Raw genomic sequence first — 113,114 nt, forward strand, 5'->3', positions numbered from 1 at the left:
ACCACTCAGATACGGGAGTAAATCATCGATTTTCAGAAAAATCTGTTCAGATACGATATTAAATTGCAGATTTTCAAGAAAGACAGTTCAGATACGATAGTAAATTGCAGATTTTCAAGAAAGACAGTTCAGATACGATAGTAAATTGCAGATTTTCAGAAAAAGCTGTTCAGATACGGGGGAAAATCATCAATTTTCATAGAAAATCGTTCGTCATCCACGGCTGAAAGCGAGAAAATGCTGAAAATTGGTTTTCGGCCGCGGCGGACGAGTGGAAAACAGCAGAAATATCATTTCCGCCATGGCTGAAAAGCAGAAAATGAGAAAAACAGCGTTTCCGCCGCGGTGGAAAATCAAAAACAGATAAATTCTGCGTTTCGGCCGTGGCGGACGAACGAAAAACGACGAAAATTGGCTTTCGGCCACGGCCGACGAGTGGAAAACAGCAAAAACAGTGTTTCGGCCATGGCCGATGAACCTAAAACGATGAAAACTGACTTTCGGCCACGGCCGAAAGGTCCGAATATTTATAAATCCACCGTCACGCGCGCATTAAGCAGTCGCCCTGTAAGGTAATTGGGTACGGCATACTGCGCATTTGTGACATCGGTAATCCAGTAATAGCTGTTGACATTGTTGATGCCAAAGAGGTTCAGACATTCTAATCCGAGCCATACATTCTTTATAATGGGCTTAGCTTTCTTTGTGTTGTCAAGCAGACGATAGCTCATGCCGAGGTCAACGCGCCTGTAAGCCGGTGCACGGAAGGAATTCCTGCCGAGTTCATCGTGCGGAGTAGAGAAGGGAAGTCCGTCTGCATAGCTCATGGCCAAGGTCATTTTCCATTTGTCAGTGCCCGGGAAATAGTCTGTGAAAAACATATTCAAGGCGTAACGCTGGTCGGTAGGCAATGGAATGTCCATGCCGTGGAAGCGCATCTGCGTGTTCATCAGCGACAGACTCACCCATGAATTCGTGTTGGGTACAAACTCTCCATAGAGTTTGAAATCAACACCTGCAGTATGGCCCTTGGCATCATTCGTTCCATAATATACCACTTTCACGTTGTTTACAGAGTAGGGAATGAGATTCCCGAGGATTTTATAATAGGCTTCAGCTGTGAATTTGAAAGGGCGCGTGCCCATTTTGAACTGATAATCAAAACCTGCAATGAAATGAATGGAACGCTGACTGCGTATCTTGTCATTAAGCCTTGTCACCGTGATATGGTTTATCGTGGTTGTGTCGCGCAGTTCTTTGAAGAATGGAGCTTGATAGTAAAGACCTGTGGCCAAGCGAAAAGTAACATTTGAATTGAATGCGGGAACAATCCCCAAAGACAGGCGTGGCGAAACGATGGTTTCCCGATTGAAACTCCAGTGGCTCATACGGATACCGTAGTTTAGGGTGAAGTGGGTGTGCTCTCTCTTGCTTGCAAAGTGCCAGGTGTCTTGAATATAACTCTCAACGCGGTTGGCATCAATCTTGTTTTGTGCGCGCAGCGAGTAGATAAGATTGAGCTCTTTCCCCGTGTGCGGTATGCTGTAGCCACTTGAGTCGCGCATTTCATATTCGTTGCTGTTTGCTTCGATATGCTCTCTCTTGAAATATAGGGCCGTCTCAACGTTGTGTTTAGCCGTTTTATGCTTTAACATCAGCTTTAAAGCCTCAACATGTGCATTCAGATAGTTGCGTGCATGTTCAAAATAAGTGCCTACGCCTAAGTTCTTATTGGTTTCGGTTTGCGTGAGCCAGTACTGCCCTTGAATGTCGTATTGTTCTCTTTCATGGGTTTTGAAAGCAGAGGCTATGAGTGAAAGTTGGGTGTTTTTTCCGAAATGACGGCTTAGGGAAACCGAGGCAAGATAGGTTTTGAAGATATCCTTTTCCTGGCCGTCGAAATACACACGAAACGATTTCACGTTCTTTAATGTGCCGAAACTTGTCTCCCTTGAAGTAGGATAGAAATCGTAATGGCTTAGGTTGATGTTTCCAATAACGTCGATAGTCCATCGCTGGTCAGGGGCATAGTGCAGATAAGTCTGATAGTCCAAAAAGCGTGGTTTATATTCTCCTGTGGTTTCCAAAGACCCTAACAGATTGCGTGTGGTCTTGTAACGGAAACTGTTGGTCCATGAAAACTTGTTGTTGCCAAAACCGATATACGCATCGGCCGACATCAAGCTTGCGGCTATAGTAGCTTCAAAGGCTTTGGGTTGCTTATAGGTGATGTCTAATGAAGATGACATGCGGTCGCCATATTTAGCCGCGAAGCCTCCGGTTGAGAAATCAATTTTCTCAACCATATACGGATTGATAGCTGACAATCCTTCTTGCTGTCCGCTCCGAACCAAGAAAGGACGATAAATCTCATTGCCGTTAATATATACGCTGTTCTCGTCAAATGCGCCGCCACGGACATTATATTGGGATGAAAGTTCGCTGTGGGTAGAAACGCCAGCCTGCATCTGCACAAGCTTTTCAACGGCATTTCCATTGGCCGCATGTATGTTTTGCAGGTCTTCTTGTTTCAGTTGTTGGTTCTGTCCGGTTTGTATTTTTTGCCCTTTCACGTCAACAGTGCCAAGCGTATTTTCGCTTTCGGCAAGCGAAATGACAAGTTTTTGTGTGCCTTTGGGATTTCGCAATACACGAGTCTTAGTTTTGAAGCCAATCATTGAGAACTTCACGACTACAGAATCTGTGCTTTGAAGAGTCATGGAGAAAGTTCCTTTCAATGAAGAAAACACTACTTTTCCCTGGCTGCTGATAGTTACAAATTCAATCGGTTTGCCCATAGTATCGAGGATTGTGCCATGAAGCGTGAAGTTCTGTGCTTGCAGATGAAACACAGAGACAAAGAAGAGGACTATCAAATAAATTCTTGCTTTCATATCTATTTGATTAACGCAGAAGAAAGATGGATATTGCATGTGAGACTTTCTCTGCTCTGTAGCCGGCTCTCCTTTGTCAAACGTTATTCAATAATCGTGTATCGGGCAAACTTCAATAAAAGCACTTTCTGGCCGGTATTCTTGAATGTTACAGTGGCTTTCTGATTTTCTCCTTCCCCTTCAAGATTGATGACAGTGCCCATACCGAAGCGCTGATGTTCTATGATACAGCCAACATGCAATCCATCGGGAGTGGAGACAGGAGTCTTGCTCGGTTCTTTTGATATTGACTTGGGCACGATTGGTCCCACTCTTGCAGGGCGCAAAGGACTTGAGTGGATACCGGTAGTCGGCTTTGCAGACTTTGGAATAGAGTTTTTGAAAAGGATATCATCAGTTAAGTTGTCATTTTCAATCCGCAGGCAAGACGGATCAATATCATGTAAGAAACGGCTTGGAGCGCCGAATTCCAATTTACCAAAACGCCATCTGTTTTTTGCACAAGTCAAGATACAATACTTCTCTGCACGCGTAATCGCCACATAAAGCAAGCGCCTTTCTTCCTCAAGTTCGCGTGGATTATTTGCAGACATAGGGCTGGGGAATATGTTTTCTTCCATCCCTACAATGAAAACCACGGGGAATTCCAATCCTTTTGCTGAATGAATTGTCATCAGACTAACCTTATTTCCGTCTTTGTCATCGTCACTTTCTACATCGGTAAGCAATGAAACTTCTTGCAGAAAGTCTGTCAGCCCTGTATACTCTTCCTGGCCTTCTTCGCGTCTTCCTTCAACAAAATCCTGCAGACCGCTGAGGAATTCTTCAACATTTTCCTGTCGAGAGAGTGCTTCCGGATCGTTGGATGAAAATATATCTGCATTGATTTTACTCTCTTGAATAATGGCTGTTCCTAATTGGTAAGCATCCGTTGAGGCTGATTTCTCAATGAAAGAAGAGATGAGTTCGGCAAATGAACGTAATTTGTTGACAGTGCTATTGGTTACGTTCAGACCATATTTCACCGGAGAATTAACAATTTGCCAAAAGCTGACATCGTTTGCTTGAGCACATGCTGCAATCTTTGCAACCGTTGTATCACCGATGCCTCGCGTTGGATAATTGATGATTCTCCTGATTGCTTCCTCGTCTTCAGGGTTGGCTACCATGCGGAAGTAAGCCAGAATATCTTTAATTTCTTTGCGCTGATAGAAACTCATACCACCGAAAATCCGATAAGGTATGCTCTGCCTTCGCATCTCTTCTTCAAAACTTCGGCTCTGGGAATTAGTGCGATATAATATCGCATAGCTATCATAATTGAAATCTTCTTTCTGCTTAAGCCGTTTAATATAACGGCAAACAACTGCAGCTTCTTCCTTATCACTGTAGACAGGGCGCAGGATTAATCTTTCTCCCTTATCGTTGCAACTGAAGACATCTTTTGGAATTTGCCGTTTATTATGCTGTATCAAACTGTTCGCTGCCTGTACAATATGCTGGGTAGATCGATAGTTTTGCTCTAACTTAAAAAGCTTGGTTTCGGGATAAATCTTTTGAAAATCGAGGATGTTATCAATATTGGCACCGCGGAAGCCATAGATACTTTGGGCGTCATCCCCGACGACACACACACGACGATGCTCTTGAGTAAGCTGCAGAACGATACACTGCTGCACAAAGTTGGTATCTTGATACTCATCAACCAACACATACTTGAACCGCTCGGCATATTTCTTTCGAATGTCATCATGCTCTTTGAAGAGTCGCCAAGTAAGTACAAGTAAATCGTCAAAGTCCATGGCATTGGACTTCTGACAACGTTGTTGATAGGTCTGATAGATTTTGTAAATCTCTGGTTGATGGTTATGATAATCTCGCTTCAAGGCAGCTTGGTCTTGGGCATATAAGTCGGGAAGAATGAGATGGTTCTTTGCCATACTGATCTTTGCATGAACACCTGCAGGCTTATACACCTTATCATCCAGTTTCATTTCCTTGATAATGTTCTTCAAGAGCGAACGACTGTCTGCTTCATCATATATTGTAAATTGCTTGGTATAGCCCAACTTTTCAGCTTCGATGCGCAGAATACGAGAAAAAATACTATGGAATGTACCCATATAGAGATAGCGTGTACGGTCCTGCCCCACAACCTTGCCAATACGACTACGCATCTCATTCGCAGCCTTATTTGTAAAGGTTAAAGCCAAGATACTCCATGGTTCAAACTGTTTCTCATCAATCAGATAAGCAATCTTATAGGTGAGTACACGCGTTTTGCCTGAACCTGCACCTGCAATGACTAACTGTGGCCCGTCACAATATTCGACAGCAGCGCGCTGTCCTTCATTTAATTCAAAATCCATGCTAATTAATGAGCATATACACCACCTACAGCAGTGTGAGGGTTATAATCTTCTCCTTCTTTTGGAAAACTGGGAATGAAACGCATGTTGGCCATAATCTGCCCTCTCCGTTTAATGACATAAGGGCCTGGATTCTTACTGCTGAACTTTCGGGGATTAGGCAATGTAGCTGCTATAGTGGCGCAATCTGCACGTGATAAATCGACAGCTTTCTTCCCAAAATTATATTCAGCCACAGCGTCTGCCCCATAGATGCCGTTGCCCATTTCTATGGAGTTCAGGTAAACTTCCATAATGCGTTGCTTGCTCCATAGCAGTTCTATAAGTGCCGTAAAATAGACTTCAAAACCTTTTCGCGTCCAAGAGCGACCGGGCCAAAGGAACACGTTCTTTGCTGTTTGCTGGCTAATGGTGCTTGCCCCCATTTTCTGTTTTCCACTTTTCAAATTCTGTTTTGCCGCTTTCTGAATGGCATTGTAATCAAAACCATGATGTAATAGAAAACGTTGATCTTCACTTGCCATGACAGCAACAGGCAGATGAGGAGAGATTTCTTCAAGCGGTATCCAATGATGATGCAGTATCATACTCTCTCCATTGCCTACTTGTTGGAAGCAACGGATAAACATAAGTGGAGTGAAATATACGGGAACAAAGCGGAGAATAACCACTGCGAATATCGAAGAGGCAAAGAACAGGGCAAAACCCCACCTGATAATTTTCCAGATTATGGTTTTCATTAATGCAAAAATGGGGGCACACTGTTTTGGCAGTGTACTCCCGATATGAAATTGTTTTAATCAGATTATTCTGAAAGTGAACCGTTCTTGGCGGCATTTACCATTGCCTGAGAAGCATACAGGTAAACTTCTACGCGGCGATTTTGCTTGCGGCCAGCAGCAGTAGAGTTGTCTGCAACAGGCTCAGCACTACCTTTTCCAACAACATTCTGGAACTGTGAGCCTGAAACACCACATTGCTTAAGATAGTTAACAACACTCTCTGCACGTCTGTTACTTAGAGGTATGTTGATGCCATCATTGCCTGTCGCATCGGTATGGCCATAGATATCTACATGGCAATCACTGTTATCCTTCAGCACTTTTGAAAATTTGGCCAAATCATTCTTTGAAGATGAAGTGAGTGTTGCCTGATTTGTTGCAAAGAGAATTCCACTATCGAAAGTAACTTTGACTGCTTTCAGTCCGTTTGCATCAGTCACTTCTTCAACCTTTGCATTCCGTATCTGGGCAGCTTGAGCTGCAACTTTATCCATGTGTCGGCCAATCAAAGCACCGGCACCGGCGCCAACGGCACCACCAATAGCTGCACCTACGGCTGTGTTTCCTGCAATCTTGCCAACGATAGCACCTAAAACACTGCCACCACCGGCACCAATCAGCGTGCCTGTACCTTGTTTTGTGCTACAACTGCAAACAGAGAGGACGCAGAGTCCCACTGTTGCCATTTTCAAATTCTTCATAATTTCTCTTTCTTTAATTCGTTACTTATTTTCTGCAAAGATAGTCGTTTTTCCAACATTATATGCTGAATACCAACTATTTTTTGTAATTTTGCAGCAAATTTACACTATATTTACGACATAAAAAGTGGAAATAACCTATTCATAATAGGGGTTTCCCTAAAACTTTTCAATGTATACGGATTAAAGAATAAAGATTAGTATAATGGCAAAAGAACTAAAGCAACTTACCAAGAGGGCTGAGAATTACAGCCAGTGGTATAATGATTTGGTAGTCAAGGCTGAATTGGCAGAGCAGAGTCCTGTGCGTGGTTGTATGGTCATTAAGCCCTACGGTTACGCTATTTGGGAAAAGATGCAGGCACAGCTTGACAAAGAATTCAAGAAAACCGGTGTGCAGAATGCTTATTTTCCACTGTTAATACCGAAGAGTTTCCTCAGCAGGGAAGCTGAACATGTAAAGGGGTTTGCCAAGGAATGCGCTGTTGTTACTCACTATCGCCTTAAATCAAGTGAAGAAGGAAACAGTGTTGTGGTTGATCCTTCAGCTAAACTTGAGGAAGAACTGATTATCCGTCCTACGTCAGAAACTATCATCTGGAATACTTATAAAGGTTGGATTCATTCATGGAGAGACCTGCCCATTATGTGTAACCAATGGTGTAATGTGATGCGCTGGGAAATGCGTACGCGTCCTTTCCTGCGTACTTCTGAATTCCTTTGGCAAGAAGGTCATACAGCACATGCTACGCGGGAGGAGGCTGAAGTTGAGGCTCAGAAGATGTTGAAGGTATATGCTGACTTTGCAGAGAAATGGATGGCAGTGCCTGTTTTACAGGGAGTAAAGAGTGAGACTGAACGCTTTGCCGGTGCACTTGATACCTATACCATAGAAGCGATGATGCAGGACGGGAAGGCATTGCAAAGTGGAACGAGCCATTTCCTCGGTCAGAACTTTGCCAAGAGCTTTGATGTTACGTTCTTGAATAAAGAGAATAAGCCCGAATATGTATGGGCAACTTCTTGGGGGGTCAGCACCCGTTTGATGGGCGCTCTCATTATGGTGCATAGCGACGACAATGGTCTTGTGCTGCCACCGAAACTTGCTCCAATCCAAGTTGTCATAGTTCCTATTTACAAAGGTGACGACCAACTCAAGGCTATCAGCAACAAGTTGCAGCCTGTCATCAATAAGCTTGAGGAGCTTGGCATCAGTGTGAAATATGATGATTCAGACAACAAGCGCCCAGGATTTAAGTTTGCAGACTATGAGTTGAAAGGCATACCCGTACGTCTCGTCATGGGAGGGCGCGACCTTGAAAACAACACTATTGAAATCATGCGCCGTGATACGCTTGAGAAAGAAAGTGTAAGTTTTGATAATATAGTAGAGCGAGTTAAGACGCTTCTTGATGATATTCAGGCTAATTTGTTTGAGAAAGCACGTGCTTATCGTGATGCTCATGTCTACGAATGTGACAATTATGATGAGTTCAAAGAGCGTGTGAAAGATGGCGGTTTCTTCCTTTGTCATTGGGATGGTACAGCTGAGACAGAAGCCAAAATCAAGGAAGACACGCAGGCGACCATTCGTTGTGTGCCCTTTGATTATGAGCAGACAGAGGGTGTTGACATGGTTTCGGGGAAGCCGGCTAAATGTCGTGTCATCATAGCAAGAAGCTATTAAGCGATTATTTACTACTTTGTTGCAGGGAGAGGATTTGCATAAAGAAATTGTATATCCTCTCCTTTTTTATTTAATGATAAGTCAACTTCTCTCTTTAATAATCATCTGTCTATTCCTTCTTATTGTTTCTTTTAGGGGCTTAAAGTGCCAATATCTCGAAACGGTCTGTATTGAGTGAAAAACTCTTCCTCACTCTAAATGAGCTTTGTGTTCTTGTAGTTTCAAATTGTTGTCTGTCAAGATGTGATGTATTCTGGTTCAAGGGGCTGCGCAAGTTGTTTCTAAAGACGCTGTAATTAGCATCAAATCACCTTGTAACTTGCGTCAGATTACCGTATAACTTGCATCAGATTACAAGATAACTTGCATCAAGTTATGGGGTGAAATGCAGCGTAGCAAAGGCCATGGAATGCCGTTCTGATATTAAAGGCTACTGGAGATATGTGGTAGAGAAAGGAGTGATGTTCTTTCATTCCTTTATTTTTTCCTAAAGAAAAGTGATATATTGTTTGGCGGAATAAAATAAAAATTCTACTTTTGCAGAAGAAACAGTTGCATTATGCGACTGCATCGTCTAAAAAACAAGATATGAAGTCATACGCATCTTTTGATTACTTTTATTTTTACTTTGCAAGGAATTGTGAAGCGGGAAGTTGCGTGTGAATTTCAACTTAAGGTTAGAATGAATTAAAAAACAAAATACGAAACGGTCCCGCTTGTAAGAGCGAGGACCGTTTTTCATTTGTCAATGTATGAAGAAAATAGCAATACAGGGTGAACGTGGTTCCTTCCATGACATCGCAGCACATCAATATTTTGATGGCGAAGCGTTTGAATTGCTTTGCTGTAAGACGTTCGAACAGGTGTTTGAATATATCCAGCACGACTCATCTGTGATAGGACTCGTGGCCATTGAGAATACGATTGCCGGCTCATTGCTCCATAATTACGAGCTGTTGCGTTCGAGTGGGGCTGTTGTGATAGGCGAACAGAAACTTCATATCAAGCATGCGCTATGTTGTCTTGCCAGTGAGGACTGGAGTGATATCCATGAAGTGCATTCCCACCCCGTGGCTTTGGCGCAGTGTCGTAACTTCCTTGCCATGCATTCTGAACTAAAAGCTGTGGTCGCAGAAGACACAGCCGGCAGTGCAGCATACATTGCTCATCATGCAAAGCACGGTTGGGCTGCTATATGTTCGAGTTATGCTGCCGAGCTGTATGGCATGAAAGTGTTGCAGGAAGACATTCACGACAATAAGCATAACTTTACGCGTTTCCTCGTGTTGAGCAATGCTTCGCAGGCCTCTTTGCTCCGTTCGGAAGAAAAGATTGACAAGGCGAGCTTGGTGTTCAGCCTGCCCGATGAAGAGGGAAGTCTGAGTAAAATCCTCACCATTCTCAGTTTCTATGGTATCAACTTGACGAAAATCCAGTCGCTTCCCATTATCGGTCGCGAGTGGGAGTATATGTTCTATGTCGACGTGGTTTTCTCAAATCCCATGCGTTATCGTCAGAGTATAGATGCCATTACACCGCTTGTAAAGAACATAAAAATACTTGGAGAATATGAAAGCAGCAAATAGAGTCAATGAAATTCAGGAATATTATTTCAGCAGAAAACTGAAAGAAATTGCCCAACTTAATGCCGCTGGCGAGAATATCATCAGTTTAGCCATTGGAAGTCCCGACCTTCCACCGTCTAAACAAACCATAGATAAGCTTTGCGAGGTGGCGCGTAGACCTGATGCTCATGGCTATCAGCCAACTGTTGGGACGCCTGAACTGCGCGAGGCTATGGCTACTTTCTATCAGCGTTGGTATGGTGTGACGTTGAATCCTAAGACAGAAATCCAACCTTTGATAGGCAGTAAGGAGGGTATTCTGCATACAACGCTGGCCTTTGTAAACCCTGGTGATAAGGTGTTGGTGCCCAATCCGGGGTATCCTACCTATACCAGTTTGAGCAAGATTCTCGGTGCAGAGATTGTGAACTATAATCTGCGGGAGGACAATGGCTGGCAGCCCGACTTTGAAGCTTTGGAACAAATGAACCTCACGGGAGTGAAATTGATGTGGGTGAACTATCCCAATATGCCTACAGGAGGCAATGCACGCCGTGAAACTTTTGAGCGATTGGTGGCTTTTGCCAATGCCCACGACCTCGTCATCGTCAATGATAATCCTTATTCTTTCATTCTCAACGAGGGCGAGAAGCTTTCAATCATGCAGGTGGAAGGTGCACGCGACTGCTCAATTGAGCTCAATTCGATGAGCAAGACCTATAATATACCGGGCTGGCGTGTTGGCATGTGTGTTTCGAACCCTACGTTTATCAGTTGGATATTGAAGATAAAGAGTAATATCGACAGTGGCACATTTCGCGGTTTGCAGTTGGCTGCTGCCGAGGCATTCAACACAAATGATGAAGCTTGGCACCGCGAGTATAATGTAGATGTGTATAAGCGCAGGCGCAGAATTGCCGAGAAAATTATGACAGTATTGGGCTGTTCGTTTGATGCGCAGCAGGTGGGAATGTTCCTTTGGGGACGCATTCCCGACCATTACGCCGATGTGGAAGAACTCACAGAACGTGTGCTTCATGAGGCGAAAGTATTCATTACGCCTGGTTTTATCTTTGGTGAGAATGGTAAACGCTATGTGCGTTTGAGCCTTTGTGCCAAGGAAAAGCAGTTGGAGGAGGCACTGCAGCGGATATTGAAGCTGCAACTTTGAACATTGAATTTTATCATAGGATTGAAAAAAAATAGTTCATAAAGCTTGTTGGAATAGAATAATATTGTATGAGCTAAATATAAAACGTCAAATATTAAAATAGAGAATATATGGAACTTGAATTGAAACCTCTGAATTTACCCAGCGACAAGGAACGCCCTTCCTGTGTGATTGCTGGCCCATGTTCTGCCGAAACAGAAGAGCAGGTGTTGACAACAGCACGACAATTAGCTGCCAAAGGTTGTCATATCTTCCGTGCTGGAGTTTGGAAACCACGTACCAAACCAGGTGGTTTTGAAGGTAATGGTGAGAAGGCTCTGCCGTGGTTGAAAGAAGTGAAAGCACAGACGGGAATGCTGACTGCCACAGAAGTGGCAACGCCCGAACATGTGGAGCTGGCCTTGAAATATGGCATTGATGTGCTTTGGATTGGTGCCCGCACGAGTGCTAACCCCTTTGCAATGCAGGCTTTGGCTGATTGCCTGCAAGGTGTTGACATTCCTGTGCTGGTGAAAAACCCTGTAAACCCGGACATAGAGTTGTGGATTGGAGCTTTGCAGCGTCTCAATCAGGCTGGTATTAGGCGTTTGGGAGCCATTCATCGAGGTTTCTCAAGCTTTGATAAGAAGATTTATCGCAATTTACCAATGTGGCAGATACCTATAGAATTGCGGCGTCGCATACCTGAACTGCCAATGATTTGTGATCCCAGTCATATCGGTGGACGGCGTGATTTGATAGCACCTCTGTGTCAGCAAGCTATGGATTTGGGTTTCGATGGGCTGATTGTTGAAAGCCATTGCTCACCCGATGAGGCATGGAGTGATGCCAAGCAGCAGGTAGCTCCTGATATTTTGGATTATATTTTGAGCCTTCTTGTGGTGCGTGATGAGCATACAACGACCGAGGGATTGCGTCCCTTGCGTGCGCAGATAGATGAACTCGACAATCAATTAATGGAACTTCTGGCCAGACGTATGCGTATCTGCCGTGAGATTGGAACTTATAAGAAGGAACATAATATGACCGTGTTGCAGACCAATCGCTATAATGAAATCCTGTCAAAGCGTGGTGCTCAGGCAAGTCTTTGTGGCATGAGTCCCGAGTTTGCAGCGCAAGTGTTTGAGCATATCCACGAGGAGAGTGTGCGTCAGCAGTTGGAAATCGTAAATCAGTAAGCATGAAAATATTGATTATGGGAGCAGGAAAGATGGGGAGTTTCTTCATCGACCTACTTAGTTTTGAGCATGAGGTGGCGGTTTATGAAAAGGATGCAAAGCGTATGCGTTTCACCTATAACTGCCAGCGTTTCACGCAGTTGGACGAGATTAAGGCCTTTGCACCCGAGCTGGTAATTAATGCTGTAACCGTGAAATACACGCTCGCTGCTTTCAAAGAAGTGTTGCCTTGTTTGCCGGCAGAGTGTATTATCAGCGATATAGCCAGTGTGAAGACGGGGTTGAAAGCGTTCTATGAAGAGAGCGGACACCCTTATGTAAGCACTCATCCGATGTTTGGTCCAACCTTTGCCAACCTTAATCAGTTGAGCGAAGAGAACGCAATCATCATCAGCGAGGGTGACTATATGGGGCGTATCTTCTTCAAAGACCTCTATCAACGGCTTGGACTCAACATCTATGAATATTCTTTTCAAGAGCATGATGAGACTGTAGCTTATTCTTTGAGCATTCCGTTTGTCTCTACTTTCGTGTTCGCTGCAGTGATGAAGCATCAGGATGCACCGGGAACAACCTTCAAACGCCACATGCAAATCGCTAAAGGTGTGTTGAATGAAGACGATTATCTGTTGCAGGAAATCCTCTTTAACCCTTATACGGGCGGGCAAGTTGTGCAGATTAGGCAGGCTTTGAAAGAACTCATTGATATCATAGACCGAAAGGATGCAACAGCGATGAAGGACTTTCTGATGCGTATTCGTAACCATGTAAAAGACGATATAGTCTGAAAATATGCGCCTATGAAACTGTTTTATCTTCTGCTTGGTATCTTTACTTTCGTGGAATTAAATTGCGAGAACCTTTTCGATACGCAGCATGATTCCTTGAAACAAGATATGGAATATCTCCCCGACAGTTATCATCATTGGAATGCGAACCGCTATTGGAAGAAGCTTAATCACATCGGGCAGGAGATAATTGCGTGTGGAGGAGAGGGAAACAACTGGGTGTTACCTGATTTAGTCGCGCTCTGTGAAGTTGAAAACGACTCTGTCATGCGTGACCTAACGAAGCGCTCGCTGCTCCGTCAGGCCCGTTATGAATATGTGATGACCGATTCACCCGATATCCGAGGCATTGATGTGGCTTTGCTTTATTCGCCTTTTACCTTTCGTTTGTTGCATTGGCATGCCATTCGTGTGACGCCACTCAAGGGCATGCGACCCACGCGCGACATTCTATATGCTGCCGGACAGATAATCTCTGGTGATACGCTTCATGTGTTTGTGGTGCATGCACCGAGTAGAAGTGGAGGCGAAATTGCCACACGTCCTAATCGCATGGCTGTGGTCAAGCGGTTGCAAGAGGCAGTAGATTCGGTGAAAAGCAATTCAGTTTCTGCTCATATTATTATTGCGGGAGACTTTAACGACTATACGCAAGATGTTAGTATTCAATATCTTATATCTCGCAGTCTTGCTGATGTTTCGGCATCAGCTATGGGAACTCATGGGGCAAAAGGAACCTATAAATATCGAGGTGAGTGGGGAAGTCTGGACCATGTGCTGTGCAGTGAAGCCCTTGTTCCTTTGTTCCGAAGTTGTACGATAGCTGATTTCCCATTTCTGTTAACTGATGATGAAGTTTATGGAGGTTTGCAACCCTTGCGTAATTTCCATGGTGCAAAGTATCTTAATGGCTTCAGTGATCATCTTCCTTTGGTTGTGAAGTTTGATTTTTAGGCAGGAATAATCGGGGAATATGATAATGAAAAGGATTTTTCTTAATTATTTTTAAATTCCAATCCAATTCATCTTATTTCTCCGTTATATTATGTATTTTTGCATAGTCTAAAATGGGCCAACTTTCAAGCTTATAGAGAGAGCCTCTTTTATAGTGGGAGAATTATAAAAAACTAAGGAACGTAATTTATGTTTGAGAACTTAAGTGATAGGTTAGAACGATCATTCAAAATACTGAAAGGTGAAGGTCAAATCACCGAAATCAACGTTGCCGAGACTTTGAAAGACGTACGCAGAGCTTTGCTTGATGCCGATGTCAATTTCAAAGTTGCCAAGAGTTTCACTGATACTGTAAAGCAAAAAGCCATGGGTATGAACGTGCTCACGGCTGTCAAGCCAGGTCAGTTGATGGTGAAGATTGTGCATGATGAACTGGCAGATTTGATGGGAGGTGAGACCGTTGATATCAAACTTGAAGGCCACCCTGCTATCATCTTGATGAGTGGTTTGCAAGGTTCTGGTAAGACAACTTTCAGTGGAAAGCTCGCTAACCTGCTTAAGAATAAAAAGAATAAGAAGCCTTTGTTGGTAGCTTGCGACGTTTATCGTCCCGCAGCTATTGAGCAGCTGAAGGTTGTTGGTGAGCAGATTGGTGTTCCTGTGTATTCGGAACCCGAGAGCAAGGATGTTCTCACCATTGCTAACAATGCTGTCCGAGAAGCGAAGGCAAAGGGCAATGATGTCGTTATTGTTGATACTGCAGGTCGTTTGGCAGTAGACGAGGAGATGATGACAGAGATTGCCAATCTGAAGAATGCACTCCACCCAGACGAAACGCTCTTTGTAGTTGACTCCATGACCGGTCAAGATGCTGTAAACACGGCAAAGGAATTCAATGATCGTTTGGATTTTGACGGCGTGGTATTGACCAAACTCGATGGTGATACTCGTGGTGGTGCAGCCCTTTCTATCCGTACGGTTGTTACCAAACCAATCAAGTTTGTTGGTACAGGTGAGAAGATGGAAGCCATTGATGCATTTCATCCTATGCGTATGGCCGACCGAATTTTGGGTATGGGTGATATTGTTTCGCTCGTTGAACGCGCCCAAGAACAGTTTGATGAAGAGGAGGCTAAGCGACTTCAGAAGAAGATACAGAAGAATAAATTTGACTTTAACGACTTCCTCGGACAGATTGAACAAATCAAGAAGATGGGTAATCTGAAGGATTTGGCCAGCATGATTCCAGGGGTTGGCAAGGCCATTAAAGACGTGGATATCGATGATAATGCTTTCAAGGGCATTGAAGCTATCATCAAAAGTATGACTCCAAAGGAGCGCACAAGTCCTGAATTGCTCAACACAAGCCGCAGACAGCGTATCGCGAAAGGTTCGGGTACGAGCATTCAGGAGGTGAACAAGCTCATCAAGCAATTTGACCAAACGCGCAAGATGATGAGAATGGTCACAGGAAACCAAATGGCAGGCATGATGAGTCGCATGAAAGGGATGAATATTCCAGGCATGCCGAAGCTCTAAAAAGAATAAATAATTCACAAGATATGCAGCTCATCGACGGAAAAGCAACAGCAACAGCGATTAAGGCTGAGATTGCCGAAGAGGTGAAGAAAATCATTGCAACCGGTGGTAAGCAACCTCATTTAGCTGCAGTTCTGGTTGGTCACGACGGCGGATCAGAGACCTATGTTCACAATAAGGTTGTTGCCTGTGAGCAATGCGGGTTCAAATCAACCCTTATCCGTTATGAAGCTGATGTAACAGAGATTGAACTTCTGGCCTGTGTAGACCGTCTGAATAAAGATGCGGATATTGATGGGTTCATTGTTCAGCTGCCTTTACCGAAGCATATTGATGAGCAAAAGGTGATTATGGCGATTGATTACCGGAAGGATGTTGACGGTTTTCATCCTATTAATGTGGGGCGAATGGGTATCGGACTTCCTTGTTTTATCTCGGCCACTCCATTGGGGATTCTCACCTTGCTCAGGCATTATCATATTGAAACGAGTGGCAAGAAGTGTGTTGTGTTGGGGCGCAGCAACATCGTAGGCAAGCCAATGGCGCAGCTGATGATGCAGAAAAACTTCGGAGATGCAACGGTGACGGTGTGTCATAGTCATTCGAAAGATTTGAAGAAAGAGTGCCGCGAGGCCGATATTATCATTGCAGCCATTGGGCAACCCGACTTCGTTACGGCCGACATGGTGAAAGAAGGTGCAGTGGTGATTGATGTAGGTACGACGCGTGTCCCCGATGTAACGCGCAAGAGTGGCTTCCGTTTGAACGGCGATGTCAAGTTTGATGAAGTGGCTCCGAAATGCAGTTTCATCACTCCAGTGCCTGGAGGTGTTGGTCCGATGACTATCTGCTCGCTGATGAAGAATACTTTGTCGGCAGGAAAGAAAGAATATTACAAGTAGACTTATTACATAAATAGTAACTTGATTTTTTTATAACTCTCTAATTTTTTTGTGGGACTGGTGCGCAGTGATGCGAGTCAGTCCCGTTTTTTACCTTGTGACCAGTGTGGTAATCTGACGCAAATCGTGTTGTAATTTGATGCAGAACACGTGGTGATTTGACGCATATAGCATGCTAATCTGACGCTAATCGAGAGACAAACTGCCGCTAACGGCGTAGAAGAAAAGAATAAAACTAATCATATACAGTCATATAACATGAAACATGGAACAAAACTTTTGGTGGCAGTTCTATTGAGTTGTGGCTCATTGCAGGCACAGAATGTTGTGCCAGCCTATGCCATTCAGGACAAAGACTCAACCTGTCAAATCTTCGTTTACTCTCCGGGAGAGCGCGAAGGACTGCATCTTGCCTTTTTAGGTGATGATGAAAAATGGCATGAAGTGGGCCAGCTTTGCGCATCTGATTATGGACCATGGGGAGTAGAGAAACGGATGTTTGACCCCTTTGTGACCAAGGCCAATGACGGAACGTGGCGAGCTGTGTGGGCTGTCAACAGCACTTCGCCTGTGTTTGCAGCTGCTTATTCTGAGGATTTGGTTACTTGGCGGCCACAGGATTATCCCATTGTGCGCGAAAAAGGCATTCATCAACCTGTTGTCTATCAGATGGGTGATGGCTCGTTCGACATCTATTTCAAGACACCGAAAGGCAAACGTTATATGCAGGCCAGTGGGGATTTTCGGCATTTTGTGGAAGATTCGCTTGCATCAGAAGCCGATGATATTCTTTGGCAGGTGGACAATGCCGAAGTGAATGGGAAAAGTTATAAGGGAAATGCGTTTGATGTGCCGGCTATGCACTTGAATTATATTCGTTCATGGTTTGCTGCTTTGAAAAAAGATTCAGCGCTCTATGGCGAGAGTATGAAAGATGATGCACAGCGTTTCGCTTCACTGCGCAAACCCGTAGAGGCTACATTGCATGTAGACAATGCGCAAACAAAGGCCATAAGTAACAAGCTTGTGGGTATTTTCTTTGAGGATATCAGTCGTGCTGCAGACGGAGGTCTCTACGCAGAATTGCTTGAAAACGGTGACTTTGAATATACTTCGGCTGACCATAAGGCGTGGACTGCGCAGACAGCATGGACTTCTGATAAGCCCATGACGATTGCAACCGATGACCCTTTAAGCAAGAACAATGCACATTATGCCATTCTGGACCAAGCCACATTGATGAACCATGGGTGGGATAAGACGATTTATGATCGTGGTGGACTTTATGATTTCTCAATCTATGCACGTTGTTTAGACCCAAAGAAGGGGCAGCTGATTGTGCAGTTAGTAGATAGTGTGGGGCAACCTTTGGCCGAAGGAAAAGTGAAAGTCGAGGGAACAGGTTGGCAGCGGTATTCTCTTGTGTTGAATACTGTGGGCAAGAAGCGGGCGCAGCCAGTGCAACCGATGAACTGTAGTCTGCGCATTGTCAGTGTCAAGGAAGGGCGTGTGGCTGTAGATATGGTGTCATTGTTTCCGCATGAAACCTATAAAGGGCATGGCATGCGAAAGGATATTGCAGAGGCGATTGCTGCATTGAAGCCTAAGTTTATGCGTTTCCCTGGCGGCTGTATGCTTCATGGTGACGGACTGGAGAACATCTATCATTGGAAGGAAAGCATTGGACCACTGTATAATCGCAAGCCCGACCGCAATATATGGGGCTATCATCAGACGCGAGGTTTAGGCTTCTATGAGTATTTTCAGTTCTGTGAAGACATCGGTGCAGAGCCACTTCCCGTGCTTGCAGCAGGTGTTCCATGTCAGAATTCGACTGCCAATGCCGAGGGTGTTGCGGGCCAACAGGGAGGTATTCCTATGGCAGAGATGCCTGCCTACGTTCAAGATGTACTCGATTTGATAGAGTGGGCGAATGGTGATGCCACTACTTCGAAATGGGCAAAGATGCGTGCTGACGCCGGACATCCTGCTCCGTTTCAATTGAAAATGATAGGCATTGGCAATGAAGACTTGATAACAACGCAGTTTGAAGAACGCTATCTGATGATTTGCAAGGCTGTGAAAGCCAAATATCCGAATATAGAGGTTGTTGGTACGGTAGGCCCATTCCATTATCCATCGGCCGATTACATTGAGGGTTGGAAGTTTGCCAAAGCCCATAAGGAAGTGATAGATGCCGTGGATGAGCATTATTATGAGTCGGCAGGTTGGTTCCTTCATAATCAAGACTATTATGACAGCTACGACCGTAAGGCCCCGAAAGTGTACTTGGGCGAATATGCTTCTCGCACGCGAACAATGGAGTCTGCGCTTGCCGAGGCTGTTCATCTGTGTAATATCGAGCGTAATGGCGATGTTGTTGAAATGACAAGCTATGCTCCATTGCTTTGTCATGAGAAACATCAGAATTGGAATCCCGACATGATTTATTTCAATGCTTCGGAAGTGAAGACTACGCCGAGCTACAACACACAGGCCCTTTTCTCTCAATTCTCTGGCGACAGCTACGTTGCTTCGCGTGTGGAAATAGCGTCCGAATTGGCTTATCGTATGGCCTCAAGTGTGGTTAAAGACAGTCGTTCGGGCAATACTTATTTGAAATTGGTCAATGCGCTGCCTGTAACGGTCAGTCTGAAGGTCGACGGACTTGCACTTCCTGCACAGCCTCGCATGGTTTATTTCAGTGGGAAACCTGGTGATGAAAGCAGCCAACTGCGTTCTTCTGAAGAGTCTGGTGCCTTAATAAATGTGCAGAATGGAAGGCTTCAATTGCCTGCATATAGTGTGGTAGCAGCAAGCGTTGCTCCTTAATGTCTCTCAAAATCAATAAATATTCAAGAGAACTGTATCCTAAAATTAACAGCAAACCAAAAGATAAATGTATGAAAAAAATAATTTCTATTGGCATAATGATGTCTGTTATGACAATATCTATCGCACAAACACAAACGAACATAAGTTATGAGAAAATAAAAAATGCTCCTGCAATGCGATGGAATTGTCCAGAAATAGAAAAATATCAAAATCTTCTTGTTTCTATGAAAAACGATGATTATAAGATTTACGCAAACAATGTCAAGGAGAAGTTTGAACTATATGCAAATCCATCAGCTCCGGAAGACAAGTATCTTATTACTCAGGCATTGCTGAATATCGAAAATCCTTTGTTTCATACAGACAACTTACTGAAATATATTTCATCATGGATTGAAAAACATAAAGGTTGGAAGGTATTAGAGGTAGATAAGAATAAAGGGAAAATCAATTCTGCTGCTGAGGCTATTAGCATTGCAAATCATGCTAGTTATTTTGTATTAAACAAGATTTCAATCTCTCCAACTCTCAATATTCAGCTCATAGATGATCAAAAACTTATCATCTCATTCATGGTAGACAGTTACCAAAATGATGAATACTCCGGCGGTGATAACAAACATAAGGTTACATATAATCCCAAAATATCAAAAGTGTTTCCTTTCATCCCTAAATCATCTTACAAAATCAGTTACGCAAAAGCATACGTGTACACATACATCTATTTTTGGAATTTCATTTCAGAACTTCGAGACAATCTAAACGATAACTTCGGAAAAGATAAAAAAATGTTTTCCCAATTGCATTATGAATATTCAATGGACTCACTAAATGCAAAATACGGAGAACCAACGAAGATTATCAAAGATGTAGCAATAGAACCTGACATCAATAAAGAAATCATCTTTTATGAAAATGCAAAAAAAGTTATATGCATGGGTAAAACGATTGACTTTAAGGATATTATCAACTGTGAAGTCGTTGATGATCCTAAATTTATCCCAGGATATAAAACAACTTATGGAGCAGGAATTTCATTTTTCGGCTTTGGCTTTGATGGAGCTGAAACGTATGCTACTCCTGATAAAACTATACACAATTTCGTTGTACATATAAAGATTGACAATTTAGTAACGCCTTTCGTGCATATAGCAACTGGAAAAAACGAGCAAAAAGCAGCGGAAATAGCTTCATGCTTCGAATATATTATACGTCATCAGCAAAGTAAAAATAATAAAAAACAAAATACACTTAAAAAAAGAATAAATTCAAAACGATAAATCATCAGGTTTTTTTTCATTTATGATTGGCTGGAGTTTATATGTATCTTAAACTTGAGTATATATCATTGTGAATGATTTTAATAGGCTTCTGTTATTCATTCTATTCTGTAAATACCTTTTCATTCGTTTGCTTTCTCTTTCTCTTTCTCGAAGAGAGGTAGAGAGAAGCTTTTTCACACAAAAAAAGACGCACATTGATGTGCGTCTTCTTTTTATATGTATATTGATTTTACTCAATAGTCTCGCTCCAGTCTTCCTTGCTCTTACGCTGGTAAGTCTGATAACGGAGCTTAGCCATCTTTTCTGCTTCTGCAAACAGTTCTTCAGCTTCGTTAGGATAAGCCTTAGCTACTGAAGAATAGCGGACTTCACCCATAAGGAACTCACGGAAATCAGCAAAATTAGGAGCCTTAGAATCCAACTGGAATGGGTTCTTTCCCTCATCTGCCAAGCGTGGATCATAGCGCCACAAGTGCCAGTAGCCACAGTCGACAGCAAGTTTCTCCTCGTTCTGGCTGCGTCCCATGCTACGCTTCATGTTCTTAGTCCCCTTGATACCATGGTTGATACATGGTGCGTATGCTATGATGAGTGATGGCCCTGGATAAGCTTCAGCTTCACGGATAGCCTTCAATGTCTGTGCATTGTCTGCACCCATGGCAATCTGGGCTACATATACATAACCATAAGTGGTCTGCATTAAGCCAAGATCTTTCTTGCGGATGCGCTTGCCTTGAGCAGCAAACTGAGCGATAGCGCCAAGTGGGGTAGCCTTAGAGCTCTGTCCACCGGTGTTAGAATAAACCTCTGTATCAAGTACGAGGATATTCACATCTTCACCTGTAGAGAGTACATGGTCGAGACCACCGTAGCCGATATCATAAGAAGCACCGTCGCCACCGATAATCCATTGACTACGTTTTACGAGGTAATGGTCGAGAGTTTGGAGTTCCTTGCATATTGGACAACCGCTTTCAGCACCAGCTTTAATGAGTGGCTTGAGTTCTGCTGCAGCCTCTTTTGAAGCATCGGCATCATCTTTTCCTGCAATCCATTTCTCAGCTGCTGCCTTGAATTCTGCAGGATTATCCTCATGAGCCATTGCATCGTTGAGTAGTTTCACAATGCGCTCTTTCATCTTCTTATTACCCATGGCCATACCCAAACCAAACTCACAGAAGTCTTCAAACAGAGAGTTATCAAAGGCTGGGCCTTGTCCCTTTTCATTTGTTGTATATGGAGTTGATGGGATTGAAGCAGAATAAATAGATGAGCAACCTGTAGCGTTTGCAATCATTTCACGGTCGCCGAAGAGTTGAGAAATGAGCTTTACGTAAGGAGTTTCACCACAACCTGAGCATGCACCGGAGAACTCAAACAATGGTTGTGCGAACTGACTGTTCTTCGGACTCTGCTTGATATCTACGAGATCTTGCTTAGAAGTTACGTTCTTAACCATGTGTTCCCAATTGTTCATCTCCTTGATCATATCAGGAGCGTCAACATTGAACGGAGCCATAACGAGCGCTTTTTCACCCTTTTTACCTGGACAGACGTCAGCACAGTTACCACAGCCAAGGCAGTCGAGAACATCAACTTGAATGCGGAATTGCATACCTTTGAGTTGCTTTGGAGCGAGGATATCAATGGTCTTATCTTCGAAGTCACCCTTTTCTTTTTCGTCAAGAACAAACGGACGGATAGTTGCATGAGGACAACTGTAGGCGCACTTGTTACACTGGATACAGTTTTCTGGTTTCCAAACAGGAACGAATGCTGCTACACCACGTTTTTCATAGGCTGCTGTGCCATTCTTCCATGTGCCATCAACAGTGCCATGTTTTACGAAATCAGATACTTTCAGCAAATCTCCTGCCTGTGCATTGATAGGCCGAACAATTTCCTTAATGAATGCTGGAATGTTGCCATCTTTATCTTCGTCAGTAGGTAGATTAGCCCATGCAGGATCAATGGTCAGTTCTTTATATTCATCACCACGGTCAACAGCAGCATAGTTCTTGTCGACAATGTCTTGTCCCTTCTTGCCATAAGACTTCACGATAAATGCCTTCATCTGCTCAACAGCAAGTTCGGTTGGAATAACCTGAGTAATGCGGAAGAAAGCAGATTGCAGGATAGTATTGGTTCGGTTGCCAAGTCCAATCTCCTGTGCAATCTTTGTTGCATTGATATAATATACCTTGATATTGTGCTTAGCAAAGTGAGCCTTTACCTTATTTGGAATGAAGTTTACAAGTTCTTCGCCTTCGAAAATGGTGTTCAATAAGAATGTTCCATTGTCGCGCAAACCACGAGTTACATCGTACATGTGGAGGTAAGCCTGAACGTGACAAGCCACGAAGTTAGGCGTATTTACCTGATATGAAGAATGGATTGGTTCATCACCGAAGCGGAGGTGAGAACAAGTGAAACCGCCAGACTTTTTAGAGTCATAGCTGAAATAAGCCTGACAGTATTTACTGGTGTTGTTACCGATAATCTGAACAGAGTTCTTGTTGGCACCGACTGTACCGTCAGCACCCAAGCCATAAAACTTAGCTTCGAACAGACTTGCGCCACCCATTGGGATTTCCTCAACTTCGGGAAGTGAAGTAAAGGTAACATCATCAACGATACCCACTGTGAAGTGGTTCTTTGGCATAGGCAACTCAAGATTGTTAAACACAGAGATAATCTTGGCTGGAGTTGTATCTGAAGAGCCGAGACCATAGCGACCACCGACAATCAGCGGTTTACGTGGATCGTCATAGAGGGCACTCTTCACATCGAGATACAATGGTTCGCCTTCTGCTCCAGGTTCCTTGGTACGGTCGAGTACGGCAATGCGCTTGACAGTCGCTGGGATTGCTTCACGAATAGCCTCAACAGAGAATGGACGATATAGGTGAACTGCAACCATACCTACCTTCTTTCCCTGCTTTACAAGGAAGTCGATAGCCTCACGAGCTGGCTCTGTAGCAGACCCCATAAGGACGATAATGTTTTCAGCATCCTTTGCACCATAGTAGTTAAAGAGATGATATTCACGACCGGTAATCTTGGAAATCTCACCCAGATACTTCTCAACGATAGCAGGAATGCGGTCATAGTACTGGTTAGAAGCCTCACGATGCGTGAAGAAAGTCTCTGGATTTTCAGCTGTACCACGTGTTACAGGGCGCTCAGGAGTGAGTGCGCGATCACGGAAGTTCTTGATAAACTCAGGGTTAACGAGTGAACGAACGTCTTCCATATCCATTTCTTCAACCTTGTGGTACTCATGAGAAGTACGGAAACCATCGAAGAAATTGATGAAAGGAACAGATGTTTCAAGTGTTGCCAAGTGAGGAACTGCAGAAAGATCCATTACTTCCTGAACAGAACCTGAACAGAACATAGCGAATCCTGTCTGTCGACAGGCCATTACATCCTGGTGATCACCGAAGATACAAAGAGAATGAGATGCCAATGTACGAGCAGAAACGTTGAATACGCATGGAAGCAATTCACCGGCAATCTTGTACATATTAGGAATCATCAGCAGCAAACCTTGTGATGCTGTGTAGGTAGAAGTGAGGGCACCAGCCTGCAAAGAACCGTGAACGGCACCTGCTGCACCTGCCTCAGACTCCATTTCCTGGATAGAAACTGTCTGACCAAATAGGTTCTTACGACCTTTGGCAGCCCATTCATCTACATGCTCGGCCATCGGAGATGACGGAGTAATAGGATAGATGGCAGCAACCTCTGTAAACATGTAGCTTACATGAGCGGCAGCTGTGTTACCATCACAAGTGATAAACTTTTTTTCTTTAGCCATTTTATGTCTGATAAAATATTAATGAATGTTTTTGTATATTGTTTAATTTTCTATTTTTCAATCATTTAACTTGTCAACTCTTTATGAGTAGCCTATGTGTTTACCTATAATTTATAGACTCATTTACTTGTCAACTTATCCCTTTAATAAAGGAAACCCAATAACCAAAGTGGAATGAGATTGTCTTTTCCTACTTCTGTATTATAGCGTGCATAGACTGTATCTGGGTTACATCGCTGCTTGTGTTCGCTTTGTGCATCTATAATTTTGAACTTACGACAGCCATCGACAGTGAAATAGTGATCCTTGGAAGCCTGATTAACTTTGTGGTCTTTCCAAAGTGAATTGACGAAGAAAGTTTCCATAACCTCCTGCTCATTGACCTGAATGGGGTAGATTGCATACATGAGATTGGAGTTATGCATCATGACCTTGCTTGGCTTTTTGGGGAATTCTTGCCCAACAGGGTAAATGATGTTGATGAGTCGGGCATCGGCAAGATATTTGATGTAATTCATAACTGTGGCTCGACTGGTCTGTATTTCGTGAGCTAAATTGCTGATGTTAGGTGCCTTAGGGCCTTCTACTGCCAGCAGATAAAAAAGCTTCTTGATTTTTGTAAGATATTTCAAATCAATTTGCTTGATGAGCAGAATGTCGACTTCTGTCATCATGTTCATTGTTTTGAGTAAGTTTTCCGAAAAGTTGGTGTGTTCTAAAAAGAATGGATAAAAGCCATGATGAATATAATCATGGAAGTATTTCTGAGGACTTATGAGCGGGAGAATGTCCTTGATGATATGTTCATGATTATGCAATATCTCAGATAGAGTGTAAGCATGAAAGTTATTTCCTGTCATAAGATTAAGATATTCACGGAAAGACAGCCCCCGAAGATTATAGCTTTCGACAATATTATGGAGTTCTGGGTTTTCTTCTTTGAGCCTCATCACACTGCTACCCGTGAATATAATCTTTAGATTAGGATAGGAATCATAACATTTGCGAAGCTCTACGCTCCAATTAGGTTGCTTGAATACCTGGTCTATCAGTAGTACTTTTCCTCCGTTGTTGACAAAGTCCCCGGCGAATTCTGCAATACCTTTACTTTGGAAATAAAAGTTGTTCATATTGACATAGAGGCATCGCCGATCGTGTGCGCCAAACTTTTCCTTGGCATATTGCAGTAGAAATGTGGTCTTTCCTACACCGCGTGTCCCTTTAATGCCAATCATGCGACCGTTCCAGTTAATCTCATCCATAAGGGTGCGACGTACTGATACGTTTGTATGCTCAACAAGATAAGCGTGTGTACGAAAGAAAGCTTCCATTATCTTTGGGTTCTTTTATATCTAAATACTATGCAAAGATAATACTTATTTCTAAATTTGCAAACTGTAGATTGCAAAAAAGTTGGTATTTTTTCATATTTTAGCAGTGTAGCTAAACCAATGAGTGTGAATTTGATTTGTATTGTTATAAAAACTATCTTTTGATATCAATAAATTCAATTTCTTTTTGCTCTTCTATTGTTTTTCTTTGCATGTTCATGGGTTTTAGAAAGGCTTTGTATATTCTTAAACTACAAAAAGGAGTGAATTACTTAAGCAATTCACTCCTTTTTATAAATATATGTGTAATCAAAATGATTACTTAACCTTTTCTACGATAGCTTTAAAAGCTTCGGGATTGTTTACGGCAAGGTCTGCAAGAACCTTGCGGTTGATTTCAATACCAGCTTTATGGAGAGCACCCATCAATGTAGAATAACTCATATTCTCAAGGCGGGCAGCTGCGTTGATACGCTGAATCCACAATGCACGGAAGTTACGTTTTTTGTTTCGGCGGTCACGATAAGCGTAGGTGAGACCTTTTTCCCATGTATTCTTTGCTACCGTCCAAACATTCTTTCTCGCTCCATAGTAACCTTTAGTGAGCTTCAGAATTCTTGTTCTCTTTGCTTTTGAAGCAACATGATTTACTGATCTTGGCATAATTTTCTTTCTTTAAATGTTCTACTAAAAAGTTAATTAACGAAGACAGAGCAAGTCGCGAACCTGCTTCATGTTACTGTGATCAACCATTGTCTGGTGAACAAGATTTCTCTTCTGTTTCTTTGTCTTCTTAGTCAGAATGTGACTGTGGTAAGCATGATGTCTTTTAATCTTACCAGTACCGGTGAATGAGAACCTTTTCTTTGCGCCGGAATTTGTCTTTACTTTTGGCATTTTTTTTATTTTAAATTGTTATTTATTGTGGCAACGCATATACCTGGCGTTACGCACGTCTCTTTTATTCTTCTACAGAACTTCCATTTTTCAGTTTGCTAAGTACGTCTTGGCCGTTTTTTGCATTGGCAAATAAGCCGTTATTCTCTGCATTTTCATTCTTCTGGTTTTGCTCTGCAGCTTTAGCTTCGGCCTCACGCTTTTCTCTATCCATTTTCTGTTGGCTCTTCTTTACGACTCCCACTTTCTTTGGTGCGAGATAGAGGAACATCTTTTTTCCTTCCAACTTCGGCATCTGTTCCACTTTTCCAAACTCTTCAAGATCGTTTGCAAAGCGGAGTAGCAGAACTTCTCCCTGTTCCTTGAAAAGGATTGAACGGCCACGAAAGAATACATAAGCACGAACCTTGTTGCCTTCGTTGAGGAATTCGCGTGCATGCTTCAACTTGAACTGATAGTCATGTTCATCGGTCTGAGGACCGAAACGTATTTCTTTCACTTCAACCTTCACCTGCTTCTGCTTCATTTCCTTCTGGTGCTTCTTCTGCTGGTAAAGGAATTTTGAATAGTCAATGAGACGACAAACCGGTGGCTGGGCATTAGGCGAAATCTCTACAAGATCAACACCTTTCTGGTGCGCCATATCCAAAGCTTTGCGTGTAGGTACTACTTCAGAACCGTCCTCTCCTACGATACGGACCTCACGTACACGTATTTGTTCATTAACACGATACTGATTTTTTAATTTGTCATTCTTCATTCAACTATTTTAATTGTCTATTTTTGCTAAACGCCTGCAAAGGTACTATTTCTCAATGAATTATACAAGAAAAAGCCTGTATATTTTAATAGTTTTTTATCAGATGGCCTGTCATGGGGACATTTTTTCTGTTTCATCATGTGCAGCCTCTGTAATGGCTCAACTGTTCATGTCAGAATAAATTCTATTTCGCGGCAAAGCGAATTATATGTTAATTTCATTCAAGGATATTTACAATTGCTCTCATAAAACTCGTATATTCGAAAGGGATATCTTCATCGCTTCAAATATGCCTGTTTTTTTAGTAGTTTACACTACGTTGATTATCAGAATGTTATGTTTTTCAATTCTAAATGTAATGTAAAATCATGTCAAAAATGGATGTCACTTGCATCAAATCACTGCGTAATCTGCATCAGATTGCGTTGTATTTTGACTCAAAAAGCCACGTGTTTTGAGTCAAAACGCAGTGTAATGTGAATGGATTTGCAATCCGAAAGCTGGGAAATCATAAAATAACACCTATTTTTCTGCTTTTCCTTTTCTGTTTAGTCACTCTCTGAAATGTTAAAAACAGCCACTAATCTTTACAAAAAACATGAGATACAGCAGGTGTCATCAGCTGCATGATTATATGGGGTGAAAAAGATTAAAGACTAATTCACAGATACAGCTTTATGCCAATTTACTATCAAGCCGGGGGCGATGTTAAGTTTAGATGTATTCTGTGATTTCTTCTAAAGGTTTACGTTGTTTTTCTTTATGAGGACAGTCCGGGGCAATATGTCCCAGAGGAATGATGGCAACTGCTTCATATCCTGGCGTAGGGAACAGCTGAGAAAGTCTTGCCGGGTCATAGTTACACACCCAACAAGTGCCTAATCCTCGCTCGGTTGCTGCCAAGCAGAGGTGTTCAATGGCTATGGCAAGGTCAATGTCTCCATGAGCCTTGTTATCGAAAGGACGTATCCAATTGGACATAGTGTCTTTCAGACAGATGATATAGAGTGGGGCAGAGCGGAACCACTCCCTGTCATAGCATTGCAAAAGCTTCTCTTTTGCAGTGCCAGACTGTACGATGACAAACTTCCATGGCTGTCGGTTTACGGCTGAAGGAGCCATTCTCACACTCTCCATGATATAGTTCAGGTCCTCTTTACTTATTGTTTCTTGACTGAATTTGCGCGTAGCAAACCTCTTCTTGCTTAGTTCTAAAAAATCCATTAGCTTTGAAATTATGATTGACAAAGGTAATAAAACTTCTCTTTTTGTGTGCGAATATCAGTATTTTTATGTAAGTTTGCGATGAATTTTCAATTAAAGTAATTTGCATATGATAAAGATTTATGGAATGAAAACTTGTCCGGATTGTGCTTTTGTAGACGAACAGGTGAAAGGTAATGACCGTTACGAAGTGATAGATATCGGTGAGCATGTCAGAAATCTGAAGGCTTTTCTGACTCTCAGAGATAATAATCCTGTGTTTGATGATGCCAAAAAACATGGCTATGCAGGTATTCCCTGCTTTGTTTTAGAGGATGGTCGCGTGACGCTTACCCCTGAAGAAGCTGGTCTTAAATCTCAGGAAGCCGGTGCACCAAGCTGCAGTCTTGACGGTAAAGGGTGTTAACTTCGTTGCGTAGCTGCATGTAATGGCATGAGTGTTTTGACTATTGTGTCGGCCATTCTTGTGGGGGATAGAATATCTTTAAGATTATCTTTAAGCAACAAGGCCCAGCACTTCTTGCGCTATTGAGTAGTTTTCTGTAGACAGCTTGACTGATATCCATGCAAAGCCCCCATTCCTCATAGATGATTACTGTCAGAGGAATGGGGCTTCTTATATGGTTTTTGCTTTGCAAATTACCGTTCTCTATGAATGACTGAACCGTTAGCCTGATGCGTTGCAAGGACGAGAACCTCTGCAATCTGTACGTGGGCAGGTGCATTGGCGGCATAAAACGCTACATCGGCAATATCATCTCCTATGAGCGGTTTAATTCCATTATAGACACTGTCTGCCTTTTCTTTGTTGCCATGAAAACGCACATTGCTGAAGTTAGTCTCTACAAGTCCCGGCTTGATATTGGTCACTCGAATGGGCGTATGAGCCACATCAATCCGTAATCCGTCAGAAAGTGCCTTGACAGCAGCCTTTGTTGCACAGTAAACATTGCCTCCGGCATAGGCTGCATCGCCTGCAACGCTGCCAATATTAATGACATGTCCGCATTGTCTTTCAATCATCTTGGGGACAATAAGGCGTGTCATGGTAAGCAAACCTTTGATGTTTGTATCAATCATGGTGTCCCATTCATCCATGTTTCCCTCGTATTCTTTTTCAAGTCCTAAAGCCAACCCTGCATTGTTGATGAGTACATCTATTTGACTCCACCTGTCATTTAACTGACTGACAGCCTGCATCGCAGCTTCTCGATTGGTAATATCGAAAGCAAGCGTCAATACGTCTGTGCCCTCTTTCTGTAGCTGCAGAGATACTTCATGAAGTTTCTCTTGATTGCGTCCTGTAAGGATAAGTTCATATCCTCCATGTGCAAATCTTCGGGCACATGCAGCTCCAATGCCACTTGTTGCACCGGTAATCAATGCGGTTTTCTTTTCCATTTTATCCGTAAATAAAGTTTAGAATGAAGAGAATAGAAAGGATTATCAATGTGGAATTAAGCACTTTATATTGCGAAGTGCAAAGTTTCAAGATGACATAGCTTAGAATTCCCAAATAGATACCGTCGGCAATAGAGTAGCAGAGCACCATGGTTATCATTGTGATAAAAGCAGGAAAGGCTTCACTTACATCGTTGAGTTCAAGTTGTTTCACGCTGTCGAGCATCAATACGCCTACAAGAACGAGTGCTCCGCTTGTTGCAGCACTGGGGATAAGCATGAAAAGAGGCGACAGGAACAGTGAAATAATGAATAACAGTCCCACGAAAGCAGAGGTCAGACCACTGCGTCCGCCCTCGGCTATGCCTGCTGCACTCTCCACATAAGTAGTCAAAGTGCTTGATCCCAAGAATGCACCACAGGTTGTTCCAATGGCATCACTCATCATAGCTTCCTTGATGTGGGGAATTGAACCGTCTTTCTTTACGATGCCAGTTTTATAAGCAAGGCCGACAAGTGTACCTACAGTATCGAAGATGTTGACCATTAAAAGAGAGATAACCACAAGTCCGGTCTTCAGCGTGATAAGTTCGGAGAAATCAAATTTAGCAAAGATAGGCCGAATGTCTTGTGGCATGTCAACAGGTAACCACCCTGCAGGAATTTGTGTTACTCCCATCGGAATGCCGATGATAGTTGTGATAATGATACTGAGGAACAAAGCTCCTTTGATGCGACGTGCCATGAGAACACCACTGAGAATAATCCCAATGACACCTAAGATTGCTGTTGGGGTGAACTTACCTAATCCTACATAGGTTGCAGGATTGGCTACAATGATTTCTGCATTCTTCAGTCCAATGAATGCAATGAACATACCGATACCGGCTGAGATTGCGTAACGCAGGTTGTTTGGAATTGCATTCAAGATGTGTTCCCGAATGTTGAGGAAAGTTATCAGAAGGAAAAGAACACCTTCAGCCAGCATGATTGCCAACGATTGTTGCCATGTATAGTGCATTGCCTGACAGAGTGTGAAGGCAAAAAAAGCGTTGAGTCCCATACTCGGTGCCTGTGCAAAAGGCAATTTTGCCATGAAAGCCAACAGTAAGGTTGCTATGGCTGAAGCAATTGCTGTGGCCGTAAAGACTGCTCCTTTGTCCATTCCCGTAGTGCTTAGAATACCTGGATTGACAGCAAGAATGTAACACATGGTGAGGAATGTCGTGGCTCCGGCGATGATTTCTGTGCGAGCCTTCATCGTAGTGGGATTGAAACCCAAAGCTTTCTGTAAGAACATGATTTGAAAAATTGATTGTTGCAAAGTTACAAAAATATAGATAAAACAACTTGAGATTGTGGTAGAAAAAATGAAAGAAGCCTCACCTTCAAGTAGGAGGAGAGGCTCTGTGTTATTCGATTACAAATCAGAACAGCCCTAATTTGCCAATTACAATAAGCATACTGATACCAATGATGAGGGTTATTACGCCTACCGAAACACCGACTTTCAGCATGTCGTTCTGCTTTATAAGGCCTGTAGAGAATGCAATGGCATTCGGAGGAGTACTGATGGGAAGGCTCATTGCAGCACTTGCAGCTACAGCAATACCGACCAATATCGTCACTGTGCCACCAATCATACCTAAGTTTTCGCCCATACCTTTACATACAACTGCAAGAATTGGCACGAGCAGAGCAGCTGTGGCCGTATTGGATATGAAGTTACTCAGTATAAAGCAGATGATACATGCAATGAAAAGAATAATCAAGGGGTTCCATGCTCCGAAGGGAATACTCTTGATTGCGTTCTCAGCAAGACCTGTTCCGTTCATTGCATTACCGAGGGCAAAACCTCCCGCTACCATCCAGATAACAGACCAGTCGATATCTTGCAGGTCTTTTGCTGTTATGACTCTGGTGATGGCAAATACGGCAATTGGCAGCATGGCGACTGTATTTGCGTTGATGCCAAATAGGTTTTTGCCGGCAACCCATAGGAAAATAGTCAGGATAAAGGTCGCTGCTACGACGACAGTGCGCCAGTTATGTGAAACTTCTCCCTTGATGTCAAGCTGTATAGTCTTTTGAGTGAATGGGAAGAAGCGTATAATCATGCGCCATGCAATGATGAGCAACACGATAACAAGCGGCACCATAATCATCATCCAGTGGGAGAATGTGATGCCGATGTTCAGTCCTGTGGGGTCATTGAGGTATTTCAAGGCAAATACATTCGGTGGTGTACCGATAGGGGTACCCATACCTCCTAAGTTAGCTCCTACCGGAATGGCCATTGTAAGCGCTATTCTTCCTTTACCATTTGCAGGAAGTGCCTTGAATACAGGGGTGAGGAAAGTGAGCATCATCGCTGCTGTTGCAGTGTTGGAAATGAACATGGAGAACACACCTGTTATGAGAAGAAAGCCTAAAAGCACGTTCTCACTCTTTTGTCCGAAAGGCTTCATCAGCGTTCGGGCCGCAAGAACATCAAGGCCACTCTTGGTTGCTGCAATTGCCAACACAAAGCCACCTAAGAACAAGATGATTGTCGGATCGGCGAAACATGCCATGACTCCCACGTGGTCAAGCATTGTTCCGTACTGATCTTCTGTGCCTTGAAAGAACTGGAATGACGAGTCACTGACACAGAAGAGCAGCACGAAGATAATGGTGATAGAGGTTGCCCAGGCTGGAATGGCTTCTGTTATCCACAGCAAGACGGCCATAACGAAAATGGCAATTACGCGCTGTTGAACGACAGTCAGCCCTTCGATGCCGAAGAAACTACTTGGAAGATTCCATACGATTACAGTCAAGATTGCTGTAACCACACACATCAGGAATTTCTTTTTGTTGAAATCTCCCGATAAAACAGAATTGATTGAGCCCTGCATAAATTGTTAATGTCTTTATGGTTATAAGAACAAATGATTTAAAATTGTTGGCAAATATACGATTTAATCATGAGTCTGACAAATATGTAACTTTATTTTTTCATGATGATTAGATTTTAGTTGACAACGCAGTTCTTTCTTAAAAGGAGATCATATGCACTTCGTTGTCGTATATTATGCCACAGGGAGGTTTGTATGTCGCGTCAAGTTGCCTTGTAATCTGCGTCAAGTTAGCGTGTAATCTGCGTCAAGTTGCATGGTGTTTTCAGTCACTTTAGGCGGTAAAGTGACGCAAGTGGCAAAAGAAAGTGACCGACATTGCAAATCAAGACGATAAAAGCAAGGAAATCAAGGGCATGAAACTATTCTGCACATACATTGAAAACGGTTTTCTATTTCCTTTTGGTCTGCCTCTCAGGTGTTCAAAACAGATGCTTATTTATTCTTTGATAAGGTCAGAAAGAAAGTCGTCAAGATCTTTTTCAAGTCCTTCCATCAGATCTCCACCGATAATGACAGTTTCATCATCTGCAAGATAAAGTTCGGCAATAGGGGTGTGTTCCTCGTTCTCCAACACAAAACTATAGGGTTTGAGAATGCCTAAATGGTCTACATCATCAGCCTTAGTTTTGATGATATGCCTTAGTTGTAGCGTTATCTGATCAAAGAATTTATCATCCGTGTTGCCAATCCATTGTTCAACAACACAGCGTGTTATCTCGTCGCCATTGTCGTCATAAGCCAGCAACTCACCACTGTCTGGGTTTGCACATACATGAATATCGGTCACGATAGCCGTGTCCTCACATGCCGGGAACTTCTGTCCAATCTTGTTGATGAACCGCTCAACCTGCTGTATGGTTTGTTCTGTTGCTTTCATATTCCATGAGATTAAATGTCAAAGCAAAGATAAGCGAAACGCAAGACATGGCAAAATTTTTTCTGTTTTATTTTTCTTTCTTGCTTAATTTACGCACTTTCCTCTTGGCTTCCGGGATGTCCGGACACAGTTCCAAGGCTTTGTTGTAATTGCGTAAGGCAGCCTCTTTCATGCCTTCTCTTTCACATTCCTTGCCCATGAGGACATATTCAACGGCCAGTTTCCTCAAATAGTCTTCTTGTTGCTTTAGTTTTGCCTGTAGTTTTGTGTTCTTTTTCCGCAAAAGGTTAATGATGTTGAGTTTCTTCCTGATATATCTTCGGGGACCAGGCCTTTCGATATCGTAGCGGCTATGTATGGCAAGAAAGAAGTTGTCGAGGCATTGCGCCATGTCTCCCTTATCAAAGGCTTTCACGGCATCATGGTATTGTCTGTCTGCCTTGCTTTGCTGAAGGGCCGTCTGCAAGGCCGTTTCATTGTTATAGTTACGTGAGAAGTTGGTCACTTCGCTTCTGACGAAGATTTCATCTCGCCGCAGAGGTTCTTGAAGTGTAATGCCGTTGATAGCCGTGCAGCGTGAAAGGGCAACATAGGTCTGCCCTCCGGCAAAGACGCCTCCCGTGAAATCAATCTTTACTTGAGAGAAAGTGAGTCCCTGACTCTTATGGACAGTGATGGCCCATGCCAATCGTAATGGAAACTGACGAAAGGTACCTATCTCTTCTTCTTCAATTTTCTTATCGGTTTCATTGTAGGTATATTTGACGTTACTCCATATTTCTTGTTCCACATCAACGTTGTGTCCGTCTTCAGTCATCACGTAGATATGGCCGTCAATAGCATCATCAAGTCCGATAACCGTACCGAGTGTGCCGTTTACCCAGCGCTTTTCACGATCGTTTTTAATGAATAACACCTGTGCACCTAATTTCAGTTCAAGCTCGATTGGAGTAGGGAGGCTGCTGAGAGGAAACTCTCCTTCGATGATGCCGTTAAAGACATTAGCATCTCCAGGAAGTTCCTTGAGCTTCTCATCATTGATATAATCCACCGTATCACGGCGTGTTGAAAGGGTTATAGCGAGTTTTGAATTTTCGGTTTCAAGCGATGCACCGACACGGTTGTTGAGCATTCTGAGTTCAGCATCTGTCACACTTGATGTGCGGATGTGGTCAAGAATGCTGATGAACAGAGGGTCGGATTGCCGATAGACTTTCTTGAGTTCAATGGCAATTAGCTTGAAATCACAGAAGATTTTGGCATCAAAGAAGAACTTTGAAGAATAATAAGGTTGCAGCAATCGCCATTCTTCTTCTTTCAATACAGGCTCCAACTGGTAGATATCACCGACAAACAGCATTTGTTTTCCACCAAAAGGTTCGCGCATATTGTGGCAATAGACGCGCAATATCTTGTCGATAAAATCTATAATGTCTGCTCTTACCATGCTTATCTCATCAATAATAATCAATTCAACTTCATTGATGAGCTTGATTTTCTCAGCATTGTATTTGAGTGTTTTGCGTATATTTCTGACAGAATATCGGCTGTCATCGGGGAGCAAAGGGTGGAAGGGAAGCTTAAAGAAGCTGTGCAAGGTTGCGCCATCTGCATTGATTGCCGCTATACCTGTGGGTGCAAGAATGATGTGTTTCTTCTTAGTTGTAGTAGCAATATACTTCAAAAGCGTTGATTTACCCGTCCCTGCTTTACCTGTAAGGAAGAGCGAGCGACGGGTAAACTTAACAATCTGGAGCGCATTCTGCAACTCCGGATTGTCGAAATCCATGTTATCGTTTGTCTTGTCTGCTTTAGAGGTCATCTAAATTGACTTGTTGTTCAGAGGGTTTTCGCTTTTTATCCTTTTTAGTTTCATTTGCCGACTTGTTTGTTTTTGAATTGTCTGAAGAGTTGTTAGAGCTTTCTTCAGACTGTTCTACCTTACGTAAAATAGGATTACCGTCCTCATCCAAGAACACTTCTTCCTCGCTGACAATGCTGTCTTGCCTTGTAGTATCACGCTTAGTCTGTGGAATATAGCTTGCGCAAGTGTACATGTCGCTTGTGATATCATCATCATGCGGTTTGTCAAACTTGGCATGATATTGCTTGAATTCAGGGTCATTGAGTAATGATTGCAGGAAATAACCGCATATAGGCAATGCCGTTCGTGCTCCTTGTCCTAAAGCTCCTGTTCGAAAATGAATGCATCTGTATTCGCCACCGACCCAAGCTCCGACAACCAATCGTGGGGTAACGCCCATGAACCAGGCATCAGAGTGGTTGTTACTTGTTCCGGTTTTACCACCAAAATCAGTGTCGCGATAGTTGCCTACATAGCCCCAAAGGGATTGTGATGTGCCTCCTGGTTCACGCATACCGCCTTGTAGTAACTGTTGCATGAGGAAAGCGCTTTTGTAAGGGATAGCCTGTTCTGACTTTGTTGGGCCTACATAGACCTCGTTTCCTTCTTTATCAAGGATACGGGTAACAAGTACTGGCTCATGATGTTTACCGTTGTCAGCAACCGTGCAATAGGCATTTACCATTTCCAACAAGGTTACATCGCTCGAGCCCAGAGCTAAAGAAGGCTCATCATCCAAAGGACTGACGATACCCATCTTCTTTGCTGTTTCAATAATTCGCTTGATTCCCATTTCCTGACCAAGTCGAACGGCAACAGAATTGATACTCTTTGCAAATGCACTCTTCAATGGCATGGAGTCTCCACTGAATGAACCATTGGCATTACCAGGTGTCCATGTCACTTCCTTGTGTTGCTTTTTGTCGTACACCTGCATGGAGATGTACTCGTCACGGCGTTTGTCACAAGGGGTCAATCCCTGGTTCATGGCTTCTGTATACACAAAAAGTTTGAAGGTTGAACCAGGTTGACGCATCGCCGTTACCTTATCATATTTCCATGAATCGAAGTCTATATCACCCACCCATGCCTTGACAGCACCCGTCTGAGGCTCCATGGCAAGAAAGGCACAATGCATGAATGTAGTCATGTATTTGATGGAATCTTCAGAGGTCATCTCCTTGACAACGGTGCCTTTGTCATAGTCAAAGACCTTCACGGGATGTTTCCATTCTTTATAATAATAGTTGACAGAGTCCGGATTATTCGGGAAGCGAGCTATCAGAGCCTTATAGAAAGGCTGACGTTCGGCAATCTGTTGAATGAAGTTTGGAATGACATGATGGTTTTCGTCCTGCCACGGTTCCTGTCGAAGCCAGTTGCTTGACTGGTTCCTATAAATGCTCCAATGGTTGTTGAAGTTCTGCTGTACCTGCTTCATTTGCTTTCTTGCAGCATCTTCAGCATATTTCTGCATTCGCGTATCAATAGTAGTGTAAATCTTTAAACCACTGGAATAGAGATCGTAACCATTTTCTTCACACCAGTCTTTCAGATAGTTGGCTATTGCTTCACGGAAATATTTGGCCTGACCATCATAGTTTTCTTCAACCTTGAAGTCTAACTTTATGGGGATTTCTTTTAGAGAATCGCAGGCTTCACGTTTCAAATCGCCATGTTTGTACATGTTAGTAAGTACGGTGTTACGGCGTGCAAGCGAATGCTCTGGATTTGTTTTGGGGTTATAGTAAGATGTTGCTTTCAACATTCCTACAAGAACTGCAGCCTGCTCTGTGGTCAGGTTGAGTGGTGTAGTGTTGAAATATGTTTTTGCAGCTGTCTTGATTCCATAGGAGTTGTTGCCGAAATCGACAGTGTTTGCATACATCGTTATGATTTCCTTTTTGGAATAAACCGTTTCAAGTTTTGTTGCAATAATCCACTCCTTACTTTTGATAATCAGCATCTTAAGGCCTGGAACTTTACCTAATATTCCTGTTGAATACTGAGAGCGGACACGGAACATGTTCTTGGCTAATTGCTGTGTAATAGTCGAAGCTCCACGGCCGTCATGATGAAGTACGGCGTCTTTTATCGCACCAAACAGACCGATCGGATCGATACCAAAATGTTTATAGAAGCGTTCGTCTTCTGTATCAATTAAGGCACGGAAGAATACAGGATTTACTTCTTCATATTTTACAGGAGTCCTGTTCTCATTGAAATACTTGCCAATCAGCTTTCCATCAGCACTGTAAATCTCCGAAGCTTCGCTGGTCTGTGGAGCCATAATACCAGAGAAATAGCCTGGGGATTTGCCGAAAAGCCATAGGAAATTCATATCTACCATACCCAGGTAGACAAAGAATGCAACGATGCACGACACAACACCTATCAGTGTCTTAGTGTACCATGCACGCCCCTTATATAAGCCTTTATACCATGGCCAGAAGTTACGTAAAAGGCAGATGCACCAGCTAAAAAATCTTTTTATCTTCATAATCCTACATTTATCGAGTCTTGATAATGCAAATGTACAAAATATATCAGCACTTACAGCTTTTCATCAAGGTATTTTATAATTTCTTCAATGTTGTCCGGTTGAAACCAATTGATATCTTGATCGCGTTTAAACCAGGTGAGCTGTTTTCGCATGTATTGTCGTGTATTCGACTGTATCTGCCGAATAGTCTCTTCCTGCGTTAGCAAACCGTCTATGTAATAGAATGTTTCCTTGTAGCCAACAGTATTGAGTGCATTACAATCCCGATAGCCATATACATGCTTGCATTCATCAATCAAACCGTGATTGAACATGTCGATAACGCGTGAATTGATTCTTTCATACAACTCATTTCGATCTCGGTTTAACCCTATCTTTAATATTTTAAACGGTCTTTGCTTCTTGGTTTGTTTACGAAATGACGTGTAAGTTTTCCCCGTCATATAGCAAATTTCTAAGGCATGTACTACGCGGCGGGGATTCTTTTTGTCAACGATAAAATAGTGTTCTGGGTCAAGTTGTTTGAGTTCTTCTACGAGATGGTCTAACCCTTCTTCGGTTAATTTCTTCTTCAGTAAGTCACGTGTCTTCTGATCTACAGTAGGAATGTCATCAATTCCATTGCATACAGCATCTATATACATCATGCTTCCACCTGTCAGCAACAATGTTTCGTGCCCCTGATGGAAAAGACTTTCCATCAGTTCTAAAGCATCGGTTTCATATTTTGCAGCACTATAGTAGTCCTTTATAGAATGATTACCTACGAAATAGTGAGTGATTGCATGCTGTTGTTCTTGGGTTGGGGCAGCCGTACCGATAGGGATTTCTGCAAAAATCTGTCGGGAATCAGCATTGATAATGGGCGATTTCAGATATTGGGCAAGCTTGATGCAAAGCTCCGTTTTTCCAACTCCGGTAGGCCCAAGAACAACAACAAGGGTTTTCATTATCTGATAATGCCTCGCTTGGATGACTCTACAAAGTCAATGATGTATTGTATTTCAGGGGTAATCTGAAGGTTTTTCCTGATTTCTTCGATACCTTCTTTAAGGACACCTTTTGAATAGAGGAGACGATAAGCCTCGTGAATACTCTCAATTAGTTCATTACTGAAACCGTGTCGACGAAGTCCAACGAGATTAATTCCACAATATCTTGTAGGTTCCTTGCCTGCTATAATATAAGGTGGAATATCCTGGCTGAAGCGACAACCGCCCTGTATCATGACATAACTTCCTATCTTGCAGAACTGGTGTGTCAATACGGTTGCACTGATAATTGCATTATCATCAATTGTAACTTCACCGGCGAATTTCGTTGAGTTGCCGATAATGCAGTTGTTGCCCAACACACAATCATGTGCTATATGCATGTTCTCCATCAGAAGGTTGTTGCTCCCTACGAGCGTTACACCTTTGGATGCTGTGCCACGGGATATGGTTACATTCTCGCGGATGCTGTTATTATCGCCTATCTTACAGGTAGAAACCTCCCCTTTGAATTTCAAATCCTGTGGCTTGGTGGAAATGCTGGCACCGGGAAATATCTCATTTCCGTTGCCAATCCGCGCCCCAACATTGATTGTTACACTGTTCTGAAACACATTATTGTCACCGATAATGGTATCTCGATCAATGTAACAGAAAGGGCCGATAATATTGTTGTCTCCAAGTTTTGCCTCGGGATGAACGTAGGCAAGCGGACTGATTTGATTCATATTTCTTTGAAACTGATTTATTTATTCTTTACAATCTGGGCTGTGAATGTTGCTTCTGAAACAACTTGATCACCAACAAACATATATCCTTTCATAGAGCTGATGCCATGACGAACAGGTGCCAAAAGCTCAACTCTAAAGAGGAGGGTGTCTCCGGGAACTACTTTCTGTCGAAATTTAACATCATCAATCTTCAAGAAATAAGTTGAATACTTTTCCGGTTCTTCCAATTGTCCAAGCACAAGCAGACCACCACACTGTGCCATTGCTTCTATCTGAAGAACTCCCGGCATGACAGGTTCGTTGGGGAAATGGCCTTGGAAGAAAGGCTCATTGGCTGTAACATTCTTCACACCGACAATACTTGTCGGGCCCATTGCTGTAATCTTGTCGACCAACTGCATGGGATAGCGATGAGGAAGCAGTTCGCGAATACGCTTGTTATCCATGATTGGTACTTCATTCGGATCATAGATTGGCGCCTGAATTTCATGCTTGCGAATTTCTTTTCTCATCAGTCTTGCAAACTTGTTATTGATAGTATGACCAGGTCGGGTCGCAACAATTCTGCCCTTGATAGGTTTGCCGATAAGCGCCATGTCACCGATGATATCAAGCAATTTATGACGTGTGCACTCATTTTCCCACATCAATGGCTTGTGCTGAATATATCCAATCTTCGTTGCATCCATGTGAGGAACTTTCAAAACATCGGCCAATTGGTCAAGTTTCTCTTGGCTCACTTCACGTTCATAGATTACAATGGCATTGTCAAGGTCGCCACCTTTGATAAGGTTTGCCTCCAACAAAGGAACGATGTCGCGTACAAACACGAATGTTCTTGCTGCAGCAATCTCCGTATCGAAAGTCGACATATCCTCCAAGGTGGCAAACTGACTGTTGATAAACTTGGAGTTAAATGAGCACATTGCAGTCAGACTGAATTGGTCATCGGGCAGAATAGTGATCACAGACCCCGTATCTTCATCTTTTACTTCAATCTTATGACGAATGATATAATAGTCTTTCGTAGCATTCTGTTCAACAAGACCTATTTCCTTTATCTTCTCAACATACATTGCTGCAGAACCGTCAAGAATAGGAAATTCAGGGCCATTGACCTGAATGATACAGTTATCTATGCCCGAGGCATAAAGTGCAGCCATACCGTGTTCTACGGTAGAAACGCGGACATCTCCCTTTGCAAGAACCGTTCCACGCTGTGTGTCGACCACATTTTCAGCTACGGCATCAATAATCGGTTGACCTTCTATGTCAATTCGTTGTATTTTATATCCGGTATTTTCGGGTGCGGGATTGAATGTAACAGTAAGGTTCAAACCCGTATGTAACCCTTTTCCAAAAAGAGAAAAACTTCCTTTAAGTGTTGTCTGCTTCTTAGCTTTCATATACTGATTATCTTTGTTTCTTTAGTTCTTCAATTTCTTTTTTCAGTTCGTTCAGCTCCTTATAAATCTCCGGCAGACGTTGAAACAGAGCCTGAGACTTAAAGTAAGGGAGCTTTTCCATTGGTGGTGTGCCAATCAACACCTGATTGCTTTTGAGGCTTCCCGGCACACCGCTCTGGGCACCTAAGAACACCTTGTCGCCAATCTCTATGTGTCCTGCTACGCCGACTTGACCGCCGAACATACACCACTGACCGATTTTCGTGCTTCCGGCAATGCCGACTTGCGCTGACATCACGGTGTTTTCGCCCACTTCTACATTATGAGCAATCTGCACAAGATTATCAAGTTTTGCCCCCTTCTTTATCTTTGTGCTTCCCATTGTAGAACGGTCTACACATGAATTTGCACCGATTTCCACATCATCGGCTATCTCAACGATACCTATCTGAGGTATCTTGTCATAACCATCCTTGCCATTAGGGGCAAAGCCAAAGCCATCTGCACCGATGACACTGCCTGCATGAATAATCACACGACTGCCGATTTTGCTGCCCATATACAAGGTAACATTGGGGTAGACAATACAATCATTTCCCAAAGTAACCTTCTCATTGATGACAACATTAGGGAATATCTGACAGCCATCGCCAATAACGACGTCATCGCCAATATAGGCAAATGGGCCTACATAGACCTCCTTGCCGATTTTTGCCGTTGGAGAAATGAATGCAAGACTGTCTATGCCGGTCTTCTTCTGACGCATGGAAGCGTCATACATCTGTAGAAGTTTTGCCACACAATCACGTGCATTGGCAACTCTGATGATTGTAGTATTATGTACAGGTTTATCTGTTTTTATCTGGTCATCAACAAGGACAATCGTCGATTTTGTATCGTAAAGGTAGTGAATATATTTGGGGTTAGCAAGGAAAGAAATGGCTCCGGCAACTCCTTCTTCAATCTTGGCAAAGGTATTCACCATAGCGTTTTCATCACCTTCAATACGCCCTTGGATAAACTGGGCGATTTGCTTTGCTGAAAATTCCATATCTGATTTGATGTTCAATTATATTTTTGCAAATATAACAAAATTAATTCATACAGAGGTAGGTGAGTCGGATTATTTTACGTTTTTTGCGTGCAAACCTTTTATTTTGTCCTTTCATGGTTGTATATGGAAAGCATTTCATACCGTATTTGACCATCACTCTTTCCACATCATATATGTAATGTTCTTTAGAAGGCTTATCGTTTCAGAGAGGTTTGGAATTTATCAATAATTCAATACATATTGAATGTGTTTCTGATTTGCGTCAGAATACAGTGTCATCTGACGCAGATGATGCGCTGTCTTGACGCAGATTGCATGGTGTTTTGATGCAAGTTGCAAGGCTTTCTTAACTTATTGATTTCCAGATTGGTATGGATATGACAATAAAGTGTACCCTCTTTAGGCAGTAGCATGTTTCTTACATCTGTGCATGTCACGGTTCCCGGCAACTGTGTCCACCGTTATTCAAGCTATGTTTTCCCCCTGTTCAGAAGCTGCATCTGTTTGCTTTACTGGACAACGGCTACGAGTCTGTCTGTACGTTCTCCCGTTCCTCGGTAGTAAATCAATGCTTGATATTGGTTTTTTGTCTGATAGAAATTGCCTTCCGAGGGCAGTAGCTGTATGCTTCCGTCAGCATTTCGCCTGACGTATTCATAGGAATAATAACCTTGTTTCATCAGTAGAGACAGCGTATAGTTACGTGTTACGGCATCATATTTCATCTGATATTGAGGCAAGAGCCGATAATTGGTAAAACCGCCGCTGACGTAAATTTCATCGTTTGTGGCATCGGTCTGTAGCGTAAAATGAACGATGACATAGTCTGACAGGTAGTCATTCCCGTTGTCATCACTGTTGCGGATGACGAAAACTCCCTGTGCACTCTCGTCATACAGATAGTTTCTGCGAGGAAGATCAGGCCAGAGATGTGCATGATAATTACTGCCATCCCAGTCTATAGTCTCAATACCCATTGTAGGATGGTCAACAGAAAGACATTCAAACTTGCGGTAGTTGTTGCCTGCATTGAATATGAAACCACGGCAATGTTGCCACTGAAGCCCGTCACGAAGAACGAACTGCGGTTTCATATCCACGCGGGCATCATTCCAGTTTCCATTTTGCAAGACTACCGTTTTGATTTGGTTGTTGGGAGCAATGACAGGAAGATTGCCGTATTTGAGTTTCATTTCAACTTGCTGATGTGCCCGATTGAAATCAATATCCGTATTGGAAGTGCTGGACAGTTCAACGTGCATGGTTGGGTCAACAACCATGAAACAGGCGTTCAACATCAGTTTTTCATCCTCGTCATAGACGCTCACTTTGTAGTTGCCACTTTGGGTTATGCGGCATTGGTCGTTGGGCAATCTAAAGGAATAGTGGGTGTATTCAACGTTCGTATTGACCGATTCCTGTATGTCTTCAATGACAAGATTATCGCTGAACCCCTCTAAATAGTCGCTGCTGAAGAGTTGAGTAGAGGGCGACCAATCGGCTTCACAGTGCATGATTTTGTAGGTGAACCGATGATATTCATGCCTGAAATTATCAAATGAAATCTGAATTTGCTCGCCACTGTTCAGTTGAATGACGGGAAGCATTGCCCGCAATTGTTGGGTGTTATGCACCTGCAAAGTGGCAATATCGGAAGAAAAAATCTCATTTCGCTGTGCAGACAGTGTCATTGTCATGCACAGCAGAAATGAGATGATGACAGTTCTTTTGGTCTTTTGCATATGGTATCGGTTTTATACTATATGAATAATCGACCGATTTGGAACACTGCAGCACTGACAACCCAAGCCAACAACGTAGTGTAACCGGCTGCAAACAGTGCCCATTTCCAGCTTCCCGTTTCTCCCTTGATAGCTGCAATAGTGGCAATGCAGGGGAAATAGAGGAGCACAAAGAGCAGGAAGCAATAGGCCGTGAGCGTGGCAATGGGAGCCGCCTCGGTATCTGTGATGCCGTGGAGTTGGGCAATGTCGTGTGTCATCTGTCGGTGAAGCACCTGATATTTTCCCCCTTCATCGTTGAAGTTGTTATCGTCACTGAAACTTGAATTGTTACTGTAGAGGACACCCATAGTGCTTGCAACAATCTCTTTTGCACCCACACCGGAAATCAATCCAACATCAATTTTCCAGTCAAAGCCTTGCGGACGGAATACAGGTTCCACCGTTTTACCGATTTTCCCAATGAAACTTTGCTCCTGTTGTTGCTGCGGAGACAATGTATCGTCATGCGGGAAATAGCCCAAGGCCCATACAATGATGCTGGCAATAAGGATAATTCCTCCCATTTTCTTAAGATATTGCTTTCCTTTTTCCCATGTATGGCGCCCCATGGCCTTCCATGTCGGAAAACGATAGGGGGGAAGTTCCATCACGAATGGTGTGTCTTCACCTTTTACAACAAAAGTGGAGAAGATGCGGCTTAGGATGACAGCAATCGCAATCCCAATGACATAGAGAGACAACATTACCAATGACCGATACTTCAAGGCAAAGAAAGAGCCTGTAATCATGATATATATTGGCAGTCGGGCAGAGCAGCTCATCAGTGGCAATATGAGCATGGTGATGAGTCGTGAACGTCGGCTTTCAATGGTTCTTGTGGCCATGATAGCGGGTACATTGCAGCCAAATCCCATGATAAGTGGAATGAACGACTTGCCATGCAGTCCCATTTTGTGCATCAGTTTGTCCATGATGAAAGCTGCACGTGCCATATAGCCGGAGTCTTCCATGAAGCTGATGAAGAAATAAAGAATAAGGATTTGTGGCAAGAACACGATAACTGCGCCTACACCTCCTATGACTCCGTCTACAAGCATGGCTTTTATTGGGCCGTCGGGCAGGTTCTGTGAGATGATTTCTCCAAACCAGGCAACGGCTGCATCAATCCAATCCATCGGAAACTGACCTATGATGAAGGTGGTCGAGAACATGATAAAAAGCATCAGGATAAAGATGGGGAAACCAAGATATCTGTTGGTGATGACGCGGTCAATATATTCTGTCATCCTATAAGTGTCCTTGTTTTTTCCCGTTTCATACTGTGCTTCCTGGAGTGCACCATGTATGAAACCATACTTTGCATCCATGATAGCCGTCTCGCAGTCTTCGCCTGTTTCCTCTTTTACTCGTGTCTCTGCAATCTCCTTTTCCTTGAAAATTTCCGAGGCATTTGGCCTTGTCTGTAGATAGTTTACTGTGTCTGAATCATTTTCAAGAAGCTTGATTGCTAAATAGCGGGTTGAATATCGTTGACGAAGTTCATAGTCTTTTTTCAGGTATTCCTGGATATGTGTAATGCCGTTTTCTATCTCATGACCATGGTTAATGTGGATATGATGTGCGTGAGGCAACTCTTCTCCGTTGCTTTCATAAAGTTCAATAATCTGATGAAAAAGCTGTTTCACTCCCTCACCGCTCTTGAACACCGTTGGAACCATGGGCACACCAAAGAGTTCGGACAGCTTGTTGATATCGATTTTATCACCACGCCGTTGGGTCTCATCAAACATGTTGAGTGCACACACCATGCGCAGGTTCATATCAATGAGCTGCGTTGTGAGATAGAGGTTGCGTTCGAGATTGCTTGCATCAAGCACATTGATGATAATGTCGGGTGTCTTGTCTATGATTTGTTTGCGCACATAAAGTTCTTCCGGTGAATAGGCAGAGAGGCTGTATGTGCCCGGTAAGTCGACAAGATTGAACGTGTAGCCCTCAAATTCTGCATGCCCCACTTTTGCATCTACCGTAACGCCGGAGTAGTTACCGACACGTTCATGTGCACCCGAAGCAAAGTTGAACAGTGAGGTTTTGCCGCAATTGGGATTGCCCACCAAAGCCACATTGATTATCCGATGACGCTTCAGAGCGGCTTCTTCCAACTGTTTTTCTGTCAAAGGACTGTCATCAGAAGTTGTAATGGCAGTTTTATCAGTATTTGTTGAGTCATGGAGTGAAGACGCATTCATGGCTTTTGCTTCAGCTTCAGAGACTACTTCTATCATCTCGGCCTCTGTCCTTCGCAATGAAACTTCATAGCCCATAATCTTGTATTTCACGGGATCCATAAGTGGAGCATTAAGGAGAACATCTACCTTTTTTCCCTTGATGAACCCCATTTCTACAATGCGTTTTCTGAAACTTCCATGGCCCGTTACCTTAACGATAATACCATGTTCGCCTGTATGTAAATCAGATAATTTCATAATTGTCTTTCCTTTCTTACTGCAAAAATACAAAAATTAATGCACATAAAACGTGAACATTATTCCTGTATGAAATGTAAATACCCAATAATGATGATAGCTTTCAAGTTCAGCCTATCTGTTTTTATGATTGTTTTTGCTGAAGTTGGGATTGAAACTCCTCTTTGTTTTCCCTTTGGAGTGGCCACCTTGCTGCACTTCTTCGGCTGCGTGTGATTTGTTGTTTTTGCCTGTGCGCCTTGCTTTATTCCCATTGTTGGGAACTGTGTTGTATGTACTGCCAACAGGACGGTCGCTATATCTGGTTTCGCGTTGATAGCCTTTATTGAATGATGCACCCTTGGGAAAGAGGCGTTTGATAAGATCTTCGCGTCCGATGCGCTTCAACTCTCGCTCAATATTCTTGCGTTCTTCGGGCTTATACCAGAAGAAGAATTGTCTTTGTGCAAGCTTCTCTCGTGGCGTCTTTGCACTGTAAACAGGTTCAAGAGTGTAAGGATCGTAGCCCGTATACCATGTTTCAGTGGATATGGTCATTGGGGTTGGTGTAAAATCCTGCACCTGTTCCAGGTGAAAGTCAAGGTCTTTTGTTATCACGGCAAGCTCGGCCATGTCTTCTTCGTGGCATCCTGGATGAGAACTGATAAAGTAAGGGATAATCTGTTGCTTGAGACCGGCTTCCTTGTTGATATGATCAAAGATACGCTTGAATTCATAGAATTGTGAGAAAGAGGGCTTACGCATCAATTTCAATACGCTCTCCTGGGTGTGCTCCGGGGCTATTTTCAAGCGTCCGCTGACATGATTTTCAATAAGTTCACGCGTATATTGGCGGGTAGAAGCATTGGCTTTTTCGTCTTTACCTTTATGTAAGAGCAGGTCATAACGCACACCGCTGCCAATGAAACTTTTCTTTATACCGGGCAAGGCATCAACAGCGTGATAGATATCAAGCAGTTTTGTATGATCAGTATCAAGGTTAGGACAAATCTGCGGATTGATACATGAAGGACGTTTGCAGCGTTCACAGGCCTTAAGGTTGCGCCCATGCATGCCATACATATTAGCAGAAGGGCCGCCTAAGTCAGAAAGATAGCCTTTGAAATCAGGCATCTGAATTATTTTCTTGGCCTCATTGACGATGCTCTTCTTGCTTCTGCATGCTACAAACTTACCCTGATGAGCGGATATTGTGCAGAAAGCGCAACCTCCAAAACAGCCTTGATGCATGTTGATGGAAAACTTAATCATCTCATAGGCAGGTAGTTTCTTTCCTTTGTATTTAGGATGTGGCAGTCGCGTATAAGGCAAATCAAAGATTGCATCCAATTCTTCTGTTGTCATGGTTGGGTAGGGGGGATTGACAACGGCATACATATTGCCGACTTGTTGCAATAGTCGCTGGGCATGTATCTTATTGGATTCTTCCTCTATATGACGATAATTTTCAGCTTCTGCTTTCTTGTTTTGCAGACATTGTTCATGAGAATGGAGCACAATGTCATCCTCCATGATACCGCCTTCAATATCTTGTTCTTTTGCAAGATATACCGTCTGTGGGATATTATGGATACAATTTATGGGTAGTCCTGCTTCTAATTCTTTGCAAAGCTGAATGATTGACTTTGTTCCCGAGCCATATAAGATGATATCTGCCCCGCTGTCACAAAGAATACAACGACGCAGTTTATCCTGCCAATAGTCATAATGTGTCAGTCGACGCATAGAAGCTTCAATGCCTCCTAAAGCCACAGGTACATCGGGATAAAGTTTCTTTAGTATCTGAGAGTATACGATAGTTGGATATTCTGGACGGCAGTCATGTCGACCGTCTGGGCTGTATTCATCGATAGAACGCAGGCGTCGGTTGGCTGTGTATTTATTAACCATGGAATCCATGCAGCCAGGAGAAATGCCAAAGAATAACCGTGGACGCCCCAACTTCTTGAAATCACGATAATCACCATGCCAATCCGGTTGTGGCACAATGGCTACGCGATAGCCTGCTGCTTCGAGAGAACGTCCTACGACTGCAACTCCAAATGAAGGGTGATCGATATAGGCATCGCCCGAAAAGAGGATAACATCAAGTTCATCCCAACCTCTCAGTTCGCATTCTTTCTTGGTTGTCGGGAGGAAATCTGTCAGTTTGTATTGCTCTGAATTCAATCTTTTATAGCTTATAGTGGTGGAAAAAACTGTATTTTCGACCACGATATATTAAACTTCTTCTGCCTGTTCTTCTTGCGTTTCACCTTGCTTGTTCTTCCACTCTGCATAGAGTAGGACAAGATTGTGAAGGCCGATAGCTTTCATGTTAGTATTGTAAATCACGTCTAAGCAAAGATCAAGAAGGTTCTTATCATTGCCGGTCTCACTTTCCAAAAGTGAGCGGACATTGAATTTCAGCTTGTCAAGCACGGTCTCATCAATAATCCCATTGCTGTCTACGAGGTTACGCATGAGCTGATATTTGTCAATTGTTGCTAAATGTAGGTCGCTGATCTCTATTGAACGCGTACCGGATTGGTTGGCTTGGATTTTATACATGATTGTATATTTTAAGATATTACTATTTATTTCATAACATATTGAAGGATGCCACGCATAATCGCATTACGTTTTTCTCTTGACTTGATACATTCTAAAGGGAAACCTGTGGTGAAAACATGATAATCATTGCCTTGATATCCAACGGCAGCACTGGTGCCATCACTATATTGCATGGCACAAATTGCATTCATTACAGGATTTAATCTGTCTACAGATGTTGCTGCATAATGTAGAGGATTGGTCTGGCGATAAATGTCAAATGAAGTACCAAGTCCGTTAATTATTTCTCCTGCCATTGTTGAATCATTTTGCTGATAGCTGACTTTCAGCACATCAGTCAGGAATTGTTGTTCATTAACATCTTGCATATCACTCCCTATATAGCTACCACTAACAATCAAGTTTCCATGCTTCTGTGTATAGTTACGCAGATGATTTTGCAAAGTTTTAGGCAGGACTTTATAATAGCCTAAGGCATGAGAGTCATATTTTTGTAGTCCTAAGATGAGGTCAATGGCTTGGTATGCGAAAAGATTTATATTTTCTGTTTCCAAAACTTGAGCTGAACAACTGACAATGTTGTATTTTCTAGCACTTGCAATAGCTTCGGTATGTGCTTTTACCGCAGAGAAATCATTGCCCATGATGAAACGTCCTGCAAGTTCATCTCCACCATATCCAAGTCCCCCAGGTCCTTCTATACCCATTCGGGATACGTTGAATTCTTGTTGAATTCCATTCCAACCGGCTGTCAGTCCATACGAAACGCCTGGATCTTTGTCCAATTCAAAGCCCTGTTTTTCACCATTATTTATCACGGCAGGGCCAGAAAGACGGTTAAAACCGTTAACAACAAGAATGTTTTTCGTTGCTCCTTCTTGTCTGTAGGCAGAGAGTTCTTCTGTTGGAAAGCTTTCTCCACCCCGGTTAATTGCCGTGACTTTGAAATTATATTGAATGCCGGGAGCTATTTGAAGATCATAAAACGGTTTCTTTACAATCGTTCCATTGTCATATCCAGAGGCCCCGATAGCGGTGTAAACCACATAAGCATTTGGGTGAGCCGAAGGTTCCAAGTTGTCTTCTGTGGCTTTCCATGCAAGTCTTATATGGCTGTTATCTGTAAATTCCACTTTGAAATTATGAGGGGCAAGAGGCTGTATGATTGTCGGTCGGCCATGTCCTTCATTGATAAATCGTGTGACTGTCTTATACAAAGAGCGTGCCATTGCGAACTTAAAATTAGGGTCTTGTCCCAAAATCATATCCGGGAAGTTCTGGTGGGAGAGTGTTTCAATAATTGCAGATGGCACTTCTGGATTACGGGTTTCAGAATAGTTGCGATCCCATAGATAGCGTCTTGCCCAGCGATTTGCAATGGCAGGAAGATCTCGGTCAAACCCATTTAACAGTCTGTTTGCAAAATCTTTTGATATCAAGCGAGAAATACCGGAGTTTAATTTGCCTTCATTAAAGTTAGTTGTACAAATCGCCAATGAACCAATAAGTCCTCCATTGCTGTCAAATCCGGCATCACTATGCACGGCAAGCGATAATTCTATAGGAACTTTTTTCCCTTCTATGCTTGGTTCATAGCAAGAACCTCCTCCCAACCAATTACTCATGTAAGAGCGTGCATTGATATCATCTGCATAGTCATTTTGCCCCAATCTGCCATTATATACAGTTGCCGGAGCGCCGGCCCATTGCGTATAATAGCGTGCTCCTTCCAAGCATCTTGGGTAGCCGCTGGTTGTTCCTCCACGCTCAATATTTCCCATACCACCACCAAACCTTACAGCATCAGCTGTTACAACACCATGATGTTTAGAGCGGTTTGTAATCACTACGCGGTTCTCTTGGCTTGAACCTTTTGCAAAATCAAAGGTTCCTAAATAAACCCAAGTGCTGCCTCCCATGGTTTGATTAACCGTGAAACGTGTCGCTTCTCCTTTGTGATAAACGATGTATTCTGCATCGGGAATGCTTTTGTCCAAAGTTTGATAACTTACATAAACGGCATATTTTCCATCATTATTCAAATATGGTTGGTATGAAATGAGCGAATAGTTTTTGCTTTTTGTTGCTTTTGCCATTCGTGCAGTTCCTGCTGTAAAGGGATTTTCTGCATTCTCATACGTCCCCAAATGGAATGAAAAGCCTTTTTCTGGGGTAGTCTTCCAGTCTCCCTTTACATTTACTTCGAGGTATGACGGACTTTTCGAAACATCATTGTCTACAATCTGTTCATCTGTTTGCCAGTCTCTTTCACGCGGTGTAAAGACCACAGCACCAGCGTTCTGCAGCATTGGAAGCAGATAAGGAACTACGATAGTTTGTGTAAACAAGTCTTCTGTTGTACCGAAAAGATTAGGGCGTTGCCACTTCCATACTCCTTTGTCAGCGTCATAATAGCGGCCATGGCTTGCCCATAGGGTTATATGTCTGTTATGCAATCCATGGGTTATGCCAAATGGACGCGAGGCATTCTCTGTCCAAGGAGCATCTTTATATTCAATATCACCCCAAAAACGATTTCCTTCATTGTCTGGAACAATTGCATCTTCAGGAAGATATTGCAGGGGCGTTCCACATGTCTGAACAGATAGCTGATATTTCCTGCAGTATGATGGCAATACCTTTTTGATACCCTTAAATAACTTCTTTACATCTCTTGATGTAAGATCTTGATTAGCAAAGTTATTACTTATTGAGATAATAACAGTTTCTCTGCTATTGTCTATCTGTAATTTATCAATACTTATAAGGTCGGAAGAATGTTTCTTCTCCGTGCAATATTTTGTCAGATAGTTGCCTATGGTATTCTTTAATGACGCATCTTCCACCGGCATAAAACCATAGAGTGGGGAAGAAAGCGCCAAGATTAATCCAAAAGCAACTATTTTCTTTCTCATATAAAAATTTGATTTAGTATGCAAAGTTTTCAGGCTTTTTGCCTTTAAACTCTTTGAAATAAGCTTTTATCTTCGGCATATCTTCATCAATGTTGCCCGAAGGTATAAAGCTTTCTGTGCATGTTATTTTCTTCTTCTCATAGTCTACACCGTATAAGAGAATAGGAATACCAGCTTTCAAGGCAATGAAATAGAACCCTTTTTTCCAGTCTGCATTAGGAGAACGGGTACCCTCCGGGGTGATGCATAGCTTGAAAGAAGTTTTCTTTGCAGCTGTTTCAGCCAGATTGTCGGTCATACTTGTGTGTTTGGATCTCCATACAGGAATTCCCCCCAACCTCTTAAAGATAACTCCCAAAGGCCAGAAGAACCACTCTTTCTTCATCAGAAAGTTTGTCTTTAGGCCTTCCGCCTTTGTGTAAAGCTGCCCGATGAGGAAGTCCCAATTGCTCGTATGTGGCGCAAGGCAAATGATAAACTTGTCTGGATGAGCTACAGTAATCTCCTTAGTCCATCCCATTTTCTTATAAAGTAGCCAGTTGCAGAATGTTCTAATCATTTCCTTTTATAAATTCTGAATATGGTCTACAATCTCAGCAGCCTGTTTGTTGAAGTCTTCAATGATAGCTTTATAGTAGGTCTTTGCGGGCAATCCCGGTTCAGGATGAGACACACGGCGGATAAAATCACTGTGGACTCTGAGGATGGAAACCAATAGTGCATCGACATTCTCCTGCCTTACTTCCTTGTTGTATAAAGCTGCTGCTACAGTTTCTGCAAACAGATCACTGCAAATGTAATTGATAGATTGTTTCAATGTGCGTTTATTTGCCATAATATTCCATATTTGATATTTCTACATGCCAAAGATAGAAAAAAATAAGAAAAGCAGTGCATATAAAGTGGAAAAAGTTTTCTTTAATCCTCGTTTTCTCTTTTTTTATTTCCATATGTCATGGAAAAACCGTATTTTTGCAGCTGTTCTAAAGTCTGAAATTAGTTATTCTAAAATATATAAAGCTAACAAAATTATGGAAATTAGTGCATTGCAGAAAGAAAGAGCTGCTTATCAGCCAAAGCTGCCTAAGGCTCTTCAAGGTGCAGTAAAGATTGTAGAGGGTGCTCCCACAAAGAGTGTTGACAATCAAGAAGAAATCAAAAAGCTGTTCCCTAACACCTATGGTATGCCTCTGATAGAGTTCGTGCCGGGTGAGGAAAACAACACCAAGAGGATTAATATCGGTGTTATTCTCTCCGGAGGTCAGGCTCCCGGTGGACACAATGTCATCAGTGGTTTGTTTGATGCTGTCAAAAAGCTGAATTCGGAGAACCGTCTTTATGGCTTCCTGATGGGGCCAGGCGGTCTTGTTGACCATAAATATATTGAGATTACAGCCGATTTTATTGACCAATATCGCAACACCGGTGGCTTCGACATGATTGGTTCGGGGCGTACAAAGCTTGAAAAAGAAGATCAATTCGAAAAGGGTCTTGAGATTATCCGTAAGTTGGATATCTCGGCTATTGTTATCATCGGTGGTGATGATTCCAATACCAATGCCTGTGTTCTGGCTGAATATTATGCAGCTAAGAAGTATGGTGTTCAGGTTATCGGCTGCCCTAAGACCATTGATGGCGACTTGAAGAACGACCAGATTGAGACTTCTTTCGGTTTCGATACGGCAACAAAGACCTATTCTGAGCTTATCGGCAACATTGAGCGCGACTGTAATTCAGCCCGCAAATATTGGCACTTCGTCAAACTGATGGGCCGTTCTGCATCTCATATTGCACTTGAATGTGCACTTCAGACCCAACCGAATATCTGCCTCATTTCAGAGGAAATCGAAGCAAAGGACATGACACTCAATGCGGTTGTAGAGAATATAGCCAAGGCTGTTGCTCATCGCGCAGAGCAGGGAAACAACTTCGGTGTTGTCTTGATCCCTGAAGGTCTGATAGAGTTTATTCCTGCCATAGGTCGCCTGATTCAAGAACTGAACGACCTTCTTGCTGCACATGGTGCTGATTATAAAGACCTTGACAAGGATGCTCAGCGTGAATATATCCTCTCACATCTGTCAAAAGAGAATGCCGCTACGTTTGAGACGCTGCCCGAAGGCGTTGCCCGCCAGTTGAGTCTTGACCGTGATCCTCACGGAAACGTACAGGTTTCACTGATTGAAACAGAGAAACTGCTCTCTGAAATGGTTGCTGCCAAGCTCGCAAAATGGGCCAAGGAGGGTAAGTACAACGGTACTTTTGCTGCTCAACATCACTTCTTCGGTTACGAAGGTCGTTGTGCTGCTCCATCCAACTTTGATGCAGACTACTGCTACGCTTTAGGTACAAGTGCGGCTCAGCTCGTTGCAAACGGCAAGACCGGTTACATGGCAATTGTCAAGAACACCATTGCCAAGACCGATGAATGGAGAGCCGGTGGTGTGCCAATCACAATGATGATGAACATGGAGAAGCGTAATGGTGAGATGAAACCTGTTATCCGCAAGGCACTTGTTGAGCTTGATGGCAAGCCTTTCAAGACTTTTGCTGCCAAGCGTGATGAGTGGGCTATGAATACGGAATACGTTTACCCGGGCCCAATTCAGTATTGGGGGCCTGCTGAGGTTTGCGACCAGCCTACCAAGACTTTGGTTCTCGAACAGGAATAATTTCATTCCTATTTTACCATAAATAAACCATATAGGGAGAGGAATTTGTCGCCAGACGGATTTCAATCCCTATATGTATTCTTATGCAATGATGAGTACGAAACGAACTACAGCCCGAAAAACCACACGCACTTCGCATACGAAGGGTAGGCGAAAGGCTACCCGTTCGCGCCGTACTTTCCTGCATCGTTATCCCAAATGGGCTGTTGTTCTGGGTGCCGTAGGCATGATTGCACTCTACATCTGGTGTTTTTATTATTTCTTTGTCAGTCCTACTGGTTTCAGATGGCGTGCGCTTTATGGAGATGCCAAATACCCTGCAGGCTATGAAATCCATGGCATAGACATTTCTCATTATCAGGTAGATATTGATTGGGGACTGCTTTCCAATGCAATGGTTAACGGGTGTCCGGTGCGCTTTGTCATTATGAAGAGCACTGAAGGAACGGGTAAGCTCGATGAGACTTTCTATGAAAACTATCAGAGTGCAGGTGATTATGGCTTCATTCGAGGGGCATATCATTTCTGGAGTAATAAGTCATCGGCCCGCGACCAGGCTTACTTTTTCCTGAAAAAGGTTCATCTTAACGACGGCGATCTTCCTCCTGTGCTTGATGTGGAGCATAAGCCTAAGGAACAAAGTGTGGAGGATTTCCAACGCGATATATTGACTTGGCTTCATATTGTCGAGGATAAATACCATGTGAAGCCAATCATCTACACCTATTATAAGTTCAAGCAGAGCTACTTGTCTGCTCCTGTTTTCGACGACTATCCCTATTGGATAGCACATTACTACGTTGAGAAAATAGAATATAAAGGCCCGTGGAAGTTCTGGCAGCATACGGATGCAGGGCGTTTGCCAGGCATAAAAGGCTATGTGGACTTGAATATATACAACGGAAGTTATTATGATCTCAAGCAGATGACCATTGGACGTAAAAGGTGGTGAGCATGCCCTTATACCATTTCTTCACAGTATCTCTTTTGTCATTCATCCTCTTTCAAAAGAAGCAGAGGCTAATACTTCATTGTTGATTATTTTGACAATAGATTTGCATTTGCTTCTCAAAAAACATTATCTTTGTGTCGGGGGAGAGTGTAATCGCACTTTCCTCTTTTTTGTTTCTCGGGGAAACTGTATTGTAAAATGCATTGAAACAGACTGTAATCTGCATCAAGTCAGCCTTCAATATGCGTCATTTCATGCGCTGTTTTGATGCTTTTCGCACGGTGATTTGCCGTGAATGAAGTTGTAAACCAGCGAGAATGATTGAATATTCATTTACAGATGAAAAAATCAAACAAATCATTTTGTCCGCTATTTTGACTTCTTTCTTAAATTATCTTAAAGCAGGAAGCTGTATTGAAACTTTGAATAAAATCTATCATCTATAGATACTCAAAAGAGGATTACCTCTCGATGAAGGTAACCCTCTTATGTATGATTGTATTTATATCGCTGTAACCTGCTCTTAATATGCTGACTCAAACTCTTTCAGGAAACGTGTGTCGTTCTCTGAAAACAGGCGTAGGTCGCTGACACGGTATTTGAGGTTGGTAATGCGTTCGACACCCATACCGAAAGCATAGCCCGTATATTCATTGCTGTCTATGCCGCAGGCTTCAAGCACATTGGGGTCAACCATGCCGCAACCGAGTATCTCAACCCAACCGGTATGCTTGCAGAAGCCACAGCCTTCACCGCCACAGATGTGGCATGAGATGTCCATTTCTGCACTCGGTTCAGTGAAAGGGAAGTAGCTCGGACGCAGACGTATCTTTGTATCCGGGCCGAACATTTCGCGTGCAAACGTGAGCAGAACCTGCTTCAAATCAGTGAAACTGACGTTTTTGTCGACATAAAGTCCCTCAACCTGGTGGAAGAAGCAGTGTGCGCGGGCGCTGATAGCCTCATTGCGATATACACGACCGGGACACAGAATACGGAAAGGAGGCTTGTGAGTCTCCATGAAATGCGACTGGTCTCCGGAGGTATGCGAACGCAGCAGGATATTTTTCGTCACGTCATTTGGGTCACTTTGCTCAATGAAGAAAGTGTCTTGCATGTCGCGTGCAGGATGATCTGCTGCAAAGTTCAGCATGGTGAAAACGTGCTTGTCATCGTCAATCTCCGGGCCGTCTGCCAGAACAAAGCCCATGCGTTGGAATATTTCGATGATTTCATTCTTGACAATTGTCAGCGGATGACGCGTTCCAAGTCGGATAGGATAGGCTGTGCGGGTGAGGTCTATGTCATCCCCTTGTGCCTTTTCTTCGGCAAGTTCTTCTCTCAGACTGTTGATTTTGTCGGTTGCCGTCTGCTTGAGTTCATTGATTTTTATACCGATATTCTTCTTCTGGTCTGCTGCAACGTTGCGGAAATCAGCCATAAGAGCGTTGATTTCACCTTTCTTGCTAAGATATTTAAGACGCAACTGTTCTACGTCCTCTGCATTCTTTGCAGTCAAACTGCTTACTTCTTTTAGCAGTTCTTCTATTTTCTCTAAAAGCATATACTTGTTAAAAACGTTTTTAATCTTACTCAATGCTGCAAAGTTACGTATTTTTATTGAGAATAGGAAAGTGCAAAATGATATTTTTAGTGAGGTTCTGCATTTTTAGGTTTCTTTGTTGTTGCAATCGAAATAAAGTTGTATTTTTGCATAGAATTTGAGAGTAAACATGTTTTAGGCATAATTAAATAGGTATGAGAAAGTTTACGGTAGCTTTTAGTTTTATATTTATCTTGGTAACAGCTTTCGTTTCTACAACGGGCTGTACGGGTAAAAAGCCGACTTCAACAGATAGCGTAGAGGTTGATTCCACACAGGCTGACTCTACTTCTGCCGACACATTGGAAGCACTGATGACAGAGCAACCGCTGCCGAAAGCCGCAGATGAATTGTTTGATGACTTCTTCTTTAACTTTGCAGCAAACCGAAAACTGCAACGCAAACGCATTCATTTCCCGTTGCCGGTATATAGGGATGGAAAGGTTGTAAAGACCATCAAGAAAGGAGAGTGGAAGATAGATAACTTCTTTATGCGCCAGGATTTCTATACGTTGATATTTGATAATGCCAAGCAAATGCAGGTTGTCAAGGATACCACTGTCTCTCATGTGGTCGTTGAAAAGATTAATCTGAATGCAAAGACCGTAAAGCAGTATCTCTTCAACAGGATTAATGGTGAATGGCTGTTGACTTCCATTGACTTCAAACACATGTATAAGAATACCAATGCCTCGTTCTTGAAATTCTATAATCGCTTTGCAGCTGACTCCGCTTTTCAGATGCAGAGTGTGCATGATCCATTGGCTTTTGTCGGGCCTGATCCCGATAATGATTTCAGCAATACATCGGGAACACTGCTTCCTGAACAATGGCCTTCGTTTGCACCGGAGCTTCCTCGTGAACTGATTTATAATATTATCTATGGGCAGAAGTACACGGAAAGCAATCAGAAAATATTCGTTATTCGCGGTATTGCCAATGGTCTGGAAACCGAATTGACCTTTAAGCGGCACGGTGGAAAATGGATGTTGACAAAACTCTCAATGTAACTTGTGAAACCATGAAAGATATTAGAAACTATAGTTTGCTGAAGCACAACACTTTTGGTATTGATGCTTTGTGTAAACGTTTCCTGGAATATGCTTCTGTAAACGAAGCAAAAGAATTAGTATTGCAGCTGACAGATGATGACAGTCCGATTTTAATCATAGGAGAGGGAAGCAATCTTCTCTTGCAAGGTGACTATCCCGGAACGGTCATTCATTCTGCCGTGCGTGGTATAGAGGTGAAACCTGTGGAAAATGGTTACTTGCTTCGTTGTGGCTCCGGTGAGATATTCGATGATGTAGTGGCCTATGCTGTTTCCCATGGCTATTATGGTATGGAGAACCTTTCACTTATTCCAGGTGAAGTGGGGGCAAGTGCTGTTCAGAACATCGGGGCATATGGTGCTGAAGCAAAGGATTTCATAGAGGAGATAGAAGCTGTAGAAATAGCAACAGGGAGGGAAGTTAGACTCGCAAACAGTGCGTGTGAATATAGTTATCGGCAAAGTAAATTCAAGCATGAATGGAAAGAAAAGTTTCTGATTACAGCTGTTACTTACCGTCTTTCAAACGTTTTCACTCCCCGATTGGATTATGGGAATATCCGCACCAAGCTTGCTGAAAAGAAGATTATGCAGCCAACGGCAGAGGAGTTGCGCCGTACAATCATTGAAATACGGCAGGAAAAACTCCCCGATCCCAAAGTAATGGGAAATGCCGGCAGCTTCTTTATGAACCCTATTGTGGATGAAGATAAATATAAACAGTTGCGCATGCAATATCCTCAGATACCTTCTTATCAGGTCACTGAACACACTTACAAAATTCCGGCTGGTTGGATGATTGAGCAGTGTGGCTGGAAAGGCAAGGCTTTGGGTAAGGCCGGAGTGCATGACAAGCAGGCTTTGGTGTTGGTTAATCGTGGTGGTGCTTCTGGAAAGGATATTATCACACTATGCCATACCATTCAGCATGATGTGAAAGAACGTTTCGGGATAGAGATTAATCCGGAGGTGAATATACGATGAAAGTGATTCTTCTGGGCACGGGAACCTCTCAGGGAGTTCCCGTTTTAGGTTGTAATTGCGAAGTATGCAAAAGCAGTGATCCTCGCGATCATCGTTTTCGGACTTCTGCTTTGATTGAAACGGAGTCGACCCGAATACTGATAGACTGTGGCCCTGACTTCAGGGAACAAATGCTTTTGCAGCCTTTCAGGAAGATTGATGCCGTTTTACTGACGCATATTCACTATGATCACGTGGGTGGTATTGATGACCTGCGCCCATTTTGTAAATTCGGTGACATTGATATTTATACGGATTCAAATGTCATTCATGGGCTAAAGCACAACATGCCCTATTGTTTTCCCACGAATGGAGACCTCTATCCGGGAGTTCCCAGACTGGTTTTGCATGAGATTAGACCGCATGAAAGATTTTCTGTTGGTGATATTGACATTGTTCCCATAACAGTGATGCACGATACATTGCCTGTTCTTGGTTTCAGAATGGGCAAACTTGCCTATATCACAGACATGAAGCGGATAGAAGAAACAGAGCTTTCTTACCTGGAAGGTATAGAGGTGTTGGTTGTCAATGGGTTAAGATGGAAGCGGGAACATCATAGCCACCAACTGATTGATGATGCCATTGCCTTTTCCAAAGTGCTTGGTGTAAAACGGGTTTATCTTATTCACATGACACACGAAATCGGCTTGCATAATGAAGCAGGCCGACTTCTTCCTCATGGTGTTGAATTTGGGTATGACGGTGAAACGATTACCGTTTGAACTTGCGGTAAAGCTTCCAACCCAATATTGCACCGTCAATGACAGTTGCACCTGTATTGATAAGACTTGATATCCGTTTTGAAGGTGATGTGTTCTTATCGAAGATATCAGATGGTTTGAAAAGGCTATGCCAAAGTGTCCGTATCTTCTGGTCGTCCTTCAAGATGTCATTACGCAGCATTTCCTTGCGTATTCTGATATCATTAAGTGATTTATATTCAGTAACAGTTTCCATGAATTATTTGCTGAAAAAAAGGTTTGCTAAGAAACGGACCAAAGGCCTTTCTATCCACTGATGCCTAAAAAGAATACACAAGACGAGTAGTAAAAGGTAGCAACACCCCACGATAGAGAAAGCGGCAACACTTCCCAAGCAAGTGCTGAGCAGAAAAGCTGCGGCAAAACTGAGGTAAATAAGTGCTAACATCATTAGAACAACGATTACTGCCGAGATTGTAATTGCAGTAATCAGCCGCACGACTTTCTCAACTACATCAAGCTTCAAACATTCTTTCTGAAGCTCGATGTAGTGTTTGAACACCTCTACGAGTTGTCCTATAGTTTCGATATTTCTGTCGTTTGAGAACATGATTATTCAGCAACAACGTCAGTAGCAGCGTCTTTGATGTCATCAACGAAGTCGTCTACATCCTTGCGTGTAAGTTTGATATTATGCTTCTTGCAGAAATCATCAACCGCATCGGTAATCTTTGTACGTGTGTCTGTTCCCTTTTCCGGAGCCATCAACAGACCTAATGCAGCACCAGCAATAGCACCACCTAAGAATGCTCCAATGTAACCTAATGTCTTCATAATCCTAAAATTTAGTTGATAAATATATAAACTTGTATCCTTTAATATCTTAATATATCGTCATGAATACATAGGCAAATATAATAAAAGTTTTGCAATAAAACAATGAAAGCGAATTCAAATTTTATTAAATCCTTATGATTTTCTTGATTTAACAAACTTTATGTGGGCTTTTCGCAGGTAATTGTGATATATTTTGTATTTTCGCACGAAATATGATTAAAGTCTAATTTCATTAAAATAAGAGAATTATGAAAAAAACTATGGTATTGTGTATAAGTCTCTGTACGGCTTTAGCTTTTACAAGTTGTAAGTCAAGTGAGAGTGCTTATAAGAAGGCGTATGACAAGGCTAAGGCCCAAGAAGCAACGCAACAGAGTGAGCCTATGACAACTTCTCCGGTGGTTACTCCACTTGAGCAGAAATCTGCAACCGAGACAACGGTGATGGATAATGTGGATAATGCTGTTGTTCGTCAGGAGAATTTCTCTGTGGTTAATGGCCCTGAAGTCAAGAATTTCGGTGTTGTAGTAGGTTCTTTCTCATTGAAAGCCAATGCCGAAGGTGTTCAGAATACGTTGAGAAATGCCGGATATAATCCAACGATTGTCTATAACAATGAGCGTAATATGTATCGAGTAGTTGCTACTTCGTTCGATAGTAAGGCTGATGCCGTTAGGAGTCGTGATGCATTGCGTGCTAAATACTCAGATGCTTGGTTGCTATTCAAGAAATAAACAAGTAACTATCCTCAGTAGAGAATAGTTTAATGATATGGCACGTATACTTTCTATAGATTACGGTAAAAAGCGTACGGGATTGGCAGTGACCGATTCATTGCAGATTATTGCAAATGGATTGGCCACTGTTTCTACATCTTCTCTTATAGACTATCTTAAAGACTACATTGCAAAAGAGCCGGTAGAACGGATTGTGATAGGCCGACCTACACAGCCGGACGGCCGACCCAGCGAAAACCTTGTACGTGTGGAGCAGTTTGTCAATCGCTGGCGTAAGCTCGTGCCAAACATCCCCATAGAGTATTACGACGAGCGCTTCACATCGGTTATAGCCCATCAAGTTGTCATTGACAGTGGGGTTAAGAAAAAGGTCAGAAAAGAAAATAAAGGCTTGATAGATGAGATTTCTGCAACGATTATCTTGCAGGATTACATGCAGTACAGGCACTCGATGTTAAACAGAAAATAAGATTAATTCATGATATTACCTATATATATATATGGCCAACCTGTATTGAGGAAGGTTGCACAGGACATAACAGCTGATTATCCTCAGCTGAAAGAACTCATTGGAGATATGTTTGAGACGCTGACTGCAAGCAACGGTATTGGGTTGGCGGCCCCACAGATAGGAAAAGATATCCGTGTTGTGGTTATTGACCTTGATGTCTTGAGTGATGACTACCCTGAATACAAGGGGCTCAGAAAGGCATTCATCAATGCGCATATTCTCGAATTTGATGAAGACTCCCCCAAAGAAACGATAGAAGAGGGGTGTCTGTCCCTGCCCGGACTTTCTGAAAAAGTGACCCGTCCGACGCGTATCCACGTGAAATATCAGGATGAAGATTTTGTCGAACACGATGAGTGGGTCGATGGTTTCCTTGCACGGGTGATGCAACATGAATTTGATCATTTAGAGGGAAAAATGTTCATTGATCGTATTCCCCCTCTCCGAAAGCAGATGATTTTCAGCAAACTCAAGGCAATGATGAAAGGTAAGTTCCGTTGTGCTTACCGAACTAAAGTGGCTCATAAGTAATGTTTGCAAATGATGAAGCGACTGCTGACATTGTTTGCAATAGTGGTTACGGTGCATTTTGGTGCGTATTCACAATACAACACAGAGCGTTTGCTTGATGTCAGTGCTACTGCATTGGACAATAGAGACTATGTAGTCGTTATTCAACATTGCAACAATATCATTTCCAACAGGCCTTATTTATATAGAGCTTGGTTTTATCGTGGTATAGCCAAACAACGGCTTGGCGACTATACCGGTGCAGAAGAGGATTTTAATCAAGCCGTAAAACTTAATCCCTACGTACACGAACTGTTTCGTGAACGTGCCAACAATCGAATTGTCTTACGGTCATATGTGGATGCAATCCACGACTATGACAGAGCAATCGCCTTGGATCCGGATAATAAAGAGTATTGGTTTAACAGGGCGCTTTCACGCTATTATCAGCATGAGGTACAGCAGACACGTCATGATTTGCAATATATCTTGAAGCGATGGCCTGCACTCCCCAATACTTATGCACTGATGACCGAAACCTATCTGAATGCCAATGATACGTTGCAGGCACGGCAATGGGCAGAGAAAACTGTGAGAGTTAACCCTTACGATGGTAACTCTTGGTCGATATTGGGACGTCTGTATCTGAGGCAAAGTAATTGGCGCAAGGCTGATCAGGCATTTGGAAAAGCTATTCACTACACCCCCAATGTAGTCAACAACTACACTTATCGTGCCATGTGTCGGGTTAATCTCAACAAGCTCCGACAGGCTATGGAAGACTTCAACAAGGCTATAGAAATGGATCCTAACAGTTTCCTTGCGCATTATAATCGCGGGCTTTTGGGGCTGACGGTGGGAGATGATAACAACGCAATCAAGGATTTCAGCTATGTATTGCGCCTTGAACCTAACAATCTGCAAGCCCTATATAACCGTGCATTATTGTTGGACAGAGTGGGTGACTATCGTGGAGCTATCAGCGATTATTCGCGTGTAATCTCCAAGTTTCCTAATTTCTGGTCAGGTCTTCTTAGCCGTGCCAAATGCTATCGACACTTGGGGTTGACTGCAAAAGCAGAACTCGATGAATTCCGGGTATTGAAAGCTCAGATGAACAAGCATCTTGGAATTCAGCAGCGTTGGAGCAAGGAGAAGTTGCGCAGCGTTAGGAAAATGAACGACTTTGATATTGAGAAATACGATCAGTGGATTGTTCTGAATGACGAAGTCTCTACACCGCAATATTCAAGTAAAATCCGTGGATATATCCAGAACCGTGAAGTTTCCACAGATTACATGCCTCTGTATTTCCTGTCTCTACAGCCCTATTCCAATGGAATAAATGAATATCAGATTGTAAACAAGTCTGTTGATGCTTTCAATCTTAAAAAGTCTGCCTTACACAAACTATATGTCAGTTGCCGCATTGCGCCCGCAGAGCCCCAGCAGGCCAAGCAATTCTTCCAATTGATAGAGACACTTACTTTGCGCATTCAGGCTTCTACCGATATGAAAGTGCTTCCCGATTTGCTCTTACAGCGTGCTGTTGCCTACACGACAACCTACAATTACGAAGCAGCCTTGAATGATCTGAACGCCTGTATAGAGCAGGATTCAACCCTTGCTTTGGCTTATTGGCAACGGGCAGCCTGTCTGTTGGCATCGAAGGAACATGCAACCCCTGCAAAGACCAATGGTCTGTTTATCAAGAAAGTCGCAGACGATTTGAAGCGTGCCGTTGCACTTGATACCGGCAATCCCTATCTGCTTTATGATTTAGGCAATGTCTATGCTTTGCAGAATGATTATACAAATGCCATCATTTGCTATGGAAGTGCCCTGAAATACAACAGTCGTATTGCCGAAGTCTACTATAATCGAGGCATTGTAAAGATGGCTTTACAGCAGCGGTCGGATGCTTTGAAAGACTTAGGTACTGCAGGTGAATTGGGACTTTATGACGCTTATGCTTTGATTAAGCGGTATTCTACGAAGAAATAGCAAAATAATGTGTTTCTTTATTTTGCCATCTCATGCTTTTAGAGTAACTTTGCGCTAACAATTGATTTATAAAACTAATTTGTAATATGGTTAAAATCACTTTCCCAGACGGATCTGTCCGTGAGTACGAACAGGGCGTAACTGGTTTGCAAATCGCAGAGAGTATTTCGCCGGCTCTCGCCCGCAACGTTGTATCTTGCGGGGTTAACGGTGAGACTGTAGAATTAAATCGTCCGATTAATGGGGATGCAAAGATTGCACTTTATAAGTTTGACGATGAAGAAGGCAAGCATACCTTCTGGCATACTTCAGCCCATCTTCTTGCAGAAGCTTTGCAGGAACTCTATCCAGGCATTCAGTTTGGCTTTGGGCCTGCTGTTGAAAGCGGCTTCTTCTATGATGTCATGCCACCAAAAGGACAGACTATTTCAGAAAATGACTTCCCGAAGATAGAGGCTAAGATGCTTGAATTGGCCAAGAAAGACGAGCCTGTTGTCCGCAAGAATATCTCTAAGTCTGACGCGCTTCAAGAGTTTCAGGCTGACGGACAGACCTATAAATGTGAACATATCGAGCAGGATTTGGAAGATGGAACCATATCTACCTATACCCAAGGACACTTTACAGACCTCTGCCGTGGGCCACACTTGATGTCAACAGGACTTATCAAGGCTGTCAAGATAACGAGTGTTGCTGGTGCATTCTGGCGTGGAGATGCCAAGCGTGAGCAAATGACCCGCATCTATGGCATCACTTTCCCGAAGAAGAAACTTCTGGATGAATACCTTGTTATGTTGGAGGAAGCCAAGAAGCGCGACCACCGAAAGATTGGCAAGGAAATGGAACTTTTCATGTTCTCTGACCGTGTAGGGAAAGGGCTTCCTATTTGGTTACCCAAGGGAACACAACTGCGCCTGCGTCTTCAGGAGCTGCTGCGTAGTCTCTTGCGCCCTTATAACTACCAGGAAGTCATCACTCCGGGCATCGGTGGCAAGAGTCTTTATGTCACTTCGGGCCACTATGCACATTATGGCAAAGATGCTTTCCAGCCAATCCATACGCCTGAAGAAGACGAGGAATACATGCTGAAACCGATGAACTGTCCTCATCACTGTGAGGTCTATGCCCGCAAGCCTCGTTCCTACAAGGACTTGCCTTTGCGTATCGCAGAGTTTGGAACGGTGTTCCGCTATGAGAAGAGTGGAGAGCTGCATGGGCTTACCCGTGTGCGCACTTTCACGCAGGATGATGCACATATCTTTGTGCGTCCCGATCAGGTCAAAGCTGAATTTGAAACCAACATTGATATCATTCTCAAGGTTTTCAAGACTTTCCAATTCGATAACTACGAGGCACAGATTTCATTGCGTGACCCAAAAGACAAGGAAAAGTATATTGGCTCAGATGAGATTTGGGAGGAAAGTCAGAATGCCATCCGCGAAGCTTGCAAGGAGAAGGGACTTGTTGCACGTGAAGAAATCGGTGAAGCTGCATTCTATGGGCCTAAACTTGACTTCATGGTGAAAGATGCTATCGGGCGTAAATGGCAGTTAGGCACAATTCAGGTTGACTACAACCTGCCCGCTCGTTTCAAGCTTGAATATACGGCTGAAGACAACACCAAGAAGACTCCGGTGATGATACACCGAGCACCGTTCGGCTCGTTAGAGCGTTTCACTGCCGTGCTCATCGAACACACCGCAGGTCACTTCCCATTGTGGCTCACTCCCGATCAGGTCGCAATTCTGCCTATTTCAGAGAAATATAACGATTATGCAAAGCAGGTTAGCAAGTATTTCGACTCCGTAGGTGTGCGCGCTGTCATTGATGACCGCAATGAGAAGATTGGGCGTAAAATCCGCGATAATGAGTTGAAGCGTATTCCTTACATGGTCATTGTCGGTGAGAAAGAAGCTGCCGAAGGGCTTGTTTCCATGCGTAAGCAGGGAGGAGGCGAGCAGGCTACCATGAAAATGGAAGAGTTTGCCAACCGTATTAATGCAGAAGTTGCAGACATGTTGAAGACTCTGGATTGATCATCCTCCGGAGAATTTCATCGCTAAGCGAAAGCTCCTTTTCAGGAATAGACACCGTATAAAGGACCGGCAGCAATGCTCCTTCATTGGGACTTGCTTGCCGGCCCTTTCTGTTTTCCAGGGGAAATCCATGTGGAAACACATTCTCATCTCTATCGAATTACCTTGCAATCTGCGTCATATTACACTGCAATCTACGTCATGTTACCGCCTGTTTTGAGTCAAAATAGGTCGTCATCTGCATGTAGTCAGCGGGCTTGATGCACTTTAATGGTGCTGTGCAAGACTTCTCTGCTCATAGAGATGATTTTGATAGGTCATGAACTGTGCCCGCGTGTTGCTTCCTGGACGCATCAGATTGGCCAAATAGTCCTTGGCATCTGCTGCAGAACGTACATGTTTGGCATGCATCTGACAATAGTGCCAGAACCAGAAGAGCACATTCCGACGCACGGTGAAATTCTTGCAGACCGCAAGGTTTGCCATATGTTCAAGACTCGCCATATAGTCATTATCCTGATAGAGCTGGCTGAGAAGCTGGCGCGGTATGCCTTCTTCTGAAGGCGAGGGGGCAGCAACCGAAGGCTGATCTTCCCGATGTCTGACGGGTGCTACCTGTGATTTTGCCATAGCTGTTGCCTTCGCATGATTTCTCTGTAGGGTGCAGGCTGCTGACGGTGTGTCGGCTTTTGCCGAAAGTTTTGTTCCCGATTGAGAATTATTCTTAGAAGAATCGGCGTCGACGTCGGCCTTTTCTACTTCTTTTTCTTCGTCTTTTATTTGTTCTTGTTCTTTGTTCTTGTTCTTAGGAAAGCTAACTTTCTGATTATCAAGTGTCTCATTTGTTAATTTATCTAAACTTCTGTTTGACTTTTCTTTTTTTGCTGAAGTTTTGAGGAAAAACCGTAAAAGATACGGACTTGAAAATATCTTTCCTCCTGCTTCAATTTCAAAGAGTGAAGGAAAGTCAGCTATAAGCTGCAAAATGGTGCGTCGGTTTTTATGGCATGCGTGTGCAATTTCGCCTACAACATAGAGAGGGGCACGGCAGTCCGTACGGCGTTCTATGAGGTATTTCATGATGTAGAGCACAATTCCCCAACCCTCTATGCCATATTTATCCCTGACAAGTGTCATGTCATAAGAATTGAGCATCGAGATTTCGAAGCGCACGAAGATTTCTGACTCTTTACAGTCGCGGTGGTTTCGGGCTACCACATGGCCCTGTTGTTTCCTGATTTTTTCCATCGGAGTATGATTATTAAGTTGTTATCCTCTTTATAAAAGACAGACTTCATGAAGCAGATTGCAAATGCGTTTGATAGCCTTCATTTGGACTGTCGCCTGCAAAGATACAAAATTTCATACTCCATTTGCAAGTCTTTTCCAAAGAAATTCATGAGGAAAGCTTAGTGTACACCTATTTTGTATCACTTTTCAGCCTTTGTGGTTGTTTCGTTCAAGCTTTTAATGACAATGTCAAGAGACATTTCATCAACAAAAATCCCCTCCTGGAAAATATCCAAAAGGGGACTAAGAGTTTGTTGGCATCTGCGAAATATAACAGGTGTGCAGCCTGTTTTCGCAAAGCTACATCTGTTTATTTCTTGTTCAGAGCGAGGTCAAGTGCAACGGCAATAGCTACGGTTGCACCTACCATCGGATTGTTTCCCATACCGAGGAAGCCCATCATCTCAACGTGGGCAGGAACTGAAGAAGAACCTGCGAACTGCGCATCAGAGTGCATGCGCCCCATGGTGTCGGTCATACCGTAAGAAGCGGGGCCTGCTGCCATGTTGTCCGGATGCAGTGTACGGCCCGTACCACCACCTGAAGCCACAGAGAAGTAAGGCTTGCCTGCTGCTACACGCTCCTTCTTATAAGTGCCGGCTACCGGGTGCTGGAAGCGCGTCGGATTGGTAGAATTACCGGTGATAGATACGTCAACGTTCTCTTTCCACAGGATAGCAACACCTTCGCGAACATCATCAGCGCCATAACACTTTACTTTTGCGCGTGGCCCATCAGAGTAGGCAGTCTCTTTTACAACGTTAACTTGGCCCGTATAGTAGTCAAACTTGGTCTGAACGTATGTGAAGCCATTGATACGGCTGATAATCATTGCAGCATCCTTACCAAGACCATTCAGGATAACGCGAAGTGGTTTACGGCGAACCTTATTGGCCATTTCTGCAATCTTGATAGCACCTTCGGCAGCAGCAAACGACTCGTGACCTGCGAGGAAAGCGAAGCATTCTGTCTCTTCACGGAGCAGACGTGCTGCAAGGTTACCATGACCGAGACCTACTTTGCGGTCATCGGCAACAGAACCGGGAATACAAAAGCTCTGCAAACCAATTCCGATAGCCTCTGCCGCATCAGCAGCTGTCTTTACACCTTTCTTTATAGCGATAGCTGTTCCACATACATAAGCCCACTTTGCATTCTCAAAGCAGATGCGTTGTGTGTCCTCACACATCTGATAAGGATCTACACCGGCCTGCTCGCAAATCTCATTAGCCTCTTCGATACTGTTGATACCGTTCTCTTTCAGCGCTGCAAGGACTTGGTCTATACGGCGCTCCTGGCTCTCAAAACTTACTTTTCTAATCATTTCTGTATCTCCTTATTTTTTACGTGGATCAATAGATGTAACAGCACCTTGAGCCTCTGTTGTGCGGCCATAGCTGCCCGTGAACTTCTTGACAGCCTCGTTTGCGTCCATACCATTCTTGATAGCTTCCATCATCTTGCCCAGATGTACATACTCATAACCGCAAACTTGGTTGTCTTTGTCAAGGAACTGCTTGGTGATGTAACCTTCTGTCAGTTCGAGATAGCGTGTGCCCTTTGCAACAGTGCCATAGAGTGTACCGGTCTGACTGCGGAGCCCCTTACCGAGATCCTCAAGACCTGCACCGATAACAAGACCGCCTTCAGAGAATGCACTCTGGCTGCGTCCATAGACAATCTGCAGGAAAAGCTCACGCATTGCAGTATTGATAGCATCACAAACCAAGTCGGTATTCAGCGCTTCGAGGATTGTCTTGCCTGGAAGTATCTCTGAAGCCATAGCTGCAGAGTGGGTCATACCGGTACAGCCGATAGTCTCTACGAGGCACTCCTGAATGACACCGTCCTTGATATTCAGTGAAAGTTTGCAGGCACCCTGCTGAGGAGCACACCAACCCACACCGTGAGTGTAACCCGAGATGTCTTTAATCTCTTTAGCTTGAATCCATTTTCCCTCTTCAGGAATAGGAGCTGGGCCATGATTTGGACCCTTTGCGACAACACACATGTTGTCGACTTCTTTAGAATAAATCATATTCGCTAAATTAATTATATAAATAATGTTGTTGTATAATCTACGTCTTGTTGCACGCAAAGTTATAAAAAAATGAGGAAAAATACCTACTTATAGGTAGGCTTTTTCCTCATTTAATGATATTTTTTAGGATTGCAAACGGTCTGCTAACTATATTTCAGTAGCTTTGCAATGTTGAGTTTACAATTCCCTAATTTCATTTGAACAGCAGTTCATCTTTGTTGGGTGATTTGCTGACAGCAATGGTATCACCTTCTTTCAGGTTGTCCGAGAGAAGCTTTTCGCATACACCATCCTCGATATAGTTCTGGATAGCACGCTTCAACGGACGGGCACCAAACTGCACATCATAGCCTTTTGTTGCCACAAACTCCTTGGCCGTATCGGTGATCGTCAGTTGATAGCCTAAGCCTTCTATGCGCTTGTAGAGGCCTTTCAATTCGATATTGATAATCTTCTTAATGGCCTCAAGGTCGAGTTGGTCGAAAGTTATAATCTCATCCAAGCGGTTCAGGAACTCAGGTGCAAACTGCTTACTGAGACTTTTCTGGATAATACCGCGTGCATATTCCTTGTCTTTGTCGTTAATGCTGAGTCCAACGTTTCCTCCGGCATTGAAACCTACACCATGGCCAAACTCTTTCAGCTGGCGTGTTCCAGCGTTAGAAGTCATGATAATCACAGTGTTTCGGAAGTCAATCAACCGTCCGTTTCCATCCGTCAGCCTTCCTTCGTCAAGCACCTGGAGCAGCATGTTGAATACATTACCATGTGCTTTCTCAATCTCATCCAACAAAATGATGGAGTAGGGGTGGCGACGCACTTTCTCTGTAAGCTGTCCACCCTCTTCATATCCTACGTATCCGGGAGGTGCCCCCACTAATCTGGAGGTGTTGAAGCTTTCGGAATATTCGCTCATGTCTATACGTATTAAGGCATCATCAGAGCCAAACATGTATTCAGCAAGCTTCTTTGCCAAATAAGTTTTGCCTACACCGGTAGGACCGAGGAACATGAAAACGCCAATCGGGTGGTTGGGATCTTTGATGCCAACGCGGTTGCGTTGAATGGCCTTCACCATTTTCTCAATCGCATTATCCTGCGCAATCACCTGCTCTTTCAGCACAGTTCCCATATTGCGCAAGCGCACATTCTCTGCTTCTGCAATGCGTTGTACAGGCACTCCTGCCATCATCGATACCACATCGGCAACCTCTACCTCGGTTACAGTCTGACGAAGTGTATTGTCACCTGCGGTCCATTGGCGGTTGAGCTCTTCGATTTCCTGTTCCAAAGTGGTCTGATGATCACGGTAACCTGCAGCAAGTTCAAAGTTCTGATTTCTCACTGCTTGCTTCTTCTTCTGTATGGTTTCCTCCAATTCCTTCTGCTTTTCAGTCAATTCTTCAGGCATTTCTGCATGTTGCAGATGCACACGTGACCCCACTTCATCAAGTGCATCAATAGCTTTATCGGGGAAATAGCGGTCTGAAACATAGCGTTCTGTCAAATTGACACATGCTTTCAATGCCTCATCTGTATAGCTGACATGATGATGTTGCTCATATCTGTCTTTGATATTGTGCAGTATTGTCAGTGTTTCTTCAGCAGAAGTCGGTTCTACCATGACTTTCTGGAAACGGCGTTCCAATGCTCCATCCTTCTCAATACTCTTGCGATATTCATCTATAGTGGTGGCACCGATGCACTGGATTACCCCGCGTGCCAATGCAGGTTTCATGATATTGGCTGCATCCATGCTGCCCGGAGTACTTCCGGCACCAATCATTGTATGGATTTCATCAATGAAAACAATGATATCGGGGTTCTTCTCAAGTTCGCTGATCAATGAACGGATGCGCTCTTCAAACTGTCCTCTGTATTTCGTTCCGGCCACAACAGCTGTCAGGTCAAGATTAACAACGCGTTTGTTGAACAGAATGGGTGAAGTCTTATGCTGCACAATGAGTTGTGCCAGTCCTTCAACAATGGCGCTCTTGCCTACACCCGGTTCCCCGATGAGAATAGGATTGTTCTTTTTTCTGCGGCACAATATCTCTGTGACACGCAGGATTTCCTTTTCACGTCCGACCACTTTGTCAAGCTTTCCTTCTGCTGCAGCCTGGGTCAAATCGGTAGAAAAGTTATCAAGAACAGGCGTTCCTTTCTTTTGTTCGCTGCCGGCAGTCTTGGTGAAAGCCTGTTTCCTGTTGGTCCCCTGCTGCGACATAGCCTCTTCTTCCTCCTCTTCTTCCTCGGGCATACCGAAACTATTCGTGGGTTTGGCATTGCTGCTCATCTGGGTTTTCAGGTAAGCAAGCGTATCTTCATAATTCATATGGTTTTCTTCCAGAATTTCCTTAGCTCCATTGTTCACTTGATCATGCAGGATAGCTAACACAAGATGCTGCACATCAACCATTTGTGTATGTTGTATACGAGCCTCGAGAACTGCGAGTTTCAAGATGTTGTTGGCTTGTTCGTTCAGCACGAGTTCCGAGGTAATCATGGCCGAAGTGATGTCATCCTGCCTTACCCTGTCTTCCAATTCAGTCTTTACATTGCTTTCATTGATATTCATGCGCTGGAAAAGACTATGGAGCAGACTGTCCTTTCCACGCAATATACCTAAGACGAGATGTTCAGGCCCTACAGAACGGCTGGCCAATCGGTTGGCCTCCTCTCTGCTGAATGCCAATATTTCTGAAACTTTAGGTGAGAACTGACTTGTCATATATTATAGTCTCCTATTCTTAGTTTATGATTGATTTGCTGTTACAAATATACTATTTATCATGAAACTTTGCAAAGGTTATGCCAAAAATTGCGTGCAATCTCCTGCCCAACAGCTATCATCGTGCAATTCCCTGCTTTGTCATCTCTGTCTGATTGTCGTGCAATCTGCGTCAACTTAGCTTGTAATCTGTATCAAGTTAGCCTTTAATCTGCGTCAGATTACACGTTGTTCTGACGCAAATCAGAAATCTTCCGGACATGTGAATTATCTCTGCCCTCTGCTGCTAAGCAAAGTGACATAAAAGAACAGAGCCGACTGGAAAAGACCAATCGGCTCTGTTTTATCATTCTTTTTAATCGTTATGCACATGTGTAACCTCTTCCATTCAACATTCCCTCACCGTAGCAAGACATTGAATCTTTATAGGTTTTCACAATCTTTATAATCACACTCTTCATTTTCATTGTCAAATTTTTCATCTTTTTACCTTTTTAATTCTACTTAAACTAAACATCTAAAGCGCCTATTATGCGCTTGTTATCCTTTTTGTGACTGCAAAGATAGTGCACATTTCGTGTCATGACAAGGATTTGACAGTATAAAGTTAAGAATGACAGTAATTTCTTGACGAATGTCAACTTATTAGTGTCAGGCTGTAAAACCAGAGACAACAGGTGGCAGATGATGCAATTTCCCTTTAGTTGCGGGTACTCCGCATGGACAATGCGATGCGTTTACGCCTAAGGTCTACTTCTATAACACGCACTCGGACATGCTGGTGGAGCTTGACAACCTCGTTGGGATCCTTAATGAATTTATCGGCCATTTGCGAGATATGAACAAGTCCGTCCTGATGAACACCTATGTCAACAAAAGCCCCGAAGTTGGTGATGTTGGTCACGATGCCCGGCAGTTCCATACCGACAATGAGGTCTTCTACCGTGTGCACGCGTTCATCAAAGCGGAATTCTTCAAGCTGTTCGCGCGGGTCAAGGCCCGGCTTTTCGAGTTCTTTCAGAATGTCGTGGAGGGTAGGGAGTCCCACTTCTGACGTGACAAACTGCTGCAAAGGAATTCGTTTCAGGCGTTCATGGTTGCCAATAAGATCGCTGACCCTGCATCGCTGTTCCTTTGCCATGACTTCGACAAGGGCATAACGCTCGGGGTGTACAGCCGAGTTGTCAAGGGGATTACGCGCGTTGGGGATGCGAAGAAAGCCCGCACACTGCTCATAAGCCACACTGCCCAAGCGTGGAACTTTCTTCAGTTCGCTACGCGAAGCGAAGGCACCATGCTCATGTCGGTAGTCAACGATGTTCTGTGCGAGGGAAGGGCCAAGTCCACTTACATAGGTGAGCAAATGCTTAGAGGCTGTATTGAGGTTCACTCCAACTTGGTTGACACAGCTTTCCACAGTACGGTCAAGCGATTGTTTCAACTTTGTCTGGTTCACATCATGCTGATATTGTCCCACACCGATGCTCTTGGCATCAATCTTAACCAATTCGGCAAGTGGGTCCATAAGGCGTCGGCCGATAGAAATTGCTCCGCGTACCGTGAGATCAAGGTCGGGAAACTCATTGCGCCCATTCTCTGAAGCCGAATAAATGGAAGCTCCGTCTTCACTGACCACATAGACAGGTACATTGTCTATCTGACGCAGAATGTCGGTTGTTTCGCGGCTTGCTGTACCATTTCCAACTGCAATGGCTTCCACATCATATCGGCTGACAAGTTTTGTGAAGGCTGCCAGTGCGTCATTTCCAGACTTATTGCCTACGGTATAGACGACCGAATGATGTAGGAGATCGCCCTGTTCGCTAAGACAAACCACCTTACAACCCGTTCGAATGCCAGGGTCAACGGCCATAACACGCTTCTGTCCCAACGGTGCAGCCAATAACAGTTGGCGCAGGTTTTCGGCAAACACCTTGATAGCTTCTTCATCGGCAGCCTCTTTGCTGGTGTTGGCAAACTCGGTTTCAATCGATGGTCTGACGAGTCTTTTATAAGCATCATCGCAGGCTTCGCCTACAAGTTGCTGGCATTTGCCCAAGCCATGAACATATTTTTTGCGGATTTTTTCAGTGCATTGTTCACCGTCAACATCGATATTGACTTTCAAGAAGCCCTCACTCTCACCACGACGCATGGCCAACAATCGGTGACTGCTGCATCGCTTGAGGGGCTCGCTGAATTCAAAATAGTCGGCAAACTTCTGTGCCCCTTCTTCCTCCCGCTTGCTTTTCACTGCTTTGGAAGTGATAACCGCTTCGCGCCTGAATACACTTCGTATCTGTTGGCGCACGGTTTCATCTTCACTGATGGCTTCTGCTATGATGTCCTTTGCCCCTGCCAGCGCTTCATCAACACTTTTTATATCTCCTTTAAGAAAGCGTTTGGCAACAGTTTCGGGCTGTTGTTCGCGTTGCAACAGCAGGATTGTGGCCAGCGGTTCAAGTCCGTTTTCACGCGCAATCTGTGCCTTTGTTCTTCGTTTAGGCTTGAAAGGCAGATAAATATCCTCTAATTCAGTAGCGTCCCACGTAGCTTCTATCTTCCGCTTCAAGTCAGCTGTCAGTTTGCCTTGTTCTTCTATTGTCTTGCAGATGGTATCTTTTCGTTTGGTGAGTTCCTGCATCTTGGCGTATTGTTCGCTGATAGCAGCAATCTGAACTTCATCGAGTGAGCCTGTGCGTTCCTTGCGGTAACGGGCAATAAAAGGGATAGTGCAACCTTCATTGAGCAGCAAAATGGTGTTTTCCACCTGCTTTTCGGGAAGCATAAGCCTCTTGGCTATGATTTGATAATTGTTGTTCATGTCTGTAATTTGTTAAGTCGCAAAGGTACTACTATTCTTAAATAAATAGGAATTATTTTTGTAGTATTATTGATAATGGCTACCTTTGTATGCGCGAAATAAGCTAAATAGAATGATATCAGTAGAAGGTTTAAAGGTTGAATTTGGTGTGAAGCCGTTGTTCACCGATGTGAGTTTTGTTGTGAACGATCGTGACAGAATAGCGCTTGTTGGGAAGAATGGTGCAGGAAAATCTACGATGTTGAAGATACTTTGCGGTCTTCAGCAACCCACGAGTGGCGTTGTTTCCGTTCCGAATGATGTCACCATAGGCTATTTGCCACAGGTGATGAAGCTGCAGGATGACACTACCGTGCGCGAAGAAACACGCAAAGCGTTTTCCGATAACACGAAGATGAAGGCTCGATTGAAGAAAATGGAGCAGGAAATGGCCGACCGAACAGATTACGAAAGTGATGACTACGCCGCGCTTGTAGAACGCTTCACGCAGGAACATGAACGTTATATGATGCTCGGAGGAGAGAACTATGAGGCTGAAATAGAACGTACATTGACCGGTCTTGGCTTTACGCGTGATGACTTTGAACGGCCTACGAAAGAGTTCTCAGGAGGTTGGCGCATGCGCATTGAACTGGCGAAAATATTGCTGAAAAAGCCTGATGTGCTGTTGCTTGATGAGCCTACCAATCACCTTGATATTGAGAGTATACAGTGGTTGGAGCAGTTCTTGGTGCAGAGTCCGAGTGCAGTTGTGCTGGTAAGTCACGACCGTGCTTTTATCAATAATGTAACCAACAGAACATTGGAGATTGTTTGTGGCCATGTTGAAGACTATAAAGTAAAATATAATGAATACCTTGTTTTGCGCAAGGAACGCCGTGAACAACAGTTACGCGCTTACGAAAACCAGCAGAAAGAGATTGCCGATACAAAGGCTTTCATCGAGCGGTTCAGGTATCAGGCCACGAAAGCTGTGCAGGTGCAGCAACGCATTCGGCAGCTTGAAAAAATAGTTCCCATTGAGGTTGACGAGGTGGATAACAGTGCCATGCACTTGAAATTTCCCCCTTGTCTGCGTAGTGGCGATTACCCCATCATCTGTGACGACGTGCGGAAAGACTATGGTTCGCACACCGTTTTCGAACATGTAACGCTGACCATCAAGCGCGGTGAGAAAGTAGCTTTTGTCGGAAAGAATGGTGAAGGAAAGTCAACGCTTGTAAAATGTATCATGGGTGAAATTCCCTATGCAGGCAAGTTGAAGATTGGACACAATGTTCAAATTGGCTATTTTGCCCAAAATCAGGCCCAGCTTCTTGATGAGTCGCTCAGCATCTATGATACGATAGACCGCGTGGCTACAGGGGATATACGACTGAAAATCAATGACCTGCTCGGTGCTTTCATGTTTGGTGGTGAGACTTCTGAAAAGAAAGTGAAGTTCCTCAGCGGTGGAGAACGCAGCCGATTGGCTATGATCAAGCTGCTGCTTGAACCCGTCAACTTGTTGATACTTGATGAACCGACCAATCATCTTGACCTGCCTTCAAAGGATGTTTTGAAAGAAGCAATCAAGGCTTTTGACGGAACAGCCATTATCGTCAGTCATGACCGTGAATTCCTTGATGGTCTTGTGGATAAGGTATATGAGTTTGGTGGTGGAAAGATTGTTGAGCATTTAGGTGGTATTTACGACTATTTGCGCGTGCATCATGCCGAAACCATTCAGGAAGCAATAGACAATAAGGCTGCTGTTGAACCGGAAGAAAAGCAACCTGAAGCACCTGAAAAGGCTGGAAAACAGAACTACCAGGAGCGCAAGGAATGGCAGAAGAAGATTAATAAGGCCGAAAAAGCCGTAAAGGAAAGCGAGAAACGCATTGCCAATATGGAACAACGTATCAAAGAACTTGATGCGCTGTTGATGGACCCCAAGAATGCATCTGACATGGAACTCGTTACCGAATATACCTCTACGAAGCAGAAATTAGACCAGGAAAACGAGCAGTGGTTTATGCTTTCAGAGGCATTGAATGAACTTAAAGATAAGGTTTAACAAAATAATATATAAACATGAAAATGAAGAAAATCATTCCATTGATGATGATGGCCACTGTTCCTGTAATGGGAGTAGCCCAAAATCAGTCTGGACTTTACGAGAAGAACTTCGATCGTTCGGTACGTCCACAGGACGATTTCTACCAATTTGCTACGGGTGGATGGCAGAAAAACAATCCTCTTCCCGCTGCTTATAGCCGTTTTGGAAGTTTCGATCAGTTGCAGGAAGACAACAACAAGCGCATCAACACCATTCTTGGTGAGTTGCAGAAAAAGAAGTACAAGCAGGGAACAATAGAGCAGAAACTCTCTGATTTCTACAAGTTAGCCCTTGATGTCGACCGCAGAAACAAAGACGGTATAGCTCCTGTCAAGGGATTGTTGGATGAGATTGAGGCCGCCAAGAGCGTAAAGGCGCTTCGTGCCTTGCAGTTGAAATATGCAGCACAAGGCTATGGCATTCAGTATGCTGCAGGCTTTGGAGCTGATGAGAAAGATGTAAAGAACAACATTCTGAACATCTATCAGAGCGGTCTGACATTAGGACAAAAGGACTATTACCTCAATAATGACTCGGCAACCGTAGCTATTCGTGATGCCTACAAGAATTATATCATGCAGATGTTCCGCCTGTATGGTTTTACAGAAGCACAGGCCAAGAAGCGCAGTAAGGATGTTTTCCGCCAGGAAACTCTTGTTGCCTTGATTTCCAAGAGCATGACAGAATTGCGCAATCCACAGGCCAATTACAACAAGATGACATTGGAAGAAGTGAAGGCAGATTATCCAAACATTCCTATCGAACAGCTTGCCAATGCAGAGGGTATCAAGTCAGCTTACATACAGAAGATGATTGTTGGTCAGCCTTCTTTCATGGCAGGACTCGATAAACTCATGTCACTTCAGACAGCAGATGAAATCAAAGCCTTGATGGAGTGGGACGTTATCAGCAGCAGTGCAAGCTATCTGACGGATGAAATCCGCGAGACAAACTTTGATTTCTTCGGCAAGACCATGAGTGGCCGCAAGGAAGATTACCCGCTTTGGAAGCGTGCAACCAATCAAGTGCAGGCGCAGATGGGAGAGGCTTTGGGCCGTATCTATGCAAAACGCTACTTCCCGGAGTCTTCCAAAAAGATGATGACAGACCTTGTTAAGAACCTCCAAGTGAGTCTTGGCCAGCGTATTGATGCCCAGACATGGATGAGCGATTCAACCAAAGCCAATGCACATGCCAAACTTGACCGCTTCTATGTGAAGATTGGTTATCCCAACAAATGGACTGACTACAGCCGTTTGACCATTGATCCTCATAAGAGTTTCTACGAGAATGTAATGGCTTGCCGCAAGTTTGCCCATGACAAGGAAATAGAAGACAAGGCAGGTAAGCCTGTTGACAGAGACGAATGGGGCATGACACCACAGACCGTGAATGCCTACTACAATCCAACGACGAATGAAATCTGCTTCCCGGCAGGTATTCTTCAATATCCGTTCTTTGATCCGAAGGCCGATGAAGCATTCAACTATGGTGCTATCGGTGTGGTCATCGGTCATGAAATGACTCACGGATTTGATGATCAGGGGCGCCAGTATGATGCAGACGGCAATATGAAGGACTGGTGGACTGCCAGTGATGCCAAGGGATTTGACAAGCGTGCAAAGCTTTATTCTGACTTCTTTGACGGCATTGAGGTGCTTCCCGGCTTGCATGCTAACGGTAAATTCACGCTTGGTGAAAACCTTGCTGACCACGGAGGTCTTGAGGTTGCTTACAATGCACTGATGAATGCAACGGCAAAGAAGCCTTTGAAAGACAAAGATGGTTTCACACCTGCACAGCGTTTCTTCTTGGCTTATGCCGGTGTTTGGGGACAGAACATCACCGACAAGGAAATCCGCAACCGTGTAAAGCGTGACCCACACTCATTGGGTAAATGGCGCGTTAACGGTGCACTGCCTCATATCAATGCTTTCTATAAGGCTTGGAATATCAAGAAAGGCGACAAGATGTACTTGCCGGAGAACGAGCGTCTGCAGCTTTGGTAACCCGAAGATAGACTGTAGATATCCACAGGATAAGGGGATGCGGGAATATATTTCCGCATCCTTTTTTCTTTTTCCAAATAAAAACCATACCTTTGTATCATTAATATTTTGAGACGAAAATGCCGTTAAGACTCCCCGACAGACTGCCTGCCATTGATATTCTGAAAAGAGAGAATATCTTTGTTATGGACGAAACGCGTGCGCACAGCCAGGAAATCAGGCCTTTGCGTATCGTCATTCTCAACCTCATGCCGTTGAAGATAACGACGGAGACAGACCTTGTGCGTCTGCTTTCCAACACGCCGTTACAGTTAGACATCTGCTTCATGAAACTGAAAAGCCACACACCGAAGAATACGCCTGTAGAACATATGATGATGTTCTATAAGGACTTCAATGAGCTTTCCAAACAGAAATTCGACGGCATGATCATTACCGGTGCACCGATTGAAACCATGGACTATGAAGATGTGGAGTATTGGTCGGAAATACAGAATATCTTCAATTGGGCCCGCACTCACGTCACAAGTACGATGTATCTATGCTGGGGAGCCATGGCCGGACTGTATCATTTCTACGGAATACCAAAGTATCCGCTGAAAAAAAAGATGTTTGGCATCTACCGCCAGCACACATTAGCCCCTACACTTCCTATCTTTCGTGGATTTGATGACAGTTTCACCATGCCGCAAAGCAGGCACACCGAAGTGCGCAGAGAGGACATCGAAGCACATCCGGAGCTTGAAATCATAGCAGAATCGCCCGAGAGCGGTGTCAGCATTGTCATGGCACGAGGAGGCCGTGAGTTCTTTATCACGGGCCATTTGGAGTATGCTCCCGACACACTCGACCGTGAGTATAGGCGTGATAGGGATACACGTGATGATGTAGAACAGCCTGTGAACTACTACAAGAACGATAATCCTGCCGAAGCTCCCATGGTTTCCTGGCGTGCACATGCCAACTTGTTCTATAACAACTGGATAAATTACTATGTTTATCAGACTACACCTTACAATATTGAGGATATCAAATAAATGCGCAGTTTAGAACTTTTAGCCCCGGCAAAAAACCTTGAATGTGGCATGGCTGCTGTCAGTCATGGTGCTGATGCCGTATATATCGGTGCCTCACGCTTCGGTGCACGGGCAGCTGCCGGCAATACTGTTGAGGATATACACCAGCTGTGTGACTATGCACATCAGTATGGCGCACGTGTCTATGTCACGGTGAATACCATTCTCTATGAGGAGGAATTAGCCGATACAAAACAGCTTCTGAAAGCGCTTAATGCCTGTGGTGTCGATGCCTTATTGGTGCAGGACATGGGTATTTTGGAACTGATTGCAGAATGGGATGACGAGAAACCTTTCCAAATGGAGTTGCATGCATCGACTCAAACCGATAACCGCACGGCCGAAAAAGTGAGGTGGTTGCAGGGCATTGGTTTCAAACGGGCTGTCTTGGCGCGTGAACTTTCGGCCCGAGAGATTGCAGAAATCCACCATGAGGTACCCGATATGGATCTTGAAGTCTTTGTGCATGGTGCCTTGTGTGTAAGCTATTCTGGCGTATGCTATGTTTCCCAACATTGCTTTAACCGCAGTGCCAACCGTGGAGCCTGCGCACAATTCTGCCGTATGAAATTCGATTTGCTTGATGATAACCAACAGGAAATCGAACATCAGCGCCATTTACTCTCCCTGCGTGATATGTGCCAGATTGACCATTTGGAGGAATTGGCCGACAGCGGTGCCTGCTCTTTCAAGATAGAAGGCCGACTGAAAGATGTTGAATACGTCAAGAATGTGGTCAGCGCCTATAGCCAACGGATAGAAGAAGTCATCAAGAAAGCCCCCGACCGCTATTGCCGAGCTTCACATGGAAAGGTGGAATATGATTTCCAACCCAATCTCAGAAAGACTTTCAACCGTGGTTTCACAACTTATTTTCTCAATGGGCGACAGCCTGATATCGCCTGTTTTGACACGCCGAAAGCCATGGGAGAATATGTCGGAAAGGTCAAGGAGGTTCGTGGCAACTCATTCAATGTGGCGGGAACTGCAACATTTGAGAATGGCGATGGCCTCTGTTTTATCAACGAGGAGCATGAGCTTGAGGGCTTTCGCATCAACAAAGCGGTAGGCAACAGGCTGTTTCCTTTGAAGATGCCTGCCCGCCTTAAGCCGGGAATGGGACTCTACCGCAACAATGATGTGGCCTTCTCTCATCTGCTTTCAGGCGTGACGGCAAGGCGCAAGTTGCAGGTAGAAATGACCTTTCAGACCACGGATGACGGTTTTACTCTCCATGTTTCTAACAAGGAAATGGGCGTGAAAGCCGAAGCAACCATTATATTTGACCATCAGGAGGCACGTCAGCCACAGGAGGAAAATATCAGAAAGCAGTTGGAAAAATTAGGCAACACGATCTTTGCATGCAAGGAAATCAAAATCGAAGACAAGGCCGGAAAGCTTTTCATACCTTCCAGTCTGCTTACCGAGTTACGCCGAAAGGCGATACAAGCCTTGGAACAACAGCTGGTGCAAAAGCAAGAGAGACCTGCAACAGAGCTGGCGGTTAAGAAGACAGAGGGTGTAGAAACGGTGATGCCCAAGGCATACAAGGCCTATCCCTACCTTTATAATATATCCAATCATCTTTCAAAAAGGTTTTTTGAAACGCAGGGACTGAAAAACATTCAGCCTGCCTTTGAACTTTCACCCACGCGCAACCCTTTGGTGATGCAATGTCGTCATTGCATACGCTTTGCTTTAGGTTACTGTGTGAAAAGGGGAGGGAAGCACCCCACTTGGAAAGAACCGCTCTATCTGCGGTTGGGGGATGGCAGGCGATTCCGATTGGAATTCAACTGCAAGGAATGCCAAATGAACATTTATGCAGAAACATAAAACTAAATCATAACACCAACAATGAAGAACCATTTGAAGCATATCCGCCATTTTTTCAGTAGCAGCATCTGTGTATTGACCGTGCTCCTGCTGATAACTTCATGTTATCATCAGAAGCCGGAGACACATGATGCCATGGTCACCTATAGTGCAAAGCAGATAGACTCACTGTCTTTTCAGGCCAAGCACCATTATACCAACAACTACAACTTCATTGTAAAGGCCGATTCCATGCCACTCATTCGCCAGCAACCCGAGGAGGTTTCGGCCCTTTTACCTACGGATACAATCTATGTCTACAAGCATAATCACCTTGTTGTGGCCGATATTCGCACGATACCCTCTGACTCGATAGACTCTGTCTGGATACAGGTGGCACGCGATCAGCACACCTTTGGCTGGCAGCGAGAGTCGGTGTTGTTGTCCAAAGTGGTACCCGATGACCCGATTTCACAGTTTATCTCTACCTTCTCTGATATTCACCTGCTGATATCATTGGTTATTGTTGTCTTGATTTTCACGGGCTATGTCACTCGAAAACTCATGCGCAAGAATGCCCATTTGGTGCATTTCCGCGATATAGACTCGTTCTATCCAACACTGTTGGCTATCATTGTGGCTTCTGCAGCGACTTTCTATGCCAGCATACAGAACTTTGCCCCCGATGTGTGGCGACATTTCTATTTCCACCCTACGCTTAATCCCTGTTCGGTTCCACCCCTGCTTTCTGTCTTCCTGTCTTCTGTATGGGCCATGCTCATCGTAGGAATTGCAGCCATAGACGACACATTCCATAAACTCCCTGCAGGCGAGGCAGTGCTCTATATCTGCGGACTGATAGGCGTGTGTGCGGTGGACTATATCATTTTCAGCATCCTCTCGCTCTATTACATCGGCTATCTGCTGTTGGTCGCCTATGTCTATTTCGCCCTGTATCGCTATGCCACCAAGAACCGCACTCTCTTTGTTTGCGGCAACTGCGGGCATGCCTTGCGTCGTAAAGGACGTTGTCCTCACTGCGGTGCATGGAACAGTTGATTTCAAACATGCAGCAAACAAGTTTTCAATCTGCGTCAGATTACCTTGTCATTTGATGCAGATGACTGCGTAATCTCATGCAGATGACACGGTCATATGACGCAAATCAGAAGCTGACTTGTAAGTGTTTGAAAGTCAGTATGATATTTGTTTCTATAAAAAGTCTTTGTTGTAGCATTGTTTCTACACTCCTCTGATTTAACCCTATGATGCAAGGGAGGAGACAGAATGTTGCAAATCATCATAAATTAGTATTTCCCAGTATTCGGAAGAACATTAACTTTGCATCAAAATTATGATTGATTGCACGCATGAAGAAGAATTAATTCTGACTATACTCCTTGGTGTATGTGCAAAGTGCAACAACGGGAAAGAGATATACTTTCGCACAGTTGGGCAGTCTTTTCCAGTACAGAACAGAGATAAGACAGCATTTGAAAACACACAACCATAAATTCATCCATGCGAGGATGATAGCTCGGGCAGACGTGTTCTGACCCGAGTTTTTAATTTTTTCCTATGGAAGAGTAGGGGGAATGTTATGTTTCATTCGTAATATATAATATAGAATAAGAAATAAATCAGGTTTACAACTATGAACAGAAGATATTTGTTGGGGTTTGATGTGGGCAGTAGTTCTGTCAAGGCATCATTGGTTGACGTGGAAAGTGGCGAGATTGCATCTTCTGCTTTCTATCCGGAAAAAGAAGCACCTATCATGGCTGTCAAGGCAGGATGGGCCGAACAGGATCCGCAGATGTGGTGGGAGAATGCAAAACTCTCGTTGAAAAAGGTCATGAACGAAACCGGAGCAAAGGGTGAAGACATTCTGGCAATCGGCATTTCCTATCAGATGCATGGCCTTGTTTGCGTAGACAAAGCACATAAAGTGCTGCGTCCGAGCATCATTTGGTGCGATTCTCGTGCGGTTCCCTATGGCGAACGTGCTTTCAGGGACTTAGGTGCAGAGTTGTGTTTAGGTCATTTACTGAACTCTCCCGGTAACTTTACAGCAGCAAAATTAGCTTGGGTGAAAGAGAATGAACCTGCACTTTTTGACCGTATAGACAAGATTATGCTGCCCGGAGACTATATTGCCATGAAATTGAGTGGCGAAGTAAAGACAACAATCAGTGGGCTGTCTGAAGGTATGCTGTGGGACTTCAAGACCAAGAAACCTGCAAAATTCCTGTTAGACTATTTTGGATTTGACGAAAACATGCTGGCAGATATCGTTCCAACATTTGCAATCCAAAGTGTGGTTTCCAAGGAGGCAGCTGTGGAGTTGGGACTGAAAGAAGGCACGCCAATCAGCTATCGTGCCGGAGATCAGCCTAACAACGCCGTCAGTCTGAACGTGTTTAACCCCGGAGAAATTGCGAGTACAGCGGGAACTTCGGGGGTTGTATATGGCGTTTTAGGTGATGTGAACTATGATACGAAGAGTCGTGTCAACACCTTTGCCCATGCCAACTATACCACGGAGCTTGATCGGTTGGGTGTTTTGCTTTGCATCAATGGCACAGGTATATTGAATGCGTGGGTGCATCGTAATATAACACCGAATATGGGCTATGCAGAAATGAATGATATGGCAGCAGGAGTGCCGATTGGTAGTGAGGGAGTGAAGATTATCCCATTTGGAAATGGGGCGGAACGCGTGCTTGAAAACCGTGAAGTTGGTTGCTCAGTGCATGGTCTGAACTTCAATAATCACAACCAAGCTCATTTGGTTAGGGCTGCACAGGAAGGTATAGTGTTCAGTTTCTGCTATGGCATGGAAATCATGCAGAACATGGGAATGGAATTGAATAAGATACATGCCGGAAGAGCAAACATGTTCCTCAGTCCGTTGTTCAGAGACACTTTGGCTGGTGTCAGTGGTGCAACCATCGAATTGTATGAGACAGACGGCAGCGTAGGTGCAGCCAAGGGTGCCGGTATCGGCGCCGGTATCTACAAAGATAATAACGAGGCTTTTGCAACATTGAAGAAGCTTGCTGTTATCGAACCTGATGAGAAAAAGCGCGATGAATACCTGAATGCATACGCTGAATGGAAAGCAATTCTTAAAGATTAAACCACAGAAGAAAAGCCTTAATGACAGGAAAGCAGGAGAGGATGGCAACTTTTTGGATGTCTTCCTTTTCCTGCTTTATATTAAATACCATATGCTTAGCAATATAATATGCTTCTAACAAGATATCTGTCATAAATCGGATGATTGGAATAAAGACTGTACTTCAAAATTATCTCCATTCAAGAAAAGAAATTTTTGTAATCTACAAGTAATCTGTTTACATATTACATTCAAGACAATACGATATAATGACAGTTGCCGTCCTATTGTTTTCCTGCTGATATCCAAGACAATACAGTTATAGTTGCCATAGTTAAGACTGTCTGTCATGCATGATATAAGGTCTCTTAAATGTTAATTTGGGGTTCTTACTTTATGCAAAAATAGCTTTAAAGTGCAGTTTATCAATATAGTATTAGTAAACAGTAAAATAACATCAATTGTTTTTCGGAATAATGATTATCTTTGCACCGAATTAATTCTCGTTACATCTGTTATCGGGAATTATACCTAAACAGAAGATGAAAATACCTGAGGAAGAGTGAGTTTTGCCTTCCTATAAGCATTAAACCAATAGCAAACAGATTGCCGGAAGCTGTAAATTTCGGAGATTGACAATAGGAGATATCAAACAATCTAATCCTAACATCTATGGATATAAATAACAGTAAAACTACATTGTTTATTGGATGTCTGACACTGACGATGCTTGGACATTCACCACAAGTATGTGCTGCCGGTGGAAATGCCGTGTATGCCATTACACAACAGGCCAAAAAGATTACCGGAAAAGTTACTGATGGCAAGGAAACTATTATCGGAGCTACTGTCAAACAGAAAGGTACGAACAATGCTACCATTACAGATCTTGATGGAAACTTCACGCTCTCAGTGCCACAGGGAAGCACTATTGAAGTATCTTATATTGGCTATACTCCTAAAGAAGTAAAGATTACAGGTCAGACTTCTTATTCAATCACGCTGACAGAAGACAATGCTACACTCAACGAAGTTGTTGTTGTAGGTTATGGTTCCATGAAGAAAAGCGATGTTTCCGGTGCATCTGTCACCATGGATGAAAAGAAACTACGCGGTTCTATCGTTACATCGCTTGATCAGACGCTGCAAGGACGTGCGGCAGGTGTTACTGCTATCAGTACTTCTGGCGCCCCAGGTACATCATCAAGCATACGTGTGCGCGGCCAGGCCACTATCAATGCCAATGCCGAACCACTTTATGTCATCGACGGAGTGATTATACAAAGCAGTGGAGCAAGTGGCGCGTCGTATGGTCTTGGAGATGCTCTGGGTAATGGAAAGGTATCTACAATCTCACCACTTTCAACCATTAATCCTAATGATATCGTCTCAATGGAGATCTTGAAAGATGCTTCTGCCACGGCAATCTATGGTGCGCAAGGCGCAAATGGTGTGGTGTTGATTACTACACGACGTGGAAAGGCCGGTGAAGCAAAGTTTACTTATGATGGAATGATGGCTTGGAGCCGGCAAAACCGACGCTTAGACATTATGGATTTGCGTGAATTTGCAGACTATTATAATGATTTTGTGACGACAGGTCAAATCAATGCGGCTGATGCTGACAAACACTATTCAGACCCTTCCATATTAGGAAAAGGAACAAACTGGCAGGATGCGATTTTCAGAACAGCATTCCAGCATTCACATCAGATTGCTGCCCAAGGTGGATCGGACAAGGTGCAGTACTATGTTTCGGCCAATTATATGAAGCAAGAGGGTACGATTATTGGCAGCAAATTCGACCGTTTAGGCATGCGTGTGAATTTGGATGCAAAGTTGAAATCATGGTTGAAATTAGGACTTAGCGCCAACTTCTCAAATACACATGATGATTTGAAACTTGCAGACAGCGATGCTGGTATCATCAACTATTCGCTTACAACACCACCAGATATACCTATTTATAATATAGACGGCGGTTATTCATCTGTTTCAAAAGAAGGTTTCACCAATCCAAACCCTATAGCAATGGCCATGCTGAACCAAATCAAGCTTGACCGTCGTAAACTGAATGGCAACTTATTCTTTGAAGTTACCCCTATTAAGAATTTAGTGTGGCATGCAGAGTTAGGTTATGATATTAGTGCAAACCGAGGTAACCGTTTCCTCCCTACTGTCGATTTGGGAAGTTGGAAGCGTAGTATCAATAGTGCTTCTGTGCAAAAAGGAACCGGAACTTTCTGGCAATTGAAAAACTATATCACTTATTCCAATACGATTGGTAAGCATAGTTTCACGGCAATGATAGGTCAGGAGATGTGGGAAAGCAAATATGATAACAACCGAACAGAGAATACTAATCTGCCTTCAAATACTGTAAACAACCCTGCTTTGGGTTCAGGTACACCTGCAATTCAAGTGGGTTTTGGCAGTTCAGCCATGGCTTCGGTCTTTACCCGCTTGACTTATGCTTTCAATGATCGCTATAATGCAACATACACTTACCGTTATGATGGAAGTTCCAACTTTGGGCCGAACAAGCGATGGGCCGGTTTCCACTCGTTTGCTGCATCGTGGCGTTTTACCAACGAAACCTTTTTTCAGAAGAGTTTCCTTAGCAAGTATGTCACCAATGGTAAGTTAAGAGCAGGTTGGGGACAGACTGGTAACTCGGCTATTGGCTCTTACAAATGGGGAACTTTGATGAAAGCCATGCCTACTTTATTGGGAAAATCTTACCGTCCAGACAATATTCCCAACCTTGACATAAAGTGGGAAAGTCAGGAACAGTGGAATGTGGGACTCGATTTAGGAGCTTTCAACGACCGTATAAACGTGACCTTGGATTGGTATCGCAAAGAATCTAAAGACATGCTCATGCCTCTCCAGCTCCCTTCTTATATGGGAATATCGGGTAATGTGTCTTCAGTTCTGGCACCTCCTTATGGTAATTATGGTACAATTCGCAATACCGGTGTTGAACTTACAGTGAATACGCATCCTCTGACAGGTCGTTTTCAGTGGGATTCTGAATTCCAGATTTCGTGGAACAAAAACAAGTTGGTTGCTCTTTCGGGTACGAAGAATGCTGCAATCGTAGGATATGGGCAATGGAGTGATGTGATCAGCGTGTCGAATGTAGGCGAATCTCTCTATAGTTTCTATGGATTTGTGACCGATGGCGTGTATAAAGACTTAGCAGATCTTGAAACCTCGCCCAAGACTTCGAAATATCCTGCTGACGGAAAGAGTTTTGATCGCAATACCACACCTTGGATTGGTGATTTGAAATTCAAAGATATCAGCGGCCCAGACGGTAAGCCAGATGGAATTATTGATGACTATGATAAGACCAACATTGGTTCACCTATGCCTAAATTCACCTTTGGTTGGACGAATACTTTCCGTTACAAGAACTTTGACCTCAATGTTTTTGTAAATGGAACATATGGCAACAAAGTGTACAACTATATGAAGATGAAGCTCACCCATATGAATACACTATGGAGTAATCAGCTGAAAGATGTTACAGGACGTGCTCGATTGGAGCCTATTGACCCATCGAAAACCTATGCTGCAGGTAGCTATTGGTATACAGATGCGAGCAATGTACGCGTGGCTAACCCTGGCACAACCATCCCTCGTGCCACTATTACAGACCCCAATGATAACGATGTGATTAGCGATCGCTATATAGAAGACGGCTCATATCTCCGTTTGAAAAATATTGCATTGGGCTATACAATGCCAAAGAAATGGATTTCTAAGTGGGGGTTAGAGAATGTCCGTGTATACATGAACATTCAAAATCTGTTCACCATAACAGGCTATGACGGTTATGATCCCGAGATAGGTGCAAGTACAGCCGATATCAACGGTTATACTTACGGGGTGGATAACGGTCGCTATCCCTCGCCAACAACCTATTCATTTGGTTTGAACCTCACTTTCTAACATAAAATCTTTTTTACAATGAAACATATAAAATATTTATATATGGCTTTTGCCTTGACAACAGGTGCGCTTATTACATCATCGTGTAATGATTTCTTAGACCGACCGGCAGAAGATTCCTATAATGCAGGAACTTTCTATAAAGATGATAGTCAATGTGTACAGGGCGTCAATTATCTATATAATTCTCCTTGGTATGACTTTCAGAGAGGTTTTATCAAGGTGGGTGAAGTAATGTCTGGCAACTACTATTGGGGCTCAAGTCCCTATATGACACTCACTGTGAACAGTACAGACGAAGACCTTGTGAACATGTCTAATTCGCTTTGGGCTGTCATAGGGCACGCCAACACTGTTTACAACAACCTTAAAGCAGCTGAAGCTTCAAAAAAAGTGAAGAACCAATGTATGGGCGAATGCCTTGCATGGAAGGCTATGGCCTACTTTTTCCTTGTACGTTCATTTGGTGATGTGCCAATCGTTCACGATAACTCAACAATGCTTGCAGACGGTTCATACAGCAATGTAAGCCGAGTACAGAAATCTGACATATATGAATACATCATCATGACTTTGGAAAAGGCGATGGAACTGCTGCCACGCAAAGGCAATCCGGGGCGTATAGACTATTATGCTGCCGAAGGTTTGCTTGCCAAAGTATATCTCTACAAAAGTGGGGTGAATGCTAATGGACATGGACAACGTAATACTGATGACCTGAAAAAGGCTGCCTCATATGCCAAAGACGTGATAGATAACAGTGGGCGCAAACTGATGGCGAACTATTCTGATGTGTTCAGATTGCAGAATGCCCTCAATGAAGAATGTCTTTTCTCATGGTTGTGGACAGCAGATACCAGTATATGGACAGTACAGAACACACTTCAGAGTGATCTCGCCATGCAGGGATTCGATGAATTTGGTGATTGTTGGGGTGGCTATAACGGTCCATCAGCAGACTTGCAGGAGGCTTTTGGCGTATCACCATTGGAAGATCCGGCAACAAGAACGGATGTAGATGCACGTCGCAAAGCAACAATGATGATGGCTGGTGACTTCTACGAGTATTTCTGGACAGACAAAACAGACAAGCGCGGGCGTAAAGGATTTAACTTCTTACAATTCATTTACGACAGTAACGGTTATGGTTCAGGAGGGCCAGGAACGCTGCAAAGTGCTACAGGAAGCAATTGTGCGAAGCATCTTTACGGCGATGCATACGATCATAAGACGTATGCTGTAGACGGAATTTCTGCTTCAAACATGCACAGTAGCCTTGCTACACCTGTATTGCGATTGTCTGACGTCTATCTTATCTATGCAGAAGCGGTCATTGGTAATAACGGAAGTACCACTGATGCCAATGCAATCGATGCCTATTACAAAGTGCGCAGCCGTGCCATCAAGTCTGCTACACGGCCCACAAGCATTACTTGGGAGGATGTCTGGAAAGAACGTCGATTGGAATTGGCCATAGAAGGCGATCGTTGGTACGATTTTGTGCGTCGCAGCTATTATGATATGTCTGGAAGCATCAATGAACTTAAGCAGCAGAAAAGGGGTGCCTATTATGGTCTTAATACCCTCTATAAAAACTATTATGAGAGTAATTCCTGGAATGTAGATACATCTACAATGCACTACGCCTCAGAAACACAGGCTCCTAATGTCTCAGAACAAAGTTTTACTCTGCCGTTCCCGAGTCAAGATGTGGTGTTCAATGGCAATTTACAGAAAACCCCTGTGCATGTTGATGTACGCTCAACATATTCCTATTAGTTCCAAACTTTCTAAAACAGAAGCAAATGAAATGTTCTAAAAATATATGTCTCACGCTGATTTCTATGTTAGGTGCAGCCACAATAGGATTGACCTCATGTAAGGATCAGCCCGACGAATATAAATCAACGACCGGAAGTCCTGAGATACAATACGTCCGACTCCCTGAGAGTGCAGACTCTGTCATCACGAAAAGTTATCTGCAAACTACCATTTGTCTTGTTGGAAAAAATCTCCGCAGCATTCGCAAGATGCTTTTTAATGACCAGCAAGCAGTGCTCAACACCAGTTTTATCACTGATAATACATTAGTAGTGGACATCCCGAAGAATATACCTTCCGCCGTAACTGACAAGATTTATATGATCAATGGCGACGGTGATACCACTACTTATGATTTTCATGTCATAGTTCCTCCACCTACAGTGTCTGCGATGAGCTGTGAATATGCAGCTGCCGGTGAAGATGTAACCATTACTGGTGACTACTTCATTCAGGATCCCTACAAACCTTTACAGGTTAAATTCAATGATGGTGAATTGGCGGTAACCAAGATTAAGTCAATCAATAAAAACAGTATCACTTTCACAGTACCTTCAGGTGCACAGCCCGGAAGAGTGTATGTGGAAACCGTATACGGCAAGAGTAAATCTCAGTTCGTATATAAAGACACACGAAATATTCTGTTTGACTTCGATGGTTCACACGGAGGACTGGTCAGCGGACATGGATGGCGCCCCGGACGCATACGTACTGGGGGCATCGATGGAAGCTATCTCTACCTTGGTGGTGCAACGATGTTAGGTAAGGTTGGTGCTACATGGGACGAAGACGACTTTGGCATGAACTACTGGCCTGAACCTTCTGCCGGATATCCTGAACTCTCGTCTATCTCAAGTTTCGCCAATATGCTTGATACTTGTGAAATCAATGACATGGCATTGAAATTCGAGTGTCGTGTACCCGAAACCTCTCCGTGGAGTGCTTCTGCCCTTCAACTCATCTTCACAGGCAATCAAGATGTGACCTCTTTGACAGCAAACAATCAGTATTATAATAGTACTGACATCGCCCGTGGATTGTGGTTGCCATGGCAATCAACAGGTTCGTTCAATACAGGAAATGAATGGATTACAGTCACAATCCCTCTCTCAGCTTTCAACAAGACGCATGAAGGACAGTCAGCAGGCAAGACCATTACAAAAAATAGCATGACAGGTTTCACACTCTTCCTTTGGAACGGAGGTGTGGAAGGAACAGACTGTACTCCTGAATTAGATATTGACAATGTGAGGGTAGTGCCAATGAAGTAGAAGTGATGACAAGTGTAAAGGAGTCAAGACCATGCCGATACTTCTTCATCAGAAAGCAATGTCTTAGTCTTGAGTCCTTACACTTACTTTTACAGGCTTACCTCCGTATTCTTTTTAATCCTAAAAACAAAAGAAACTATGCTCACAAATAAACTTCATATCGCAGCATTCACGCTGCTTTCGTTTGCAGCTGCAGCATGCAGTGACAGCGTTGAACACTATATTGCAGACGTAGATGCCCCCGGATTTGTCAGTGTATCTCCACAGACTAATATCAAGGCGGGCTTAGATTCCATTATTGTCACCTACGACAAGAATGTATTCTTCTCTTCAGCTGACTACAGTAAAATCACACTTAACGGCTCACCTGTTGTCAGTGCCAATGTAATCGGCTCATCCAAGCAGTTGCTCATCATGGCCAATATCAGTCGGGACAAAAGCTATGAACTCGTTATCCCGGAAGGCGTAGTAACCGGTCCCAACCGTGTAGCAGCCCCCATGGTCAAAGCAACTCTCGTGGCACAGAGTCAGAAGATAGCCACTTCTCCCGTCAATGCAGATGCAACTGCGGAAACCAAAGCACTCTACCAAAAGTTGGTAAACAACTATGGCAAGAAGATATTCTCTGCGACAATGGCCAATGTTGCATGGAATAATGAGAATGCAGAGAAAGTATATCAGCTCACAGGTAAATATCCGGCTATCAACGGATACGATTATATTCACTTGCAATCAAGCACCTCTGGCGGGTGGATAGACTATTCCAACATCTCTCCTGTACAGTCATGGCACAATGCAGGTGGCATAGTTACGATCAGCTGGCACTGGAATGTTCCTACTTCTAATCCGTATACATCCTCCGTACCTGTAGTACTTTACAGTGGCCCGGACAAGGTGATGCCAAGTGACTGGAGTGGCAACATACAGCTTACTACCCAAGCAACGAAAGACATATTGGCCAAAGCATCTATCGGAAGTAAATTAGTTGTGAAAATCTCTGACGTGAAAGCAGGTGCCCAAGGCTCCATAAAGAACAGCAGTTGGGCAGGTTTTGTAGATGAGAACGGCAAGAACTGGGACTACTTCAGCATTAGTGGCAACAGCTATTCCATGACACTCGACCAAACCACACTTACTGAAATGCGGGCCAACGGACTGATTATTGGAGGTCATGACTATACGGTTACAGGCGTTACTGTCGAGACTACGGGGAGCGTTAAATACGATTTCAAAGCAGCAAAGAACGAGTTCACACTTGACGATGCGGTTACAGATGGCACATGGGCCAACCGATTTATGAAGTCAGACTTGGAGAAGATAGTGCCTTATCTGCAGCAATTGCAGCAAGCAAACATTCCTGTTCTCTGGCGTCCTCTCCATGAAGCAGCAGGCAAATGGTTCTGGTGGGGGAATGGTTCTGCCGCTTCCTACGTGAAACTATGGCACTTTATGTATGACTATTTCAAAGCAAAAGGCATCAATAATCTCATTTGGGTATGGACTTCCGAGAAAGCCGACAGCGACTGGTATCCAGGCGATGACTATGTAGATATCATCGGTACGGATATGTATGGGCAAGACGGGACAGCGGTTTCTGCCGCAGCTATGGCCGATCGCTTCAACACCTTGGCTTATCGTTATCCAACCAAGATGATTTCACTTACTGAATGCGGCACCGTTTCTGACGTTCCAACGCAATGGAACAGCGATGCGAAATGGAGTTGGTTCATGCCTTGGTATGGCAGTACGCATGCCACTGATGACTGGTGGAAAGCAGCAATGAAGTCCGAATATGTCATCACAAGATAAACAATGCTATTCCTCCTCTCTCATCGAGAGGGGGATTTTGTAGTTTTCAACTTTTTATCTTATTCCTAAAAACGCATCAAAACGCATGAAGAAGTTCTATTATCTCATCTTGTTTTTCCTCTCTTTCCTTTGTTTGCCTGCGTCTGCAAAAATCCGATTACCTCACATACTTTACGATAACATGGTATTGCAGCAACAGGCAGATGCACGGTTATGGGGATGGGCTACCCCAAAAACACGCGTTATCATCAAACCATCCTGGGGACCAAGTCATACGACTGTGGCTGACAAGGAGGGTAGATGGAGCCTTCGCATCCGTACTCCTAAAGGAAGTTACACGCCACTCAGCATCACCTTCAGTGATGGAGAAGCCGTAACCCTGCATGGCATTCTTGCCGGAGAAGTGTGGGTCTGTGCCGGGCAGAGCAACATGGAAATGCCCCTGCAAGGTTTCTATGAGTGCCCCGTAGAAGGTTATCAAGATGCCATTGCTGATGCCGGGCGCATACGTGGAATGCGTTATGTGAAGATACCTGCTGTGATGAGTGCAACACCGAAGGACGATGCAGTCTGTCATTGGGAAGTAATGAATGCCAACACTGCTAATTATTGCAGTGCGGTTGGTTATTTCTTTGGTCGCCGCCTGCATGAAATGATTGATGTTCCCATTGGGCTCATCCTTGCCAATAAGGGTGGAACTATGGTTGAGAGTTGGTTGAACGAAGATAATCTGAAACGTTATACCAACGAGACTGTAGACTCTGCAGAAATCGCTAAAAGATATCCGACAGACTGGCTGCGCCCCTTGCTTTGGGGCAATGGAACGTTTCATCCCATTCTCAACTATTCCATACGCGGCATTATTTACTATCAGGGATGCAGCAATGTCGACCACAATCCGAACACTTATGCAGAGCGTCTCAGCCGACTCATCAGCCAGTGGCGCAGTGATTTCAAAGTTCCCAACCTACCTTTCTATTTTGTAGAAATAGCACCATATAGTTACGGTAATGCCCTCGATACAGCTGCTGCATCTATACGCATGCAGCAACAGACTGTGGCAGAAAGCGTCGGTAATGCTGTTCTTATAGGCACAAACGATTTGGTTTATCCCGTAGAGGCGGAGCAGATACATCCCTGTCAGAAACGACAGATTGGAGAACGATTGGCAATGACAGCCGCTGCACGCGACTATGGGTTTGACCAAATCTTCTATCGCAGTCCGAGTTTCGAGAAGTTGGAAATGCGCAGAGACAGTTGTTTCGTACATCTGAAAGATACTTACAATGGCATTGTCCCCGTAACTTCTTATGAAGGCTTCGAGATTGCAGGTCAGGATAAAGTCTATTATCCTGCGCATGCCCAATACATTCACAACAGCATATTCCTGCTCACTTCGCCCAATGTCGCGCATCCTGTTGCCGTACGCTATTGTTATCATAACTTCCAATTGGGAAATGTGAAGAACCAGGCTGGGCTGCCATTGTTGCCTTTCAAGACAGATTAGCCCATGGGAGTGCACTATAAAATGGAAAAGATAAATCAAAGAAATGGATATGATTTTACCACATGCCAAAATCCTGTGCGTAACTTGATGCAGTTTACCTTGTAATCTGACACAAGTTACACGCTGTTCTGTGTCAGATTGCAACGTAACTTGACGCAGATTACAACGTGTTTCGATAGGAGTTAGAACATGGTCTTACTTGATGTTATCTTATGCTTTAATAGATTTTATGTAATATATTGATTTCCAATAGAATGAAAGTTGAATAAAAACATCTTTCGAATCGATTGTAATAGCTTCTGCATCACGCCTCTGACTTTCAAGGCTAATCATATTCATTGCACGGAGAAGTCTATGTCAAGAACCTGCAAGTATGGGCAATCGATTTCCTCATATGCCCATAAAAGTGTCGATTTTTGTCAATATAGTATTTGAAGTTTACATATTTAAGTCTTATCTTTGCATTGTGATTATCTAAGAACTAAAAATCGAATAAACTAACATGAACAAAAAGTACGCCATTACCTTACTGTTATTCGCATTGTTTTCCTTGGCAACAAAAGCCCAAAAATGGGAAGAACTGTCACAGACACCACAAATGGGTTGGAACTCATGGAATAAGTTTCAGGGCAACATTGATGAAGACATCATCAAGGGTATTGCTGATGCTATGGTGTCGAGTGGGTTGCGTGATGCCGGTTATATTTATATAAACATGGACGATTGCTGGCATGGTAAGCGCGATGCCAATGGTTTTATCCAGGCTGATCCGAAGCATTTTCCCCATGGAATAAAGGCTTTGGCCGATTACATCCATGCCCGTGGATTGAAGTTGGGCATTTACAGTGATGCCGGAACAGAGACCTGTGCGGGCCGTCCCGGGTCATTAGGGCACGAATATCAAGATGCGCTGCAATATGCCCGCTGGGATGTTGATTACTTAAAATATGACTGGTGCAACACTGTAAACATCAATCCTCGCGGTGCTTATCAGCTGATGAGTGATGCTTTGCGTGCTTCTGGTCGTCCAATCTTTTTCTCCATGTGTGAGTGGGGCGATAATCAACCTTGGCGTTGGGCCAGAGATATAGGAAACTCATGGCGCATTGGTCCCGACATTTGGTGCTCTTTTGACTCCACACGTGTATTTCCTACGTATGTGCAATATAGCGTTTTGGATTGTATCAACAAGAATGACAGCCTTCGTCGCTATGCCGGTCCGGGGCATTGGAACGACCCCGATATGCTGGAAGTAGGTAATGGACTCACCGTAAACCAAGACCGGGCACACTTTACGATGTGGTGCATGATGGCAAGTCCGCTTATCTTAGGTAACGACATACGCCATATGAGTGCAGAAACCAAGGCTATTCTGACCAATCGTGATCTTATTGCTATTGATCAGGATAAGCTTGGTGTGCAGGGACTACACCTTTTCAGTCGTGACGGATTGGACTATTGGTTCAAGCCTCTTGAAAATGGAGATTGGGCTATGACTATTCTCAATCCCACGCGTAAACCTATTGTATGTAACCTTAACTGGCAGGACTTTAATTTCACAGATGACGAGGTGAGTAAACGCAGTACAGCTTTTGATAAGTGTGTCTATAAAGTAAAGAACTTGTGGACAGGGCGCATGGAGGGGAAAACTTCTACCAAGCAGAAAGTAGACCGCAAGCTCACGGTTCCAGCACAGGATGTCGTTGTATATCGCTTACTGCGATGAATGCCAATGAATATTACCCTAACTAAAAATACTTTTCACATATGATATCCACATTTAAACGCCCACTTGTTCTTTGGCTTTGCCTGTTGTTATCGGCAACGCTCATGGCACAGATACGTGGCAATGAAATCACCGTGCAGGTAAGACCTAATCACATAGATTGGAACTATCAGTTGGGAGAAGAAGCTTTCTTTACTGTAGCTGTACTGAAAAACGGCTGTCCATTACCAAAAGCAAAGGTAGATATTGAAGCAGGACCTGTGATGTATCCCGATGTCAAGCGGATGAATGTGGAGCTGAAAGACGGCACTGCCACATGGAAAGCCAAGATGAACACCGCAGGTTTCTATCGTTTGAAAGTGCGGGCACACGTTGGTGATAAGACCTATGAAGGCTTGTGCACGGTTGGTTTTGCCCCCGAAACACTTCAGCCCACAGACAATTGTCCGACAGATTTTGACCAATTCTGGGAGAAGGCCTATAAAGAAGCCAGGCAATATCCGCTTGATGCCCACCGAAGATTATTGCCGGAACGCTGTACGGAGCGTGTGACAGTATACGAAGTGAGCTTCAATGGTTTATATCCCGGCAACCGTATTTATGGCATTCTCTGCGTTCCAACCGCGTTTAAGGGGCCACGTCCTGCACTCTTACGCGTACCTGGAGCGGGCGTCAGGCCCTATCAAGGTGACATTTATTTGGCTGACCGCGGTGCGATAACCCTTGAGATAGGAGTGCATGGCATTCCTGTAACGATGCCACAACAAGTATATGACGACTTGTTACATGGAGCTTTGAACGGATATTGGGAGGCTAACCTCGACAATCGCGACCAAATGCCTTATAAACGGATATTCATTGGTGCATTACGAGCCGTGGATTATCTTGCACAACTGCCTGAATGGAATGGCAAACAGCTCGGTGTGACGGGATCAAGTCAAGGAGGAATGCTGTCATTGGTGTGTGGTGCACTACATCCTAAAGTTACATTTGTGGGTGCTGTCCATGCAGCTATGTGTGATCATACAGCTTCTTTACATGGCAAAGCCTGTGGATGGCCGCACTATTTCTATGGCCAAAAGCAACCCGACAGCAAGAAAGTGGCAGTAAGCGGCTATTTCGATGGAGTGAATTTTGCCCGTCGTTTAACTGTTCCCAGTTGGTTTTCATTCGGATATAATGATGAAGTTGTGCCACCTAACAGTTCATATGCCACCTATAATGTAACCAAAGGAGCACGAACCTTAAGGCTGTATCCAGCCACAGGTCACTTCTGGTTTCAAGAACAGTGGGATGAATGGCAAAACTGGGTGACTCAACAATTAGGATTAGAAAAATGAAAGATAAAAACTATGAATAAGATTCGATATTATATTTTGGGACTGCTTCTTTCTTGTGTTGCTGTCTCTAAGGCCCAATCTTTTGTCACCGTAGAAAACGGAAGACTCTATCGGAATGGGAAACCTTATACTTTCATCGGTGCCAACTACTGGTATGGAGCCATTCTTGGATCAAAAGGTGAGGGTGGAAACAGGAAGAGACTGAAGCGTGAGTTGGATGAAATGAAACGCTTAGGCATCAATAATCTACGCATTCTTGTAGGTAGTGATGGCGAAGAGGGAACGAAATGGAAAGTAAAACCAGTGCTTCAGACATCACCAGGTGTATATAATGACACCATACTTGACGGACTTGACTATCTGATGCAACAGCTTCAACAGCGTGGAATGGTTGCCGTGCTCTACCTTAATAACTCATGGGAGTGGAGTGGGGGCTATGGCTTCTATCTTGAGAACGTGGGGGCAGGCAAGGCAGTGCAGCCCAATGAAGCAGGATATGCTGCCTATGTCAAGTATGCTTCGCAATTTGCCACCAATCAAAAGGCGCAACAGCTGTTCTTTAATCATCTTAGTTTCATTCTTAACCGTACCAATCGCTATACAGGTAAACGCTATCTGGATGATCCTGCCATTATGTCATGGCAGATAGGCAACGAACCTCGGGCTTTCGATAAATCAGTTCTTCCGGCATTCGAAGGCTGGATAGCCAAGGCTGCAGCTTTGATGAAAAGCATTGATAAACGGCATTTAGTGAGTGTCGGGTCTGAAGGTGCATTTGGTTGTGAAGGTAATTACGATTCATGGAAACGGATTTGTGCTGATCCCAACATAGACTATTGCAACATACATGTTTGGCCTTACAACTGGAGTTGGGCCAAGAAAGACTCTTTGTCACAAAATCTACAGCGTGCCAAAGACAAAACCAAGGAGTATATAGATAGTCATTTGTCTATCTGTACCAAACTGAATAAACCTTTGGTGATGGAAGAATTCGGATATCCACGAGACGGTTTTGCTTTCTCAAAGAAAGCACCTACCACAGCCCGTGATGCATATTACAGCTATGTATTTTCACTCTTAATAGCAGATGCAGCCCAAAAAGGATACTTTGCAGGTTGCAATTTCTGGGGATGGGGCGGTAAAGCGCGACCTAAACACGAACAATGGCAACCTGGTGATGACTATACAGGTGATCCCGCACAAGAAGCACAAGGGTTGAATTCGGTGTTTTCGACCGATAAAAGTACCATTAAGATTATAAAGGCTTCTATTGCCAAATTACCGAAGAACTGATACACAAAGAAATAGAATGATATGAGAAAAATACTCTTTGTCATGGCAATAGTCATACTGACAACAAATGCAAATGCAAATCGGAAGGTGCAGCAAACGCCTGCACAAAAGCTTATCGAACGCCTTCATGTACTGCAGAAACGAGGTGTGATGTTTGGTCATCAGGATGCTCTTTTCTATGGTACGACATGGAAATGGGAGTATGGAAGAAGCGATGTGAATGATGTTTGTGGGGATTATCCTGCCGTTTTAGGTTGTGAATTAGGTGGTCTTGAACTTGGCAATGAAAAGAATCTTGATGGTGTTCCTTTTGATAAAATGCGGCAGCAGATTATAGATCATTATCAGAAAGGTGGCATTGTAACCATCAGTTGGCATCCCTACAATCCTGTTACCGGTAAAGATGCATGGCATACAGAAGGGAATGCTGTTACCGAAGTTCTTCCCGGAGGCAAAGAAACCGCTAAAATGCAACTCTGGCACAAGCGATTAGCCGAATTCTTTGCTTCACTTAAAGACCAGAAAGGAAATATTGTTCCTGTGATTTTCCGGCCATGGCATGAAATGGGTGGGGCTTGGTTCTGGTGGGGAAGCAAGCAATGTACGCCTACACAGTATGTTGCATTGTTTCATCTTACATTTGAAGCAATGAAGCATGCTGGCCTACATAATCTTGTTTGGAGTTATTCTCCCAATGCTCAAGCTGATGACACACCAGAACAATACTTCCGTTTCTATCCGGGAGATGGCTATGTAGATATACTCGGTATAGACTTGTATCAATATGGTACCGGGAAAGATTTCATAACCCAGTGTCAAAATGAAATGTGCATTATGTCTGCCTATGCCCAAAAGCATCATAAACTATACGCGCTTACAGAAGCTGGCTACCAAAACACACCTGATGCGAAATGGTATAGTTCCACATTGCTTCCAGGAATAAAGGGATATGCTCCTATTTATGTGCTACTGTGGCGCAATGCATGGGATAATGCAGAAGAAAACTTTGGCCCTGCACCAGAGAAAGCATGTGCAGATGACTTTAGAAGCATATATAAAAAGGGGGCTTTTATATTTCGCAGTAAGTTAAGTGACATGCAAAGAAAGCCATATTCTGTGGTTGGAAAGAAGCATAATAAGAAATAAAAAGTATATAGATATGTCAACATTCAATTCCAAACTTAATGCACTTCGTCTTCGTTACGAAGCATTGCTCACAAAACCAAACCACGTAGAAGAAAATGGTAATGGTATTTATGAACGTTATACTAATCCCATACTGACAGCAGAACATACACCTTTAGAGTGGCGCTACGATATGGATGAACGTACTAATCCATTCTTGATGCAGCGAATCATGATGAATGCTACACTCAATGCAGGTGCAATAAAATGGGATGATAAGTATTTGTTGGTAGTTAGAGTGGAGGGAGCTGACCGAAAAAGCTTCTTCGCTGTAGCCGAAAGTCCTAACGGTATAGATAATTTCCGCTTTTGGGATGAACCGATAACTATGCCTGATACAGAAAAACCAGCTACGAACATCTATGACATGCGCCTGACTCGTCATGAAGATGGTTATATATATGGAGTATTTTGTGCAGAAAGACACGATGACAATATGCCTGGTGACCTTTCTGCTGCTACCGCAACGGCAGGCATAGCACGTACCAAAGATTTGAAAACATGGGAACGGTTGCCCGATCTCAAAGCTTCAAGTCAACAACGCAATGTCGTTCTTCACCCAGAATTCGTAGATGGCAAGTATGCTTTCTACACTCGCCCACAGGATGGTTTTATAGACACTGGCTCTGGAGGAGGAATAGGTTGGGCTTTAGTGGATGACATTACTCATGCAGAAGTGCACGAAGAAACCATTATCAACCCGCGTCATTACCATACGATTATGGAACTGAAGAACGGCGAAGGTCCACATCCTATTAAGACTCCGCATGGCTGGCTGCATCTTGCACACGGTGTGCGGGCTTGTGCAAGTGGTCTGCGTTACGTTCTTTATATGTATATGACTGCATTAGATGATCCCACACGGATGATTGCTCAGCCGGGTGGTTACCTTTTGGTACCGGAAGGTGGTGAATATATAGGTGACGTGATGAACGTTGTTTTCTCTAATGGATGGATTGCCGATGAAGACGGTCGTGTATTTATCTATTACGCATCATCAGATACACGCATGCATGTAGCAACTTCAACAGTGGATCGATTAGTTGACTACTGTCTGCATACTCCACAAGATGGGCTTACGACATCTGCCAGTGTTGAAACCATCAAGAAACTCATAGCAAAAAACCGCGCACTATGAAAATTGGGCTTAGTGAAAAGATAGGTTATGGCTTAGGTGATATGTCATCATCAATGTTCTGGAAGCTTTTCGGAGCCTATCTCATGATATTCTATACCGATGTGTTTGGTATTTCTGCTGCTATTGTTGGAACGATGTTTGCCGTCACTCGCGTATGGGATTCCTTTTTTGACCCTATTGTTGGTGCAGTGGCAGACCGTACATCATCACGTTGGGGACGTTTCCGACCGTATCTTCTCTATTTGGCAGTACCTTTCGGCCTTATAGGTATATTGACGTTTTTAACTCCTCCACTTGGAGAAACCGGGAAAATCGTATATGCTTTCATTACCTATGGGCTGATGATGATGGTGTATTCTGCTATCAATGTACCCTATGCTTCGTTGTTGGGAGTAATGAGTCCCGCCCCAGCAGACCGTAATACCTTGGCCACCTATCGCATGACATTCGCCTATTTGGGTTCATTTGTAGCCTTATTACTTTTCATGCCATTGGTAAATGCTTTTGGTGGAGCTGATGACAAAGGCTCCATGCATGGTTGGCTAACGGCTTCGCAATTTGGTTGGCTAATGGCAGTATTGGTTATTGCCATTGTATGCGTAATCCTTTTCTTAGGTTGCTTCGCTCTTACAAAAGAGCGTGTGAGACCTGTTAAACAAGAAAAGACTTCACTAAAAACGGATCTTCGCGATCTGTTACATAATCGACCATGGTGGATTTTGCTCGGTGCTGGTGTAGCTTCACTCGTATTTAACTCCATTCGTGACGGTGCAACGGTTTATTATTTCAAGTATTATGTTGATGAAACGGCCATTGGAAGCATCTTCTTTTTAGGTCTCCCATTTGTACTCAGTGGTCTTTATCTGGCTGTAGGACAAGCTGCCAACATTGTAGGTGTAATGCTTGCAGCCCCTATCAGTAATCGTATAGGTAAACGACGCACATTCATGGCTGCCATGGCTGTAGCATCTGTTCTCAGTATTATATTCTTTTGGCTTGACAAAGATCAGCTTCTTCTCATCTTTGTACTGCAGGCGCTCATCAGTATTTGTGCAGGTAGCATCTTCCCTCTGTTGTGGAGCATGTATGCAGATTGTGCAGATTACAGTGAACTGCAGACTGGTAACCGTGCGACTGGACTTATCTTCTCTTCCTCTTCGATGAGTCAGAAGTTTGGTTGGGCTTTCGGTACGGCCATAACAGGGTGGATGCTTGCTCAATTCGGCTTTCAGGCTAATGCTGTTCAATCGGCAGAAACCATCCAAGGTATAAAGATGTTTCTTTCAATATTGCCGGCAATAGGAGCACTACTTTCATTAGCTTTCATTTATTTTTACCCACTCAGCGAACAAAGAATGAAACAGATAACGCACGAGTTGGAAGAAAAACGAGCTGATACTGCATCAACTAAAGTTCAATAATCAATCTTAAGATTTCTCACTATGTATAACCTTTCAAAAGAATTACGCGAGGAGTTGGAACAAAATATCCTTCCTTTCTGGATGAACAGAATGATAGACCAACGCAACGGAGGTTTTCTCGGTCGTATAGATGGCTGTGGAAATCCTGTGCCTGATGCGGAGAAGGGAGCTATCCTCAATGCACGTATACTCTGGGCTTTTGCTGCTGCCTACCGTGTTTTACATAAACCTGAATATTTGGAAGCAGCGACAAGAGCAAAAGACTATTTTATCAATCATTTCATTGATGTACAAGAAGGAGGCGTATTCTGGAGTTTAGATGCTCAAGGAAATGTGCTTGATGCCAAAAAACAGACCTATGCTATTGGATTTGCAATCTATGGTTTGAGCGAATATGCGCAGGCCACGGGTAATAAAGAGGCATTGTTGCATGCAAAGAAGTTATATACCGACATTGAACGTCATGCTTTCGATAGTGTTAATAATGGCTATGTAGAGGCATTAACGCGCGATTGGCAGCCTATTGCCGACATGCGACTAAGCGACAAGGATGAAAACGGATCGCGAACAATGAATACGCATCTTCATATCCTTGAACCTTACACTAATCTCTACCGTGTATGGCGAACGCCTGAATTGGCAGAGCGTATCACTAATCTTATTGATATCTTTCTCACACATTTACTCAATTCAGAAACAAATCATCTTGACCTGTTTTTCAATGATAAGTGGCAAGGCCGTCGAAACATACAAAGCTTTGGTCATGACATTGAAGCCGTGTGGTTATTGCATGAGGCAGCGTTAGAGTTGGGTAAACCTGAAGTGTTGGCAAAGGTTGAAAAGGCTATTATACGCATAGCCAAGGCTGCAGATGAAGGTCTGCAACCAGATGGCTCAATGATATACGAACGATGGACTGACACCGGGCATGTTGATGATCAGCGCCAATGGTGGGTGATGTGCGAATGCGTGATAGGACATGTTGATCTCTATCAACACTTTGGTGATAAGGCGGCGCTCGATATTGCTCGCTATTGTTGGCGATATATCGTTGAACATATCATAGACCACGAGCGAGGCGAATGGTATTGGGGCTGTGATAAGAACGGACATCCCAATCGCATAGATGATAAAGCCGGCTTCTGGAAATGCCCTTATCATAACACCAGAATGTGCTTGGAAATCATCGAAAGAAGTCTTGCTCCCGAATATAATCATTGATTAAATTAAAGTCTGCTTCCCCTCTTTATCTTCATAAAAAGAGGGGAGGAGAAGTCTTTTCCCGTTTATATGGACAATTACGTGCTACATGAAATAACTCCTTTGATGGATACCGATGCGCTCTACATCGCTGACAGGCACAAGAGCGAGTTCTCCTATCCCGTACATAATCACGATGTTTTCGAACTCAATTTCGTTGAAAATGCAGCTGGGGTGAAGCGAATTGTTGGCGACAGCAATGAAGTTATCGGAGATTACGACCTTGTACTCATCACCAATCCCACGCTTGAACATGCCTGGGAGCAGCATGAATGCAAGAGTAATGACATTCGCGAAATCACCATTCAGTTTAATTTTGGGGCAGGAATAACAGAGGCGGACTACTTTTTTGGTAAGACGCCATTTGAAAGTATACGCCATATGATGAAAGAAGCACAAAAAGGAATGGCCTTTCCCATGTCTTCTATCATGAAAGTCTACGAAAGATTGAGTGGTCTGAGCCAGATAACCGATCGCTTCACTGCCTTAATGGAATTTCTGAACATCCTCCACACACTGTCCTTATGCACAGGCGCACGCACCTTGGCAACAACCAGTTATGCGAAAGTGAATATCGAAGACGACAGCCGTCGTATATTACGTGTAAAGAAATATATATCAGATAACTATATGTATGAACTGCGCCTTAAGAGTCTGGCAGACCTCGCCAACATGAGTGAGAGCGCATTCTGCCGCTTCTTCAAGTTGCATACAGGGCGCCGACTGAGTGATTATATCATCGATATACGCTTGGGATATGCCACGCGCCTGCTGATAGACACCACCGAGACCATTGCCGAAATCAGTTTTAAGTGCGGTTATAACAACATGAGCAACTTCAATCGCATCTTTAAGCGAAAGAAAGGTTGTTCGCCCACAGAATTCCGCAACAGCCATCACAAGATAAAAGTGATAGTATAGCCTGCTTCATTTTGCAGGTAGGTTTATTCCAAAAGGAAAAGGATGTCTTTATAAAAAGACATCCTTTTCTATAGTGTTCAATTTGAAACTTATTCTTCCACAGCTGCCTGTGCTGCTGCAAGGCGAGCTATTGGCACACGGAATGGAGAACAACTCACATAGTCTAAGCCCACGCGATGACAGAACTTGACAGATGAAGGCTCGCCACCATGCTCACCACAGATACCGCACTTAAGTCCCGGACGGGTTGCGCGACCCTTCTTTACAGCCATTTCAACAAGCTGACCTACACCTTCCTGGTCTAAAACCTGGAAAGGATCAACCTTCAGTATCTTCTTTTCAAGATACACAGGCAGGAAGCTTGCAATGTCATCACGGCTATATCCAAATGTCATCTGGGTAAGGTCATTGGTTCCAAAGCTGAAGTATTCAGCTCTCTTGGCAATATTGTCAGCTGTCAGAGCGGCACGTGGTATCTCTATCATCGTACCGACTTTGAATGGGATTTCAACGCCTTCCTTTTCAAAAAGCTGCTTTGCAGTAGAGCGGATAACATCTTCCTGAACATCAAACTCATTGACAATACCAATCAGTGGAACCATGATTTCAGGCATTGGATTGAAACCTGCTTTCTTCAAATCAATTGCTGCACCGAGGATTGCGCGTGTCTGCATCGCTGTAATTTCGGGGTATGTGTTGCCCAGACGACAGCCGCGATGACCCAACATCGGATTGTGCTCGCTCAAAGAATTTACACGACGCTGGATTTCCTCCACAGAAATGCCCATCTCTTCAGCCATAGCTTTCTGGCCGGCAAGGTCATGAGGCACGAACTCATGCAATGGAGGATCGAGCAAACGGATATTCACGGGATAGCCATCCATAGCCTTTAATATGCCATAGAAATCCTGTTTCTGATAAGGTAGGAGTTTTTCAAGCGCGTTTTCACGGCCTTCTTTCGTGTCAGCAAGGATCATTTCGCGCATGGCTTTAATCTTCTCGTTCTCGAAGAACATATGCTCTGTGCGACAGAGACCGATACCGACAGCACCGAAATTATGTGCAACCTCTGCATCATGAGGCGTGTCTGCATTTGTGCGGACAACAAGGCGTGTATGCTTCTGGCACAGATCCATCAGCATGGCGAAGTCACCTGTGACCTCAGCCGGCTTTGTTTTTACCTCGCCCAAATAAACTTCACCCGTTGAACCATTGATTGAAATGTAGTCACCTTCATGAATGAGTGTGCCGTCGATTTCAAGAGTACGTGCTTTATAATTAATGTTAATAGCACCTGCACCACTGACACAACACTTACCCATACCGCGTGCAACAACCGCAGCATGACTGGTCATGCCTCCTCGTGCCGTAAGAATGCCCTCGGCAGCACTCATACCTGCGAGGTCTTCGGGACTTGTTTCAATGCGCACCATGATTACCTGATGTCCGTCATCATGCCATTTCTCTGCATCATCAGCAAAGAAAACAACCTGACCACAAGCGGCACCCGGACTTGCAGGAAGACCTCTTGTCAACACCTTGGCAGTTGTTTGTGCCTCCTTATCAAAGATAGGGTGGAGCAGTTCATCCAATTTGTTTGGCTCACAACGCAACAGGGCTGTCTTTTCATCTATCTCGCCTTCGCGCAACAAGTCCATGGCAATCTTCACCATTGCCGTGCCTGTACGTTTTCCGTTACGGGTCTGGAGGAACCACAAATGGCCTTCCTGAACGGTGAACTCCATATCCTGCATGTCGTGATAGTGAGCTTCCAGCTTCTGCTGGATATCGTTCAGCTGCTTGAAGATTTCAGGCATAGCCTCTTCCATCGATGGATATTTTGAAGCACGGATTTCCTCATCAATACACTGCTGTTTAGCCCAACGCAAAGAGCCTTCCTTGGTAATCTGCTGCGGTGTACGAATGCCGGCAACGACATCTTCGCCCTGCGCATTGACCAAATATTCACCATTAAAACGATTTTCTCCTGTTGCGGCATCACGGCTGAAGCAAACACCTGTTGCAGAGGTTTCGCCCATATTTCCAAATACCATGGCCATAACGTTGACCGCTGTACCCCATTCTGCAGGAATACCTTCCATCTTTCGATAGAGAATAGCGCGCTCATTCATCCACGAATCAAAAACAGCACAGATAGCGCCCCACAGTTGTTCCATTGGATCTGTTGGGAAATCATGACCGGTCTGCTCCTTAATGGCTGCTTTAAACAACTTGACAAGCTGCTTGAGTTCATCCACATTCATTTCGTTATCAAGAGAGATGCCGCGCTGTTTCTTTACATTAATAATGATAGCCTCAAAAGGATCAATGTCTTCCTTGTTGGCTGGTTTCATGCCGAGAACAACGTCACCGTACATCTGAACAAAGCGACGGTAGCTGTCATAAGCAAAGCGTTCATTGCCGGTCTTACGGGCCAGGCCTTCTACAACTTCATCATTGAGACCGAGATTAAGAATGGTATCCATCATACCGGGCATGCTGGCACGGGCTCCCGAACGTACACTGACGAGCAAAGGATTTTCAACATCGCCAAACTTTGATTTCATCAAAGTCTCAATATGCTTTACAGAAGTTTCAACATCTTTCTTCAACAGATTGACAACTTCCTCTTTTCCTTTCTCAAAGTACTCGTTACATACGTCTGTCGTAATCGTGAAACCGGGAGGAACGGGAACACCGATAAGATTCATTTCGGCTAAGTTCGCACCCTTACCACCAAGCAGATTCCTCATGTCTGCCCGTCCCTCGGCCTTACCGTTGCCGAAGATATAAACTCTTTTCTCACTCATAACTGATTTGGTGTAAAATTGCTTTATTTGGTTATTTGATATTTTAATATTTGCAAATATAATGTAAATCTATCAAGTAACCAAACTTTTACCTGCTTTTTTGCTATCTTCACCTTACATTTTTGCTATATTGTTGCATTTCTTCTCCATAGCTTTCCAAGTGCCACTAAACAGATATTCAAAAATGAGAAAACTGAAGGCATTTCCCCATATCTGTATCCCTGTTGTGTAACATGACGCATAACGCGTTGTAACTTGAGTCAGATTACACAGTGATTTGAGTCAGATTACACTGCAATTTGCATCGAATTACAGCGCATTATGACTTGAATTGCAGAACAACTCTGGGAAGGTCATAAAAGCAAGTCTGCTTTTTTGATTTTTTTTCTTTATTTACTATTACAGGAAAGCGTTGGAAAACGGATAATAATTTTACAATAGGGAGAGGTTTCCCGAACTGCAGTCTCTGTGTAATTGCCATAATTTTTTATGTTATTTTGTTCTGCCAATATATATCATCTAAAGCATACGGCGTAACTGTTTGAATAATAGAACAAGCCAACTTTTAGAATATAATTGTTTTCATTCAAGTTGTTAAAGTAAAACTTCATATTGCATTGATATGTCGCTTGATAGCGGATGCTTGATAACAACCAATTAATAAACAAATGTATATATATATCTTATTCTATGGAATATGCAACTCTTGATTAGGCTAAAAAATGGGAAAAAATTTGCAAGTCAAATAAAAAAGCCGTATTTTTGCGCTGTAGAAAAATTTTAACACTTAATGAGGCAGCTGAAAATCACAAAGTCAATAACCAATCGGGAAAGTGCATCGCTCGATAAATATCTGCAGGAGATAGGTCATGAAGACTTGATTTCTGTAGAAGAGGAGGTGGAGCTTGCACAGAAAATCAAGCGGGGTGATCGTCGTGCCTTAGAGAAACTGACACGTGCAAACCTGCGTTTTGTGGTTTCTGTTGCCAAGCAATATCAAAATCAAGGACTTAGTTTGCCGGACCTCATCAATGAAGGCAATCTTGGATTGATTAAAGCTGCAGAGAAATTTGATGAAACTCGTGGGTTCAAATTCATCTCGTATGCTGTTTGGTGGATACGCCAGAGTATTCTTCAAGCTATTGCCGAGCAGAGCCGTATCGTCAGACTGCCTTTGAATCAAGTCGGTTCGGTAAATAAGATAAAGCGTGTTCTCAACAAACTTGAACAGGAGAATGAACAATTTCCGACGATAGAAGAAATTGCTGCAAAAGTTGACATACCGGAGGATAAAGTGGCCGATGCGATCAAATCAAACGGCAGACATGTGTCAGTTGATGCTCCGCTTGCAGAAGGAGAGGAGAACAGTCTGTTGGATATTCTGCCCAACAATAATGCTCAAATGGCTGACAGCGTGCTGGTACAGGAGTCCTTGCGTGATGAAGTTGCAAATGCACTTCAGTCGTTGAATGAGCGTGAACGCAACATCGTCGAAGCTTTCTTTGGCATTAACCAATCAGAGATGACACTTGAAGAAATCGGAGATAAATTCGGTCTGACGCGTGAACGTGTACGCCAAATAAAAGAAAAAGCAATTCGTCGGCTGCGTCATAACACAAAGAATAAAAATCTTAAGGCATACCTCGGGCAATAAGCTGCATCGTTTGTCGTTATAGTAAATAAAAGAATAAAGGTAAATGAGATTGAAAACACTATTATTGACAGCTTGTGCATTCTTTATTTGCGCGGCTGCTTCTGCTGGAAACAACAAAGTGTATCTTTATGGTTTTGCAGCATCTTTTAATGATTCTACTGTCTATTTCACTGATATTCAGGAGTTGGATTCTGCTGTAGTAGACAGGGGAGGGTTTCTGTATGGCCGTGACAGCTACTCATATCAGCTGCGCGATTATCTTGCTTCCAAGGGGTTTGAACATGCCACTTGTGTGACTATGTGGGCTACAAAGCGAGATGTTATCGAAAAGAAATTCCAGAATATGAGAAGCAGATACGGGGTTGTTTTCGGTAAAAAAACAAAGAAAAAGAATACCTATACCATTAAATATCTTACAACCGATGAATTTCACTATCAGGCAATCATTCCTGATGAAAGTCAGATTGTAGCTCCTGTAAAATCACGTAAAAAGAAATAGTATGGCTTCATGTGGCAATGTCAAATTTCACATGAGCCTTATGTGTCGGCCCTTTGCAGGATATGAATTACTTTTTTGAGATAGCAGAACATTTTATCAGGATTGCATATCAGGAAGAAGAAGCCTTGCTATATAATTTGCTGCCTTCATTTCAACCGTTTGGATGTGAAGCAGTAGAAGAAGACAAGCTTCTGTTTAGTCTGGTGATTAATCCGAACCTGAAAGTTGTAGATAAAGAAAAACGACATCGTATCCGAGTGTTTGATACGGGTAATGGAGATACTGTTGTAGACAGATTGCCAGACGGCGGCTATCAATATGTCATCAAGGATATTAATAAAATGCCTTGTGCTTTGCTTATCTGTGATAAGGATTTCTGCAATTGTCAGTGTGCATTGAATGGTAATCTCAACATGAGAAGCTTTGGCCTGAACAATGTATTGATGCTGATCATGGCCTTTGCCGGCAGCAAACGAGACACGGTGTTGATACATGCTTCGCTCGTCAGGAAACATGAGTATGGATATGCATTCATTGCTAAAAGTGGGACTGGTAAGAGCACACAGGTCAGCCTTTGGTTGCGATATATTGAAGGGTGCGACTTGATGAACGATGACAATCCAATCATTAGGATTGTGGATGGCATGACATATATTTATGGTAGTCCATGGAGTGGTAAGACTCCATGCTATCGAAAAGTAAAAGCACGCTTGGGTGCAATCACACGCATTGACCGTGCTCCGGAGAATTCGATAGAGCGTCTTTCTGTAGTAGAAGCATTTGCTTCAGTCTTTCCTTCATGCTCATCCATGAAATGGGATGAGGATATCTTTAATCATCTTTGTAATATAGTAGGTGATATCATCGCCCAAACACCAGTGTATACCTTGCATTGTAGACCGGATAAAGCTGCAGCAGAATTATGTCATCAAACAATATCCATAAAATAAATAAATGCTTCGCCAATAGGTTGTTGATACCTGAAATCATAAAGATGCTTGAAGAGGGACACTCCGTGACACTTCCTTTGCGTGGTTACAGTATGCGTCCGTTTCTCGAGGATGGACGTGACATGGCACTATTGACAAGGCCTGTTGATATAAAAGTTGGCGATCCTGTTCTGGCAGAAACACAGCCAGGCTTCTATGTGTTGCATCGGATTGTAGACATGAATGATGAGCAAGTAGTGCTGAGAGGTGACGGGAACCTTGCCTGTGAATATTGTCAAAAGAAAGATATTAAGGCGTCTGTCATCGGTTTTTATAGAAAGGGACGACGGGATTTAGACCGGACAGATGGCCGTAAATGGAGAATTTATTCTCGTATATGGATCTTTCTTTCTCCTGTCAGACGATATCTTTTAGGCTTTTACAGAAGAATTTGGATCAAGTTTTTCGGCCCGATATAATGATTCTTTTCGTGAATTCGGCTTAAAGAATTAAGTCCCGATGGAACGGCGGCAGTAAAAAAAGAATCGTCCGAGGCCTCGGATGAGCAAAAAACTGGAAAAAATAGCTTTCCGAGGTCTCGGATGAACAAAAAACAGAAGAAAATAGCTTTCCGAGGCCTCGGATGAACAAAAAACAGAAGAAAATGACTTTCCGAGGCCTCGGATGAGCAAAAAACTGGAAAATATAGCTTTCCGAGGCCTTGGATGAGCAAAAAATCGAAAAAAAATAGCTTTCCAACCCCTTGGATGAACAAAAAATTGAAAAAAATGGCTTTCCAACCCCTTGGAAGCGGGAAGATAGAC

The 113,114-nt window shown here is 43.5% G+C and carries 81 protein-coding genes; 44 read left to right on the plus strand and 37 right to left on the minus strand.

Translation table 11 applies throughout. The features are described from left to right. Window positions 1–527: 527 nt before the first annotated feature. From HMPREF2983_RS12040 to HMPREF2983_RS12055, 4 genes are all read right to left on the minus strand, one after another. Window positions 528–2,894 carry a TonB-dependent receptor gene (locus tag HMPREF2983_RS12040; protein WP_070668763.1) on the minus strand — a complete coding sequence of 789 codons (2,367 nt, stop codon included), beginning with the start codon at window positions 2,892–2,894 and terminating at the stop codon, window positions 528–530. Between the two features lie 83 nt (window positions 2,895–2,977). Beyond that, the gene (locus HMPREF2983_RS12045) at window positions 2,978–5,263 is read right to left on the minus strand and encodes an ATP-dependent helicase (RefSeq protein ID WP_070668765.1); all 2,286 of its coding nucleotides are present in this window, start codon (window positions 5,261–5,263) and stop codon (window positions 2,978–2,980) included. A 5-nt stretch (window positions 5,264–5,268) separates the two neighbouring features. Continuing rightward, window positions 5,269–6,003: a monofunctional biosynthetic peptidoglycan transglycosylase gene (mtgA, locus tag HMPREF2983_RS12050; RefSeq protein WP_070668768.1), complete on the minus strand. Its 735-nt coding sequence runs from the start codon at window positions 6,001–6,003 to the stop codon at window positions 5,269–5,271. A gap of 65 nt (window positions 6,004–6,068) precedes the next feature. Further along, window positions 6,069–6,746, minus strand: a complete 678-nt coding sequence (locus HMPREF2983_RS12055; protein WP_070668771.1) for a YiaD family glycine zipper/OmpA-like lipoprotein — start codon at window positions 6,744–6,746, stop codon at window positions 6,069–6,071. A gap of 205 nt (window positions 6,747–6,951) precedes the next feature. Between HMPREF2983_RS12055 and proS the strand changes: the two genes are divergently transcribed. The 10 genes from proS (at window position 6,952) to HMPREF2983_RS12105 (ending at window position 20,645) form a co-directional block, all read left to right on the plus strand. Then, complete coding sequence (gene proS / locus HMPREF2983_RS12060) at window positions 6,952–8,433, plus strand: proline--tRNA ligase (RefSeq protein ID WP_070668774.1); 1,482 nt, start codon at window positions 6,952–6,954, stop codon at window positions 8,431–8,433. A 752-nt stretch (window positions 8,434–9,185) separates the two neighbouring features. Continuing rightward, window positions 9,186–10,019 (plus strand): prephenate dehydratase, encoded by an 834-nt coding sequence (locus HMPREF2983_RS12065; protein ID WP_070668777.1) that lies wholly within the window; start codon window positions 9,186–9,188, stop codon window positions 10,017–10,019. Beyond that, window positions 10,003–11,169, plus strand: coding sequence for a pyridoxal phosphate-dependent aminotransferase (locus HMPREF2983_RS12070; protein ID WP_070668780.1), 1,167 nt, complete (start codon window positions 10,003–10,005; stop codon window positions 11,167–11,169). Before HMPREF2983_RS12065 ends, HMPREF2983_RS12070 begins: the two co-directional genes overlap by 17 nt. Before the next feature lie 110 nt (window positions 11,170–11,279). Then, window positions 11,280–12,347: a bifunctional 3-deoxy-7-phosphoheptulonate synthase/chorismate mutase type II gene (locus tag HMPREF2983_RS12075; RefSeq protein WP_004372168.1), complete on the plus strand. Its 1,068-nt coding sequence runs from the start codon at window positions 11,280–11,282 to the stop codon at window positions 12,345–12,347. A 2-nt stretch (window positions 12,348–12,349) separates the two neighbouring features. Beyond that, on the plus strand, window positions 12,350–13,135 hold the full coding sequence (locus HMPREF2983_RS12080) for a prephenate dehydrogenase/arogenate dehydrogenase family protein (RefSeq protein ID WP_070668782.1): 786 nt from the start codon (window positions 12,350–12,352) through the stop codon (window positions 13,133–13,135). 12 nt (window positions 13,136–13,147) lie between these two features. Then, window positions 13,148–14,089: an endonuclease/exonuclease/phosphatase family protein gene (locus HMPREF2983_RS12085; RefSeq protein WP_070668786.1), complete on the plus strand. Its 942-nt coding sequence runs from the start codon at window positions 13,148–13,150 to the stop codon at window positions 14,087–14,089. 189 nt (window positions 14,090–14,278) lie between these two features. Then, window positions 14,279–15,628, plus strand: coding sequence for a signal recognition particle protein (gene ffh, locus HMPREF2983_RS12090; RefSeq protein WP_070668789.1), 1,350 nt, complete (start codon window positions 14,279–14,281; stop codon window positions 15,626–15,628). 23 nt (window positions 15,629–15,651) lie between these two features. After that, window positions 15,652–16,530, plus strand: a complete 879-nt coding sequence (gene folD, locus HMPREF2983_RS12095) for a bifunctional methylenetetrahydrofolate dehydrogenase/methenyltetrahydrofolate cyclohydrolase FolD (RefSeq protein WP_070668792.1) — start codon at window positions 15,652–15,654, stop codon at window positions 16,528–16,530. Window positions 16,531–16,788: 258 nt separating this feature from the next. Beyond that, entirely contained in the window at window positions 16,789–19,362 is a 2,574-nt protein-coding gene (locus HMPREF2983_RS12100; protein ID WP_070668795.1) for an alpha-L-arabinofuranosidase C-terminal domain-containing protein, read from the plus strand. A 71-nt stretch (window positions 19,363–19,433) separates the two neighbouring features. Further along, window positions 19,434–20,645 carry a hypothetical protein gene (locus HMPREF2983_RS12105; RefSeq protein WP_141757662.1) on the plus strand — a complete coding sequence of 404 codons (1,212 nt, stop codon included), beginning with the start codon at window positions 19,434–19,436 and terminating at the stop codon, window positions 20,643–20,645. A 232-nt stretch (window positions 20,646–20,877) separates the two neighbouring features. On the opposite strand, the gene nifJ is transcribed toward HMPREF2983_RS12105, so the two are convergent. The 6 genes from nifJ to HMPREF2983_RS12135 all read right to left on the minus strand — a co-directional run bounded on the left by nifJ (window position 20,878) and on the right by HMPREF2983_RS12135 (window position 28,680). Then, entirely contained in the window at window positions 20,878–24,468 is a 3,591-nt protein-coding gene (gene nifJ, locus HMPREF2983_RS12110; protein WP_083316832.1) for a pyruvate:ferredoxin (flavodoxin) oxidoreductase, read from the minus strand. Between the two features lie 143 nt (window positions 24,469–24,611). Next, window positions 24,612–25,799: an ATP-binding protein gene (locus HMPREF2983_RS12115; protein WP_004370907.1), complete on the minus strand. Its 1,188-nt coding sequence runs from the start codon at window positions 25,797–25,799 to the stop codon at window positions 24,612–24,614. A gap of 318 nt (window positions 25,800–26,117) precedes the next feature. Further along, entirely contained in the window at window positions 26,118–26,462 is a 345-nt protein-coding gene (gene rplT / locus HMPREF2983_RS12120; RefSeq protein WP_004370905.1) for a 50S ribosomal protein L20, read from the minus strand. Between the two features lie 36 nt (window positions 26,463–26,498). Continuing rightward, entirely contained in the window at window positions 26,499–26,696 is a 198-nt protein-coding gene (gene rpmI / locus HMPREF2983_RS12125; protein WP_004370904.1) for a 50S ribosomal protein L35, read from the minus strand. A gap of 64 nt (window positions 26,697–26,760) precedes the next feature. Next, window positions 26,761–27,456, minus strand: a complete 696-nt coding sequence (infC, locus tag HMPREF2983_RS12130; RefSeq protein ID WP_018920210.1) for a translation initiation factor IF-3 — start codon at window positions 27,454–27,456, stop codon at window positions 26,761–26,763. Between the two features lie 714 nt (window positions 27,457–28,170). Then, window positions 28,171–28,680, minus strand: coding sequence for a nitroreductase family protein (locus HMPREF2983_RS12135; RefSeq protein ID WP_004376158.1), 510 nt, complete (start codon window positions 28,678–28,680; stop codon window positions 28,171–28,173). Window positions 28,681–28,789: 109 nt separating this feature from the next. Here HMPREF2983_RS12135 and HMPREF2983_RS12140 point away from each other — a divergent pair, with 109 nt between their 5' ends. Continuing rightward, window positions 28,790–29,086: a glutaredoxin-related protein gene (locus HMPREF2983_RS12140; protein WP_070668801.1), complete on the plus strand. Its 297-nt coding sequence runs from the start codon at window positions 28,790–28,792 to the stop codon at window positions 29,084–29,086. Between the two features lie 233 nt (window positions 29,087–29,319). Here HMPREF2983_RS12140 and HMPREF2983_RS12145 read toward each other — a convergent pair whose 3' ends face one another. The 17 genes from HMPREF2983_RS12145 to HMPREF2983_RS12230 form a co-directional block, all read right to left on the minus strand. Further along, window positions 29,320–30,081, minus strand: a complete 762-nt coding sequence (locus HMPREF2983_RS12145; protein ID WP_070668804.1) for an SDR family NAD(P)-dependent oxidoreductase — start codon at window positions 30,079–30,081, stop codon at window positions 29,320–29,322. Window position 30,082: 1 nt separating this feature from the next. Then, window positions 30,083–31,381, minus strand: a complete 1,299-nt coding sequence (locus HMPREF2983_RS12150; RefSeq protein WP_070668807.1) for an NCS2 family permease — start codon at window positions 31,379–31,381, stop codon at window positions 30,083–30,085. Between the two features lie 127 nt (window positions 31,382–31,508). After that, window positions 31,509–32,978, minus strand: coding sequence for an SLC13 family permease (locus tag HMPREF2983_RS12155; RefSeq protein ID WP_018920205.1), 1,470 nt, complete (start codon window positions 32,976–32,978; stop codon window positions 31,509–31,511). Between the two features lie 439 nt (window positions 32,979–33,417). Continuing rightward, a complete protein-coding gene (locus HMPREF2983_RS12160) occupies window positions 33,418–33,858 on the minus strand; it encodes a hypothetical protein (protein WP_004370895.1) in 441 nt (146 codons plus the stop codon). A gap of 67 nt (window positions 33,859–33,925) precedes the next feature. Then, window positions 33,926–35,680 (minus strand): AAA family ATPase, encoded by a 1,755-nt coding sequence (locus HMPREF2983_RS12165; protein ID WP_070668810.1) that lies wholly within the window; start codon window positions 35,678–35,680, stop codon window positions 33,926–33,928. Further along, window positions 35,670–38,222, minus strand: coding sequence for a transglycosylase domain-containing protein (locus HMPREF2983_RS12170; RefSeq protein ID WP_070668813.1), 2,553 nt, complete (start codon window positions 38,220–38,222; stop codon window positions 35,670–35,672). Before HMPREF2983_RS12170 ends, HMPREF2983_RS12165 begins: the two co-directional genes overlap by 11 nt. A 53-nt stretch (window positions 38,223–38,275) precedes the next feature. Then, window positions 38,276–39,175: a tRNA (adenosine(37)-N6)-dimethylallyltransferase MiaA gene (gene miaA / locus HMPREF2983_RS12175; RefSeq protein WP_070668816.1), complete on the minus strand. Its 900-nt coding sequence runs from the start codon at window positions 39,173–39,175 to the stop codon at window positions 38,276–38,278. Beyond that, complete coding sequence (gene lpxA / locus HMPREF2983_RS12180; RefSeq protein ID WP_004376166.1) at window positions 39,175–39,945, minus strand: acyl-ACP--UDP-N-acetylglucosamine O-acyltransferase; 771 nt, start codon at window positions 39,943–39,945, stop codon at window positions 39,175–39,177. Before lpxA ends, miaA begins: the two co-directional genes overlap by 1 nt. A gap of 17 nt (window positions 39,946–39,962) precedes the next feature. Beyond that, window positions 39,963–41,354, minus strand: a complete 1,392-nt coding sequence (locus HMPREF2983_RS12185; RefSeq protein ID WP_070668817.1) for a bifunctional UDP-3-O-[3-hydroxymyristoyl] N-acetylglucosamine deacetylase/3-hydroxyacyl-ACP dehydratase — start codon at window positions 41,352–41,354, stop codon at window positions 39,963–39,965. A gap of 7 nt (window positions 41,355–41,361) precedes the next feature. After that, window positions 41,362–42,405, minus strand: coding sequence for a UDP-3-O-(3-hydroxymyristoyl)glucosamine N-acyltransferase (lpxD, locus tag HMPREF2983_RS12190; RefSeq protein WP_070668818.1), 1,044 nt, complete (start codon window positions 42,403–42,405; stop codon window positions 41,362–41,364). A 512-nt stretch (window positions 42,406–42,917) separates the two neighbouring features. Continuing rightward, window positions 42,918–44,150 carry a type IX secretion system plug protein gene (locus HMPREF2983_RS12200; RefSeq protein ID WP_070668823.1) on the minus strand — a complete coding sequence of 411 codons (1,233 nt, stop codon included), beginning with the start codon at window positions 44,148–44,150 and terminating at the stop codon, window positions 42,918–42,920. Between the two features lie 17 nt (window positions 44,151–44,167). Further along, the gene (feoB, locus tag HMPREF2983_RS12205) at window positions 44,168–46,639 is read right to left on the minus strand and encodes a ferrous iron transport protein B (protein WP_070668826.1); all 2,472 of its coding nucleotides are present in this window, start codon (window positions 46,637–46,639) and stop codon (window positions 44,168–44,170) included. Between the two features lie 114 nt (window positions 46,640–46,753). After that, a complete protein-coding gene (locus tag HMPREF2983_RS12210) occupies window positions 46,754–48,808 on the minus strand; it encodes a YgiQ family radical SAM protein (RefSeq protein WP_210400386.1) in 2,055 nt (684 codons plus the stop codon). Between the two features lie 51 nt (window positions 48,809–48,859). After that, the gene (locus HMPREF2983_RS12215; protein WP_070668834.1) at window positions 48,860–49,189 is read right to left on the minus strand and encodes a hypothetical protein; all 330 of its coding nucleotides are present in this window, start codon (window positions 49,187–49,189) and stop codon (window positions 48,860–48,862) included. Between the two features lie 26 nt (window positions 49,190–49,215). Further along, window positions 49,216–52,107, minus strand: coding sequence for a golvesin C-terminal-like domain-containing protein (locus HMPREF2983_RS12220; RefSeq protein WP_070668837.1), 2,892 nt, complete (start codon window positions 52,105–52,107; stop codon window positions 49,216–49,218). 13 nt (window positions 52,108–52,120) lie between these two features. Next, complete coding sequence (locus HMPREF2983_RS12225) at window positions 52,121–52,666, minus strand: 1-acyl-sn-glycerol-3-phosphate acyltransferase (protein ID WP_004370882.1); 546 nt, start codon at window positions 52,664–52,666, stop codon at window positions 52,121–52,123. A gap of 6 nt (window positions 52,667–52,672) precedes the next feature. After that, the gene (locus tag HMPREF2983_RS12230; RefSeq protein WP_004370881.1) at window positions 52,673–52,942 is read right to left on the minus strand and encodes a hypothetical protein; all 270 of its coding nucleotides are present in this window, start codon (window positions 52,940–52,942) and stop codon (window positions 52,673–52,675) included. A 196-nt stretch (window positions 52,943–53,138) separates the two neighbouring features. On the opposite strand from HMPREF2983_RS12230, the gene HMPREF2983_RS12235 reads away from it, so the two are divergent. Beyond that, window positions 53,139–54,779 (plus strand): diphosphate--fructose-6-phosphate 1-phosphotransferase, encoded by a 1,641-nt coding sequence (locus HMPREF2983_RS12235; RefSeq protein ID WP_070669002.1) that lies wholly within the window; start codon window positions 53,139–53,141, stop codon window positions 54,777–54,779. 88 nt (window positions 54,780–54,867) lie between these two features. Further along, a complete protein-coding gene (locus tag HMPREF2983_RS12240; protein WP_070669004.1) occupies window positions 54,868–55,731 on the plus strand; it encodes a glycoside hydrolase family 25 protein in 864 nt (287 codons plus the stop codon). Window positions 55,732–56,254: 523 nt separating this feature from the next. Here HMPREF2983_RS12240 and pheS read toward each other — a convergent pair. After that, the gene (gene pheS / locus HMPREF2983_RS12245; RefSeq protein ID WP_004370877.1) at window positions 56,255–57,295 is read right to left on the minus strand and encodes a phenylalanine--tRNA ligase subunit alpha; all 1,041 of its coding nucleotides are present in this window, start codon (window positions 57,293–57,295) and stop codon (window positions 56,255–56,257) included. Window positions 57,296–57,489: 194 nt separating this feature from the next. On the opposite strand from pheS, the gene HMPREF2983_RS12250 reads away from it, so the two are divergent. From HMPREF2983_RS12250 to HMPREF2983_RS12260, 3 genes are read left to right on the plus strand one after another with little or no spacing between them, the layout of a single operon-like run. Then, window positions 57,490–58,344 (plus strand): DUF4348 domain-containing protein, encoded by an 855-nt coding sequence (locus HMPREF2983_RS12250; RefSeq protein WP_004370876.1) that lies wholly within the window; start codon window positions 57,490–57,492, stop codon window positions 58,342–58,344. Between the two features lie 11 nt (window positions 58,345–58,355). Continuing rightward, the gene (murB, locus tag HMPREF2983_RS12255; RefSeq protein WP_070669006.1) at window positions 58,356–59,369 is read left to right on the plus strand and encodes a UDP-N-acetylmuramate dehydrogenase; all 1,014 of its coding nucleotides are present in this window, start codon (window positions 58,356–58,358) and stop codon (window positions 59,367–59,369) included. Next, a complete protein-coding gene (locus HMPREF2983_RS12260) occupies window positions 59,366–60,133 on the plus strand; it encodes an MBL fold metallo-hydrolase (protein ID WP_070668840.1) in 768 nt (255 codons plus the stop codon). Before murB ends, HMPREF2983_RS12260 begins: the two co-directional genes overlap by 4 nt. Here the strand turns inward: HMPREF2983_RS12260 and HMPREF2983_RS12265 are convergent. Genes HMPREF2983_RS12265 through HMPREF2983_RS12275 form a run of 3 tightly spaced genes read right to left on the minus strand, consistent with a single transcriptional unit; the run spans window position 60,123 to window position 60,946 of the window. Further along, window positions 60,123–60,368 (minus strand): hypothetical protein, encoded by a 246-nt coding sequence (locus HMPREF2983_RS12265; protein WP_018920185.1) that lies wholly within the window; start codon window positions 60,366–60,368, stop codon window positions 60,123–60,125. The genes HMPREF2983_RS12260 and HMPREF2983_RS12265 overlap by 11 nt on opposite strands. 3 nt (window positions 60,369–60,371) lie before the next feature. Next, entirely contained in the window at window positions 60,372–60,722 is a 351-nt protein-coding gene (locus HMPREF2983_RS12270; protein WP_004370869.1) for a phage holin family protein, read from the minus strand. A gap of 2 nt (window positions 60,723–60,724) precedes the next feature. Then, window positions 60,725–60,946: a YtxH domain-containing protein gene (locus tag HMPREF2983_RS12275; RefSeq protein ID WP_004370867.1), complete on the minus strand. Its 222-nt coding sequence runs from the start codon at window positions 60,944–60,946 to the stop codon at window positions 60,725–60,727. 251 nt (window positions 60,947–61,197) lie between these two features. On the opposite strand from HMPREF2983_RS12275, the gene HMPREF2983_RS12280 reads away from it, so the two are divergent. The 5 genes from HMPREF2983_RS12280 (at window position 61,198) to thrS (ending at window position 66,747) form a co-directional block, all read left to right on the plus strand. Continuing rightward, window positions 61,198–61,683 (plus strand): SPOR domain-containing protein, encoded by a 486-nt coding sequence (locus tag HMPREF2983_RS12280; RefSeq protein WP_004376182.1) that lies wholly within the window; start codon window positions 61,198–61,200, stop codon window positions 61,681–61,683. A 37-nt stretch (window positions 61,684–61,720) separates the two neighbouring features. Beyond that, the gene (gene ruvX, locus HMPREF2983_RS12285; RefSeq protein WP_070668842.1) at window positions 61,721–62,155 is read left to right on the plus strand and encodes a Holliday junction resolvase RuvX; all 435 of its coding nucleotides are present in this window, start codon (window positions 61,721–61,723) and stop codon (window positions 62,153–62,155) included. Between the two features lie 9 nt (window positions 62,156–62,164). Then, window positions 62,165–62,728, plus strand: a complete 564-nt coding sequence (gene def, locus HMPREF2983_RS12290) for a peptide deformylase (RefSeq protein ID WP_070668845.1) — start codon at window positions 62,165–62,167, stop codon at window positions 62,726–62,728. A 9-nt stretch (window positions 62,729–62,737) separates the two neighbouring features. Then, on the plus strand, window positions 62,738–64,711 hold the full coding sequence (locus HMPREF2983_RS12295) for a tetratricopeptide repeat protein (RefSeq protein WP_070668847.1): 1,974 nt from the start codon (window positions 62,738–62,740) through the stop codon (window positions 64,709–64,711). Window positions 64,712–64,797: 86 nt separating this feature from the next. After that, entirely contained in the window at window positions 64,798–66,747 is a 1,950-nt protein-coding gene (gene thrS, locus HMPREF2983_RS12300; protein WP_070668850.1) for a threonine--tRNA ligase, read from the plus strand. A 267-nt stretch (window positions 66,748–67,014) separates the two neighbouring features. On the opposite strand, the gene HMPREF2983_RS12305 is transcribed toward thrS, so the two are convergent. The 5 genes from HMPREF2983_RS12305 to HMPREF2983_RS12325 all read right to left on the minus strand — a co-directional run bounded on the left by HMPREF2983_RS12305 (window position 67,015) and on the right by HMPREF2983_RS12325 (window position 75,633). Continuing rightward, the gene (locus HMPREF2983_RS12305) at window positions 67,015–67,995 is read right to left on the minus strand and encodes a DUF7833 domain-containing protein (RefSeq protein ID WP_070668853.1); all 981 of its coding nucleotides are present in this window, start codon (window positions 67,993–67,995) and stop codon (window positions 67,015–67,017) included. A gap of 352 nt (window positions 67,996–68,347) precedes the next feature. Further along, entirely contained in the window at window positions 68,348–69,361 is a 1,014-nt protein-coding gene (locus HMPREF2983_RS12310) for a GGGtGRT protein (protein ID WP_004370856.1), read from the minus strand. 12 nt (window positions 69,362–69,373) lie between these two features. After that, window positions 69,374–70,075, minus strand: a complete 702-nt coding sequence (locus tag HMPREF2983_RS12315; RefSeq protein WP_004370855.1) for an iron-sulfur cluster assembly scaffold protein — start codon at window positions 70,073–70,075, stop codon at window positions 69,374–69,376. 196 nt (window positions 70,076–70,271) lie between these two features. Beyond that, entirely contained in the window at window positions 70,272–72,809 is a 2,538-nt protein-coding gene (locus HMPREF2983_RS12320) for an ATP-dependent Clp protease ATP-binding subunit (protein WP_070668855.1), read from the minus strand. 700 nt (window positions 72,810–73,509) lie between these two features. Next, window positions 73,510–75,633: a Tex family protein gene (locus tag HMPREF2983_RS12325; RefSeq protein ID WP_070668858.1), complete on the minus strand. Its 2,124-nt coding sequence runs from the start codon at window positions 75,631–75,633 to the stop codon at window positions 73,510–73,512. Window positions 75,634–75,745: 112 nt separating this feature from the next. Here HMPREF2983_RS12325 and HMPREF2983_RS12330 point away from each other — a divergent pair, with 112 nt between their 5' ends. The 19 genes from HMPREF2983_RS12330 (at window position 75,746) to HMPREF2983_RS12420 (ending at window position 106,398) form a co-directional block, all read left to right on the plus strand. Further along, a complete protein-coding gene (locus tag HMPREF2983_RS12330; RefSeq protein WP_070668861.1) occupies window positions 75,746–77,689 on the plus strand; it encodes an ABC-F family ATP-binding cassette domain-containing protein in 1,944 nt (647 codons plus the stop codon). Between the two features lie 17 nt (window positions 77,690–77,706). Beyond that, window positions 77,707–79,740, plus strand: a complete 2,034-nt coding sequence (locus HMPREF2983_RS12335; RefSeq protein WP_070668864.1) for a M13 family metallopeptidase — start codon at window positions 77,707–77,709, stop codon at window positions 79,738–79,740. Window positions 79,741–79,859: 119 nt separating this feature from the next. Continuing rightward, window positions 79,860–80,777 (plus strand): homoserine O-acetyltransferase MetA, encoded by a 918-nt coding sequence (metA, locus tag HMPREF2983_RS12340; protein WP_070668868.1) that lies wholly within the window; start codon window positions 79,860–79,862, stop codon window positions 80,775–80,777. Then, window positions 80,778–82,652, plus strand: a complete 1,875-nt coding sequence (locus HMPREF2983_RS12345; protein ID WP_070668871.1) for a peptidase U32 family protein — start codon at window positions 80,778–80,780, stop codon at window positions 82,650–82,652. It abuts the gene before it with no gap. Window positions 82,653–82,673: 21 nt separating this feature from the next. After that, on the plus strand, window positions 82,674–83,690 hold the full coding sequence (locus tag HMPREF2983_RS12350) for a beta-carotene 15,15'-monooxygenase (RefSeq protein WP_018920173.1): 1,017 nt from the start codon (window positions 82,674–82,676) through the stop codon (window positions 83,688–83,690). A 595-nt stretch (window positions 83,691–84,285) separates the two neighbouring features. Then, window positions 84,286–85,770 carry a xylulokinase gene (locus HMPREF2983_RS12355; RefSeq protein ID WP_004370845.1) on the plus strand — a complete coding sequence of 495 codons (1,485 nt, stop codon included), beginning with the start codon at window positions 84,286–84,288 and terminating at the stop codon, window positions 85,768–85,770. A gap of 651 nt (window positions 85,771–86,421) precedes the next feature. Next, window positions 86,422–89,706: a SusC/RagA family TonB-linked outer membrane protein gene (locus tag HMPREF2983_RS12360; protein WP_210400387.1), complete on the plus strand. Its 3,285-nt coding sequence runs from the start codon at window positions 86,422–86,424 to the stop codon at window positions 89,704–89,706. Window positions 89,707–89,724: 18 nt separating this feature from the next. Then, window positions 89,725–91,485, plus strand: coding sequence for a RagB/SusD family nutrient uptake outer membrane protein (locus HMPREF2983_RS12365; protein ID WP_070668876.1), 1,761 nt, complete (start codon window positions 89,725–89,727; stop codon window positions 91,483–91,485). Window positions 91,486–91,511: 26 nt separating this feature from the next. After that, window positions 91,512–92,798: a glycan-binding surface protein gene (locus HMPREF2983_RS12370; RefSeq protein WP_070668878.1), complete on the plus strand. Its 1,287-nt coding sequence runs from the start codon at window positions 91,512–91,514 to the stop codon at window positions 92,796–92,798. A 138-nt stretch (window positions 92,799–92,936) separates the two neighbouring features. Next, window positions 92,937–94,607: a glycoside hydrolase family 26 protein gene (locus HMPREF2983_RS12375; protein ID WP_070668881.1), complete on the plus strand. Its 1,671-nt coding sequence runs from the start codon at window positions 92,937–92,939 to the stop codon at window positions 94,605–94,607. Window positions 94,608–94,788: 181 nt separating this feature from the next. Next, the gene (locus HMPREF2983_RS12380) at window positions 94,789–96,114 is read left to right on the plus strand and encodes a sialate O-acetylesterase (RefSeq protein ID WP_070669008.1); all 1,326 of its coding nucleotides are present in this window, start codon (window positions 94,789–94,791) and stop codon (window positions 96,112–96,114) included. A gap of 502 nt (window positions 96,115–96,616) precedes the next feature. Beyond that, window positions 96,617–97,840: a glycoside hydrolase family 27 protein gene (locus HMPREF2983_RS12385; protein ID WP_070668884.1), complete on the plus strand. Its 1,224-nt coding sequence runs from the start codon at window positions 96,617–96,619 to the stop codon at window positions 97,838–97,840. A gap of 104 nt (window positions 97,841–97,944) precedes the next feature. Beyond that, entirely contained in the window at window positions 97,945–99,180 is a 1,236-nt protein-coding gene (locus HMPREF2983_RS12390; RefSeq protein ID WP_070668887.1) for an acetylxylan esterase, read from the plus strand. Between the two features lie 12 nt (window positions 99,181–99,192). Then, window positions 99,193–100,473, plus strand: coding sequence for a glycoside hydrolase 5 family protein (locus HMPREF2983_RS12395; RefSeq protein WP_070668890.1), 1,281 nt, complete (start codon window positions 99,193–99,195; stop codon window positions 100,471–100,473). 21 nt (window positions 100,474–100,494) lie between these two features. Then, window positions 100,495–101,619, plus strand: coding sequence for a glycoside hydrolase family 26 protein (locus tag HMPREF2983_RS12400; protein ID WP_070668893.1), 1,125 nt, complete (start codon window positions 100,495–100,497; stop codon window positions 101,617–101,619). A gap of 13 nt (window positions 101,620–101,632) precedes the next feature. Then, window positions 101,633–102,796 carry a glycoside hydrolase family 130 protein gene (locus tag HMPREF2983_RS12405; RefSeq protein ID WP_070668896.1) on the plus strand — a complete coding sequence of 388 codons (1,164 nt, stop codon included), beginning with the start codon at window positions 101,633–101,635 and terminating at the stop codon, window positions 102,794–102,796. After that, window positions 102,793–104,217, plus strand: a complete 1,425-nt coding sequence (locus tag HMPREF2983_RS12410; protein ID WP_070668899.1) for an MFS transporter — start codon at window positions 102,793–102,795, stop codon at window positions 104,215–104,217. The genes HMPREF2983_RS12405 and HMPREF2983_RS12410 overlap by 4 nt, the downstream gene beginning before the upstream one ends. A gap of 21 nt (window positions 104,218–104,238) precedes the next feature. Beyond that, window positions 104,239–105,438 carry an AGE family epimerase/isomerase gene (locus HMPREF2983_RS12415; protein WP_070668902.1) on the plus strand — a complete coding sequence of 400 codons (1,200 nt, stop codon included), beginning with the start codon at window positions 104,239–104,241 and terminating at the stop codon, window positions 105,436–105,438. 69 nt (window positions 105,439–105,507) lie between these two features. Then, the gene (locus HMPREF2983_RS12420; protein ID WP_018920158.1) at window positions 105,508–106,398 is read left to right on the plus strand and encodes a helix-turn-helix transcriptional regulator; all 891 of its coding nucleotides are present in this window, start codon (window positions 105,508–105,510) and stop codon (window positions 106,396–106,398) included. An 89-nt stretch (window positions 106,399–106,487) separates the two neighbouring features. On the opposite strand, the gene ppdK is transcribed toward HMPREF2983_RS12420, so the two are convergent. Further along, window positions 106,488–109,208: a pyruvate, phosphate dikinase gene (gene ppdK, locus HMPREF2983_RS12425; protein ID WP_070668905.1), complete on the minus strand. Its 2,721-nt coding sequence runs from the start codon at window positions 109,206–109,208 to the stop codon at window positions 106,488–106,490. Window positions 109,209–109,998: 790 nt separating this feature from the next. On the opposite strand from ppdK, the gene HMPREF2983_RS12430 reads away from it, so the two are divergent. From HMPREF2983_RS12430 to HMPREF2983_RS12445, 4 genes are all read left to right on the plus strand, one after another. Next, window positions 109,999–110,862, plus strand: coding sequence for a sigma-70 family RNA polymerase sigma factor (locus HMPREF2983_RS12430; protein WP_004375088.1), 864 nt, complete (start codon window positions 109,999–110,001; stop codon window positions 110,860–110,862). A 43-nt stretch (window positions 110,863–110,905) separates the two neighbouring features. Further along, window positions 110,906–111,361, plus strand: a complete 456-nt coding sequence (locus HMPREF2983_RS12435; RefSeq protein ID WP_070668908.1) for a hypothetical protein — start codon at window positions 110,906–110,908, stop codon at window positions 111,359–111,361. 62 nt (window positions 111,362–111,423) lie between these two features. Next, a complete protein-coding gene (locus HMPREF2983_RS12440; protein ID WP_070668911.1) occupies window positions 111,424–112,311 on the plus strand; it encodes a hypothetical protein in 888 nt (295 codons plus the stop codon). Then, window positions 112,284–112,769, plus strand: a complete 486-nt coding sequence (locus HMPREF2983_RS12445) for a S24/S26 family peptidase (protein WP_070669010.1) — start codon at window positions 112,284–112,286, stop codon at window positions 112,767–112,769. Before HMPREF2983_RS12440 ends, HMPREF2983_RS12445 begins: the two co-directional genes overlap by 28 nt. Window positions 112,770–113,114 lie beyond the last annotated feature (345 nt).

The sequence above is a fragment of the Prevotella sp. HMSC077E09 genome, from assembly GCF_001814685.1.
GTDB lineage: Bacteria > Bacteroidota > Bacteroidia > Bacteroidales > Bacteroidaceae > Prevotella > Prevotella oris.

Coding starts and splice junctions, on each gene's coding strand:
- HMPREF2983_RS12040 (WP_070668763.1), bottom strand. CDS start 2,894: ATGAAAGCAAGAATTTATTTGATAGTCCTCTTCTTTGTCTCTGTGTTT.
- HMPREF2983_RS12045 (WP_070668765.1), bottom strand. CDS start 5,263: ATGGATTTTGAATTAAATGAAGGACAGCGCGCTGCTGTCGAATATTGT.
- mtgA (WP_070668768.1), bottom strand. CDS start 6,003: ATGAAAACCATAATCTGGAAAATTATCAGGTGGGGTTTTGCCCTGTTC.
- HMPREF2983_RS12055 (WP_070668771.1), bottom strand. CDS start 6,746: ATGAAGAATTTGAAAATGGCAACAGTGGGACTCTGCGTCCTCTCTGTT.
- proS (WP_070668774.1), top strand. CDS start 6,952: ATGGCAAAAGAACTAAAGCAACTTACCAAGAGGGCTGAGAATTACAGC.
- HMPREF2983_RS12065 (WP_070668777.1), top strand. CDS start 9,186: ATGAAGAAAATAGCAATACAGGGTGAACGTGGTTCCTTCCATGACATC.
- HMPREF2983_RS12070 (WP_070668780.1), top strand. CDS start 10,003: ATGAAAGCAGCAAATAGAGTCAATGAAATTCAGGAATATTATTTCAGC.
- HMPREF2983_RS12075 (WP_004372168.1), top strand. CDS start 11,280: ATGGAACTTGAATTGAAACCTCTGAATTTACCCAGCGACAAGGAACGC.
- HMPREF2983_RS12080 (WP_070668782.1), top strand. CDS start 12,350: ATGAAAATATTGATTATGGGAGCAGGAAAGATGGGGAGTTTCTTCATC.
- HMPREF2983_RS12085 (WP_070668786.1), top strand. CDS start 13,148: ATGAAACTGTTTTATCTTCTGCTTGGTATCTTTACTTTCGTGGAATTA.
- ffh (WP_070668789.1), top strand. CDS start 14,279: ATGTTTGAGAACTTAAGTGATAGGTTAGAACGATCATTCAAAATACTG.
- folD (WP_070668792.1), top strand. CDS start 15,652: ATGCAGCTCATCGACGGAAAAGCAACAGCAACAGCGATTAAGGCTGAG.
- HMPREF2983_RS12100 (WP_070668795.1), top strand. CDS start 16,789: ATGAAACATGGAACAAAACTTTTGGTGGCAGTTCTATTGAGTTGTGGC.
- HMPREF2983_RS12105 (WP_141757662.1), top strand. CDS start 19,434: ATGAAAAAAATAATTTCTATTGGCATAATGATGTCTGTTATGACAATA.
- nifJ (WP_083316832.1), bottom strand. CDS start 24,468: ATGGCTAAAGAAAAAAAGTTTATCACTTGTGATGGTAACACAGCTGCC.
- HMPREF2983_RS12115 (WP_004370907.1), bottom strand. CDS start 25,799: ATGGAAGCTTTCTTTCGTACACACGCTTATCTTGTTGAGCATACAAAC.
- rplT (WP_004370905.1), bottom strand. CDS start 26,462: ATGCCAAGATCAGTAAATCATGTTGCTTCAAAAGCAAAGAGAACAAGA.
- rpmI (WP_004370904.1), bottom strand. CDS start 26,696: ATGCCAAAAGTAAAGACAAATTCCGGCGCAAAGAAAAGGTTCTCATTC.
- infC (WP_018920210.1), bottom strand. CDS start 27,456: ATGAAGAATGACAAATTAAAAAATCAGTATCGTGTTAATGAACAAATA.
- HMPREF2983_RS12135 (WP_004376158.1), bottom strand. CDS start 28,680: ATGGATTTTTTAGAACTAAGCAAGAAGAGGTTTGCTACGCGCAAATTC.
- HMPREF2983_RS12140 (WP_070668801.1), top strand. CDS start 28,790: ATGATAAAGATTTATGGAATGAAAACTTGTCCGGATTGTGCTTTTGTA.
- HMPREF2983_RS12145 (WP_070668804.1), bottom strand. CDS start 30,081: ATGGAAAAGAAAACCGCATTGATTACCGGTGCAACAAGTGGCATTGGA.
- HMPREF2983_RS12150 (WP_070668807.1), bottom strand. CDS start 31,381: ATGTTCTTACAGAAAGCTTTGGGTTTCAATCCCACTACGATGAAGGCT.
- HMPREF2983_RS12155 (WP_018920205.1), bottom strand. CDS start 32,978: ATGCAGGGCTCAATCAATTCTGTTTTATCGGGAGATTTCAACAAAAAG.
- HMPREF2983_RS12160 (WP_004370895.1), bottom strand. CDS start 33,858: ATGAAAGCAACAGAACAAACCATACAGCAGGTTGAGCGGTTCATCAAC.
- HMPREF2983_RS12165 (WP_070668810.1), bottom strand. CDS start 35,680: ATGACCTCTAAAGCAGACAAGACAAACGATAACATGGATTTCGACAAT.
- HMPREF2983_RS12170 (WP_070668813.1), bottom strand. CDS start 38,222: ATGAAGATAAAAAGATTTTTTAGCTGGTGCATCTGCCTTTTACGTAAC.
- miaA (WP_070668816.1), bottom strand. CDS start 39,175: ATGAAAACCCTTGTTGTTGTTCTTGGGCCTACCGGAGTTGGAAAAACG.
- lpxA (WP_004376166.1), bottom strand. CDS start 39,945: ATGAATCAAATCAGTCCGCTTGCCTACGTTCATCCCGAGGCAAAACTT.
- HMPREF2983_RS12185 (WP_070668817.1), bottom strand. CDS start 41,354: ATGAAAGCTAAGAAGCAGACAACACTTAAAGGAAGTTTTTCTCTTTTT.
- lpxD (WP_070668818.1), bottom strand. CDS start 42,405: ATGGAATTTTCAGCAAAGCAAATCGCCCAGTTTATCCAAGGGCGTATT.
- HMPREF2983_RS12200 (WP_070668823.1), bottom strand. CDS start 44,150: ATGCAAAAGACCAAAAGAACTGTCATCATCTCATTTCTGCTGTGCATG.
- feoB (WP_070668826.1), bottom strand. CDS start 46,639: ATGAAATTATCTGATTTACATACAGGCGAACATGGTATTATCGTTAAG.
- HMPREF2983_RS12215 (WP_070668834.1), bottom strand. CDS start 49,189: ATGTATAAAATCCAAGCCAACCAATCCGGTACGCGTTCAATAGAGATC.
- HMPREF2983_RS12220 (WP_070668837.1), bottom strand. CDS start 52,107: ATGAGAAAGAAAATAGTTGCTTTTGGATTAATCTTGGCGCTTTCTTCC.
- HMPREF2983_RS12225 (WP_004370882.1), bottom strand. CDS start 52,666: ATGATTAGAACATTCTGCAACTGGCTACTTTATAAGAAAATGGGATGG.
- HMPREF2983_RS12230 (WP_004370881.1), bottom strand. CDS start 52,942: ATGGCAAATAAACGCACATTGAAACAATCTATCAATTACATTTGCAGT.
- HMPREF2983_RS12235 (WP_070669002.1), top strand. CDS start 53,139: ATGGAAATTAGTGCATTGCAGAAAGAAAGAGCTGCTTATCAGCCAAAG.
- HMPREF2983_RS12240 (WP_070669004.1), top strand. CDS start 54,868: ATGATGAGTACGAAACGAACTACAGCCCGAAAAACCACACGCACTTCG.
- pheS (WP_004370877.1), bottom strand. CDS start 57,295: ATGCTTTTAGAGAAAATAGAAGAACTGCTAAAAGAAGTAAGCAGTTTG.
- HMPREF2983_RS12250 (WP_004370876.1), top strand. CDS start 57,490: ATGAGAAAGTTTACGGTAGCTTTTAGTTTTATATTTATCTTGGTAACA.
- murB (WP_070669006.1), top strand. CDS start 58,356: ATGAAAGATATTAGAAACTATAGTTTGCTGAAGCACAACACTTTTGGT.
- HMPREF2983_RS12260 (WP_070668840.1), top strand. CDS start 59,366: ATGAAAGTGATTCTTCTGGGCACGGGAACCTCTCAGGGAGTTCCCGTT.
- HMPREF2983_RS12265 (WP_018920185.1), bottom strand. CDS start 60,368: ATGGAAACTGTTACTGAATATAAATCACTTAATGATATCAGAATACGC.
- HMPREF2983_RS12270 (WP_004370869.1), bottom strand. CDS start 60,722: ATGTTCTCAAACGACAGAAATATCGAAACTATAGGACAACTCGTAGAG.
- HMPREF2983_RS12275 (WP_004370867.1), bottom strand. CDS start 60,946: ATGAAGACATTAGGTTACATTGGAGCATTCTTAGGTGGTGCTATTGCT.
- HMPREF2983_RS12280 (WP_004376182.1), top strand. CDS start 61,198: ATGAAAAAAACTATGGTATTGTGTATAAGTCTCTGTACGGCTTTAGCT.
- ruvX (WP_070668842.1), top strand. CDS start 61,721: ATGGCACGTATACTTTCTATAGATTACGGTAAAAAGCGTACGGGATTG.
- def (WP_070668845.1), top strand. CDS start 62,165: ATGATATTACCTATATATATATATGGCCAACCTGTATTGAGGAAGGTT.
- HMPREF2983_RS12295 (WP_070668847.1), top strand. CDS start 62,738: ATGATGAAGCGACTGCTGACATTGTTTGCAATAGTGGTTACGGTGCAT.
- thrS (WP_070668850.1), top strand. CDS start 64,798: ATGGTTAAAATCACTTTCCCAGACGGATCTGTCCGTGAGTACGAACAG.
- HMPREF2983_RS12305 (WP_070668853.1), bottom strand. CDS start 67,995: ATGGAAAAAATCAGGAAACAACAGGGCCATGTGGTAGCCCGAAACCAC.
- HMPREF2983_RS12310 (WP_004370856.1), bottom strand. CDS start 69,361: ATGATTAGAAAAGTAAGTTTTGAGAGCCAGGAGCGCCGTATAGACCAA.
- HMPREF2983_RS12315 (WP_004370855.1), bottom strand. CDS start 70,075: ATGATTTATTCTAAAGAAGTCGACAACATGTGTGTTGTCGCAAAGGGT.
- HMPREF2983_RS12320 (WP_070668855.1), bottom strand. CDS start 72,809: ATGACAAGTCAGTTCTCACCTAAAGTTTCAGAAATATTGGCATTCAGC.
- HMPREF2983_RS12325 (WP_070668858.1), bottom strand. CDS start 75,633: ATGAACAACAATTATCAAATCATAGCCAAGAGGCTTATGCTTCCCGAA.
- HMPREF2983_RS12330 (WP_070668861.1), top strand. CDS start 75,746: ATGATATCAGTAGAAGGTTTAAAGGTTGAATTTGGTGTGAAGCCGTTG.
- HMPREF2983_RS12335 (WP_070668864.1), top strand. CDS start 77,707: ATGAAAATGAAGAAAATCATTCCATTGATGATGATGGCCACTGTTCCT.
- metA (WP_070668868.1), top strand. CDS start 79,860: ATGCCGTTAAGACTCCCCGACAGACTGCCTGCCATTGATATTCTGAAA.
- HMPREF2983_RS12345 (WP_070668871.1), top strand. CDS start 80,778: ATGCGCAGTTTAGAACTTTTAGCCCCGGCAAAAAACCTTGAATGTGGC.
- HMPREF2983_RS12350 (WP_018920173.1), top strand. CDS start 82,674: ATGAAGAACCATTTGAAGCATATCCGCCATTTTTTCAGTAGCAGCATC.
- HMPREF2983_RS12355 (WP_004370845.1), top strand. CDS start 84,286: ATGAACAGAAGATATTTGTTGGGGTTTGATGTGGGCAGTAGTTCTGTC.
- HMPREF2983_RS12360 (WP_210400387.1), top strand. CDS start 86,422: ATGGATATAAATAACAGTAAAACTACATTGTTTATTGGATGTCTGACA.
- HMPREF2983_RS12365 (WP_070668876.1), top strand. CDS start 89,725: ATGAAACATATAAAATATTTATATATGGCTTTTGCCTTGACAACAGGT.
- HMPREF2983_RS12370 (WP_070668878.1), top strand. CDS start 91,512: ATGAAATGTTCTAAAAATATATGTCTCACGCTGATTTCTATGTTAGGT.
- HMPREF2983_RS12375 (WP_070668881.1), top strand. CDS start 92,937: ATGCTCACAAATAAACTTCATATCGCAGCATTCACGCTGCTTTCGTTT.
- HMPREF2983_RS12380 (WP_070669008.1), top strand. CDS start 94,789: ATGGTATTGCAGCAACAGGCAGATGCACGGTTATGGGGATGGGCTACC.
- HMPREF2983_RS12385 (WP_070668884.1), top strand. CDS start 96,617: ATGAACAAAAAGTACGCCATTACCTTACTGTTATTCGCATTGTTTTCC.
- HMPREF2983_RS12390 (WP_070668887.1), top strand. CDS start 97,945: ATGGCACAGATACGTGGCAATGAAATCACCGTGCAGGTAAGACCTAAT.
- HMPREF2983_RS12395 (WP_070668890.1), top strand. CDS start 99,193: ATGAATAAGATTCGATATTATATTTTGGGACTGCTTCTTTCTTGTGTT.
- HMPREF2983_RS12400 (WP_070668893.1), top strand. CDS start 100,495: ATGAGAAAAATACTCTTTGTCATGGCAATAGTCATACTGACAACAAAT.
- HMPREF2983_RS12405 (WP_070668896.1), top strand. CDS start 101,633: ATGTCAACATTCAATTCCAAACTTAATGCACTTCGTCTTCGTTACGAA.
- HMPREF2983_RS12410 (WP_070668899.1), top strand. CDS start 102,793: ATGAAAATTGGGCTTAGTGAAAAGATAGGTTATGGCTTAGGTGATATG.
- HMPREF2983_RS12415 (WP_070668902.1), top strand. CDS start 104,239: ATGTATAACCTTTCAAAAGAATTACGCGAGGAGTTGGAACAAAATATC.
- HMPREF2983_RS12420 (WP_018920158.1), top strand. CDS start 105,508: ATGGACAATTACGTGCTACATGAAATAACTCCTTTGATGGATACCGAT.
- ppdK (WP_070668905.1), bottom strand. CDS start 109,208: ATGAGTGAGAAAAGAGTTTATATCTTCGGCAACGGTAAGGCCGAGGGA.
- HMPREF2983_RS12430 (WP_004375088.1), top strand. CDS start 109,999: ATGAGGCAGCTGAAAATCACAAAGTCAATAACCAATCGGGAAAGTGCA.
- HMPREF2983_RS12435 (WP_070668908.1), top strand. CDS start 110,906: ATGAGATTGAAAACACTATTATTGACAGCTTGTGCATTCTTTATTTGC.
- HMPREF2983_RS12440 (WP_070668911.1), top strand. CDS start 111,424: ATGAATTACTTTTTTGAGATAGCAGAACATTTTATCAGGATTGCATAT.
- HMPREF2983_RS12445 (WP_070669010.1), top strand. CDS start 112,284: ATGTCATCAAACAATATCCATAAAATAAATAAATGCTTCGCCAATAGG.